Annotated in this window: 112 protein-coding genes and 1 tRNA gene (2 of these 113 cut by a window edge); 49 read left to right on the top strand and 64 right to left on the bottom strand. The window is 64.6% G+C overall.

Annotated elements, in window-relative coordinates; translation table 11 throughout:
- The 6 genes from HAH_RS11485 to HAH_RS20325 all read right to left on the bottom strand — a co-directional run.
- A protein-coding gene (locus tag HAH_RS11485; RefSeq protein WP_014041061.1) for a DUF7283 family protein crosses the window boundary here: on the bottom strand, positions 1–250 show its 5' portion. It extends 212 nt beyond the left edge of the window; the window shows 250 of its 462 coding nt (coding positions 1–250); it begins with the start codon at positions 248–250; its stop codon lies off the left edge, out of view.
- A 34-nt stretch (positions 251–284) separates the two neighbouring features.
- Entirely contained in the window at positions 285–2030 is a 1746-nt protein-coding gene (locus HAH_RS11480) for a type II secretion system F family protein (RefSeq protein ID WP_014041060.1), read from the bottom strand.
- Positions 2027–3886 (bottom strand): ATPase, T2SS/T4P/T4SS family, encoded by a 1860-nt coding sequence (locus HAH_RS11475; RefSeq protein WP_014041059.1) that lies wholly within the window; start codon positions 3884–3886, stop codon positions 2027–2029. The genes HAH_RS11480 and HAH_RS11475 overlap by 4 nt, the downstream gene beginning before the upstream one ends.
- Positions 3879–4352 (bottom strand): DUF7311 family protein, encoded by a 474-nt coding sequence (locus tag HAH_RS11470; RefSeq protein WP_023843383.1) that lies wholly within the window; start codon positions 4350–4352, stop codon positions 3879–3881. Before HAH_RS11470 ends, HAH_RS11475 begins: the two co-directional genes overlap by 8 nt.
- Positions 4349–4861 carry a DUF7310 family coiled-coil domain-containing protein gene (locus HAH_RS11465; RefSeq protein WP_014041057.1) on the bottom strand — a complete coding sequence of 171 codons (513 nt, stop codon included), beginning with the start codon at positions 4859–4861 and terminating at the stop codon, positions 4349–4351. The genes HAH_RS11470 and HAH_RS11465 overlap by 4 nt, the downstream gene beginning before the upstream one ends.
- Positions 4862–4952: 91 nt before the next feature.
- The gene (locus tag HAH_RS20325; RefSeq protein WP_023843382.1) at positions 4953–5075 is read right to left on the bottom strand and encodes a hypothetical protein; all 123 of its coding nucleotides are present in this window, start codon (positions 5073–5075) and stop codon (positions 4953–4955) included.
- A gap of 190 nt (positions 5076–5265) precedes the next feature.
- Here HAH_RS20325 and HAH_RS11460 point away from each other — a divergent pair, with 190 nt between their 5' ends.
- From HAH_RS11460 to rad50, 3 genes are all read left to right on the top strand, one after another.
- The gene (locus tag HAH_RS11460; RefSeq protein ID WP_014041055.1) at positions 5266–5634 is read left to right on the top strand and encodes a hypothetical protein; all 369 of its coding nucleotides are present in this window, start codon (positions 5266–5268) and stop codon (positions 5632–5634) included.
- A 69-nt stretch (positions 5635–5703) separates the two neighbouring features.
- The gene (gene mre11 / locus HAH_RS11455; RefSeq protein ID WP_014041054.1) at positions 5704–6960 is read left to right on the top strand and encodes a DNA double-strand break repair protein Mre11; all 1257 of its coding nucleotides are present in this window, start codon (positions 5704–5706) and stop codon (positions 6958–6960) included.
- A 13-nt stretch (positions 6961–6973) separates the two neighbouring features.
- Positions 6974–9649, top strand: coding sequence for a DNA double-strand break repair ATPase Rad50 (rad50, locus tag HAH_RS11450; protein ID WP_014041053.1), 2676 nt, complete (start codon positions 6974–6976; stop codon positions 9647–9649).
- 26 nt (positions 9650–9675) lie between these two features.
- Here rad50 and HAH_RS11445 read toward each other — a convergent pair whose 3' ends face one another.
- The 3 genes from HAH_RS11445 to HAH_RS11435 are packed head-to-tail and all read right to left on the bottom strand — an operon-like array spanning position 9676 to position 10764.
- Positions 9676–10098: a DUF7346 family protein gene (locus HAH_RS11445; RefSeq protein WP_014041052.1), complete on the bottom strand. Its 423-nt coding sequence runs from the start codon at positions 10096–10098 to the stop codon at positions 9676–9678.
- Between the two features lie 27 nt (positions 10099–10125).
- On the bottom strand, positions 10126–10530 hold the full coding sequence (locus HAH_RS11440) for a DUF7322 domain-containing protein (protein WP_044951976.1): 405 nt from the start codon (positions 10528–10530) through the stop codon (positions 10126–10128).
- 42 nt (positions 10531–10572) lie between these two features.
- The gene (locus HAH_RS11435) at positions 10573–10764 is read right to left on the bottom strand and encodes a DUF7331 family protein (protein ID WP_004517169.1); all 192 of its coding nucleotides are present in this window, start codon (positions 10762–10764) and stop codon (positions 10573–10575) included.
- A 107-nt stretch (positions 10765–10871) separates the two neighbouring features.
- Here HAH_RS11435 and HAH_RS11430 point away from each other — a divergent pair, with 107 nt between their 5' ends.
- From HAH_RS11430 to HAH_RS11395, 8 genes are all read left to right on the top strand, one after another.
- A complete protein-coding gene (locus HAH_RS11430; protein WP_014041050.1) occupies positions 10872–13679 on the top strand; it encodes a DNA-directed DNA polymerase in 2808 nt (935 codons plus the stop codon).
- A 125-nt stretch (positions 13680–13804) separates the two neighbouring features.
- Positions 13805–14737 (top strand): ABC transporter ATP-binding protein, encoded by a 933-nt coding sequence (locus tag HAH_RS11425; RefSeq protein ID WP_014041049.1) that lies wholly within the window; start codon positions 13805–13807, stop codon positions 14735–14737.
- 36 nt (positions 14738–14773) lie between these two features.
- Complete coding sequence (gene sufB, locus HAH_RS11420; protein WP_014041048.1) at positions 14774–16204, top strand: Fe-S cluster assembly protein SufB; 1431 nt, start codon at positions 14774–14776, stop codon at positions 16202–16204.
- A gap of 2 nt (positions 16205–16206) precedes the next feature.
- Positions 16207–17418 (top strand): Fe-S cluster assembly protein SufD, encoded by a 1212-nt coding sequence (gene sufD, locus HAH_RS11415; RefSeq protein WP_014041047.1) that lies wholly within the window; start codon positions 16207–16209, stop codon positions 17416–17418.
- 342 nt (positions 17419–17760) lie between these two features.
- Positions 17761–18243 (top strand): hypothetical protein, encoded by a 483-nt coding sequence (locus HAH_RS11410; RefSeq protein ID WP_008312442.1) that lies wholly within the window; start codon positions 17761–17763, stop codon positions 18241–18243.
- Positions 18240–18674: a metal-dependent transcriptional regulator gene (locus tag HAH_RS11405; protein WP_014041045.1), complete on the top strand. Its 435-nt coding sequence runs from the start codon at positions 18240–18242 to the stop codon at positions 18672–18674. The genes HAH_RS11410 and HAH_RS11405 overlap by 4 nt, the downstream gene beginning before the upstream one ends.
- A gap of 135 nt (positions 18675–18809) precedes the next feature.
- A tRNA-Gln gene (locus HAH_RS11400) sits at positions 18810–18882 on the top strand.
- A 382-nt stretch (positions 18883–19264) separates the two neighbouring features.
- Positions 19265–19993 (top strand): GNAT family N-acetyltransferase, encoded by a 729-nt coding sequence (locus HAH_RS11395; RefSeq protein WP_014041044.1) that lies wholly within the window; start codon positions 19265–19267, stop codon positions 19991–19993.
- Here HAH_RS11395 and HAH_RS11390 read toward each other — a convergent pair whose 3' ends face one another.
- Positions 19994–20191, bottom strand: a complete 198-nt coding sequence (locus HAH_RS11390) for a hypothetical protein (RefSeq protein WP_008312456.1) — start codon at positions 20189–20191, stop codon at positions 19994–19996.
- A 287-nt stretch (positions 20192–20478) separates the two neighbouring features.
- Here HAH_RS11390 and HAH_RS11385 point away from each other — a divergent pair, with 287 nt between their 5' ends.
- Positions 20479–21195: an HD domain-containing protein gene (locus HAH_RS11385; RefSeq protein ID WP_008312457.1), complete on the top strand. Its 717-nt coding sequence runs from the start codon at positions 20479–20481 to the stop codon at positions 21193–21195.
- Here HAH_RS11385 and HAH_RS11380 read toward each other — a convergent pair.
- From HAH_RS11380 to HAH_RS11370, 3 genes are all read right to left on the bottom strand, one after another.
- Positions 21190–21888, bottom strand: coding sequence for a LysE family translocator (locus HAH_RS11380; protein WP_014041043.1), 699 nt, complete (start codon positions 21886–21888; stop codon positions 21190–21192). The genes HAH_RS11385 and HAH_RS11380 overlap by 6 nt on opposite strands.
- A 37-nt stretch (positions 21889–21925) precedes the next feature.
- Positions 21926–22816 (bottom strand): coiled-coil protein, encoded by an 891-nt coding sequence (locus HAH_RS11375; protein ID WP_014041042.1) that lies wholly within the window; start codon positions 22814–22816, stop codon positions 21926–21928.
- 267 nt (positions 22817–23083) lie between these two features.
- On the bottom strand, positions 23084–24928 hold the full coding sequence (locus HAH_RS11370) for a glycoside hydrolase family 2 protein (protein ID WP_014041041.1): 1845 nt from the start codon (positions 24926–24928) through the stop codon (positions 23084–23086).
- A 108-nt stretch (positions 24929–25036) separates the two neighbouring features.
- On the opposite strand from HAH_RS11370, the gene HAH_RS19980 reads away from it, so the two are divergent.
- Both HAH_RS19980 and HAH_RS11365 read left to right on the top strand, forming a co-directional pair.
- Positions 25037–25210, top strand: a complete 174-nt coding sequence (locus HAH_RS19980; RefSeq protein ID WP_014041040.1) for a hypothetical protein — start codon at positions 25037–25039, stop codon at positions 25208–25210.
- Between the two features lie 26 nt (positions 25211–25236).
- Positions 25237–25668 (top strand): DUF371 domain-containing protein, encoded by a 432-nt coding sequence (locus HAH_RS11365; protein ID WP_023843381.1) that lies wholly within the window; start codon positions 25237–25239, stop codon positions 25666–25668.
- A 73-nt stretch (positions 25669–25741) separates the two neighbouring features.
- Here HAH_RS11365 and thsA read toward each other — a convergent pair whose 3' ends face one another.
- Positions 25742–27301, bottom strand: coding sequence for a thermosome subunit alpha (gene thsA, locus HAH_RS11360; protein ID WP_014041038.1), 1560 nt, complete (start codon positions 27299–27301; stop codon positions 25742–25744).
- A 175-nt stretch (positions 27302–27476) separates the two neighbouring features.
- Between thsA and HAH_RS11355 the strand changes: the two genes are divergently transcribed.
- The gene (locus HAH_RS11355) at positions 27477–28286 is read left to right on the top strand and encodes an amidohydrolase family protein (protein WP_014041037.1); all 810 of its coding nucleotides are present in this window, start codon (positions 27477–27479) and stop codon (positions 28284–28286) included.
- Positions 28287–28341: 55 nt separating this feature from the next.
- Here HAH_RS11355 and HAH_RS11350 read toward each other — a convergent pair whose 3' ends face one another.
- Together HAH_RS11350 and HAH_RS11345 are read right to left on the bottom strand one after the other, a co-directional pair.
- Complete coding sequence (locus HAH_RS11350; protein ID WP_014041036.1) at positions 28342–29247, bottom strand: glycosyltransferase family 2 protein; 906 nt, start codon at positions 29245–29247, stop codon at positions 28342–28344.
- 93 nt (positions 29248–29340) lie between these two features.
- On the bottom strand, positions 29341–30045 hold the full coding sequence (locus HAH_RS11345) for a class I SAM-dependent methyltransferase (protein ID WP_014041035.1): 705 nt from the start codon (positions 30043–30045) through the stop codon (positions 29341–29343).
- A gap of 249 nt (positions 30046–30294) precedes the next feature.
- Between HAH_RS11345 and HAH_RS11340 the strand changes: the two genes are divergently transcribed.
- From HAH_RS11340 to HAH_RS11330, 3 genes are read left to right on the top strand one after another with little or no spacing between them, the layout of a single operon-like run.
- The gene (locus HAH_RS11340) at positions 30295–30564 is read left to right on the top strand and encodes a MarR family transcriptional regulator (protein ID WP_014041034.1); all 270 of its coding nucleotides are present in this window, start codon (positions 30295–30297) and stop codon (positions 30562–30564) included.
- A 9-nt stretch (positions 30565–30573) separates the two neighbouring features.
- Positions 30574–31359 carry an MBL fold metallo-hydrolase gene (locus HAH_RS11335; protein ID WP_023843378.1) on the top strand — a complete coding sequence of 262 codons (786 nt, stop codon included), beginning with the start codon at positions 30574–30576 and terminating at the stop codon, positions 31357–31359.
- A gap of 33 nt (positions 31360–31392) precedes the next feature.
- The gene (locus tag HAH_RS11330; RefSeq protein WP_014041032.1) at positions 31393–32127 is read left to right on the top strand and encodes a YkgJ family cysteine cluster protein; all 735 of its coding nucleotides are present in this window, start codon (positions 31393–31395) and stop codon (positions 32125–32127) included.
- Between the two features lie 2 nt (positions 32128–32129).
- Here HAH_RS11330 and HAH_RS11325 read toward each other — a convergent pair whose 3' ends face one another.
- Positions 32130–32528: a TRAM domain-containing protein gene (locus tag HAH_RS11325; protein ID WP_014041031.1), complete on the bottom strand. Its 399-nt coding sequence runs from the start codon at positions 32526–32528 to the stop codon at positions 32130–32132.
- 252 nt (positions 32529–32780) lie between these two features.
- Here HAH_RS11325 and HAH_RS11320 point away from each other — a divergent pair, with 252 nt between their 5' ends.
- Entirely contained in the window at positions 32781–33023 is a 243-nt protein-coding gene (locus HAH_RS11320; protein ID WP_004957888.1) for a DUF7123 family protein, read from the top strand.
- A 199-nt stretch (positions 33024–33222) separates the two neighbouring features.
- Complete coding sequence (locus HAH_RS11315; protein WP_014041030.1) at positions 33223–35103, top strand: PAS domain S-box protein; 1881 nt, start codon at positions 33223–33225, stop codon at positions 35101–35103.
- Positions 35104–35154: 51 nt separating this feature from the next.
- Here the strand turns inward: HAH_RS11315 and HAH_RS11310 are convergent, their stop codons facing one another.
- The 10 genes from HAH_RS11310 to HAH_RS11265 form a co-directional block, all read right to left on the bottom strand.
- Positions 35155–35760: a winged helix-turn-helix transcriptional regulator gene (locus HAH_RS11310; RefSeq protein ID WP_004957885.1), complete on the bottom strand. Its 606-nt coding sequence runs from the start codon at positions 35758–35760 to the stop codon at positions 35155–35157.
- A 50-nt stretch (positions 35761–35810) separates the two neighbouring features.
- Positions 35811–36998: an SPFH domain-containing protein gene (locus tag HAH_RS11305; protein WP_014041029.1), complete on the bottom strand. Its 1188-nt coding sequence runs from the start codon at positions 36996–36998 to the stop codon at positions 35811–35813.
- Positions 36999–37069: 71 nt separating this feature from the next.
- Positions 37070–37672, bottom strand: coding sequence for an NfeD family protein (locus HAH_RS11300; protein ID WP_014041028.1), 603 nt, complete (start codon positions 37670–37672; stop codon positions 37070–37072).
- Positions 37673–37745: 73 nt separating this feature from the next.
- Positions 37746–38117: a DUF7312 domain-containing protein gene (locus tag HAH_RS11295; RefSeq protein ID WP_014041027.1), complete on the bottom strand. Its 372-nt coding sequence runs from the start codon at positions 38115–38117 to the stop codon at positions 37746–37748.
- Positions 38118–38162: 45 nt separating this feature from the next.
- Positions 38163–40316, bottom strand: coding sequence for a methionine--tRNA ligase (metG, locus tag HAH_RS11290; RefSeq protein ID WP_014041026.1), 2154 nt, complete (start codon positions 40314–40316; stop codon positions 38163–38165).
- 65 nt (positions 40317–40381) lie between these two features.
- Positions 40382–40966 (bottom strand): YqaA family protein, encoded by a 585-nt coding sequence (locus HAH_RS11285; protein WP_014041025.1) that lies wholly within the window; start codon positions 40964–40966, stop codon positions 40382–40384.
- A gap of 114 nt (positions 40967–41080) precedes the next feature.
- Positions 41081–42133, bottom strand: a complete 1053-nt coding sequence (gene mfnA, locus HAH_RS11280) for a tyrosine decarboxylase MfnA (protein ID WP_014041024.1) — start codon at positions 42131–42133, stop codon at positions 41081–41083.
- A gap of 144 nt (positions 42134–42277) precedes the next feature.
- On the bottom strand, positions 42278–43180 hold the full coding sequence (locus HAH_RS11275; RefSeq protein ID WP_014041023.1) for an RAD55 family ATPase: 903 nt from the start codon (positions 43178–43180) through the stop codon (positions 42278–42280).
- Positions 43181–43238: 58 nt separating this feature from the next.
- Positions 43239–45548: a phosphoenolpyruvate synthase gene (gene ppsA, locus HAH_RS11270; RefSeq protein WP_014041022.1), complete on the bottom strand. Its 2310-nt coding sequence runs from the start codon at positions 45546–45548 to the stop codon at positions 43239–43241.
- 121 nt (positions 45549–45669) lie between these two features.
- Positions 45670–46581 (bottom strand): PhzF family phenazine biosynthesis protein, encoded by a 912-nt coding sequence (locus HAH_RS11265; RefSeq protein ID WP_014041021.1) that lies wholly within the window; start codon positions 46579–46581, stop codon positions 45670–45672.
- Positions 46582–46723: 142 nt separating this feature from the next.
- Between HAH_RS11265 and HAH_RS11260 the strand changes: the two genes are divergently transcribed.
- A complete protein-coding gene (locus HAH_RS11260) occupies positions 46724–47473 on the top strand; it encodes a 4-phosphopantoate--beta-alanine ligase (protein WP_014041020.1) in 750 nt (249 codons plus the stop codon).
- Positions 47470–50040 carry an AAA family ATPase gene (locus HAH_RS11255; protein ID WP_014041019.1) on the top strand — a complete coding sequence of 857 codons (2571 nt, stop codon included), beginning with the start codon at positions 47470–47472 and terminating at the stop codon, positions 50038–50040. The genes HAH_RS11260 and HAH_RS11255 overlap by 4 nt, the downstream gene beginning before the upstream one ends.
- A gap of 7 nt (positions 50041–50047) precedes the next feature.
- Here the strand turns inward: HAH_RS11255 and hutH are convergent, their stop codons facing one another.
- Genes hutH through hutU form a run of 4 tightly spaced genes read right to left on the bottom strand, consistent with a single transcriptional unit; the run spans position 50048 to position 55546 of the window.
- Positions 50048–51622, bottom strand: coding sequence for a histidine ammonia-lyase (gene hutH / locus HAH_RS11250; RefSeq protein ID WP_014041018.1), 1575 nt, complete (start codon positions 51620–51622; stop codon positions 50048–50050).
- Entirely contained in the window at positions 51619–52881 is a 1263-nt protein-coding gene (gene hutI, locus HAH_RS11245; RefSeq protein ID WP_023843375.1) for an imidazolonepropionase, read from the bottom strand. The genes hutH and hutI overlap by 4 nt, the downstream gene beginning before the upstream one ends.
- Positions 52878–53801, bottom strand: a complete 924-nt coding sequence (hutG, locus tag HAH_RS11240) for a formimidoylglutamase (protein WP_014041016.1) — start codon at positions 53799–53801, stop codon at positions 52878–52880. The genes hutI and hutG overlap by 4 nt, the downstream gene beginning before the upstream one ends.
- On the bottom strand, positions 53798–55546 hold the full coding sequence (gene hutU, locus HAH_RS11235; RefSeq protein WP_014041015.1) for a urocanate hydratase: 1749 nt from the start codon (positions 55544–55546) through the stop codon (positions 53798–53800). The genes hutG and hutU overlap by 4 nt, the downstream gene beginning before the upstream one ends.
- An 81-nt stretch (positions 55547–55627) precedes the next feature.
- On the opposite strand from hutU, the gene HAH_RS11230 reads away from it, so the two are divergent.
- Entirely contained in the window at positions 55628–56272 is a 645-nt protein-coding gene (locus HAH_RS11230; RefSeq protein ID WP_014041014.1) for a helix-turn-helix domain-containing protein, read from the top strand.
- Here the strand turns inward: HAH_RS11230 and HAH_RS11225 are convergent.
- Positions 56267–57688 (bottom strand): YjiH family protein, encoded by a 1422-nt coding sequence (locus tag HAH_RS11225; RefSeq protein ID WP_044951972.1) that lies wholly within the window; start codon positions 57686–57688, stop codon positions 56267–56269. The genes HAH_RS11230 and HAH_RS11225 overlap by 6 nt on opposite strands.
- Positions 57689–57844: 156 nt before the next feature.
- Here HAH_RS11225 and HAH_RS11220 point away from each other — a divergent pair, with 156 nt between their 5' ends.
- Positions 57845–58780, top strand: coding sequence for a sulfide-dependent adenosine diphosphate thiazole synthase (locus HAH_RS11220; RefSeq protein ID WP_008312519.1), 936 nt, complete (start codon positions 57845–57847; stop codon positions 58778–58780).
- A gap of 132 nt (positions 58781–58912) precedes the next feature.
- Here HAH_RS11220 and HAH_RS11215 read toward each other — a convergent pair whose 3' ends face one another.
- Positions 58913–59617, bottom strand: a complete 705-nt coding sequence (locus HAH_RS11215) for a class I SAM-dependent methyltransferase (protein ID WP_014041011.1) — start codon at positions 59615–59617, stop codon at positions 58913–58915.
- A gap of 210 nt (positions 59618–59827) precedes the next feature.
- Between HAH_RS11215 and HAH_RS11210 the strand changes: the two genes are divergently transcribed.
- The gene (locus HAH_RS11210) at positions 59828–60316 is read left to right on the top strand and encodes an HTH domain-containing protein (RefSeq protein ID WP_044951969.1); all 489 of its coding nucleotides are present in this window, start codon (positions 59828–59830) and stop codon (positions 60314–60316) included.
- Positions 60317–60465: 149 nt separating this feature from the next.
- Positions 60466–61227, top strand: a complete 762-nt coding sequence (locus HAH_RS11205) for a DUF7001 family protein (RefSeq protein WP_014041009.1) — start codon at positions 60466–60468, stop codon at positions 61225–61227.
- Here HAH_RS11205 and HAH_RS11200 read toward each other — a convergent pair.
- Positions 61224–61898 (bottom strand): helix-turn-helix domain-containing protein, encoded by a 675-nt coding sequence (locus HAH_RS11200; protein WP_023843374.1) that lies wholly within the window; start codon positions 61896–61898, stop codon positions 61224–61226. The two genes, HAH_RS11205 and HAH_RS11200, sit on opposite strands and share 4 nt — an antisense overlap.
- 89 nt (positions 61899–61987) lie before the next feature.
- Here HAH_RS11200 and HAH_RS11195 point away from each other — a divergent pair, with 89 nt between their 5' ends.
- Positions 61988–63055, top strand: coding sequence for an ABC transporter ATP-binding protein (locus HAH_RS11195; RefSeq protein WP_014041007.1), 1068 nt, complete (start codon positions 61988–61990; stop codon positions 63053–63055).
- Positions 63052–63924 carry an ABC transporter permease gene (locus HAH_RS11190; RefSeq protein WP_014041006.1) on the top strand — a complete coding sequence of 291 codons (873 nt, stop codon included), beginning with the start codon at positions 63052–63054 and terminating at the stop codon, positions 63922–63924. The genes HAH_RS11195 and HAH_RS11190 overlap by 4 nt, the downstream gene beginning before the upstream one ends.
- An 83-nt stretch (positions 63925–64007) precedes the next feature.
- On the opposite strand, the gene HAH_RS11185 is transcribed toward HAH_RS11190, so the two are convergent.
- From HAH_RS11185 to HAH_RS11170, 4 genes are read right to left on the bottom strand one after another with little or no spacing between them, the layout of a single operon-like run.
- Entirely contained in the window at positions 64008–64658 is a 651-nt protein-coding gene (locus tag HAH_RS11185; protein WP_014041005.1) for a methyltransferase domain-containing protein, read from the bottom strand.
- Positions 64655–65551: a thiamine-phosphate synthase family protein gene (locus HAH_RS11180; protein ID WP_014041004.1), complete on the bottom strand. Its 897-nt coding sequence runs from the start codon at positions 65549–65551 to the stop codon at positions 64655–64657. The genes HAH_RS11185 and HAH_RS11180 overlap by 4 nt, the downstream gene beginning before the upstream one ends.
- Positions 65552–65583: 32 nt before the next feature.
- Entirely contained in the window at positions 65584–66171 is a 588-nt protein-coding gene (gene dcd, locus HAH_RS11175) for a dCTP deaminase (protein ID WP_008312536.1), read from the bottom strand.
- 41 nt (positions 66172–66212) lie between these two features.
- Positions 66213–66956, bottom strand: coding sequence for a YIP1 family protein (locus HAH_RS11170; protein ID WP_014041003.1), 744 nt, complete (start codon positions 66954–66956; stop codon positions 66213–66215).
- 77 nt (positions 66957–67033) lie between these two features.
- Between HAH_RS11170 and pth2 the strand changes: the two genes are divergently transcribed.
- The 3 genes from pth2 to psmB all read left to right on the top strand — a co-directional run bounded on the left by pth2 (position 67034) and on the right by psmB (position 68868).
- Positions 67034–67372, top strand: a complete 339-nt coding sequence (pth2, locus tag HAH_RS11165) for a peptidyl-tRNA hydrolase Pth2 (protein ID WP_014041002.1) — start codon at positions 67034–67036, stop codon at positions 67370–67372.
- A gap of 69 nt (positions 67373–67441) precedes the next feature.
- Complete coding sequence (gene psmA / locus HAH_RS11160) at positions 67442–68176, top strand: archaeal proteasome endopeptidase complex subunit alpha (RefSeq protein WP_007188840.1); 735 nt, start codon at positions 67442–67444, stop codon at positions 68174–68176.
- The gene (gene psmB / locus HAH_RS11155; protein ID WP_014041001.1) at positions 68176–68868 is read left to right on the top strand and encodes an archaeal proteasome endopeptidase complex subunit beta; all 693 of its coding nucleotides are present in this window, start codon (positions 68176–68178) and stop codon (positions 68866–68868) included. The genes psmA and psmB overlap by 1 nt, the downstream gene beginning before the upstream one ends.
- A 53-nt stretch (positions 68869–68921) precedes the next feature.
- Here psmB and HAH_RS11150 read toward each other — a convergent pair whose 3' ends face one another.
- The 5 genes from HAH_RS11150 to tenA form a co-directional block, all read right to left on the bottom strand.
- Positions 68922–69317, bottom strand: coding sequence for a universal stress protein (locus tag HAH_RS11150; protein WP_014041000.1), 396 nt, complete (start codon positions 69315–69317; stop codon positions 68922–68924).
- 83 nt (positions 69318–69400) lie between these two features.
- Complete coding sequence (locus tag HAH_RS20320) at positions 69401–69529, bottom strand: hypothetical protein (RefSeq protein WP_014040999.1); 129 nt, start codon at positions 69527–69529, stop codon at positions 69401–69403.
- Positions 69526–71034, bottom strand: a complete 1509-nt coding sequence (locus HAH_RS11145) for a sodium:solute symporter family protein (RefSeq protein ID WP_014040998.1) — start codon at positions 71032–71034, stop codon at positions 69526–69528. Before HAH_RS11145 ends, HAH_RS20320 begins: the two co-directional genes overlap by 4 nt.
- The gene (locus HAH_RS11140; RefSeq protein ID WP_044951964.1) at positions 71035–71799 is read right to left on the bottom strand and encodes a TenA family protein; all 765 of its coding nucleotides are present in this window, start codon (positions 71797–71799) and stop codon (positions 71035–71037) included.
- Positions 71796–72455, bottom strand: coding sequence for a thiaminase II (gene tenA, locus HAH_RS11135; RefSeq protein ID WP_014040996.1), 660 nt, complete (start codon positions 72453–72455; stop codon positions 71796–71798). Before tenA ends, HAH_RS11140 begins: the two co-directional genes overlap by 4 nt.
- Before the next feature lie 196 nt (positions 72456–72651).
- Between tenA and HAH_RS11130 the strand changes: the two genes are divergently transcribed.
- On the top strand, positions 72652–73575 hold the full coding sequence (locus HAH_RS11130; RefSeq protein ID WP_014040995.1) for a thiamine-phosphate synthase family protein: 924 nt from the start codon (positions 72652–72654) through the stop codon (positions 73573–73575).
- A gap of 21 nt (positions 73576–73596) precedes the next feature.
- Here the strand turns inward: HAH_RS11130 and HAH_RS11125 are convergent, their stop codons facing one another.
- A complete protein-coding gene (locus HAH_RS11125; RefSeq protein WP_014040994.1) occupies positions 73597–74568 on the bottom strand; it encodes a C-terminal binding protein in 972 nt (323 codons plus the stop codon).
- 159 nt (positions 74569–74727) lie between these two features.
- Here HAH_RS11125 and HAH_RS11120 point away from each other — a divergent pair, with 159 nt between their 5' ends.
- Entirely contained in the window at positions 74728–76131 is a 1404-nt protein-coding gene (locus HAH_RS11120) for a short-chain fatty acid transporter (protein ID WP_014040993.1), read from the top strand.
- Positions 76132–76209: 78 nt separating this feature from the next.
- Positions 76210–77559, top strand: coding sequence for an MFS transporter (locus HAH_RS11115; RefSeq protein ID WP_014040992.1), 1350 nt, complete (start codon positions 76210–76212; stop codon positions 77557–77559).
- Positions 77560–77572: 13 nt separating this feature from the next.
- Here the strand turns inward: HAH_RS11115 and HAH_RS20315 are convergent, their stop codons facing one another.
- Entirely contained in the window at positions 77573–77701 is a 129-nt protein-coding gene (locus HAH_RS20315) for a hypothetical protein (RefSeq protein ID WP_255355537.1), read from the bottom strand.
- Positions 77702–77847: 146 nt separating this feature from the next.
- Between HAH_RS20315 and truD the strand changes: the two genes are divergently transcribed.
- The 4 genes from truD to HAH_RS11095 all read left to right on the top strand — a co-directional run bounded on the left by truD (position 77848) and on the right by HAH_RS11095 (position 81651).
- Complete coding sequence (truD, locus tag HAH_RS11110; protein WP_014040991.1) at positions 77848–79230, top strand: tRNA pseudouridine(13) synthase TruD; 1383 nt, start codon at positions 77848–77850, stop codon at positions 79228–79230.
- A gap of 70 nt (positions 79231–79300) precedes the next feature.
- Positions 79301–79996 carry a phosphoribosyltransferase gene (locus HAH_RS11105; protein ID WP_014040990.1) on the top strand — a complete coding sequence of 232 codons (696 nt, stop codon included), beginning with the start codon at positions 79301–79303 and terminating at the stop codon, positions 79994–79996.
- 398 nt (positions 79997–80394) lie between these two features.
- Complete coding sequence (locus HAH_RS11100) at positions 80395–81057, top strand: ribonuclease H family protein (protein ID WP_014040988.1); 663 nt, start codon at positions 80395–80397, stop codon at positions 81055–81057.
- 333 nt (positions 81058–81390) lie between these two features.
- On the top strand, positions 81391–81651 hold the full coding sequence (locus HAH_RS11095; RefSeq protein ID WP_014040987.1) for a hypothetical protein: 261 nt from the start codon (positions 81391–81393) through the stop codon (positions 81649–81651).
- Positions 81652–81935: 284 nt separating this feature from the next.
- Here the strand turns inward: HAH_RS11095 and HAH_RS11090 are convergent, their stop codons facing one another.
- Together HAH_RS11090 and HAH_RS11085 are read right to left on the bottom strand one after the other, a co-directional pair.
- The gene (locus tag HAH_RS11090; protein WP_008312566.1) at positions 81936–84188 is read right to left on the bottom strand and encodes an NADP-dependent malic enzyme; all 2253 of its coding nucleotides are present in this window, start codon (positions 84186–84188) and stop codon (positions 81936–81938) included.
- A 171-nt stretch (positions 84189–84359) separates the two neighbouring features.
- On the bottom strand, positions 84360–86273 hold the full coding sequence (locus HAH_RS11085) for a methyl-accepting chemotaxis protein (protein WP_014040986.1): 1914 nt from the start codon (positions 86271–86273) through the stop codon (positions 84360–84362).
- 128 nt (positions 86274–86401) lie between these two features.
- Between HAH_RS11085 and HAH_RS11080 the strand changes: the two genes are divergently transcribed.
- From HAH_RS11080 to HAH_RS11060, 5 genes are all read left to right on the top strand, one after another.
- Complete coding sequence (locus HAH_RS11080; protein WP_014040985.1) at positions 86402–86890, top strand: COX15/CtaA family protein; 489 nt, start codon at positions 86402–86404, stop codon at positions 86888–86890.
- Positions 86891–86954: 64 nt separating this feature from the next.
- Positions 86955–87752: a basic amino acid ABC transporter substrate-binding protein gene (locus tag HAH_RS11075; RefSeq protein ID WP_044951961.1), complete on the top strand. Its 798-nt coding sequence runs from the start codon at positions 86955–86957 to the stop codon at positions 87750–87752.
- A 3-nt stretch (positions 87753–87755) separates the two neighbouring features.
- Entirely contained in the window at positions 87756–88436 is a 681-nt protein-coding gene (locus HAH_RS11070) for an amino acid ABC transporter permease (protein ID WP_014040983.1), read from the top strand.
- Positions 88433–89185 (top strand): amino acid ABC transporter ATP-binding protein, encoded by a 753-nt coding sequence (locus HAH_RS11065; protein ID WP_014040982.1) that lies wholly within the window; start codon positions 88433–88435, stop codon positions 89183–89185. Before HAH_RS11070 ends, HAH_RS11065 begins: the two co-directional genes overlap by 4 nt.
- A 3-nt stretch (positions 89186–89188) precedes the next feature.
- Positions 89189–90169: an amino acid ABC transporter permease gene (locus tag HAH_RS11060; RefSeq protein WP_014040981.1), complete on the top strand. Its 981-nt coding sequence runs from the start codon at positions 89189–89191 to the stop codon at positions 90167–90169.
- On the opposite strand, the gene HAH_RS11055 is transcribed toward HAH_RS11060, so the two are convergent.
- Genes HAH_RS11055 through HAH_RS11045 form a run of 3 tightly spaced genes read right to left on the bottom strand, consistent with a single transcriptional unit; the run spans position 90170 to position 92345 of the window.
- Positions 90170–91696 (bottom strand): replication factor C large subunit, encoded by a 1527-nt coding sequence (locus HAH_RS11055; RefSeq protein ID WP_014040980.1) that lies wholly within the window; start codon positions 91694–91696, stop codon positions 90170–90172. It lies immediately after the preceding gene.
- A gap of 43 nt (positions 91697–91739) precedes the next feature.
- Entirely contained in the window at positions 91740–92114 is a 375-nt protein-coding gene (locus tag HAH_RS11050; protein WP_014040979.1) for a type II toxin-antitoxin system VapC family toxin, read from the bottom strand.
- Positions 92115–92345 carry an AbrB/MazE/SpoVT family DNA-binding domain-containing protein gene (locus HAH_RS11045; RefSeq protein ID WP_014040978.1) on the bottom strand — a complete coding sequence of 77 codons (231 nt, stop codon included), beginning with the start codon at positions 92343–92345 and terminating at the stop codon, positions 92115–92117. It abuts the gene before it with no gap.
- Between the two features lie 124 nt (positions 92346–92469).
- On the opposite strand from HAH_RS11045, the gene HAH_RS11040 reads away from it, so the two are divergent.
- From HAH_RS11040 to HAH_RS11030, 3 genes are all read left to right on the top strand, one after another.
- Positions 92470–93039 carry a hypothetical protein gene (locus HAH_RS11040; protein WP_014040977.1) on the top strand — a complete coding sequence of 190 codons (570 nt, stop codon included), beginning with the start codon at positions 92470–92472 and terminating at the stop codon, positions 93037–93039.
- Between the two features lie 117 nt (positions 93040–93156).
- The gene (locus HAH_RS11035; RefSeq protein WP_044952264.1) at positions 93157–93642 is read left to right on the top strand and encodes a type IV pilin N-terminal domain-containing protein; all 486 of its coding nucleotides are present in this window, start codon (positions 93157–93159) and stop codon (positions 93640–93642) included.
- A gap of 52 nt (positions 93643–93694) precedes the next feature.
- Positions 93695–94402 (top strand): helix-turn-helix domain-containing protein, encoded by a 708-nt coding sequence (locus HAH_RS11030; RefSeq protein WP_014040975.1) that lies wholly within the window; start codon positions 93695–93697, stop codon positions 94400–94402.
- A gap of 120 nt (positions 94403–94522) precedes the next feature.
- On the opposite strand, the gene HAH_RS11025 is transcribed toward HAH_RS11030, so the two are convergent.
- From HAH_RS11025 to HAH_RS11015, 3 genes are all read right to left on the bottom strand, one after another.
- Positions 94523–95044, bottom strand: a complete 522-nt coding sequence (locus HAH_RS11025; protein ID WP_014040974.1) for a GrpB family protein — start codon at positions 95042–95044, stop codon at positions 94523–94525.
- A gap of 292 nt (positions 95045–95336) precedes the next feature.
- On the bottom strand, positions 95337–96674 hold the full coding sequence (gene hmgB / locus HAH_RS11020) for a hydroxymethylglutaryl-CoA synthase (RefSeq protein ID WP_008312608.1): 1338 nt from the start codon (positions 96672–96674) through the stop codon (positions 95337–95339).
- A 98-nt stretch (positions 96675–96772) separates the two neighbouring features.
- Positions 96773–97459, bottom strand: a complete 687-nt coding sequence (locus tag HAH_RS11015; RefSeq protein WP_014040973.1) for a hypothetical protein — start codon at positions 97457–97459, stop codon at positions 96773–96775.
- Between the two features lie 181 nt (positions 97460–97640).
- On the opposite strand from HAH_RS11015, the gene HAH_RS11010 reads away from it, so the two are divergent.
- Positions 97641–98390 (top strand): CAP domain-containing protein, encoded by a 750-nt coding sequence (locus tag HAH_RS11010; RefSeq protein WP_014040972.1) that lies wholly within the window; start codon positions 97641–97643, stop codon positions 98388–98390.
- Positions 98391–98409: 19 nt separating this feature from the next.
- On the opposite strand, the gene HAH_RS11005 is transcribed toward HAH_RS11010, so the two are convergent.
- Positions 98410–100425, bottom strand: coding sequence for a PKD domain-containing protein (locus HAH_RS11005; protein WP_014040971.1), 2016 nt, complete (start codon positions 100423–100425; stop codon positions 98410–98412).
- Between the two features lie 46 nt (positions 100426–100471).
- Entirely contained in the window at positions 100472–101053 is a 582-nt protein-coding gene (locus HAH_RS11000; RefSeq protein WP_014040970.1) for a DUF2150 family protein, read from the bottom strand.
- 213 nt (positions 101054–101266) lie between these two features.
- Between HAH_RS11000 and HAH_RS10995 the strand changes: the two genes are divergently transcribed.
- Positions 101267–101575, top strand: a complete 309-nt coding sequence (locus HAH_RS10995) for a hypothetical protein (protein ID WP_014040969.1) — start codon at positions 101267–101269, stop codon at positions 101573–101575.
- Between the two features lies 1 nt (position 101576).
- On the opposite strand, the gene HAH_RS10990 is transcribed toward HAH_RS10995, so the two are convergent.
- On the bottom strand, positions 101577–102800 hold the full coding sequence (locus HAH_RS10990) for a mechanosensitive ion channel family protein (protein WP_014040968.1): 1224 nt from the start codon (positions 102798–102800) through the stop codon (positions 101577–101579).
- Positions 102801–102893: 93 nt separating this feature from the next.
- Positions 102894–103802: a pyridoxal 5'-phosphate synthase lyase subunit PdxS gene (pdxS, locus tag HAH_RS10985; RefSeq protein ID WP_014040967.1), complete on the bottom strand. Its 909-nt coding sequence runs from the start codon at positions 103800–103802 to the stop codon at positions 102894–102896.
- Between the two features lie 166 nt (positions 103803–103968).
- Here pdxS and HAH_RS10980 point away from each other — a divergent pair, with 166 nt between their 5' ends.
- Positions 103969–104739, top strand: coding sequence for a DUF1405 domain-containing protein (locus HAH_RS10980; RefSeq protein ID WP_014040966.1), 771 nt, complete (start codon positions 103969–103971; stop codon positions 104737–104739).
- A gap of 35 nt (positions 104740–104774) precedes the next feature.
- On the opposite strand, the gene HAH_RS19975 is transcribed toward HAH_RS10980, so the two are convergent.
- From HAH_RS19975 to HAH_RS10950, 7 genes are all read right to left on the bottom strand, one after another.
- On the bottom strand, positions 104775–104951 hold the full coding sequence (locus HAH_RS19975; protein ID WP_008312626.1) for a hypothetical protein: 177 nt from the start codon (positions 104949–104951) through the stop codon (positions 104775–104777).
- 96 nt (positions 104952–105047) lie between these two features.
- Positions 105048–107771, bottom strand: a complete 2724-nt coding sequence (locus HAH_RS10975) for a valine--tRNA ligase (protein ID WP_014040965.1) — start codon at positions 107769–107771, stop codon at positions 105048–105050.
- A gap of 230 nt (positions 107772–108001) precedes the next feature.
- Positions 108002–108919: an HFX_2341 family transcriptional regulator gene (locus tag HAH_RS10970; RefSeq protein ID WP_014040964.1), complete on the bottom strand. Its 918-nt coding sequence runs from the start codon at positions 108917–108919 to the stop codon at positions 108002–108004.
- Between the two features lie 72 nt (positions 108920–108991).
- Positions 108992–109417: a YgaP family membrane protein gene (locus HAH_RS10965; protein WP_008312632.1), complete on the bottom strand. Its 426-nt coding sequence runs from the start codon at positions 109415–109417 to the stop codon at positions 108992–108994.
- A 102-nt stretch (positions 109418–109519) separates the two neighbouring features.
- The gene (locus HAH_RS10960) at positions 109520–111046 is read right to left on the bottom strand and encodes a sodium:solute symporter family protein (protein ID WP_014040963.1); all 1527 of its coding nucleotides are present in this window, start codon (positions 111044–111046) and stop codon (positions 109520–109522) included.
- A 1-nt stretch (position 111047) separates the two neighbouring features.
- Complete coding sequence (locus HAH_RS10955) at positions 111048–111257, bottom strand: DUF3311 domain-containing protein (RefSeq protein WP_004957724.1); 210 nt, start codon at positions 111255–111257, stop codon at positions 111048–111050.
- Between the two features lie 103 nt (positions 111258–111360).
- On the bottom strand, positions 111361–111457 hold the end of the coding sequence (locus HAH_RS10950; RefSeq protein WP_014040962.1) for a tRNA-binding protein. It continues 248 nt past the right edge of the window; the window shows 97 of its 345 coding nt (coding positions 249–345); its start codon lies off the right edge, out of view; its stop codon occupies positions 111361–111363.

Raw genomic sequence — 111457 nt, 5'->3', positions numbered from 1 at the left:
GTGCGGTGGCTGTCCCGCCGTCGTTGCGAAGGCGGAGGTCACGCCCGTTAAACCGCCACTCCGTAGCGACGACTCGTCGGTGTGCGACGGACCCGGGCGGGCTGGTGGTGACCTCATCGATAGTTGCGGCTGTCGCCGTCGCGTCCGGCGGTGCGGTCGTCGGCAGGCCGACGACGACGCCAAGAACGGCCACGCTCACCGTTCCCAGACCGACCCAGAGGTACAGCGTATCGACGTACGTCTCGAACATAGAACGGCCTGGCCGCGGCCTCCGATTTAAACACTCAGACCAGCAGCCCGGTAGCGACCACGGCGACGAGGAAGGTGGCCGTGGCCGACAGGAGCGCCAGACCGGTTCGGTAGCCGACGAGCGCCCGGTCGAGGCCCCGGTGCAGGCCCGTCGACAGCGCCGTCAACAGGACAGCCAGGACGAGAACGTACCAGCCGACGACCGGGCCCAGCAGCGCGCTCGAAATAGTGCTGAACTGCTCGCCGCCGCCCATCGACCCGGCCAGCGCAACCGTCGCGCCGCCGATCAGCGGACCGAACAGCGCGGCCGTGTTCGACAGCGTTTCGGTTATTTGCGAGAGGTCACGACGCGTCTCACGCTCGATGGTGCGGAGCGCATCCAGATGCTCACCCATCGTCGTCACTGACGGTCCCGCTGGTGGCCCGATTGTTGCGGCTGTATCCAGCAGTGTCGCCACCCGACGGGCCCGATGGCTCGGAACATCAGCGAGCGCGCCGCCGGGACCCAGAAACGCCCCCTCGACACTGGTGCCGAGACGCTCCTGACGCGCGACGGCGGCTTCGATGACGGCGCTGGTCGGTTCGGGAGTCTCGTCGACAGCCTCGACGAGCGCGGCTTCGACTGACTGGCCGCGGCCCAGCCGTCGACCGACGGCAGACAGCGTGTCGGGGAGGCCCGCTTCGATGTCGGTGACACGGGCCCGGACCTCGGCGACGGGTCGGTAGTAGCTGACGAGCGCGCTCCCGACGCCGGCCCCGAGTGCCCCGATAGGAGACGCCCACGCAGCGACGAGCGCGCCGGCAAGGAGCCACCCCCCGATTCCGGCGACGATGCCGACCACAACTGACGGGAGTGCCGATGCCGGCACGTCCGGGTGGCTTCGCGGGATTGTCGCCGGCGGGAACGCGACCGGTCGCCGGCCCAGGAGCCAGCAACAGGCGACCAACAGTGCGCCGGGCAAGACCACGACGTAGGTCCCGACCAGCACAGGGGCGGTCACTGGCACACCCGCGGCAGCGGCGGCGGGCAACAGCGACGCCATCGCCAGCGGTAGGAGCACACCGAACGCGTACAGGCCGGTCGCTGGGCCGCGGAGCGAGGCCGCGAAGGCCGCCATCTCGTCGCGCGTCCCGTCGAGGATGCATCGCCGCGCGCGTTCGAGGACCTCGGGCCGTTCCTCGGCTGGGGCCGCCGTCGCGTTCTCGACCAGTCCGACTGCGCGTTCGAGCGCCGGGAACCGGTCGCTCCAGGCCGCCGCGAACGTTCCCAGACCGCTCCGTGGCGTGCCCGCGGCTCGCTGTCGATGGTGTTGCAGCCGTGTGGCGAGCAGGCCGTTTCCGGCCCGTCCGGCGAACGCCGCCGCCCGCTCAGCACTGGGCCACAGCGTTGCGCCGAGCACCAGTGTCGTGACGAGCGACGGCGCGGTCCCCAGCGCTCGAATCCGCTTTGCTTCGGCGGCGAACGGCACGCCGTACCGTCCCAGCGCCGCGACGCTCAGGGACAGAGCAAGGAGTCCGAGGCTGACAGTCGTCGCCAGCAGTCCGGTCACCGTCACAGCGGCGAGCAGTGCGAGCAGGGAGCCACACACCGAAACGGCGTAGCTCGCCGTCAGCAGTGCTTCAGGCGGGGCCGAAACCGAGAGCAGCCGACACGCTCGCCGGTAGTCGTCTGGTACCTCGATAGTGTCAGGATAGGTCGCACCGACCGCGGTTGTGAGCGGTGCGGCTGGTGCCGTGCTCGCGCTGTCGCCGGAGTCGTCTGAACCGCTGGCGTGTCTCACGGCTGGGCCTCGTCTGTGGGCGGTTCGTTCCCGCGTGTCTCGACAGCCACTGACTCCTCGAATCGTTCGGTTCGCGCCTCGATAGTGTCGCGTACCTCAGCATAGGACTCGCCGGGTGCGGCGAGCGACTCCACCAGACGGCTGCTACCCCGCTCTAAGCGACCGGTGGCTGTCGCTGTCGGCCCATTGCGCTCATAGAGCATCTCGAAAGAAACGTCGTCGCCGTGGGAGACGATTTCCGCGACAGATGCGATGCCGCGGCCGTGCTCCGACGCGGGCGGAGCCAGCGTCACCACGAGGTCCGTCGCAGCGAACGACTGCACCGGGACGCCGAGGTCAGACACCAGCCGTTCCCGAACCGCTTCGGGGCCGTTGCCGTGAATCGTCCCGAGGACGGCCCCGTCGCCGCCACCGACACGCATCGCCTCGTAGAGAACGCTGGCCTCCTCGCCGCGGACCTCCCCAACGGCGAGCGCGCCCTCGCCGAGCCGGAGCGCGGTCCGCAGGGCTTCCGTGGCGTCGACCGACGGCCCCTCTCCGCTGGCGGTCCGAAGCGCCTGTACGTCCCGGCCGTCGGACTGCAGTGACGACGCCGGCAGTTCGGGCGTGTCCTCGATGAGTAGCGTCCGGACCTCGTGGGGGAGTTCCCAGAGCAACGCCCCGAGTGTCGTCGTCTTGCCCGCACCGCGGGGGCCGGCGACGAGGCAGGCCCCGCCGCGCTCCGCGGCGACGGAGAGCAGCCCGGCGACGGCTGTCGGCATCGTCCCGTTGTCGACGAAGTCGGCCAGTCGCCACACGTCGCTGTCGTGGGCGCGAAAGGCGAAGGCGAGGCCGTCGCTGACCGGTTCGCTCACGCCAGCGACGCGAATCTGTCGGTCAGCCACCGTCGCCGTTGCATCGAGCGTCGGGCTCGCTCGCGAGAACGCCCGGCCGCTCGACCGTCTGAACGTCGACGCCAGCGTGTTCGCGCCCGCCGGCGTCAGGCGGACATTCGTTCGCATCGTCTCGCCGTCACAACGCACTCGGAGCCGGGTATCACTCACTGGGGCTGTCGCGAACACGTCGGACACCCGCTGATCGGCGAAGATATCTTCCAGAATCCCGAGCCCGCCCGTGTGTTTCTCCAGCACGGCACCGACAGCGGTTGCCGTCGTACTGTCGCCGGCCACCGCGGTAGCTGCGTCGTACGGGTGACAGCCGCCGTCAGCGGCAGCGGTGGCGACTCGCCCGTACGCTTCGACGAGCGTCTCCATCGTGTCCGCGTCGAACCGCTGTTCGCGGGGCTCGATATGATACATCGGCAGGTGGTCGCTGCGCGTGTCGTATCGCCGAACGACGGCCTCTGTCGGGAGCGTTTGCTGGTCCCGGAGAGCCGCAGCCGCCGGCGGCGCTGCGCCGACGCGGGCGTCGCTAATCGTTGGCCCAGTGTATGCAGTGAGCGCCTGCTCGCTGGTATCGAAGCCTTCTGTGGCGACCGCCAACCCGGTCTCCGCCGCCAGGTCAGCGACCGGCCCCGCTCGGCCGACTGCCTCCGCGGCGGCAGCGACGGGGTCCCGGCGAGCGCGGTCTGCGAGGCGGTCGTCCAGCGAGGCGACTCTGGTCGCGAACCGGCCAGCCGCGGTGAGTACCGCCGCCGCCCGGTCGACGTACACTCGCTCCTGTCCTGCTTGCTCCGTGACGACGGTATCGATACCGGTCAACGAGAGCGAATCGACGACCGTCGCCCGGCAGTCAGCCGACGCGGCGAGGTCACCACCGACCGGACACTGGTCCGCCGTCACTACCAGCCGCTCACCCTCGATTGCCGTTTCACAGCGGCAGTCCGACGCCGATGACCCGAAGAGCCACTCACGCATGGTCGTTCCTCGCCGCGGCTTCGGACTTAAACCGATGGACCCGCAGCACCCGCTGGCTGTCCGACCGCGTCAAGACGAACACGAGTCGATGTGTACCGGGTTCGTCGAGCCGGTCGGTCGACGCCGTCGTTTGGATCGGGATACCGACCAGCCGCTCGGTCCGCTTCCGGGACTCGACTGTCCAGGTCGCGACGCCAACACCGGCCCGCTCGGCGAACTGCAGTCGACTGACGCCGGCGTTCGTGTAGCTCCGCGGGGGGAGTCGTATCTCCACTGCACGCCGCGCGTCGCCGTTCGCCGTCGCGTCGTCAGTCTCGACTAAAGTGGTCAATTCGGCCCCCAGTTCGTCCAGTTGACGCTCCATGGCACCACTGGCTGCGTCTGCTCGGGCCGTCGATAGCGCTGGCGCTGTTGCACCGACAAGTGCGGTCATGACCGCGACGGCGAGAACCAGCCGGTATATCACAGCAGCGCACGGATACGTCCGATAACGCCCGCGTCAGTGGTCTCGTCGTCGGGATCACCGCCGTCGGTGATGGCGGAGAAATCGGTCGGTTTCCCGGTCGTGGCGTTCGCTTCTGTGTGCTCGCCGCTATCCGACAAGCCTGGATGGCCTTGTACCGCCTCCGCCCGTAACTGGTCGGTCCCCGCCGCTGATGGGTCAGATGCCGACGGCGATGCCAGTTCCTCGTCGAGTCGGACTTCCAGTCGGTCGGTCGCCGCCAGCGCCGCGTCGGCGCGTTGCTCGACATCTTCGTTGACCGCGCGGATGTTCCCCACGTAGCCGCGGAGGGCCTGCGTGGCGGCTTCGAGCTCCGCCGTCCGCTCGTCGATGTCGTCGATTCGCTGCTCAACGGAGTCCACGCGGCTTTCCAACTCAGCGAGTTCCGTCACCTCCGGGAACTCAGTCGTTCCGTCCGTGACCGCGCGTTCGACCGTGCGGAGCCGTTCGGCCAGCGTCTCGATATCTGTCATGCCCGTCCCTGGTCGCGTGTTAGTATTTGAATGCTCGGACGGGGGACTGCGGGAAGCGTACCGGCTGCTGCCAGCAAGTGCTCGTCCCGCCTCACCCGCCGAGGATGAACAGCGCGAGGACGACGGAAATGAGCAGGGTTGCCAGAATCAGTAGCGCGACGATTGTGACCGGGGAGAGCGCGTTGTCGTCGGATCGGAGTGCGCGTAGAGACATTGTGGAGGCCATCCGACAGTGGATTTTCGTCCTGTACCACCGGGACTGGGCTGTTAGTTCTATCGAACCGGTTACGTCACCAAACTGTACGCTTTTTCAATCGGTTCGAGTTGAACGGGTTCTCGAACGCGCCATCAACTGACCCGGAGCCAGCAAACGTTTATTTCGGATGCCGTGGCCACGCCGTTCTATGGCCGATAGCGACCAGGTGAAAGCGGCACTCGCGGCACTCGCTGACGGGGAGGCCGACAACAGCGACGACGGAGGCGGGACGATGGGAATAGCCGACGGAGAGGGCGACTGTAGCGCAGGCCGGATTGGAACCCACGATACAGGCGGCAACGCCGACTATCGGACAGTCATTGGGCGAGCGACCCAGGCGACCGACGATTTAGACGAGGCGGTCGCCTTCGTCGAGACGTTCGGTGTCGGGCGACTCGAAGCGGCCGTCGCACAGGCCGAACACGAAGTGAGCGGGCTGGCCGACGAGGGTCGGGCGGCTCTGCGAGCGTTCCGGCGGTACCGGGACGCCGCGGCGGGGCCCAGCGATGGGTCGTAGCCACCGGGTCGACCACTTTCACTGCGGTCACGATACCCCTTTAGGTGGCGCTGGCTTACGGATGGGCAAATGACACGGGTGATACACACCGGCGATACCCACGTCGGGTATCAGCAGTACAACGTCCCCGACCGACGGGACGACTTCCTCGATGCGTTCCGGCAGGTGGTCCGAGACGCCATCGCGGACGACGCCGACGCCGTCGTCCACGCCGGTGACCTGTTCCACGACCGCCGTCCGGCGCTGGCTGATATCATGGGCACGCTGACCGTTCTCGAAGAACTCTCCGAAGCCGATGTTCCGTTTCTCGCCGTCGTGGGTAACCATGAAGCCAAACGGGACGCCCAGTGGCTCGATTTGTACGAGTCGCTGGGCTTGGCGACGCGGCTCGACGACGAGCCGACGGTCGTCGGCGACACCGCCTTCTACGGCCTCGATTTCGTCCCGCGCTCGCAGCGCGACGACCTCGACTATGACTTCGCCGCCCACGACGCCGACAGCGCCGCGCTGGTCACTCACGGCCTGTTCCAGCCCTTCGACTACGGCGACTGGGACGCCGAAGAAATCCTGGCCGAGTCGTCGGTGACCTTCGACGCGATGTTGCTCGGCGACAACCACGACCCCGGCAAACAGCAGGTCGAGGACGCCTGGGTCACCTACTGCGGGTCGACCGAGCGCGCGAGCGCGAGTGAACGAGAGGACCGCGGCTACAATATCGTCACCTTCGACGATGAGGTCCGTATCACTCGCCGCGGCCTCGACACCCGCGAGTTCGTCTTCGTCGACGTTGACCTCGGCCCCGAAGAGGGTGTCGAACGGGTCCGGAGCCGCGTCGGCCAGCACGACCTGGAGGACGCCGTCGTCATCGTCTCTATCAGCGGCGACGGCGACCCAGTGACCCCAGCCAGCGTCGAATCGTTCGCGCTTGACCGAGGGGCGCTCGTGGCTCGCGTCACCGACCACCGGGAAATCACGGCCGAGGAGCAAGAAACGGATATCAGCTTCGCCGACCCCGACGACGCCGTCACCGAGCGCGTCCGCGACCTCGGACTGAGTGAGGCCGCCCACGACATCGACGAGACCATTCGCGCCTCGAAGGTCGCCGATGCGAACGTCAAAGACGAGGTCGAACGGCACGTTCGTGAACTGCTCTCTAAGGGTTCAGACGCCCTCGCAGCCGACGCTGAGACGGCCGCGAGCGATGGAGCAGACAGCACAGATGCGGCCGCAAGCACGGACGAGGACGATACTGAAGACGGAGCGGCGGTGAACGAGGCCGACGGCACAGACGACGATGGCCAGGCGAGCGTCGAGGAGTTCCTTTAATGGAGGGTCGACAATGAAATTCGAACGCGTCAAACTATCCAACTTCAAGTGCTACGACGATGCTGACCTGCGACTGGACAACGGCGTGACCGTCATCCACGGGCTCAACGGGAGCGGGAAGTCCTCCCTGCTGGAGGCCTGTTTCTTCGCGCTGTACGGCTCGAAAGCGCTGGACGAAAACCTCGGTGACGTGGTCACCATCGGGGCCGACGACTGTACTGTCGAACTGTGGTTCTCCCACGCCGGCGGCGACTACCACCTCACGCGCCGGGTCCGCGCGACCGGAGCGCAGCCGACAACGGCGAAATGCGTTCTGGAGACGCCCGAGGGGAACTACGAAGGCGCGCGCGATGTGCGCCGACGCGTTACGGAACTCCTGCGGATGGACAGCGAGGCGTTCGTCAACTGCGCCTACGTCCGTCAGGGCGAGGTGAACAAACTCATCAACGCCTCCCCCGGCGACCGGCAGGATATGCTCGACGACCTCCTGCAACTCGGGAAACTGGAGGCGTACCGCGAGCGGGCCAGCGATGCCCGCGTCGGCGTCGGCCGCGTGCGCGATGACAAACAGGGGGCACTCTCACAACTCGACGAGCAGATTCAGGAGAAAGAGGAGAAAGAGCTTCACGAGCGCCTGAACAGTTTGGAAACGCAGGAATCCAATCTGCAGGACGAGATCGAGCACATCGAGGACCAGAAGGCCACCGCCGAGGAGACGCTCACCCAGGCCGAGTCCGTCCTCGAAGAGTACGAAGAGAAACGCGACGAACTGTCGACCCTCGAAGCCGACATCGAGGATCTGGAAGCGACTATCACCGAGACGGAGACGGAACGAACCGAGCTCAAAGAGCAGATCAGCGACCTGCAGGACCACCGGGAGTCGCTACGGGAGGAGCTCTCGGAAACGGTGGCCGAAACAGACCTCGACAGCGCAGAGCCGGACCCGGACACCGTCGACGCGCGACTCGACGAACTGCAGTCCCGCGACGACGACCTGCAGAGCCGAATCGAGGACCAGCGCGTGGACGCGAAGGAACACAGCAGCACCGCCGACGCGCTGGCCGAGAGCGCCACCGACCTCGAATCGCGGGCCGAGGACAAGCGCGAGGAGGCCGACGAACTGGAAGCCGATCTCGAAGCGGCGCGGGAGACCATCGCCGAGCGCCGCGAACAGATCAGCGACATCGATGACCAGACCGCTGACCTCGAAGCCGAGTTCGAGAATGGGCCGACCAGCCGCGAGGAGGCACAGTCGTACAAGGAATCCGTCGCCAGTGACCTCGAAGAGGCCCGGAAGCGGGTAACCGAACTGGAGACGAAGCTAAAGAACGAGCGGGAGTCACTCGAAGAAGCCGAGGCGCTGCTGGAGGCCGGCAAGTGCCCCGAATGCGGGCAGGACGTGGCCGAGTCGCCCCACGTCGACTCCATCGAGGACGACCGCGAGCGGATATCGGAGCTGGAGGCCACGCTTACCGACGCCCGCGAGGACGTCGAAGCCCTAGAGTCGAAACACGAGACGGCGAAAGCGCTGGTCGAGACTGCCGACGAGCTATCGACGCTCGAAAACAACCGCTCGAATATCGTCCAACTCGTCGAGGAGAAGGAGAACGGGCTGGACGCGGATCAGGAGCGCATCGAGACGCTTCGCAAGGAAGCAGCGGACCACGAGTCCGAGGCCGAGACGAAACGCGAGAAGGCGGCCGAGGCCCGCGAACAGGCCGAGGACTGCCGTTCGGTCGTCGCCGAATGCAACCAGGAGCGCCAGCAGGTCAAGCAGTCAATTGAGCGCCTAGAGCGGGTCGAAGACCTCCTTGGGAACATCGACGACTGCGACGACGACATCGAGCGCCTGCGCGAGAAGCGCAGTCAGCAAGCCGAACTGAACGACCAGCGCCGCGAACAGCTCGCGGAGAAGCGCGAGCGCAAGCAGGACCTGGCTGAGTCGTTCGACGAGGACCGTATCGAAGAAGCGAGAAGTGAGAAGCAGCGCGCGAAAAAGTACATCGAGCAGGCCGAGGAAGCACTGGCGGAGAAACGCGAAAAGCGCGACGAACTCCAGAACGCCATCGGCGGCGTCACAAACGAGATCGAGGAGCTGGAGTCGCTACGGGAGCGCCGCGAGGACCTCGAAGCGACCCTAGAGAAACTCGAAACGCTGTACGAGGAGACAGAGGAACTACAGGAAATGTACGGCACACTTCGGGCGGAACTGCGCCAGCGCAACGTCGAAACGCTCGAACGGATGCTCAATCAGACGTTCGATCTGGTGTATCAGAACGATTCCTATTCCCACATCGAACTCGACGGGCAGTACCAGCTGACGGTGTATCAAAAGGACGGCGAGCCGCTGGAGCCCGAACAGCTCTCCGGCGGCGAGCGGGCGCTGTTCAACCTCAGCCTGCGGTGTGCCATCTACCGGTTGCTCGCGGAGGGTATCGAAGGCGCAGCGCCGATGCCCCCGCTCATCCTCGACGAGCCGACGGTGTTTCTGGACTCGGGCCACGTCACGCAACTGCTTGACCTCGTGGAGTACATGCGCGATGAGGTCGGCGTCGAGCAGATTCTCGTGGTCAGCCACGACGAAGAACTGGTCGGTGCGGCGGACGACCTCGTCCGCGTTGAGAAAGACGCCACGACCAACCGCTCACGGGTCGAGCAGGTCGAAGCGACGGTCGCAGAACTGGCCTGAGCCTGGTGCGCGGTAGTGACTTGCCCTCAGTCCCGAAGCTGAGCGAGCCCGTCGCTGGCAGTCTCAGTTGTGTCGTACCCTCGCTGGCCGTGGACCGTCGCTTCGACGAGCAGGCCGGCGGCGCGGAACTCGGCCAGCAGGCCGTGGAGGTCGCTCTCACAGAGGTCGTAGGCCGAAAGCAGCTCTGCCACGGAGACCGGCCCACGCTCGTCGAGTTCCACGAGCAGGCCAAGTGCCTGGTCGTCGTGGGCCGCTGTGAGGACGCGACGAGCGGCGTCGGGAACCGCTGCGGCGGCCGTGGCCAGCGGTGACTCACCCTCGATGGGTTCGAGATCGGCGTTCGGGATGTGGCGCTGCTCGCCGGTTTCGGGGTCCCGGACCAGACTCGACTCGGTGGACTCCTTCAGCAGTAAGTAACGCGTGCCGTCGTTGTCCCGCACAGTACGCATATGGCCGTCCGTAGCTGATCGGGCCGGTTAGCCGTTGTGGTCGCCCGACTCCGCGCTGTCAGGCTGGGTATCCGTTGTCTCGGCTGTTTCGCCCTCGTCGTCGTCCGATTTGCGCTCCCGCTCGAACTTCACGTACCGAAACGTTCCGTAGCCGAAGGCGATGACACCGACGAGGAAGATCCGTATCCCGAGGTCGACCTGCCCCTCGAAGTAGGCCAGCATCGGCCCGAGCGAGAGGGCCAGCAGCGCGACGTTGAACACGATAACGAGCCTGACGAACAGGCCCGTGGCCTCGCCATCGTAATCGCTGTCTGACGGCGAGGGTACGTCCGGGCCGAGGCTCTCCGGATCGAACTCAGCGGGTTCGTGCTCGCTCTTTTCGGAGAGAACCCCCGGGCTCTGGTTGGGGTCGTCCTCGCCGGGGATATCCATCACAGGCGCATTACGTCGTCCGGCAAATAAAAGGACTCTGTGTCAGGCGATCTCCTGTAAGGTGAGCGCCGTATCGGTCTGCAGCCACGCGAGAGGGTTCTCGGCGTCGTAAAACACTGTCCCCTCCTCGGTCTCGTAGGTCTCGGTCGTCTGGATGGCGTCCGGGAGCGCCGGCTCCGACCGCAGTTCTTCGGACCTATCCGCCTCGCCGTGGGGGGATGCGTGGTGCGACATTGGCCGTCAAACTTGGGTATGGTACTCGATGTCATATACTTTCTGCCTGTGGCAATACCCCGTCGACCGCCGGTGTTTTTATGCGGCATCTCGAAACAAGGCCAAGAATGAGTGACGGGACCCAGGGCACGCTGGGGGATTTCGAGCAAGACGCGGATGAGGACCGCCCGGTCGCCGACGAAGCGGCGGCCATCGCGGGCAACGGTGGGAGTGACACCGGCGGGACGAGCGTCGTCGACATCGACGAGCGCCAGTTCCCGCCGGTCGAGGAGACCGTCGAGTTCGTCGTCACGCAGGTCGATTACACCATCGAAGGGCAGGGCGACGACGAGTTCCCGGTCGTCCACGTCTTCGGGCGTACCGACGACAACGAACCGATCCACGCGCGGGTCTTCGATTTCAAGCCGTACTTCTACGCGCCGACCGACAGCGTCACTGAGGACGAACTCCGCCAGTACGACAGCATCACCGACTGGAAAGCGGCCGACGAGGACGGCGAGCCCTACGAGTCGATTCGCGGCGAGCGCCTGACGAAGATATTCGGCCAGACGCCCCGCGACGTGGGCCAAATTCGTGACGACTTCGACCACTACGAGGCGGACATCCTCTTTCCTAACCGCCTGCTCATCGACAAGGACATCACGAGCGGCGTGCGCGTCCCCGCCCGCGAACTCGACGACGGCAGCCTGAAAGTCCATCACGAGGAGATAACGCCGGTCGAAGCCCACGCCGAGCCGCGGGTCAACACCTTCGACATCGAGGTAGACGACCGCCACGGCTTCCCCGAGGACGGCGAGGAGCCGATCATCTGTCTCACCTCCCACGACTCCTACCGCGACGAATACGTCGTCTGGCTGTACGAGTCCCCCGACGGCATCAACGGTCCCGAGGCGCTGGCCGGCTACGAGCCGATTCGGGAAGATTTCGAGGCCGACGTTCGGGTTTTCGACGAGGAGGAGGCCATGCTGGAGGCCTTTGTCGACTACATCGTCGACACGGACCCTGACGTGCTGACTGGCTGGAACTTCGACGACTTCGACGCGCCGTACTTCCTCGACCGGCTGGAGGAACTCCAGAGCTACAACCACGACTTCGACCTCCAGATAGACCGCCTCTCGCGGGTCGACGAGGTCTGGCGCTCGGGCTGGGGCGGCCCGGACATCAAGGGCCGGGTCGTCTTCGACCTTCTCTATGCCTACAAGCGCACCCAGTTCACCGAACTCGAATCCTACCGGCTCGACGCCGTCGGCGAGCAGGAACTCGGCGTCGGCAAGGAACGCTACACCGGCGACATCGGCGATCTCTGGGAACAGGACCCCGAGCAGCTACTGGAGTACAACCTCCGGGACGTGGAGCTGTGTGTCGAACTCGACCGCGAGCAGGACATCATCGACTTCTGGGACGAAGTCCGTACCTTCGTCGGCTGCAAACTGGAAGACGCCACCACGCCCGGCGACGCCGTCGACATGTACGTCCTCCACAAGCTCCACGGCGAGTTCGCGCTCCCCTCGAAAGGCCAACAGGAGAGCGAGGACTACGAGGGCGGGGCCGTGTTCGACCCCATCACCGGCGTTCGTGAAAATGTCACGGTTCTAGACTTGAAATCATTGTACCCGATGTGCATGGTGACGACTAACGCCAGCCCGGAGACAAAGGTCGACCCCGATGCCTACGACGGCGACACCTACCGCGCGCCCAACGGCACCCACTTTCGGAAAGAACCGGACGGCGTCATCCGGGAGATGGTCGACGAACTCCTGTCAGAACGAGAGGAAAAGAAGACCAAGCGAAATGAATTCGATCCCGAAAACCCGGATTATGGGCGCTTAGACCGCCAGCAAGCGGCAGTTAAGGTGATAATGAACTCGTTATACGGCGTTTTGGGATGGGATCGCTTCCGCCTCTACGACAAGGAGATGGGAGCCGCCGTTACCGCCACCGGTCGCGAGGTCATCGACTACACCGACGAAGTCGTTGCCGACGAGGGGTACGAGGTCGTCTACGGCGACACCGACTCCGTCATGCTCCAGCTTGGCGATGTGGGTCCCAACGACGTAGAAGGCGACGTCGAAATCACCGACGAGATGCGCGAGAAGCACCCCGAAATGGGTGACGACGAACTCGAACTCATCGCCACGACCATTCAGAAAGGGTTCGAGCTGGAGGAGACGATCAACGCCTCTTACGACGAGTTCGCGATGGAGCAGCTCAACGCCGAGTTCCACCGCTTCGAGATCGAGTTCGAGAAGCTCTACCGGCGGTTCTTCCAGGCGGGGAAAAAGAAGCGCTACGCGGGCAACATCGTCTGGAAGGAGGGCAAGCACGTCGACGACATCGACATCACGGGCTTCGAGTACCAGCGCTCGGATATCGCCCCCATCACCAAACGGGTCCAGAAAGAGGTCATCGACCGCATCGTCCGCGGTGAGGATGCCGAGTCCATCAAGCAGTATGTCAGCGATGTTATCGAGGATTATCAGGACGGCAACGTCAACTACGACGACGTGGGCATTCCCGGCGGCATCGGGAAGAAACTCGACAACTACGACACCGACACCGCACAGGTCCGGGGCGCGAAGTACGCCAACCTCCTGCTGGGGACGAATTTCCAGAGCGGGTCGAAGCCAAAGCGGCTGTATCTCGACCGAGTCCACTCGGATTTCTTCCAGCGAATCGAGGACGAGGAGGGGCTGGACCCCCAGCGGGACCCGCTGTACGGCGAGTTCCGACGGGACCCCGACGTGATCTGCTTCGAGTACGCGGACCAGATTCCCGAGGAGTTCGAAATCGACTGGGACAAGATGCTCGATAAGACGCTGAAAGGCCCGATTGCTCGGATTCTGGAAGCCATGGATATCTCTTGGGAGGAGGTCAAGTCCGGTCAGGAACAGACGGGACTCGGGAGCTTCATGTAACCCACAGAATACGGGCAATTACCTCTACGAGAAATATTGTTTCCATATGAAGAAGTTGAGTTCACAGCAATGCGAAAGCTTCATGGGTGAAACGTACCTTCTTTCGGTTGACCTAAGAGATACCTATGGCTAAACTCGAAATCAACAATCTCCACGCAGAAGTCGCAGAAGAGGACGGTGAGACGATTCTCCGCGGTGTCGACCTCGAAGTCGAGTCCGGTGAGATCCACGCGCTGATGGGTCCCAACGGCTCGGGGAAGTCGACGACGGCGAAGATCATCGCCGGCCACCCCGCCTACGAGGTAACCGACGGGGAAGTGCTCATCCACCTCGACGAGAACGAGTTCGGTGACGAGGCAATCCCGGAGGACCTCCGCACCTGGAACCTGCTCGACCTCGAACCGAACGAGCGCGCCGCGCTCGGCATCTTCCTCGGCTTCCAGTACCCGGCCGAGATCGAGGGCGTCACGATGGTGAACTTCCTCCGCACCGCGCTCAACGCCAAGCTCGAAGAGCGCGAGGAACTCTTCGAGGATGACGACGAAGAAGCGGAAGCCGACGCAGAGGGCGGCGACACCAACGAGGACGCCGCCGGCTACGACACCTCCCCGATGGAAGGCAACGTCGAAGAGGGCGAAATCGGCGTCGCCGAGTTCCAGGAGATCCTCCAGGAGAAGATGGAGCAGCTAGATATGGACGAGAAGTTCGCGTCCCGGTATCTCAACGCCGGCTTCTCGGGCGGCGAGAAGAAGCAAAACGAAGTCCTTCAGGCCGCGATCCTCGAGCCCTCCGTTGCCGTGCTCGACGAGATCGACTCCGGGCTGGACATCGACCGACTGCAGGACGTCTCCAACGGCATCAACGCGCTCCGTGACGAGCAGGGCGCGGGCATCCTCCAGATCACCCACTACCAGCGCATCCTCGACTACGTCGAACCCGACCACGTCCACGTAATGCTCGACGGCCAGATCGCCACCTCCGGCGGTGCCGAACTCGCCGAAAAGCTCGAAGACGAAGGGTACGACTGGGTCCGAGAGGAAGCCTACGAGGCCGCGTAACGCCCTTCCGTACACAGCGATAACATTACACACACTATGAGTTCAGATCAAGACCACCTCAAAGAGACCGACACCGAGAAGCGCTTCGAGTTCAAGAAAGAGGAGAAGTCCGCCTTCGAAGCCGAGAAGGGCCTCACGGAGGAGACCATCCGGGTCATCTCCGAAGACAAGGACGAGCCCGAATGGATGCTCGAACGCCGCCTTCGCGCACTCGAGCAGTACCAGGAAATGCCGATGCCGGACGGCTGGCCGGGTGCACCCGACCTCTCCGAGGTCGACGTCGACGAGATCGTCCCGTACATTCGCCCCGACATCGAGACACGCGGCGGCGTCGACGACTGGAACGATCTCCCCGAAGAGATTCAGGACACCTTCGACAAACTGGGCATCCCGGAAGCCGAGAAGAACGCCCTCTCGGGCGTCGGCGCGCAGTACGAGTCCGAGATTGTCTACCAGAACATGCAGGAGCGCTGGGAGGACAAGGGCGTCATCTTCTGTGACATGGACAAAGCCGTTCAGGAGCACGAAGACATCCTCAAAGAGTACTTCATGACCAAGGCCGTGCCGCCGAGCGACAACAAGTTCGCGGCGCTGCACGGTGCCATCTGGTCCGGCGGGTCGTTCGTCTACGTCCCCGAGGACACCACGGTCGACATGCCGGTCCAGGCGTACTTCCGCATGAACTCCGACGGCATGGGCCAGTTCGAGCACACGCTCATCATCGCCGAGGAGAACTCCGAGGTCCACTACATCGAGGGCTGTTCCGCCCCGAAGTACTCCGAGTTCAACCTCCACTCCGGCGGCGTCGAAGTGTTCGTCAAGGAGAACGCGCACGTCCAGTACTCGACGGTGCAGAACTGGTCGAAGAACACGTACAACCTCAACACCAAGCGCGCCATCTGCGAGGCCGACGGCACGATGGAGTGGGTCTCGGGCAGCATGGGCTCGAAGGCCACGATGCTGTACCCCTCCACCGTTCTCAAGGGTCCCGGCGCGACGGACAACCACATCACCATCGCCTTCGCCGGCGAGGGCCAGGACATCGACACGGGCGCGAAGGTCTACCACAACGCGCCTGATACGAAATCCACCATCGAGTCCAAGTCCATCAGCAAGGACGGCGGCCGCACGAACTACCGTGGCCTCGTCCACATCGCCGACGGAGCCGAGGACTCCTCGACTTCTGTCGAGTGTGACGCTCTGATGTTCGACAACGAGTCGACGTCGGACACGATGCCGTACATGGAGATTCAGGAGTCCAAGGTCGACGTTGCCCACGAGGCGACCGTCGGCAAGATCGGCGACGAGGACGTCTTCTACCTCCAGTCCCGCGGACTGGACGACGACGACGCCAAGCAGATGATCGTCGCTGGCTTCATCGAGCCGATTACGGAGGAACTGCCGATTGAGTACGCCGTTGAGCTGAACCGCCTCATTGAGCTTGAGATGGAGGGGTCGCTCGGATAACCATGAGTACGCAGGTACACGCCAATCTCACAGAGGCCCAGGTAGAACAGATTTCAGACGACCTCGGCGAGCCCGAGTGGCTGCTCGAGACGCGAAAGGACGCGCTCGCAGCGCTCGAAGAGCTCGACATGCCGGACGTCATCCGGACGCCGGGTCGCACCTGGACGAACCTCGACGCGCTCGAATACGAGTCGCTGGTCGACCCGCTCGACTACGCCCAGGACAAGGACCGCGTCGACGCAGAGGGCGTCGAAGTGCTGTCCTGGAGCGAGGCGCTCGACGAGCACGCGGACCTCGTCAAGGAGCACTTCGGCAGTACCGTTGACCCGCAGCGGGACTACCTCACTGCGCTGTCGACGGCCCTGTTCTCTGCCGGAACGGTCGTCTACGTCCCCGAGGGCGTCGACGCCGAGGACGTGAAGATCCGGACAACGATGAACAGCCAGTCGCTGTTCAACTACACGCTCGTCCTCGCCGAGGAGTCCTCCTCGGTCACGATTCTGGAGCGCCAGCAGACGGGCGAGACGACCGACGCTGACCAGTACTACTCCGGTATCGTCGAGGTCGTCGCCGAGGAGAACGCCTACGTCCAGTACGGCGCGCTCCAGAACCTCTCGGAAGAGACCTACAACTTCCAGGTCAAGCGCGGCCACGCCGACACCTACGCCACGGTCAACTGGATCGACGGCAACATCGGCTCCCGCCTGACCAAGTCCAACGTCGAGACCCGACTGCTCGGCGACTCCTCGGAGTCCCAGATTCTCGGGGCCTTCTTCGGCCACGAGGACCAGCACTTCGACATCGCGTCGCGTGTCTGGCACGAGGCCGAACACACCATCGCCGACCTCGTCACCCGCGGCGTCCTCGACGACGACGCCCGTTCGGTGTACGAGGGCGTTCAGGACGTCGGTCGCGAGGCCTGGGACACGTCGTCGTACCAGCGTGAGAACACGCTCATGCTCTCTGACGACTCCGAGGCCGACGCGTCGCCGAAGCTCATCATCAACAACCACGACACCGAGGCCTCCCACTCCGCGACGGTCGGGCAGGTCGACGAAGAGGACATGTTCTACATGACCTCCCGCGGTGTCGACCCTGAGCGAGCGAAGAACATGCTCGTCGAAGGGTTCTACGTCCCCGTGCTCGAAGAAGTGCAGGTCGACGAACTCCGCGAGGACCTCGACCAGCTGATTTACGAGCGTCTTCGTGAGTAGCCGGTAGGCTACGAACGAAGTCTCGGGAGAGCTTTGCTCACCCGGTGTCTGCACGAGTAACGCGAGCACAGGCTCGCGGGAACTCTGTTCCCGCGGCGTCTTCGTGAATAGCCCGTAGGGCTGTAAACGCGGGCTCATCAGAGCGTTGCTTGATGTCGTCTACGCTCATTTCATTCGCGCCGGTATCGTGGCGGTCCGCCTGATACGAGTGCTCGGCAGGCGGAGATTGAGAACGTCCCCTACCGGAGCGAAACGCGGGCTCGACGACAGGGAACCGCTTAAGTCCGGGCCTCCCCGAACTACGTGTATGACTGCAGCACAGTGCCGAGTGGGGGTGTTGCCGTGAGTCTTACACAGCCGGTCGCATCCGACCATCAGCTCGCCCGGTTGCTACAGATCGGTATCGTCCTCGAAGAGGTCGTCGAGGCACGGTCGGCCAAGCATGCCGAGGAAACGAGCGGAGAGCACGAACAGGCGGTGCTCGACCTCCTCGCGCACGCCGAGACGGAGTCGGCCGAGCACCGCCGGCAACTGGAGGCGCTCATCGACGACCTCGAAGCGGACACCGTCCCCTTCGAGGAAATCGAGATGCTAGTCGAGGCCCAGTACGAAGCCGACAAGGACTTCGACGGCGTGCTGTACGACCAACTCTGTAACGAGGAGACGGCGTACAAGTTCTACGACGACCTCATCGAAGCCATCGAGGCGTCCGACGTGACATTCACCATCGACCGCGAGCGGCTGCTTGCCGTGCTGTCGGATATCCGCGAGGACGAAGCAGAGGGTGTCGAAGACGTGACCGACCTGATGGAGGACTATCAATGAACACGCAGGCCCAGTATCTGAAAGCGATCTATCTCACGCAACAGCAAGAAGACGGTCCGGCATCCACCGGCGACGTGGCCGACATGCTCGATGTCAGTCCGGCCAGCGCCAACGAGATGATCGGCAAACTCGAAAACCGAGGGCTGCTGAACCACGAGAAGTACAAGGGCGTCGACCTCACCGACGACGGCATCGCACAGGCTCGCGAGGCGCTCCAGAACTACTGCATCATCGAGCGGTTCCTCATCGAAGTGCTAGAGGTCGAGGAGTTCCAGGCCGAGGCAAAACAACTGGAGGGCGTCATCGACGAAACGGTCGCTGATCGCCTCGATACGATTATCGACCGCGAACCGCAGTGTCCGGACTGTTTCGACCCCGAGGGTGACGTCTGTGGCCTGCTCGAAGTCGAGGCCGAAGTCACCAGCGACTGACCGCCCGCTCTCGAAGCGTTCAAGTGCGTTCCGTCGATTACACCGAATACGGTTAGCTTGCTCACAGCGAGCGCAGTCCCGTGGTGGTGAGCAGAACCGGACGGTTCTGCGAGGTACGCGGGACGAGCGAAGCGAAGTCCCGTGGTGTAGTGGCCAATCATAAGGGCCTTTGGAGCCCTTGACGGCGGTTCGAATCCGCCCGGGACTATTCTGTCCGAACGAAGTGAGGACGAATAGCGCACGGTGGATTCGCGGCCCAGAAGGCGAGAGGATTCGAGCCTTCGCGGTTCGAATCCGCCCGGGACTACTTTTGTCGCGAGCAACACCGCGAGCGACAAATATGTTCAGCGGATTCAAAGCAGGGAGTGGAGCAACGCGGAGCGACCGCGGTTCGAATCCGCCCGAAGTACCCTACGACATGAGCACGAACAGCGCCCGCATTCCTGTCCGACGCGCAAGCGAGTGGACAGGATAGCTACAGGCCGGTCGAGGTCACAATTTACGGTGTCCTCGCATGAATAGCCCAACGGGTGTCACAAATTCTGACACTGAACTGTAGATTTATGATGTTCCGTGCCAACTAGTGGCATATGAAAATCAGGGAGGCAGTGCCGTCGGATCGGCCGGCTATCCGTGACGTGGCGCGTCGCTCACTAGAGGCGTCGTATTCGCTGGGGCCGAAGGCGATTACGAGCGCTATCGAGGAGTGGTACGACGAAGCGCGCATCGAGGAAGTGCTGGACGACGATAGTAATCGGTTGATTCTCGTCGGTGAGCAGGACGGGCAGGTGGTCGGCCTCTCCGAGAGCGTCCTGTCGGGCGACAGTATCGGGACGATTCTCTGGCTGCACGTCGACCCGGCATACCGCGGCGAGGGGATTGGGTCAGCGTTGTTCGACGAGACCCACGGGGAACTCCATGACCGGGGTGCCGAGACACTCCAGGGGCGCGTGCTGGCCGACAACGTCGAGGGCAACAGCTTCTACGAGGACCGCGGCTTCGAACGCGCCGGCACGGGTGAAGTCGACATCGCCGGACGAACCTACGTCGAGAACCTCTACACCGACGCCGACGAACTCGGTCGCGAACCCGTAACTGACGACGGTCGGACGGTCTACGTCGACCACAACAACCACGAGTCAGGGTCGATGGCGCCGTTCCATGTGGTCCACGTCACAGAGGAGGGCAGCGACCGCTACGGCTACTACTGCAGTAACTGCGAGACGCTGGCGAACGCGATGGACTCGATGGGGCGCATCGAATGTGACAACTGCGGGAACGTTCGCAAGCCGATGCGCTGGGACGCCGCCTACCTGTAATTACGGGGGCGACTGGTCTCCCGAGCGCTGTGACGATTCCTGCCTGTTCGCCGGGACCAGTATCAGCTTGTAGTACAGTCCGAACAGACACAGGGCGATACCGACGCCGACGAGTACGTCAGTCACTGCGTGTTCGTTTATCGCGTGGGTAACGATCGACACATCGCCGACGGGCGTGTGGAGTGGCTGGAGAGGCATATGTACTGATTTATCTATTAGCTGTAAAAAGCCGGACTAATGTTCTCAGCCGTTGAGAACCAGTCGTCGGCAGTCACCCGACAGCGACCCAACTCGACACGGAGTCGGGGCCAGGGATGGTGGCTGTCCGGCGTCCGGACAACCGCTCCGAAGGCCGGTTCTGTGACGCTGTTTGCAGACAGAAATACCGGGTGTGGCAGCCGTTCTCCCTGTCGTAACGCTAAAGAGTCGAACGTACGTCTATATGTGTAAGATGACTATCGAAATCCGTCTCCGGAGGTGGTGCTGTGGGCGTCGAGATTAGGGAGTCACCTGTCTCAGCCGACGCGTTCGAGGATATGAAGGAGTTCGTCCACGACTACCTTGCGGCGAGCGTCGAAAACGAAGAAGAGGGCGGCCGCATGCGCTGGTACCCGTGGCACTCCGCGGAATACCGCTTCAACCACATCCTCAACGTCGTCGACATCGCGACAAAAATCGCCCGCAAGGAAGGGGCGAACGTGGACGTGACTCGCGTGGCAGCGTTGTTTCACGACATCGCGAAACTGGAAGCCGAGCAGGACCTCCACGCGGAAGCCGGCGCTCGGATCGCACGCGAGTACCTGAAGGCACACGGTGACTACCCCGAATCGTTTATCGAACAGGTCTGCTCCGCCGTCGATGCCCACTCGTATCAGGGGCCGCTGGACGACCTACCCCTGGAAGTACAGTGTCTCATCGAGGCGGACATTCTGGATAAGGTGGGCGCGAACGGGACCGCCCTGATGCTGTTGCGGATGGGCTATGAGTCCCGGACGCACATGGACGCGGCCGAGATGGTCGACCGGGTCATCGAGCGCGGCGAGGATGCCCGCGAGCGTGTTCAGAGCGACACCGCTGAGTCCATCGTCCACCAGCGGCTCAAGCGGACCCGCTGGTTCCAGGAGTGGCTGACGATGGAGGTCGCCGAAATGGCCGTCGAAGACGACCTCGATGACGTGGCGACCGGGATGGGCGACTCATAGCGCTCGCAGCAGGAACAGGACGCCGGTCCCGGCGAGAACAGCAGCGCTGACCCACGCGATTAGCGGTGCGAGCCGCTCGATACGCGTTCTCGCGGCGACAATCGCCGCCGGAAACCCCGTGATCCAGAGGCCGATACCGCCGAAAAACCCACCCAGCAGCACCGGATGTCCGGTCTGGACGGTTAGCGCATCAGTCCCGACCGCAGGCACGTACGACGCCACGTCGACCACACCGGGTTCGAGGAGGCCGACGCCGACGGTGAGCCAGAAGGCGACCTGATAGGGGTTGGTCAGCGCCAGCACGAGTGCCTTGCGAAAGCCGCGACTGTCCCCAGACGTGACCGACGAGTCCCCCTCGGTAACTGTTGTATTCGCTTCTTTGACTGCACCGTAGGCGAACCAGAGCATCAGGAGCCCGCCGGCCCCGACCATCACGCGCCGAACGCCTGGCGTCTCGGTGATGACTGTCGCAGCGCCGAGCACGGCGAGCACGAGGAAACAGGCGTCAGCGGTCATCGCGCCGAGGCCGGCGAAAAAGCCGGCCCGCCAGCCCCGCAGTGCGCTCTCCTCAGCAATGACGGCGTTCATCGGACCCGGTGGCGCGGCGAGTGCGAGGCCGAACAGGACTCCACCGAGAGCTGTCGGGACGAGCGAGAGCGCGCCGAGCTGGAGCAGGCCGAGTGAGTGATGCATCTACAATCGGTGAAAACAGAGAGAAAATCCTACAGACTTACAGCTTGCCGGCCTTCTGGAGCTTCATCAGGTCCTCGGTGTCGAGGGTCTCGCCCTCCTTGAACTTCTGATAAATCTCCTCGGCTTCCTCGCGCGCGGCTTCCTGCTTCTCCTCGCGCTGGGAGCGCTCCTGCTCCTCTTCCTTCTTGTCGAGTTCGCGCAGGCGCTTCTGGACGCGGACGAAGTCTTCGTGGTGCTGGTCGGCCGCTTCCTGCGCTTCGACGAACTCCTCGTGCTTCTCGTCGGCCTCGTCACGGATCTCGTCGGCCTCGCGGTAGGCCTCGATCATCTCGTTGTGGTGCTTCTGGGCCTCGTCGGCCAGTTCCGTGACCTTCTGGTGGTGCTTTGAGGCTTCCGAGCGGACCTCTTCCGCTTCCTCTTTGAGCTCTTCGAGGTCGCCGCCCTGGTCGAGCTTCTCCTGTTTCTCCTGGAGCTTCTCGCGCTTGGTCTCGATCTTCTCGATGAGCTCCTTCTCGTCCTCCGAGGAGAGCACTTCGGTCTGTTGCTTGAACTCGAGGTCTTCGATCTCCTCTTTGAGTTGTTCGACCGACGTGCCCTCGTCGAGTTCGAGGTCGTTTTTCAGGTTGTCGACCTTGTCGAACAGCTCGTTTGCTTCCGCATTGAGCTCGTTGCGCTGGTCCTTGTGCTCCTGAACCTGCTCGTTGAGCTCGTCGCGCTTCTCGCGGTGTTCCTGGGCCTCGTCGACCTTCTCGCGAGTCTTCGCGTTCAGGTCGTCACGGGCGGAGGCCCGCTCGGACGCCATCTGGTTCAGCTCGTTCCGTCGGTCGCGGAGCTGGCCGGCGAGTTTGATAAGCTCGCCTTTCGATTTGTTTTCGAGATCCTCTTCGGTTACTGTAACGTTCTTTGATTCGTCTATCGAGTCTGCCATTGTTGAATCCTCTATGCCATCACCGCTTCAGCACAGACAGTCGGCCCACTACTGAGGGGCTGACACCAATAACAAGGGTTCCCTCTCATGTTGGGCTGAAAGCGATACTGCCTGAACGCGGAAGCGTTCTGGTGTCTACAAATAGAGGTGGATATTGTTTAAACATTCCGGTGCATTGAATACCGCGTCAACGTCTCACACGCCCCAATTCGGCGGGTGAACCGGTCGTAACCTCACCGGATTACCCTTGTATATCACGGACATATATTACTGGCTAATGGTGTATTCGTTTTTGACGACCCGCTGCCCGTCGGTGACGGCGAGTGTCACTTCGTCGCCGGCCGACAGCGTGAGCGTGTCGACGGGGACGCGGGCGAAAGGACCGACAGTGTGTTCGGCCTGCTCGCGCTCGCCGTTGCAGTCCCACTCGACGGTGAGGTTCGTGCTCTCCGGCCTGTCGTGGAGGACGACGACGTCCCGCTCTCCGGGACTGGGTGCGGAGAGGACGACCTGTGTGGGCTCGTAGCTGTCGGCGAGCACGTCGTGTGCCGTCTTTTCGCTCCCGTCAGCGGCGAGTACACCCATGCCCGCGTCGCCGACGTCCCGGAGGCTGTCGAGGACGACGACCGGTGCGCGGCGCTGGCGCAATCCCTCGGCCACCTCGCGGACGACGTCAGCCTGGTACGCCTGTGACCCAGCCACCCCGTCGTCGATGTGGCGGTCGTGCCGGGCGCGGTCGAACCCCGGGGTATCCACCGGGTCGGCCGTCCCGAGCGCGCCGGCCCCGAAGCCGGCGACGACGTCGCCGACGCCGAACTGGGAACAGAGCCATGGGAGGTCGGCCGTGTCGCCGTACCGCCACCCCGGGTACAGCGTGGCCGCGTCGGGGTCGATTCCGGGCGGGCCGACCACCGGGAACGTCGGGACGGAGTCCACGGCCCCAGCCACGGTCTCGGCCTCGGTGCTGTCGTATCCGGTTCGCCAGGCCCGCCAGCGAAAGCGTAGTCGGTCGAGGAACCCGGACCCAAGGCCGTCGGCGTAGGGTGACACTGGCTCGTCGTGAACGCCGACCGCCGCGAAACTGGGATGCTGCGCGTAGGTCGCATCGAGCCGTGCCGCGAGATTGGTTCCCCGTTCGTTGTCGAACGAACCGGGGCCCGACAACGGGAGGTCCTGCCAGAGCAGGACGCCGTGGTCGTCACAGGCGCGGGCCACTTCGGGCGGCGTCCCCTGTGCCCGAACCCGGACCAGATTTGCGTTGGCGTCGACGGCCCGCACGACGTCCTCCGCGGTCGGGTCCAGCAGTGTCACGCCGCGAACCGGCACCTCCTCGCCGTTGACCTGCAGGCCGTCGTCGTACGAAACAGTACGTAGTCCCGTCGTCACCGAGTGTTCGTCGTCATCGAGCTTCGCGCTGAGGACGTAGCGGGACTGCTCGCCGCGGTCGTGGGGCCACCACAGCGACGGGTCGCGCACGTCTATCGTGTAGGTCACCGACGTCGTCTCCTCGTCAGTCGAGACGCGAGCGCGGTCCATCATCCCGCCGCCACGAACGTCACCCTCCGGCCGGAGTGAGAGCGTAATCCGGTCGTCAAGCGGCTCTTCGGACAGGACAGTCGCCGACACTTCCACTGTCGCATCGGTTACGTCGGCTTCCGATACCTGTGGCTGGGCCGAAAGCTCGCTCACGCAGGGGTCGGGCCGGGTTTCGAGCCGTGCGTCCCACCAGATGCCCGGGACACAGCGCTCCGGCGGTAGCTGGTCGGTCGCGTGCAACCCGCCGAAACGGTCCGCCGGCGCGCGACACTCCACGACGATCCGGTACTCCTCGCTCTCGGGGAGTCGAACCCGGAGCGGTTCGAAGTAGGCGTCGTGGCTGGTGAGCAGATCCCCGTTGCACCACACGCGCGTGTGCGCGTACGCTCCGTTCAGCACCAGCAGCGTGTGTGCATCGCTCTCGTCCCGCGGGTCCGAGAACGTCGTTTCGTAGGCCACGGCCTCGGCGCCGGCGAACCCCTCGGGCCGGCCGGGCACTGACACCGGTTCCCACGACTCCGGGGACGGCATCTCGTCGTCCGGCGCAACCGCCGCGCCGCGCCACTCCAGCGACATACCTTGTGGCCCGTTCCGCGGGGGCATATCCTTTGCCCCACGGCTTCACTTTCACTTTCACTACGGGGATGGCTCGCCTTGACATAGGTAGCCATCTACTATCCAGATATGCTCACCGAACTACACGAGGCGGCGACACCGACCTGCGAGGCCCAGCACTGCGAGCGCCCGCTCGGCGAGCCAGCGCTGGTGTTCGAGACCGAGGCCGGCCGCCGCGAGGCCCACGAGTGCGCCTGCGGTGCGGTGACGGTTACCGTCGTCAGGTCGGAGTCGTCCCGCTGAAGTACGCCCGGCAGTGACCGGGAGGTATGACACTCGAGGAAGTGGTCCACGCACAGGGCCACGAGAACGTCTCCGGCGAGCACGCCAGCACGCTGGAAGTGACGAGCGACGACTTTCTGACTCCTGCAGGTGACTGCATCCTCGCTATCGAAGCCGACCGCGTCCCCGCCGACTTCGACAGCGAGTTCGTGACGGCCTGCCAGGACGCCGACGCGACGATTACGGCAACTATCGAAGCCGGCGAGCAGACCGTTACTGTGACCGGAACCGGCCATCCCGACCTCTCCTTCGAGAACGACCGGAGCCACGTCCTGCGGACGAGCGACTACGTCGATGACCGGACCGTGATGGTGAACGCCGACACGGCAGCCGGCGACGTGGACCGGGACCTCGTCGAAGCGCTCGCTGACGGCCACGATGCGACGCTGACGCTTTCTGTCGAACCCAGCGGCGACTGAGCGGTAGTTTCTACAGCGGTCGCGCCGCTCTCTGGCGCAGTCAAAAGAAAACAGGTTTGATGTCTAAACCAGCTTAGCTCGACGAAATAACGTCGTCGATGCGGACGATCATCGTCGCCGCCTCGGTGGCGGAGTCGACCGCTTCGCGCTTGACAGCGGCGGGGTCGAGGATGCCGTAGTCGACGGGGTCACCGACGACGCCGGTCTGGCCTTCGCTGATGATGCCAGCGATGCCCTCGCTCTCGTGTTCTGCGCGGAGGTCGACGAGCGCGTCGATGGCGTCGAGGCCCGTGTTCTCCGCGAGGGTTCGGGGCAGCACGTCGACGGCGTCGGCGAACGCTTCGACGGCGAGCTGCTTGCGGCCCTCGATGGACGCCGCTTCGGAGCGGATGTGGTCGGCGATGGCGATTTCGGTCGCGCCTGCGCCGGGGACCACACCGCCGGCGTCGAGCGCGGCGATGACGGTGTCGAGCGCGTCGTTGAGCGCGCGTTCGAGCTCGTCGACGACGTGTTCGGTGGAGCCGCGGGCGATGACCGTGACGGACTCGGCGGTCGCGCCGCCGGTGATGAACGTCACGTCGTCGTCGCCCTGCTTCTCGACGTCGACGCTGTCGGCGTGGCCGAGCGAGTCCTCGTCGAGGGCTTCCAGCGAGCCGACGCGCTTTGCGCCGGTGGCCTCGACGATGTCCTTGGCGGTCGAGGAGCCGATGCTGTCGGCGACGAAGACGCCTTCCTTGGCGAGCTGGGAGGCGACGCGGTCGGCGACGTCCTCGGTGACGAAGGCCACGTCAGCGCCGCTTTCGACGACTTCCTCGGCGTAGCCGCTGAGTTCCTGCTCCTCGGCATCGAGCGCGGCGTTGAGCTGGTCGACGCTGGAGACGTTGTACTCGGCGTCGATGTTGCTCTCGCGGACGTCGAGTTCGGTGTCGATGACCGCGATGGACGCGTCCTCGACCGAGGTCGGCATGTTGTCGTGGACGGCCGTCTCGTCGACGATAACGCCCTCGACGAGCTTGGTCGCGGAGGAAGCCGCACCCGTCTGGGTGTGGACTTCGATGTTGTCCCGGCGGACGCCGTTGTCGCTCTTGGCGTGGCGGACGGCGTCGACGACGACTTCGGCGAGTTTCTCGGCCTCGACGTCACCGGTTCCCTTGCCGGTCATCGAGGACTCGGCAACTTCGACGAGTGTCTCGTCGTCGAGGTCGACGTCGAGGACGAGCTCGTTGATAGCGTCCTGTGCGAGTTCGGCCGCGGCGGAGTACCCCTCGACGATTGTTGTCGGGTGGACGTCGTCATCGAGCAGGTCCTCGCCTTTCGTCAGCAGTTCCCCGGCCAGCACGGACGCCGTCGTCGTGCCGTCGCCCACTTCGTCCTCCTGGGTCTGGGCGACTTCGACGATCATCTGGGCCGCGGGGTGTTCGATGTCCATCTCGGAGAGGATGGTCGCCCCGTCGTTGGTGATGACCACATCACCGTCGTCGGAGACGAGCATCTTGTCCATGCCGCGGGGACCGAGCGTGGTCCGTACGGACTCGCTTACGGCCTTTCCGGCGGAGATGTTCGATGACTGTGCGTCCTTCCCGTGTGTGCGCTGGGCGTCCTCATCAAGGATGAAAAGAGGCTGGCCGCCCATGCGTCGCTGGCCAGATGACATATGTGTTGAACCTCACTTAAGACAAGGCAAGCGGTTCTATATAAAACTTTCTAACGGCGTAGACCGCTCGTCGGGTGACAGCGCCGTGCTGTCCCTGTAATCCCGGCTGGACCTACACACCTTTTAATATGGGAGTATACACACCGTATAGTAGATGCTGGAGTTGGAGCACGGCTTTCGGGTGGTCGACGTGCACGCGCGACTGGAACCCGACGAGCAGCGCCGACCCCGAGACGGTATGGGTGACCCGGAGCAACTGGAACGGGAGATGCACCAGGCCGGTGTCGTCCGCTCCGTCGTCTTTCCCGGCGAGCGAGACGGCTCGTATCTGAAAGCGAACAACGCCGTCGCCCGGATGACTGTCGAGCGGCCGATGGTCGCCTTCGCCAGAGTCAACGGCGCTCGGGACCCGGGGACCGGTCCCGGGTCGACCCTCCGCAACCTCGCGAGCAGTCGCACGGAGGAACACACCTCGCCCGAGGACATCGAGCAGTACGCCTACGACGACCGGTTCTATGGCTTCAAGATCCATCCACCGACTGACGGACTACCCGACGAAGAAGTCCTCGCAGAACTGGCGTCCGTATCACTGCCCGTCATCGTCCACGGCGGCGAAGGGTTTCCGCCCGAAACTGTCGCCGAATCGCTGTTAGCGTACGATTTCCCGGTCATCCTTTCGCATTTCGGTGCCCACCCGCTCCGGCGGGACCTGATGGAACGAGCTATCGACCTGCTGGAGACCCACGACAATCTGTATCTCGACACCAGTGCGGTCCGCTACCGGCGGCCGATGGAGCGGGCGATTCTGGAACACCCTGACCGCGTTCTCTTCGGGAGCGGCGTCCCCAGCGTCCACCCGAACGTGGCCGTGATGGAGATTCTGACACTGGACGTTCCCGAAGACGCGATGCGAAAGGTGTTCTCGAACAATCCCAACCGCGTCATCGAGGCGCTGGCCCCCTGACCGCCGACAACTCCTATTCCGGTCGAACGGTTGCGGCCAGTACCGGTTACCGCTACTACCGCCAGTCGTACACAGTCACCGCGCGGTCCGCGCGCGCGGAGCGGCCGTTCGGGTTCCGACAGGGTGTCCGGTCGGTCACGCGTGCGCGGAGGCCGTCGACGATGCCGGACCCGACGCCGCCGAACACGTCCTGCCCGTTGCCGAGCCACTGCGACGGCGTCGTCTCCCCGCGCACGACATCGATCAGCGCGTCCGTCGCGTCACTCACCGCGTGGCTGAGGAGTCGCCGCAACACGGTTGGGCGGACGTTGTAGTTCTTCACCAGCCGGTAGGCGAGCGAGCGGTACTTCCAGTTCCAGTCGGTCTCCGTGGTGCCGCCGTCGGCCTCGAACTCGCGGCTGACGCACATCGCCGTGCTCCAGTCGACGCCGTAATCACTGGCGGCCATCCGGTGTGCGAAGTCCCGGGCGCTGCCAACGTTCAGGTACTCGTCGAACCCGTCGAGCGCTTCCAGCACCTCCGCGTCGAACGCGACGTTTCCGGGATTGAAATACGTCACGTCGCGGCCGGCTATCGTCCGCGTCTCCTCGGTTTCGGTCGTCATTCCGGCCCAGAGTTGCTGGTGTGTCGGCCCGGTGATGGCCTGGGTTGCCCCCGAGAGCCCGTTTTTCACCGCGTCAGCCCAGCCGGACTCGACCGAGAGAGCCTGGTGGACGAGCGCGATAACGTCTCCCGTTGCCCGGTCGATCCCTGCGTTGCGGGCGACCGTGACCGAGCGGTCGGCGATCTCGACGAGGATCGACACGTCGTCCCGGTCGCGGACCATGCCCGTCGTGCCGTCGGCCGACGGGCCGTTGACCACAATCACTTCGGCATCGGGAACCTGCTCGGTGAGTGCGTCCAGACAGCCGGACAGCTCCTCCCGGCCGTTCAACGTCGGGACCACTACCGAGATATCCATACCTCTGGGTACGGCGGCGAAGGCGCTTAAAAGTCGCGGGAGACGGACGGCGACATCCATTCAGGGAAAACGGGCTGTCCGAGCGGCGGCGAGCTACACATGGGTGTTCCAGTACGACACCGATGCCAGCTTTTCGCCGAGTGGCGTGCCGCCGAGCGCCGTATCGAGCGAGCGGAACGAGGCGGCCAGTTCGTTCGGAATCTTCCGGTAGAATCCGTAGGGAAGCAGCCAGTCGTGGTTCGCCTCGGTCAGTTCCAGTCCGGCTCCGTCCAGCAGCCGGTCGATCTCCCAGCGGGAGTAGAGCCGCGACCCCATCGGGAGCGCCCAGTTGTATATCGACCGGGTCGAAAACCGGTTGAACGTATCGAAGAAGACCTGTTCCTTCGAGACGCGGCGCATCTCAGCGAGGAACGCCGCCGGCGTGTCCGCCAGATGGAAAAAGCGCATCGCAAACACGGTGTCGAAGTGGTCGTCCGGGAACGGGAGCCGGGCCGCATCACCCCGCATGAACTCGACACGGTCGTCGACACCAGTCGCCTGTGCTTTCTCACGGCCCTGCTGGAGCATCGGTCCTGAGATGTCCAGCCCGGTGATGTTCGCGCCGCGCTCGGCCAGCATCACAGTGAACCGTCCGGTTCCGCAAGCTACCTCTAACACGTCCTTGTCAGCCACGGGGCCGATTGCGTCGAGGACGGCCTGTTTCTCGCGTCGGTCGATAAGCCGACCGCCACGGGAGAACCGCTTGGCCTCGTACTCTTCGGCCACGGTGTCGGCCTGATACCACTCCTGCCCTTTCACGGTGTATTGCTCACCCCGCGGGGGATAAAACGATACTGGAATCCCCTTTCATCGGTTTGGCTGTTTTCCAGTCAGGTCAGATCCGCTCGCGCTCTCGGCCCTGATAGTTCTGGTCGTACTTTCCGGATAGCGACGAGAACCGCACGATGGCGGTTCTGTATAAGGACACATTAAACACTTCATAGAATCTGTATTGTTTGGTCATGCATATAGCCAAGTTTTACCAGTAAGTCTGGAATATCAGCCACTATGAGCGCATTAACTGAAAACGCTGCACCAGCACCTTTCACCGACGAGGAGTTCCGCGACACCCTGCGTGAACTCCCGCCGAGCGCGAAGCTCGTCGCGAAGGTGCTGGAGGACGACGCCCCGCTGTCACAGGGCGAACTAGCCGAGAACTCGCTGCTCCCGGACCGCACTGTCAGATATGCACTGAACCGGCTGGAGGAGTCCGGTCTGGTCGATTCGCGGTACAGTTTCACCGACGCACGCAAACAGGTTTATTTCCTCACGGTCTGACCCATCGGCATGGACTGGCACCGGGCCGACGTGTCCGTCCCGACACGGGCACCGACCGGCAGCACGGCAGCATACGTTTGCGGCGATGAGGCCGCTCTTCTTGTGGACCCTCCGGACGCCGGGGATGCGCTCGATTCGCTTCTCAGCGACCGTTCCCTCGCTCACATTGCACTCACGCACCACCACCCTGACCACGCTGGTGCTGTTGCACACTACGCCAGAGAGACAGGCGCGACGGTCTGGGCGCGCCGCGGTCGGGCGAGCGCGTTCGAAGCCGCGACCGGCATTACCCCGGATAGACTGTTCAGCGGCGGGACGACGATTCCGACCGATGCCGGCCCAGTGACTGTCATCGATACACCGGGGCACGCGCCGGAACACGTCGCCTTCGCCACGGATGGAGCCGTTGTCTCCGGTGACCTCGCCGTTGCTGAGGGTAGCGTCGTCGTCGGCGCACCCGAGGGCGACGTTCGGGCCTATCTCGCGTCACTGCGGCGACTCCACGCCAGAAACCCCGACGTGCTGTTACCGGGCCATGGCCCGCGTATCGAGACGCCGCGGGAGACCTGTGCGCGCCTCATCAATCACCGACTGGCGCGCGAGCGGCGTGTTCGGGACGCTGTCCACGACGGGGCCGCCACGCTGGATGAAATCCTTGAGGCCGCCTACGAGAAGGACCTCACCGGCGTGCGCGATTTGGCCCGTGGGACAGTGCTGACCCATCTTGAAAAACTGGCTGCCGAGGGCGCTATTTCATGGGACAGCGAGCGGGCCGCACCGAATCCGGCGGAGTGACGCCTTTTTGCCCATCCGCCTGCTATCAGGGCTGTGGACTCTCTGGAAACCGAACTCGAACGGGCCCGTGCCCTTGAGGAGTCGGAACTGGCCGACGCAATCGAGACTATCGGGTTCGAATGCACCCGCTGTGGGGCCTGCTGCAAGGCCGAGTCGGCGTGTGGCGAAGGCGGAGAGAGTGCTGACGAGGCCGTCGATGCGCCCGACGAGAACGCTGACTCGGCCGAAACCGATGCCGAACCCCACACTGCGACGGTGTTTCCTGACGAGATTCGGCAGCTACAGGCGGCCGGGGAGTACGACTTCCGCGATGTCGCTCGGCCGATGCCGTACGGACTGGCCGACGGCCCTGAGGGCCCCGAAGGAGAGACCTTCGAGTGGGCGCTCCAGACCGACGACTGCGGCGACTGCACATTCTACGCTGAGGGCGATGACGGTACGGGTGCCTGCACGGTCCACGGCGACCGCCCGCTCATCTGTCAGACTTACCCCTTCAGCGTCGCGCTCGGCGGGACGAGCCAGCCGATGGGTGAAGCTGTCGACAAGGAAGGTATCGTTCGGGCCCACGAGTGTGAGGGGCTCGGCCGAGATATCTCCAGAGCCGACGCCGAGGAGTTGGCTGCAGCGCTCAAAGAACGCGCCGTTCGAGAACTGACGGAAGCAATCGGCGTCCGCGACACCTATCGACCTGTCGACCCATCAGCCGGACAGGTCGTCGTCCACGACTCTGAAGGGGCAAAGCGCCCCGACGGCAGTCCCTATGAGTAGCGTCACACGTCGTCGATGATTTCGCCGACCGCGAAGTTCGACTTGACCTCTGTGACTTCGATCTTGACTCGTTCGTCGATTTCGGCTCCTGGGACAATAATGACGTAGCCGCGCTCGACCCGAGCGATGCCGTCACCCTGCTTCCCGATGTCTTCGATCTCGACGTAGCGCGTCTCACCCGGTTCGACCGGCGGCTGTGGCTGGTCCGGCGGCGTGTCTGACACCGTCTCCTCGTCCGTCTCTGTCTCCTCATCTGCGGAGATGAGCGCAATGCGATAGGTACTGCCTGAGTCGACTGCGCCCGTCTCGACCTCTCGACGCGGGACCTCCACGACGTACCGGTCCCCCTCGTCGCGGATATCGGCACTGAACAGACACAGCAGTTGATCCGAGATTTCCAATGTGATAGACCTCCGTTCGGCCACAAAACGGCCCATTATTAAAGAACTGCCGGAGCGAGCGATCGCTGTCGTTCAAACTGCGAGGCGACGACGAGCAGCGACGGTGTTTCCCGCCTGTACCAACCGGGCTCCGCGTGGCCCAACTCGCGGCAGTATCCCCGCTTCGAGTGAGGGAAAACCGCCAGAGGGCGGGCCGTTAACCGTCTGTACCAAATCCAATAAGGGTGTCTCGGTACTGTTGATAACTGTACAATGAGCGCCACCGCACAAACCCCCAACAGTCCGCTCTCGGACAAGCAGCGACGTATTCTGGAGTATCTCCGTTCCAATGCTGACGACCAGACGTATTTCAAATCGCGACTCATCGGCGACGAACTCGGCCTTTCGGCCAAAGAAGTGGGCACGAACATGACCGCCATCGCCGACGGCGACCACGATCTGGCCGTCGAGAAGTGGGGCTACTCTTCCTCGACGACATGGATGGTCGAGGCCTGAACCGGCGCTGACTCCGACGCGGATATATCGGGACTCCCACCTGACCGTCCCCACGGGCCCGTGATGTAGGGCTACGTAGAGAACAGTCGGTGTCGTCGCTCACTCTTCGTTTCAGCCCCTTCACGTTGATTTTTCAGGATATATTGGAAAAACCGAATGTCTATATTGATAACCGTTGAGGCCATAGTCAATCGCATCAATGGGCGAGGCTGGTTCCGCCATCCGGGTGCTTCACGTCGACGACGACCGGCAGTACGCAGAGACGACAGCGGCGTTCCTCAAGCGAGAGCGGGTTGCGTTCGATATCGAGATCGCAACGAGTGCCCGAAAGGGCTTGCGTCTGCTTGAAACGGCAGCAGTCGACTGTATCGTTTCTGACTACGAAATGCCCGGCCAGAACGGTATCGACTTCCTCGAATCTGTCCGCGAAGACTATCCTGACCTCCCGTTTATCCTGTACACAGGCCGTGGTAGCGAAGCTGTCGCCAGTGATGCTATCTCCGCAGGTGTCACTGACTATCTACAGAAAGCGCCCGACACCAGCCACTACGCCCTTCTGTCAAACCGAATCGTCAACGCCGTCAAACAGTACCGGTCACAGCGCGCCCTCGAAGCGAGTAAAGACCGGCTCTCGCTGTTTATCGACCAGTCGCCGCTCGGGTTCGTCGAATATAATCAGGACTTCGAGATCGTCCGCGTCAACGAAACTCTCACAGAGATATTCGGCTACACCGAAACGGAACTGCTCGGGGAAACGTGGGAGATATTCGTGAGCTCGGAGAGCTACGACGATGTCGATGCGGTTACGTCCGCTCTCAGCGAGGCCAGTGGCGGCTACCACAGCGTCAATGAGAACGTCCGGAAAGACGGCGAGCGAATCGTGGTCGAGTGGCACAACCGCCTCGTTACCGACGATTCGGGCGATGTTGTCACCATCTTCTCACACTGTCAGGACGTTACGGAGCGCATTGAGCACGAACAGAACCTTGCCCAGTTACGGGATTTCTTCGCCGAGGCGGAGGAACTCGGCGCCCTCGGCGCTTGGGAGTACGACGAGAGCGGAATGTCGACCTGGACAGCGGGTACCCGCCGCATCCACGAGGTCGACGACGACTTTGACCCGACAGTCGAGGACGGGCTGTCGTTCTACCATCCAGAGGACAGAGAGACAGTTTCGGACGCCGTCGACGCGGCCCTCAATGATGGAGATCCGTACGACCTCGAGGTCAGGCTCATCACCGCCAGAGGAAACCACCGGTGGGTCCGGACCCGCGGCAAACGCGTCGAGGGCGCGGAGAAGCCGACCGTTCGGGGGTTCATTCAGGACATCACCGAACAGAAGGAGCGTGAACGCAGGCTCCGCGTTCAGAACGAACGGCTGGATTCCTTCGCCAGTGTCGTCAGCCACGACCTGCAGGGACCACTGACAGTCGCACAGGGGCATCTGGAACTGGCCCAGCAGGACGTGGCCAACGACCACCTCGACAGTATCGATGCCGCTCACGAGCGGATGCAGACGCTCATTGACGATATCTTGACGCTGGCACGAGAGGGACGCGAGGCAACGACTACCGAGCCTGTCACCCTCCAAACCGCCGCAACTGCGTGCTGGGAGACTATCGAGACGGAGAGTGCGGCTCTAGAGACTGATACCGACAGCGTCGTTCTTGCTGACCCCGGCCGGTTGCAGCGCCTGCTTTCGAACCTGTTTCGGAACTGCGTGGCACACGGGTCAGAATCTTCGCCCTCTCAGGTGCAGCAAGACAGCATGGAGCATGGCCAGATGGGGCAGCCGGGACAGTCCGGCGAGGCTGTCGAGAACGGCGGCGGGGTAACGGTCACTCTCGGAGATATCGACGACGCAAGCGGCTTCTACGTCGCTGATGACGGTCCGGGCATCCCCGAAGACGAACGAAACACAGTGTTCGAAGCGGGCTACTCGACCGCATCTGAAGGCACCGGCTTCGGCCTCGCAATCGTGGCCGATATCGCCGCCGTCCACGGCTGGGATGTCAGTGTGACCGACAGCGAATCGGGTGGTGCCAGGTTTGAAATCACCGGTGTCGACAAAGAAATGTAACGGCGACACAGACCCAAGTGGACCAATAGCGAGCGATCACCGGCGCAAGCGTCACGGATCGTATCGCAGCAGCGAATCGGCCTCGCCGGCCAGCGCGGCAACATCGTCACCGAACGAGTCGGCATACCGAATAAGCAGCGTCAGCACTGTCTCTGGCTCAGTAACTGCGTACCCGTTTTCTCTTGACAGGAGCCCGGCTGACTCCAGGTCAGCGGCGTAGTTGCTCACTGTCGGTCGTGAAACATCAAGTTCGCTTGCCAGTTCCGACGCCGTCACGTCCGGGCGGCGGAGGAGCGTGACGAGCATCCCGCGGGCCGTCGAGCGCCGCAGGTAACCAAGCGCCACCTGTTCGAACTCGGAGAACTGGTCGGCCGGGAAGTACCGTCGGTAGTCGCCGTCTTTCTGTGACGTGACGACGGCCTCGTTTTCCAGTCGGTGGAGGTGGTGCTGGGCCTCACCGGTCCCGAGTTTGAGGTCGTCACGAAGCTTCGAGAAGTGCGTTCCGGGGTGTGCCGAGACGTACCCGGCGATGGCATCGGGTGCATCGCTCTCGCTCCCGCTGTCGCCGAAGCGGGCAAACGGGCTCGCTGCACCGAGGGCGGCAAAGCGACGGAGCGTCGCTCGCTTGTCCTCGTCCACGTCGCCCTCACGTGTCATTGCTACCGAAAAGGTGGGTTGGTAATAAAACGTCTTCGCCTGATTCTCAGTTAATTGTCCTTGTCGACTTCCGACGTTCGCGTCGTGTCGTCCGGACCGCCGGCCACGTCAGTCGTGCCCGGGTCGTCGTCTATCTCGGCGTCCATCTCTTCGATGACGTCGTCAGCGTTGTCGAGACCACTGTCCTGCCCCTGTTTGATTTTCTGGGCCTCCTCTTCCATCGCCTCGACATCGACCTCAGCTTCCTCATCGATCTGTCCGAGAATCTTCTCAATGTCGTCCAGACCGAGCATTTCGCGGGTCTCGTCGTCGAAGTCAAGCGCTTCCAGCGAGTGGCCGTTCTCCTTGACGTCCGACCCCTGGAGGTGCTTGCCGTAGCGGCCCACCAGCGAGGTGAGTTCCTGCGGGAGGATGAACTTCGTCGACTCGCCCTGCCCGATCTCGGCGAGCGTCTCCATTCCTTTGTCGATAACGGCGCGTTCACCCATCGATTCGGCGGATTTCGCACGCAGGACGGTCGAGATTGCGTCACCCTGGGCTTCCAGAATCTGGCTCTGCTTCTCACCCTGTGCGCGGATGATGTTCGATTGCTTGTCACCTTCCGCCGTCTCGATGGCGGAGCGCCGCTCACCCTGGGCTTCCAGAATCATGGCACGGCGTTTCCGCTCGGCGGAGGTCTGTTGCTCCATGGCCTGCTGGACGTCCTTGGACGGGTTGACCTCGCGGACCTCGACGCTCTCGACGCGGACACCCCACTCGTCGGTGGGTTCGTCGAGCTCTTTCCGGATGCGGGCGTTGATTTCGCCCCGCTTGTTCAGCGTGTCGTCCAGCTCCATGTCACCCAGCACGGCACGGAGGGTCGTCTGGGCGAGGTTGGAGACGGCACGCTCGTAGTTGTCGACTTCAAGGAACGCCTTCTTCGGGTCCATCACCTTGATGTAGACGACGGCGTCGGCGGTCACCGGCGAGTTGTCGCGGGTGATTGCCTCCTGCCGTGGCACGTCGAGTGTCTGGGTCCGCATGTCGAACCGCGTCACGTCTGAGACGAAGGGGTAGATGAAGTGAATCCCCTGGTCGAGGACGCCGCGATAGGTGCCGAGGACCGTGTAGGCACCTTTCTGGTACGGGCGGATGATCACGACGCTGGAGTACACCAGCGCGATGGCGATCAGGAGGAAGATTACGGTAACGAAACCGATGAGTCCTCCGGGTTGTAGCGGTGCTGTCGCGGGGAACATGACAGTCAAACCTCCGGAGCGCTCAAGGAAAAGGCTTCGGTGTCCCTGTCACAAACTACCGAATTACACACCTACGCCCGCTCCGACTCTCGCTCCGGTTCGGTGTCGTCGCTCTCGTTGCCCCGGTTTCGATCACGTTCGAGTGCGCGGTCGATTTCGTCGCTCGCCGACTCTACCGGCTCGACATCCAGCACGTTCCCGCCGCCGGGGTCAATGACGATGACCTCCGTTCCCTCCTCTATCGGGTCGCCGGAACTGCGGGCCTGATAGTACGGATTGAAGCCGCCGTCTTCCAGTTTGACCTGGCCGTCGCTCCGGGTCACGCGCTCGGTAACGGTTCCGAACTGGCCCGTAAGCGAGTCAGAACTGAGCGTCTGGCCGCGGCCCGGCGCAGCGAAATCGAGCTTTCGATATCCCCAGAGCGTGACCGCCGTCGTTGCAAGCACGACGACAGTAAGGATGAGTGGCGCGAGGATACCCAGGCTCGCTGGGATGAACAGCCCGACCAGCCCCGCCGTCAGCAGGGCCACGCCGAGGACGAAAAAGTGGGTCCCAGGGGCGAGCGCTTCGCCCACGATGAGGCCCGCGCCGGCCAGAAACAGCAGAATAGAGAGCGACATACCTAACAGTGGTTCGGCCTGCAGTGGGGCAACTGCCGCCAGCGGGTTCACCATGCCCCGACTTAGTGTCGGAGCAGGATTAAGTGTCGGGGTAGAGAGCGCGACTCTGAAGGCACCGGTGCAGGTCTTACGCGTCGCTCGTCCGGACAAAGAACCCGTACAGTACAGCGGTTCCGAGCGCGACAGACAGGACCACGCCGCCGAGTATGGACGGCGTGTACATCTCCGCCCCGAGGAACATCCGTCCGAGGGCGAGAATCGCGATGCAGACCCCAAGCGCGACGAAGACAACGTTCTCAGGCTTCGGCGCATCGGGAGTCACTTCTAGGTCCGGGGCGAACGAGCCGGCGACCGCGCCCTCCTCCTCGTCGGCTGCGTCCGTATCGGCCGCGTCACCGTCGACCTGAATCATGTCGGCTTCCGTCGCCAGTTCGTACTCCTCGGTGAACGTGTCACCCGTAGCGGCCGCATCGTCTCGTGCGGCCCCGTCGTCATCCATGGTCCGCGGTACGTGCCGTGACTACAAAAGCGCTGGCGACTGGGCTTACTTGATGCGGGTCCCCAGCGGCGCGTCCTCGTGAGTCGTCAGCAGGTCCGCCTCGTCGCCGGCGGCCAGCACCATCCCGTTGGATTCGATGCCGAACAGCTCGGCTTTCTCCATGTTCGCAAGCAGGATGACGCGCGTCCCGGGGAGGGCCTCGGCGTCGTGGAGCTGCCGGAGTCCGGCGACGACCTGCCGGACCTCGTGGCCGATATCGACTTCCAGACGCAGGAGCTTGTCCGCGCCCTCGACCGGCTCGGCGCTGCGGATCTCGCCGACGCGCATGTCGACGCCCTCGAAGTCCTCGAAGCTGATGCGGTCCTCGACGAGTGGCTGGAGGTCGGCGGTGTCCACGTCGCCGTCGTCCACTTCGTCTCCGGCGGCTTCGCCGCCTTCATTCGAGGCTTCTGCCGAAGCCTCGCTGGCCTCCTCGACCCGTTCCTGCAGTTCCTCGTTCAGCGCCTCGATGTGGTCGTCCTCGACCTGTTCGAATAGCTCCGCGGGCTCGCCGAACTCGGCCGGCGGCGCTTCGAGCGCGCTGTCGAGGGTCACGTCGGCGACGGAGCCCTGCTCGCCGAGCTGGCCCCAGAGGCGCTCGGCCTTGCCTGGCAGAACGGGCTGCATGAGCACCGCGACAGCCTTCGTTAGCTGGACGCAGTCACGGATGACCTGCTCGGCGCGCTCGGGGTCGTCGTCGACGAGGTTCCAGGGCTCGTTGCGCTGGATGTACTCGTTGCCGTAGTTCGAGAGTTCGATGGCGATTTCGGCGAGTTCGCGCACGTCGTACTCCCGAACGGCGGCCTCGAAGTCCTCGATGGCCGACTCGATTCGGTCGCGCACGTCGTCGCTGACGGGCGCGTCGGGCGTCCCGTCGTAGTTGCGCTCGGCGAACAGCAGCGAGCGGTAGATGAAGTTGCCGACGTTGCCGACGAGTTCGCCGTTGACCCGCTCCTGGAAGCGGTCCCAGGAGAAGTCCACGTCGGTGTCGATCTGAGCGCCGGTCGCGATGTAGTACCGGAACAGATCGGGATGGAAGCCGGCGTCGAGGTACTCGTCGGCCCAGACGGCGCGGTTGCGCGAGGTCGAGAGCGCCTTGCCGTCGATGCCGACGAACCCGGTCGCCAGAATCGACCGTGGCTCGTTGTAGCCCGCGCCGCGAAGCATCGCCGGCCAGAACACCGCGTGGTGCTGGATGATGTCGCGCCCGATGACGTGGATGATTTCGCCGTTGTCGTCGGACCACTCGTCGTCCCACTCGGTGCCGTGGTGCTCCTCGCCGTCGACCTTCCAGACCTGCTCCCAGTCGTACTCGTCGTCGCCGACGCGCTCGGCGTACTGCTTCGTCGAGGCCACGTATTCGATTGGTGCATCGACCCAGACGTACAGCACCAGTTCGTCGCCGCCATCGACGTCCTCCGGATAATCGACGCCCCAGTCCATGTCCCGCGTGATACAGAGGTCCTGCAGTTCGCCCTCGATCCACTCGCGGGGCTGGTTCTGGGCGTTGTCGGTGCCTTCCAAGCGGTCGAGGAAGCCCTGGAGGTACTCCTGGAAGTCGGCGAGCCGGAGGAACTTATGTTCGCGGGTGCGGTACTCGGCGGGGTTCCCGGTCAGCGTCGACACTGGGTCCTCGATTTCGCCGGGTTCGAGGTGGCGCTGACACCCCTCGTCGCACTCGTCGCCGCGGGCCTGTTCCCCGCAGTAGGGACAGGTCCCTTCGACGTAGCGGTCGGGGAGGGGCTGGTCCTCCTCGGTGTCCCAGGCAACCTCGATCTCCTTCTCGTGGACGTGATCGTTTTCGACCCACGAGCGGACGAACTCCTGAGTGAGTTCGACGTTGGTCTCGTCGTCAGTGTGCCCGTAGTTGTCGAACTCGATGTTGAACTGCGGGAACGTCTCGGCGTAGGTCTCGTGGAAGTCAAGCGCGAACTCCCGCGGCTCGACGCCCTCTTCGGCGGCGTTGACTGCTACCGGTGTACCGTGCATGTCCGACCCCGAAACGAACGCCGTCTGCTGGCCGATCCGTCGGAGGGAGCGCGACAGCGCGTCCCCGTCGACGTACGTCCGGAGGTGGCCGACGTGCAAGTCACCGTTCGCGTAGGGCAACCCACAGGTCACGACCGCCGGCTGGTCCGTCGGAAACTCGTCGTTGCTCATACCTGTTCGTGTGCCACCGACGGGTCAAAAGGGGGTTGGTTTCGGCGTGGTGGCCGCGCTCCGGGTCACAGCAGCACGAGCGTGCCGCTGGCAAGCCCGAGTGTCACGACAAGCCGCCCGGCACTGCCGAAGAACGTCGCCGCGCCGAACCGATAGTAGTCGCGTTCGAGGACGGTAAACGCGTAGATAGAGATCGTATCGGGGAAGAAGGGAACACAGAGCGCGAGCGCCAGACCGACGTAGCCGTACTTCTGTGCGAGCTGTACCGTCTTCTTCTCCGACCATTCGATGATATTGAACCGTGAGCGCTTGATCCAGCGCACGAGTGGGCCGTACTCCTTTGCCTCCTGACCGATGTGGAAGGCGACGAGACTGCCGAACGCCTTCCCGAGACCACTGACGAGGATAATCGCCACCAGATTCCCGTTCGTAGAGAGTCCAAGCCGAAGCGTTTCGGCCGGAACTAGTACAACTTCGCTCGGGAGTGGGAGAATGAACGCGATCAGAAACGAGTACACCGCGATGATACCCAGTCCGGTTGGACCGGTGGCCGTACAGACGGCCTCTTCCAGCGGCGACAGTGGAGTGCCGGCGGTCGTACAGTCACCGATGAAGGCAATGAACGCTGTGGTCGGTACTACCAGGTCCACGACCCTCTGTAGCAAACAGGCACTTCTAAACCTTCGTATGTCTTCTCGGGAGTAGTCAATACCAGTATGTTCGGGACCGAGGGCGGCGACGCAGTACCAGTCGAGGTCCGCGATTCAGTACCAGTCGAGGTCCGCCACGAACGACCGCAGCATCGACCGCGTAACGTGGGGCATACACACGACACGCATCTCGCCAGCCCCGGTCTTTGAGACCCGCCAGCCGCGGTCCCGGAGTTCGTCGGTCATCGGCATCGAGAGATCGGCCGCGACAAGCGGAAGCTCGGGGCCGACCACGTCGTGGCCCCGCGCCGACAGCTGGTCGGCCAGCCAGTCGGCGTTGGCCATCGACGTTTCGTACTGCTGCTCGTAGCCAGCCGGCCACAGCGACTCCATCGCCGCGACGGCGGAGGCCACGCCAGCGCCCGAGCGCGTGCCGGTCAGCGTGAGCTGGTCAGTCGACTCCAGATATGGCGTTTCGACGGCGAGTTGATCAAGCAGTGATCGGTCGCGCGCGAGTAGCCCGCCGGCGGGGACCGCCGCCTGCCCGACCTTGTGCGGGTCAATCGTCATCGTGTCGATGTTCGCGTGGCCGAAGTGCCAGTCGTGGTCGGTGAAGGAGAGGTAGAAACCGCCCCACGCGGCGTCAACGTGACAGAGTGCGTCGACCGTCTCGGCGAGGTCGGCGATGGCCGGAATCGGGTCGACGTAGCCGTATTCGGTCGAGCCGGCGACGCCGACGACACACACCGTGTCCTCGTCAACGAGTTCACCCATCGCTTCCATGTTGGCGCGGTAGTCCGTCGCTGGCGCGGTCCGCAGTTCCACACCGAGTACGTCAGCGGCCTTGGTAAAGGAGAAGTGTGCGTGGACGGGCGCAACTATGTTCGGGTCGTCCGTATCGGCGCGGTTACGGGCAATACGTATCGCCTGGAGGTTGGCCTCCGTCCCGCCCGAGGCGACGTAGCCCGCGGGGTCCGAGAGCCCGGTGATGTCGCCGAGATAGTCGACGGCCTCGCGTTCCAGGTCGGCGATGGTCTCGTACGTACCGGGGTCCCCGGGGTTCGTCGCGAGGAAGCGTTCCGCCGCTTCGCGTGCCGACGGATGCGGCACCGTACACATCGACGAGAGGACGCGCTCGAAGTCCTGTGGCTCTGCCCGCTGGAGCATCTATCGCGAGTATAGAGGGGGAGCGGTTTAGCCGTTGTGCTCGGGCATGTCCGTTGTCTGCTGTTTATTCGCCCTGACGGCGAAACGGTGGCCAGAACGGGGCAGCCGTCCGTAGTTGGTCCTGTAGCGCTCGTCCCGACCGAATTACCAGTTCGACGGCCCGATCTTCTTCGTCGCCTTCGCTCGAAAGCCCGTGGGACCGATCAGCGACTCGAAGACGGTCTGGCGCTCAGTGTCGAGCGCGCCGCCGAAGGAGCCGACCCGCATCGTCCGGTACGTCTCGAACCCCTTGTCGTTGGAGTAGAAGTAGACGCTGCCGTGCAGCAGGCCGTGGATGAGTTCGTCCGAGCGCACGTCGCCCGCGGGCCGGTCGAGTTTGACGAAGGCCACGGTCCCCCAGTTGACGACCGCTTCCCGGAGCCCCATGAGGAACGCGATTTCGTGGTTCTGGGGCAGACCGAACTCCGTCGCTCGTTCGAGGTCGGTCAGCGAGTCGATGACGATGAGCGTCTCCGCGGCGTCGCTCACCCGGTCGCTGATGTCGGCGAGCAGTTTCTCGAAGGTCCCCTCGTCGGGCTCCGACTCTGGTGGCTCCGCGTCGGGCTGTTCGATTTCGGCGTCGCTCCGTCGCGCATCGAACAGCGGCTCCGGAACCGGCAACAGCTCCATGAAACGCTGGGAGAAGTCCGCGACGGTCATGTTGTCCGTGAGCGTGTCGAACTGATAGCCGTCGAGCACGGCGTCGAGTTCGCTGTAGACGTGTTCGCGGTCGTGCGAGAGCGTGATGTAGGTCACCGAGTCGGGAATCGCCTCGCTGCGCCGGGCAACGCTGTTCGGGACCATCTCGGGCCGGTGTTTCGCGAGCATCAGCGTCGCGAGACTCGTGTAGGTGAACGCATCGCCGCCCGCGTCCGACGCCCCGGCCAGCAGGACCGTGCTCCCGGTCGGAATCCCGCGGACCTGTCCGTCCAGTCCGGGGATGCCGAAAGGGATGTAGGACACACCGGAACTGATACTCTTGGCTTCCGGTGTCGATTCGGGTGCCATACCGCAACGAAGCGAACGGTGCAAAAAAATCTGCTGGCTACGTCGGGCGGCCGCGGCCTCAGCGGACCGATTCCAGCAGGAGGCGCTGCTCGACGCGCTTGACCTCGTGCTGGACGTCACGCACGGCGTCGATGTTCGGCGAGATAGAGGTGACTCCCTCGTCGACGAGGAAGTCGACCATCTGGGGCTTCGAGGCGGCCTGGCCACAGATGCTCGTGGCGACGTCGTGCTCGCGGCAGGTCCCGATGACCTGGCGCATGAGTTCCAGAACGGCCGGGTGTAGTTCGTCGAAGCGGTCGGCGACGTTCCCGTTGTTGCGGTCGACGGCCAGCGTGTACTGCGTGAGGTCGTTCGTCCCGAAGGAGACGAAGTCGATACCGGCCTCACAGATGTCTTCGATGGACAGCGCGCTCGCCGGCGTCTCGACCATGACGCCCCAGTCGCGCTTCTCGGGGTCGATGCCGACCTCCTGCATCAGCGCCTTCGCCCGCAGGATGTCCTCGGCGTCGGTCACCAGCGGGAGCATCAGTTCGACGTTGTCATACCCGAGGTCGTACAGGCGCTCGAACGCGCGGAGTTCGAGCTTGAACTCGCCGGGTCGGTCAAGCGAGCGCCGGATGCCCCGGTAGCCCAGCATCGGGTTGTGCTCGCTCGGCTCGTCTTCGCCGCCCTGGAGCTGTCGGAACTCGTCGGAGGGGGCATCGAGCGTGCGGACCCGAACCGGGCGCGGGTAGAACGCCTCGGCGACCGAGCGGACGCCCTCGACGATTTCGTCGACGTAGGCGCGCTCGCCGTGGTCCTCGACGTAGCGCGAGGGCGTCTTGTCCGTCGAGAGGATCATGTGCTCGATGCGCAGCAGGCCGACGCCGTCGGCCCCCGTCGCGGCGGCCCGTTCGGCGGCCTCCGGAATGGAGACGTTGACCTTGACCTCCGTTCCGGTCATCGGTTTGACGGGCGAGTGTGCCTCGACCGGCCCGGCGTCCTCTTCCTCGCCGGTCGTCTCGGGAACCTTGGCCCCTTTCTCGACTGTGCCCTTGTCGCCGTCGAGCGTGACCGTTTCGCCGTCCCGGAGTTTCTGTGTCGCGTCCTCGGCACCGACGACGGCTGGAACGCCGAGTTCACGGGAGACGATGGCTGCGTGGCTGGTCATCCCGCCCTCGTCGGTGATGATACCGTTGGCGCGTTTCATCGCCGGGACCATGTCCGGCGTGGTCATCTCGGCGACGATGATGTCGCCGTCCTCGACCTTGTCGAGGTTGTCGAGTTTGTCGACGATGCGGACGACGCCAGTGACCCGGCCCGGCGCGGAGCCGATTCCGGAGAGCCGGACCGACTCCGACTGGCTCTCCATCGCTCCGCCGTCGGCGACACCCGATTTTGCCCCCGGCGGTTGACTCTCGGCTTCGTTGGCCGAGCCGGCGCTCCCTTCAGGATCGTCGATAGTGGTGATCGGGCGGGACTGCAGCAGGTACACCTCCCCCTCGTAGACCGCCCACTCCACGTCCTGTGGTGTATCGTAATGGTCTTCGACGCGCTCACCGATTTCGATGAGCCGGTGAATCTCGTCCTCCGAGAGGACGCGCTCGTTGCGCTTCTCCTCGGGGACGGAGCGCTCGATTGTCTCGCCGTCTTCTCCCCGAACACACATCACCTTCTTGTCGGCGACGGTCACCTCATCGATGGTGCCCGTCTCGCGGTCGACGATGTAGTTGTCGGGCGAAACCGCACCGGAGACGACCGCCTCGCCCAGCCCCCACGCGGCCTCGATGATGGCCGTTGGACCGCCGGTCGAGGGGTGGCTGGTGAACATGACGCCGGACTTCTCCGCGTCGACCATCTGCTGGACGACGACGGCGATGTCCACGGCGTCGTGGGCGAAGTCGTTCTCGTTGCGGTAGTAGATAGCCCGCTGTGTGAACAGCGAGGCCCAGCACTCCTTGACTCGCTGCAGGAGGTCCGCACGCGAGACGTTCAGGTACGTGTCCTGCTGGCCGGCGAAGGAGGCGTCCGGGAGGTCCTCGGCAGTTGCCGAAGACCGCACCGCAACGTCCTCGTCGCCCATCTCGTCGTATGCAGCCAGCAGGTCCTCGCGGACCGACGGCGGGGTGTCGGTTTCCAGGATCAACTCCTGAGCGCGTTCGGCTGCCTCGGCCAGCGCCTGCGAGTCGTCGCTGTCGACATCGACGGCCTCGAACAGCGGCTCGTCGATTCCAGTTGCTTCGATGAACGACCGATACGTGTCGGCGGTAACGACGAACGCCGACGGAACGGGCAGGCCCGCTCCGGTCAGTTCTCCGAGAGACGCCGCCTTGCCGCCGACCCGCGCCAGGTCGTCGGCACCGATTTCGTCGAGCCACAGTGTTGGCATGGACTCATTCGTACCATCTTCAACGACAATTAAGGATGTTCCGGTTGCAACCAGTGAGAGATCGCTCTTCACTCGATTTCGAGTGAATTAGGCGGTCAGGCTGCCGGTGCGGTGTGGACGGTCACGCTTCGATAATATCGTCGTCGTCAACAGCGGGGACAGTTACCGTGCCGTCCAATGCGGTCACGCCGCGACCGCCGACCCACACCTCGGTCCCGTCGGTATCGACTGACACCGTCCCGGGTCGGTCGCGGAAATGCCCGCCCTCGGCGATGATCTGTTCGACGGTGTCATCGAGCGCCCCGTAGCGGCGGACGAACGCCGCGCAGGCCCCCGATGCTGCCGCGCTTACCGGCTCTTCTGTCCGGCTCCCCGCGCGGAAGGCTCGCCCGTGGAACGTCGACCGGCGCGTTGCGTCGCCGCCAACGGTGTCGAAGGTGAACGGGTACACGCCGACTGCGTCCGCGCGGTCACAGAGCGAGGCGACGGCGGTCCCATCCACGGCAAGGGTGCTCAGATGCTCGAAGTAGTTGACCGGGACCATGAGCCACGACTCACTCGCGTCGGCTGTCACGAGCGGGAGGTCCGCGCCCACGTCCTTGAGCGTGGCCGCGTCGAGTCCGAGCGCGTCCGCGACATCGCTGTAGGGGATATCGACCTCGGTGATGTCGGCCCGGCCCTGCTCGACCCAGACCATGCCGTTCGGTTTGGTTTCGATGGCGATTTCGCCTCCAGCTGTGGCGACCGTTAATTCGGCGGCGTCGACTTCACCACGCTCGTAGAGCGCCGCGTACGCGGCGATTGTCGCCGTCTCTGCCTGCGCCAGTTCCTCGGTCGGCGAGAAACAGCGAAGTCGGCGGTCGGCGTCCGCCGCCGGCAGGACAAAGGCCGTCTCGGTGGCCCCCAGTTCGCTGGCGACGGCCTGCATCTGGTCGTCGGTCAGTCCGTCGGCTTCAGGGACGACGCCGGTCGGTGTGCCCGCCGTCGGCTCCGCGGCGAACGCGTCGACAAGCAACGCCTGTCGGGTATCCATGGCACGGAGTTGTGCTGACCCGCAGATAATCTTTTCCGGAGCTAGCCATCGTCGTCCGGTGATCGGTTCCGGTGAGACACGCAACAACGCCCGGGACGCGCCTGACGGACGACTTTAGTACAGGGAGCTATCACTGGAACGTATGAGTGAGGACGTCGACCTCCCTGAAAGCCACCCCCGCTACGAGTCGCTTCTGACCCGCCACCGTATCGAAGCGGGCGTCGACCGCGGTATCACCTCCCGTCAGGGCCTCATCGCACAGGGCCGCGGCGAAGCCTTCGACTACCTGCTGGGCGAGCGCACCATCGACAGCGCCGACGACGCCGAGCGTGCCGCCGCGGCACACCTTCTGTCCGCCGAGCACGCCGTCGTCTCGGTCAACGGCAACGCCGCCGCCCTCGTGCCCGGCGAACTCGTCGAACTGGCCGAGGTGACCCGCGCAGACCTCGAAGTGAACCTGTTCAACCGGACCGAGGAGCGCATCGAGGCCATCGCCGACTACCTCCGCGAGCACGGAGCGACGGACGTGAAGGGACTTACCGCCGACGGGCGCATCCCCGGGCTCGACCACGAGCGCGCCAAGGTCGACGCCGACGGCATCGGCGCGGCAGACGTGGTGCTCGTCCCGCTGGAGGACGGCGACCGCGCCGAGGCGCTGGGCGAGATGGGGAAGACGGAACTGGTCATTGACCTCAACCCTCGAAGCCGCTCTGCCGAGGTGGCGACGGTCCCCATCATCGACAACATCATCCGCGCGATACCAAACATTACCGAGCACGCCCGTAATCTCCGCGGTGAACCCGATGCCCAGCGGGACGCTATCGAGACGTTCGACGCCGATAGCGCCCTGACTGCCGCCGAGCGGACGATTCGGGAGGGTGACCTCGAATGAGCCTGCCGCCGTACATCTACGCCGACCGTCGGGTCCCCGACGAGGACACTGTCAGAGAGACGCTCGACCAGCGGACGATGACAGCGTTCGGCGATACCGAACGACTCGAACGGCTCCACCGGGTGTTCTATCCAGTGTTCAAAGTCGACTACGAGTACGAGACCGGCGAGGGGAAGCTGTTCGGCACGACGACGCGATCCGAGACCGCGTTCCTCGACGGTCTCTGGGCGGACAACGACCGGGCCGTCTCGCAGTACGTCGAGGACACTGATTCGGTGGTCCGCCGGCCGACGGGCGACTACGACTTCGGCCGCGACGACCCCGCGCTTGGCCGCTCCGTCCTGCTGCAGTTCCAGGTCACCGACGACGACGCCCGGTCGCTACTGCCCCAGCGTGTCGCCGAGTACCGCGAGCAGCGCCACGACTCCGCCTCGGGCGCGGCGAACGTGTTCCTCCGGAAGCTTCGCGAGTCCTACGGGCTCCCCGGGGATTTCGACCCCGACGGATTCGACGGCGTGACCGGCATCGAGCGCCTGTATCTCCCCTTCTGGCTCGCCGAGTACCACTCGCCCGACAGCTCGGACGTCAAGCTCGTCACGTTCCGGGACCCGGACGCCCCGACCGAGGACCTGCAGCGCCACGGCTGGCTCGCGGAATTCCTCAGCGCCGAACCCCGACGGCTGGCCGAGTACGGCTACGAGGTCAACCCCGACCGGCTCGAACGGAACATCCGAGAGCGGATCGACCAATCCGACGACTCCGGCTCGGCCGGGACGGACCGGGACTCTACTCCCAGTCGTGGTAGTTCTGACGACGACGATGACGGCCCGCCCTCGATAAACCGCGAACGACCCTCGGACGACGGGACGGTGGTCCAGCCCGACGGCGTCGATATGCAAGCCGACGGGCTGGTCGACCCAAACCCGTCCCGGAGCTTCGCCGATGTCGGTGGGATGTCCGAGCTACTTGAGACGCTCAACCACAAGGTCGTCCGGCCGCTGCAGGACCCAAGTGCCTTCGAGGAGTACGGCATCGGCGTCGTCAACGGTGTCCTGCTGCATGGCCCGCCCGGCTGTGGGAAGACACACGTCGCAGGCGCACTCGCGGGCGAGGTCGACCACGCCTTCATCGAGGTCACGCCCGCCGACGTGACCAGCAAGTACATGGGCGAACCCGCACAGAAAGTCGAGGAACTGTTCCAGATCGCCCGCGCGAACGCCCCCTGTATCCTCTTCATCGACGAAATCGACGGCATCGCCGGCGCACGCGACGGCGACAGCAACATGAACAGCAGCGAGCAGCAACTGGTCAACCAACTGCTCACCGAACTCGAAGGGATCGCCGACGAGGACGTGGTGGTGCTGGGCGCGACGAACCTCGTCGAGGACGTGGACGACGCGATCCGCCGCTCGGGCCGGTTCGACGAGCGCGTGGAGGTCCCGCCGCCGGACCCCGCGGCGCGAACGCAGATTCTGGAGATTCACCTCGCCGGCCGGCCGACAGCGGCCGACATCGACCTCGGCCCCGTCGTTGAGGAGACGGCCGGCTTCGCGGCCAGCGACATCGAACTCCTTGCCGAGGACGCCGCCCGAAAGGCGTTGCGGGCCGACGCCCCGATTGGGACGGACCATCTGCTGCAGGCCGCCACAGAGACCGACACCAGCATCCCGGACTGGGTCGACCCCGAGATGGTCGCCGAGAACGGCGTCGTCCAGCCCGACGGCGTCGACCTGCAGGCCAGTTCGCTCGTCGAGACTGACGCCGGACGCGACTTCGCCGACGTGGGCGGGATGGGTGAACTGAAGGACCGACTTGAAGACACGGTCCTCGATCCGCTTGAGAACGCCGAGGAATACGAAACGTACGGCATCGACGTGCTTTCCGGCCTGCTGCTGTACGGTCCGCCCGGCTGCGGGAAGACCCACCTCGCCGGCGCGCTCGCTGGCGAACTCGACCACAGCTTCGTCGAGATCAGCCCCGCAGACGTGACTAGCAAGTGGATGGGCGAGCCGGCCCGCAACGTCGCCGAGGTGTTCGAGGTGGCCCGCGCGAACGCGCCCTGCGTGCTGTTCATCGACGAAATCGACGGCATCGCGGGCTCGCGGCGCGGGTCGATGAACACGAGCGAGCAGCAACTGGTCAACCAACTGCTCACCGAACTCGAAGGCGCGGCGGCCGACGACATCGTCGTGGTCGCCGCGACGAACTTCGTCGAGGACATCGACGCGGCGCTGCGGCGCTCGGGCCGCTTCGACGAGCGCGTGGAAGTCCCGCCACCGGACGCCGAGGCTCGCAAACAGATTCTGGAGATCCACCTGCAGGACCGGCCCGTCGCCGGTGACATCGACTGGGACGCCATCATTGAACCGACGGCTGGCTACGCCGCCAGCGACCTCGAACTCGTCGCCGAGGACGCGGCGCGGCACGCCCTGCGAGACGGCTCGGAGATAACACAGGAGCATCTCGAAATCGCCGTCCGGGAGACCCATTCGAGCATCGCCGACTGGGACGACCGGGAGCGCTATCAGGGAGTAGAGGGGACCGCGGACCTGGGGCTTGGGTCCTGAGGCCGGGTCACTCCAGTTCCTCGTCGAGCGCCGCAGCAACCCGCTCGGTGAAGGCCGGCGACTCGACGAGCGCGCCCGCGGCCTCGATGTCCTCGTGAATGGGTCGGTCCGCCGTCAGCTTCGGGACCACTGCACGGACGGCGTCGTAGGCCTCGGCCGACCCGACGCCCAGTTCGAGGGCGTCGTCGACGAAATCAGCGGCCTGTGCCCCACAGCACAGCTCGATACCGAGAATCGCGGCGGCGTTTCGGGCTGCGTTTCGGGCCAGATAGGCCGACTGCGCGCTCATGCTGACGTGGTCTTCCTGATTGCCGCTGACGGGCGTGTTGTCCATCGAGGGCCGGCCGAAGGACCGACATTCGTTCAACAGTGCGGCAGCGGTGTACTGTGCGATCATGTAGCCCGACCGGACGCCGCTTCGCTCGGTGAGAAACGGCGGGAGGTGTGGCTCCTGCAGATTCGGATTGAGCATCCGGTCCGTCCGGCGCTCCGAGATGGCCGCGAGTTCGGTGAGCGCGTTCATCAGATAGTCGAGGCGCATGGCGAGTACCGCGCCGTGGAAGTTCCCGCCGGACAGCACGCCCGCGCTGTCGGAGCCGGAGGCCCGGTCCCCCACCGCCTCACGGGGGAACACCAGCGGATTATCGGTCGCGCTGTTGAGTTCCACCTCGACGGCCTCCCGGAGGTGGGCGACGGCGTCGCGGACCGCGCCGTGGACCTGCGGCAGACAGCGCATCGCATAGGCGTCTTGCACGCGGTCGCAGTTGCGGTGGGACTCGACCACATCGGAGTCGGCCGTCAGCCGCCGGATGTTTCGCGCGCTCGCGGCCTGGCCGGCGTGGGGCCGGACGTCGGTGATGGCTTCGTGGGACGGTACTGTCGAGGAGAGGGTCACCTCCGTCGTGAGCGCACCGGCGATGTCGGCGGCGGCGACCAGCCGTTCCGCGTCGGCGAGGAGGAGTGCGGCCACGCCGACGGTCAGTTGTGTCCCGTTGATGAGCGCCAACCCCTCCTTGGCCCGGAGCGTCACCGGTTCGAGGCCGACTGCGTCGAGCGCCTCGTCGCCGGGGAGTCGGTCCCCCTCGACCTCGGCTTCTCCTTCGCCGATGAGGACCAGCGACATGTGGGCGAGCGGCGCGAGGTCGCCGCTCGCGCCGAGGCTGCCCCGCGACGGGACGACCGGGTGGACACCAGCGTCGAGCATCGCCACCAGCAGATCGACGACGGACTCACGGATGCCTGAATACCCCTTCGCCAGCGTGTTCGCCCGTGTGACCATCATCGCCCGGACTTCCTCGGTCGTCAACTCCCGTCCGACCGCGGCGGCGTGGCTCCGCAGTAGGTTCCGCTGGAGGGCATCGAGGTCCTCGCGTGGGATGCGCTCGTCGACGAGGTCGCCGAAACCGGTGGTGACGCCGTACACCGCCTCGCCGCTGTCCAGCACGCTCTCGACGCGCTCGCGGGACTCGCGGATTCGCTCGCGGGCGGTGTCGGCAACGGTGACGGTCGCGCCGTTCCGGGCGACAGCGACCACCTCGGCGGGCGTGAGCGACTCGCCGTCGAGGACAACTTCGGCGGTCATGGTTGCATATCCCGAGCGTATGACTCATGCGTTGGGGTGCTGACGACCGAGCCGTCTTTCAGGACGGTGTCGACGACGTTGGTCCCGTACTGGTAAGGAATGTGGACGTGACTCGGCGCGGCAAGGACGGCGACGTCACCGGGCGTACCCTCGCGGAGCGTCCCCAGCCCATCGGTCCTGTCCAGCGCGAGCGCGGCGTGTTTCGTTCCAGCGACCAGCGCTTCAGCCGGTGGCAGCCCCATCTCGACGCAGGCCAGCGACAGCGCAAAGCCCATGCTGTGGCTGTGGCAGTTCGGATTGAAATCCGTCGCCACCGCGACGGGCGCACCCCGGTCGCGGAACGCCGTCGCGTCCGCGTACGTTGCGCCGAGACCGAACGCCGTTCCGGGGAGCAACACCGGCGTCACGGCAGCGTCGACAAGCGCGTCGATGTCCTCGCCGGTCGCGTGCAGGAGGTGGTCGGCACTGGCCGCGCCCACGTCCGCCGCCAACTGCGTCCCGCCGATGTGGGCCAGTTCTTCGGCGTGGACCTTCGGTGTCAGCCCCGCGGCCGCGCCTGCTTCGAGGACCCGTCGGGACTGCGAGACCGAGAACACCCCTTCCTCGCAGAACACGTCGCAGAACTCGGCGATGCCCTGCGATTCGACAGCCGGAAGCTGCTCGTCGACGACCGCCGCGGTGTAGTCGTCGGCGTCCCACCCCTCGGGAACAGCGTGTGCGCCCATGAACGTCGGGACCACGTCGACGGGATGGACGTCGTCGGCCCTGTCGATAACTCGGAGCATCCGTAGCTCCGTCTCCGTGTCGAGTCCGTAGCCGGACTTCACCTCGACTGTCGTCGTCCCGTGAGCGAGCATGGTGTCGAGATGGGCCAGCAGGTTCGACAGCAGCGTTTCCTCGTCGGCTTCCCTGACCGCTCGGACCGTTCTGAGGATGCCGCCGCCTTCGGCGAGGATGTCCTGATAGGACTTCCCGCGCAGTTTGGCGGCGAACTCGTCCGAGCGGTCGCCGGCGAACAGCGCGTGGGTGTGGGGGTCGACGAAGCCCGGAATGACGGCCTGACCGCTGGCATCGATAGCGTGGTTGGCGCTCTCCGGCGGGTATTCGGCAGTCACCTCAGTGGTCGGACCGACAGCGGCGACAGTGCCGTCCACGATGGCGACTGCGCCATCCTCGTAGGTCTCCAGTCCGCGGCCGTCCGCCGCCGGGCCCGCGACGAGTTCGGACGCGCCGTAGACCACCGCATCGAGGGTTGTCATCGGTCACCTCCCAGGCCACTGAGGAAGTGTGCGACGGCGCGGGCACCGGCGCGGGCGGTCCGGTTCCCGGCGTCCAGCGGCGGCGCGCACTCGACTATCTCGAAGCCGGCGATACGGTCGTCGGACGCCACGCGGCCCAGCATCCGGAACAGTTCTCGCGTCGAGAGGCCGCCCGGCGTCGGCGCGCTCACGCCCGGCGCGGCTGCGGCGTCGAGCACGTCGAGGTCCAGACTCACGTAGACGGCGTCCACGTCGCCGAGCGCGGCGAGCGCATCGTCCACCGCGCCGGCAGGGTCGCCGGCCACCGACGCCGGCGGCAGGACTGTCCCGCCCTGCTCGGCGAGGTAGTCGTGGTACGCGGTCGAGGTTTCGAAGTGGCGCGCGCCGACGACGGCCAGCGTGTCGAGGCCCGCATCGTGGAGCTGACGGTACGGCGTCCCGCTCGTCGGTTCGTCCCGAACGGCACGGCAATCGAGGTGGGCGTCGAAGCTGACTGCGCCGACCGTTTCGTGAGCCAACAGCGGCGCGGCGTTCGGGAACGTCAGTGAGTTGTCGCCACCGAGAAACACCGGCACTGCGCCCGTTGCGTGAATCTCGGCCGTTATCGAGCGGACAGCGCTCTGGACCCGTTCGACGCCGCCGGCCGGAATCTCGATGTCGCCGAGGTCGGCGACTGAGCGGACCGGTCCGCGTTCGATGTGATGCGTCTTCGTTCCGCCGAGTTCGCGTCGGAGAGCCGCCGGGCCGGCACGCGCGCCCGGCCGTCCGATGACGGCCCCGTCGTACGGCTCGCCCACCAGCACGACGTCGTACTCGTCAGCGGTCGCGAGTGTGGCCGTTTCGACGACGTCACCGAACTGCTCGTCGTTCGGGTCGTCGGACGAGCCGGTCCACGGTGACGGGTCTGTCAGGTCGGTCATTGGTCGCGGTTGCGGTCACGCATCGGGACCGCGACGTTGTTCTTGTCGGCCATCTCCTGTGCGATTTCGTAACCGGCGTCGGCGTGGCGAATGACGCCCATCCCGGGGTCGGTCGTGAACACACGGCGGGCCTTCTCGGCTGCGAGATCAGACCCGTCGAGGACGACGTGGTTGTTCGTGTGCAGGGAGTTGCCGATGCCGACACCGCCGCCGTCATGGACGCTGACGATGTCCGCGCCGGCGGCGCAGTTCAGCAGGGCGTTCAGAATCGGCCAGTCGGCGACGGCGTCAGTCCCGTCTTTCATCGCCTCCGTTTCGCGGTGTGGCGAGGCGACGCTCCCGGCATCTAGGTGGTCCCGCGTGACGACGATGGGTGCCGTAATCTCGCCGTCGGCGACGAGTTCGTTGATGCGGAGCGCGAGGCGGGCGCGCTCGGTCAGCCCGTCTTCTGTCGCGTACCCCAGCCAGCACACTCGCGAGGGAAGCCCCTGGAAGGATACCTGCTCCTGGGCGAGGTCGATCCAGCGATGGAGGTCGTCTTTCTCCGGGAACAGCTCCTTGACCGCGTCGTCTGTCCGGTGGATGTCCGCGGGGTCGCCCGAGAGCGCGGCCCAGCGGAACGGTCCTTTGCCCTCACAGAACAGCGGGCGGATGTATGCGGGAACGAACCCCGGGAAGTCGAATGCTGTGTCGAGGTCGCGCTGGTCCTCGACTTGCCCCCGGATGTTGTTGCCGTACTCGAAGGCGATGGCTCCCCTGTCCTGCAGTTCCAGAATGCCTTCGACGTGGCGCTTCATCGTATCGAGACTCTCCGCGACGTACGTCTCGGGGTCGCGTTCGCGGAGCCGGTCGGCTTCCTCGACAGTGTAGCCAGCGGGGTAGTACCCTTCGAGTTCGTCGTGTGCGCTCGTCTGGTCGGTCACTACATCGGGGACGAACCCCATGTCCAACATCTCCGCGAGCATGTCCGCGGCGTTCATGTGGACGCCGACGCTGTAGGGCTCACCGTTCGCCGCGGCCGTCTGTGCGCGTTCGATGGCCGTCGCGAGGTCGTCGGTTTTCTCCTGGCAGTACCCCGTTTCGATGCGCCGGTCGATACGGTCCTCATCGACTTCGGCCGCGAGACAGACGCCGTGGTTCATCGTCACCGCGAGCGGTTGCGCACCGCTCATTCCGCCGAGGCCGCCGGTGACGACAATCTTCCCGCGGAGCCCGTCGTTGTCCGGGTAGTGTTCCCGGGCGAGCGCAGCCAGCGTCTCGTAGGTCCCCTGGATGATGCCCTGTGTGCCGATGTAGGCCCACGAGCCGGCAGTCATCTGGCCGTACATGATCTGTCCCTCTGCTTCGAGTTCGTGAAAATGCTCCCAGGTGTCCCACTTGCCGACGAGGTTCGAGTTCGCGATGAGGACGCGCGGGGCCTTCTCGTGGGTCTCGAACCGACCGACCGGCTTGCCGCTCTGGACGAGGAGGGTTTCGGTGTCGCCGAGTTCACGGAGTTCGTCGACGATAGTATCGTAGGCGTCCCACGACCGGGCCGCACGCCCGGTTCCGCCGTACACGACTAGCTCCTCCGGTTTCTCGGCGACTTCGGGATCGAGGTTGTTGTTCAACATTCGGAGCGCGGCCTCCTGTCGCCACCCTTCACACTCGATGTCGGTGCCGGTGGGTGAACCCTGGTACTCGCGCCACTGTTCCGAGGGCGTCCCGACGTCGTGGTCGGTGTCTGGGGAAGACTGCTGTGCCATACCACACCATTAGTGGAGAACCGTGTTAGCAGAGCGTCACCGTTCGGAACTGTTTTTATATATCCTTGTGCACCGCTAGCTATGTACGAAGTACTGTTCCGTGTCTACGGCGACGGGGCCTACGAGGCGGCAACCGACGGGACCGGCACCCGCATCGAGCTGTGGTGTAACGACCACAGCGACCTTCTGCACGTTAGCGGCGGGGACGTCGGGGACGTTATCGAGCAGGTGCGCACCACCGTCGGTATCGGTGAGCGGCTGGAAAACGGCGACGAGCAGGTGCTGGTCACTGAGGAGTGTCTGAAAGCACAGCTCGACAACAACGTCGAGCGCTTTCTGGCGAACGAGGGCTGTCTGCTGGTCCCGCCGCTGAAATACGCCAGTGGCGGCAAGCTCGTCCGGGCACTCGGTCTCAGCCCCGACGCACTGGCCAGAGTGTACCAGTCCCTGGCAGGACAGTTCGACGTTACCGTCGAATCGAAACGTGAGATTACTTCCGTAACGCCGGACGCACCGCTTTTGACCGTCGATGCTATGCTCCCCGATCTGTCGCCGCGGCAGCGTGAGGTGTTCCTGACGGCCTACGAGCAGGGGTACTACGAACTGCCCCGCGAGACGACAACGGCGGCTATTGCGGAACAGGTGGGCGTGGAGCGCCGAACCGCGGAGGACCACTTGCGGCGGGCGGAAAAGAAACTGGCTGAAGCGCTGGTCGAATACCTATAGGAGGCCCAGCGCAGCGAGAGCGTGAATAATGCCGGCGATGAGCGGCACGAGAAGCACCGTCCGCATGATGAACAACGCCACGAGGTCCCGAAACCGGATGGGGACGTCACTGAACATGTCCATCATCATCGGGCCGACGCTGGAGAAGAAGATGAGTTGAGAGACGGCCAGCACGCCGACGAAGAACTTTGCCTTCGTCGCTGTCTCGCTCACGAGCAGGACGGGGACGTACATCTCGGTGATACCGACGATGGTCGCCGGCGCGACCACCTCTGCGTTCGGGATTCCGAGCGCAGCGATGACCGGCGTCAACGGGCGACCCAGAATGTCGAAGACTGGGGTGTGTGCCGAGAGCAGCGTCGCGGCGAGTCCAACAGCGAGGATGGTTCCCAGGATGAGACTGGTGAGCTTCAGGCCGTCGACGAAGCCTCGTTTGGCTGCCTGTGCGAACGTCTCGCCGTCCTTGGCCTTGCCGACGGCCTCGCTGACCGCCAGCCGGACGTAATCCGACGGCGTCCCGGAGAAGGCGAGTTCCGGGTCGGGTTCAGCGATGTACTCCTCGGGAATCCTGGAGATAGGCGGCACCCGGACCAGAATAACGCCGGTGACGACGACACAGAAGAAGTACGCCCCGAAGATGAGCGGGAACTTCGGGAGCATCCCGAGCGTGGCGGCGACGACGCCGACGAAGCCGATTGACACCGTCGAAAAGCACGTCGCGATGGTAAACACGTCGCGCTTGTGGTAGCCGCCGTCTTCGAAGACATTGCGGGTGACGTACAGGCCGACGCTGTAGGAGCCGACCCACGATGCGAGACTGTCCAGTGCGGCCCGCCCCGGGACCTTGAACAACGGTCGCATTATCGGCCTCGCAAGCGTTCCGACGAACTCCAGCCCGCCGAGTTCGACGAATATCGTGATGAAAATGGCCCCGATGGGGATGATGACGCCGACGCTGTACACCAGCGTCCCCCACATCAGCCCGCCGGTGCTGGGTGTGTGGAGCCACTCTGGACCGAGTTTGAAGAACATCACTGGCGCGACGAGCACGCCGGCGACTCGGAGCGCCCAGAAGACTCCCGAGGTTTCGAAGGATGACAGGTCGTACCCCGCGACCTCGCCGTCACTGGCCATCGCGAGCGTCGTCAGTATCCCGCCGGCGAGGATGATCGCCAGTGAGTAGACGCCGATGACGTTCGGGAACGCCCCGGTTATGTTGCTGACGACGATGTCGAACGGGACTGTTACCTCGCCCTGGTACGGGACCGGCAGAAGAAAGAACACCCCGCCGATGAGAAACGCGATCAGGAACTTCAGCACCGGCCGCGTTTCGTATTCGTGCAGGTCGATATCGTCGATGTCTCTTGCCGCCGGTTCAGTGTCGACCGTGTACGTGTTGCCTGTTTCGGTAGACATTAGCACACAATACTCTCATTTGATAGTTAGTCCTGAAACCACCGTGTGGAACCATTTTTATTACTGCCTTCCACGCCAGCGGCCGTGCGCGAGATTCAGCAAACAGACGAGGCCATCAGAACGACTATGTACCACCAAAGAATATCACTAGGTGGTATGAGCGATTCAGATTCATTCGAACAGTTCAGCGACGTTGGCGAAGCAGAGGTCACACGCGCAATCGGGCAGGAGTGGACCGAGGAGTTCATGGACTTCTCGGACTCCGACGTCATCATCGTCGGCGGCGGCCCATCGGGGCTGATGGCCGCAAAGGAACTCGCCGAGCGCGGCGTCCAGGTGATGGTCGTCGAGAAGAACAACTACCTCGGCGGCGGCTTCTGGCTCGGCGGCTTCCTGATGAACAAGGTTACCGTTCGGGACCCGGCCCAGCAGGTGCTCGATGAACTCGACGTCGACCACAAGCAGTCCAAGGACAGCGAGGGCCTCTACGTCGCTAACGGACCGGAAGCGTGTTCGGGCCTCATCAAGGCCGCCTGCGATGCCGGCGCGAAGATGCAGAACATGACGGAGTTCACCGACATCGTCATCCGCGAGGACCACCGCGTCGGTGGCATCGTCATGAACTGGACGCCAGTCCACGCGCTGCCACGGGAAATCACCTGCGTCGACCCCATCGCCGTCGAGGCTGACCTCGTCATCGACGCGACGGGCCACGACGCGATGGCCGTCAAGAAACTCGACGAGCGCGGCGTCCTGAACGCGCCGGGCCTCGAAGACGAAGCCAGCGGCATGGACCAGACCGACGACGACACCTACGGCGCGCCCGGCCACGACTCGCCCGGTCACGACTCGATGTGGGTCGGCGAGAGCGAGGACGCCGTCGTCGAACACACCGGCCTCGCCCACGACGGCCTCGTCGTCACCGGGATGGCCACCGCGACGACTTACGGCCTCCCGCGTATGGGGCCGACGTTCGGGGCCATGCTCGTCTCGGGCAAGCGCGCCGCCCAGGTCGCCCTGGACGAACTCGAAGTCGACGCCGAACCGGTCGATGTCACGAGCCGCGACGCGGCCTCCCCTGCTGACGACTAACGCCCTCCCTTCTCTGTAGGTCGTTCCTGTGGCGCGATGCAGTTCTCAGGGTTTTCCTGCGACTGACGCTGTAAGCGAGTGGGCTGGGAGGCAGCGACAGGCCAGCACGAAGCCGACGCTGTCTGTGACCGGTCATACCCACTGGGCGGGGTCTGTCACCACCAGCGCCTCGGTCGCGCCGGGCTGGAACTCGTAGGGAACCGACTCGAAGCGGGTCGTGAGGCCCGCGTCTTCGACTCGGTTGCGGACAGGGTCGACGAACGCCGAGCGACTGCCATCTAGGGAGTGCAGCGGAAACACCCGGACCTCGGTGCGGGCGACGCGGGCCAGTTCCAGCATCGCGTCAGCGTGAAACTGCTCGTCCAGACGGTCATCGTAGAGAAAGAGGAGATTCGCCGACAGCACAATATCGAACGCGTCCGACTCGAAAGGGAGCTCGGGCAGGCCAGCCTGGACGTACCGGCCGGGATGTCGCGCGTAGTCTGCCAGAAACCGCTCGGCGGCCGCCCTGAGATACCGGCCCCGTGTCGCCGGGTTGCCGTACTCGCTCCAGACGAAGGCCTCGCGTTGTGCCTGCAGTTGGGCCACCGTCTGTTCGACGGCGTCATGACAGATTGTTTGTAGGTCAGTGACCGTCCGGCCGTACATCGGATCGACTGCGACCACGCTGTTGGCCAGCGTGCTCGCGACAGCGGTGAACGACCCCGGCCCGCCCGGACAGTCCAGCACCGAGTGGCCCCCGAGCGACGACGGGTCCAGCCCGAACAGCCGACAGTACTCCGCAAACGTTCGGCCGAGGAACCGGAACTCCTCTTGTACTTCAAATGCGTCTGCCATTATGGACACTTCTATACACTAATGTATAAAAACACCCATGGTACCGATACCGTCCCATAGCTACTGGTTTGAAATCTGTCCACTTATATAGATAATAAGGGACCAAATGTGCGGTTATATTTGCATTATTTGTGCTATAGCGGCGCTAATATCGCACAAATACCAACAATTATGGTAGCGTGGAAACATCATGTTAGTAATTATCAACCAATGTCTGAAAAGATGCAGCGGACCACCGACCAGAGCGCCGAGGAGTCAGCCACCCGGGCGTTTACCGTCCAGCTCTGGAGCAGGCGGCCGGTCTGTGGGCCGCGAACAACGGCTATTGACCGATTTACCGAACTCAACGCGGCCGGGGTCATCGACGAGTTCACCGTACAGACCTGGCCCGAGGAGGTTCCGATGGCACAGGAGCAGGGCCACGGTGACGTGCTGGCCACCGTCGACCGGTACGAACAGTGGGCCGAGGAACACGGACTGAGTCTCCGACCGCCGTTCGAAACGCGAACGTCTTCGTTGCTGGTCGGCGGGAGTACAGAGGTGCTCCGACTGCCGATGCTTGTCGCCGCCGCCTACGCTGACGATGACCTCGTCGGGGTGTACCCATGTACCGACGACGGAACGACGTGGTCGGTCATGGACCTCATCGACGCCCTCACCGAAGAGAGTCCAGAACTCCCCCACGAAACAGGATCGTAGCTCACTCCAGCGACGGGCAGTCTGTCGCTGAAGTGGGCGACGCCGACACCGGTGAACTCGAATCGGGCGCCGCCCTCACCACCCGGTATCAAATCCGCCGGGCCCACGAGACGTAAACGGTATTACTCGGCGATACCACCGGCCAATATATGGAGTCTGTCACACTGTATCGCGCGCCGACCACTGTCGCCGATGCTGACGCTATCGCCGACTGGCTGGACGCCCGTGTCGATGCGACTGTCTCTGTCCGCGACCGGTTTCTCGCCAGCCACGGCGATTCGGCCCTGGCGGAGTCGTTCGCCGAGGCGCGCGTGCTCTCGCCCTATGACCGCGAGACCGGCAACACGATGCTGGGTATCGTTCGCTACGAGGAGCGCGCCCTCGACTCGCCCGAGCGGGCCGGCGGCGTCATCTACGACGGCCTGGCGGTCCAGCGCGCCCTCGGCGACCGACTGCCCGACGCCGAGCGCTCGCTCGACCACCTCCACGTCCCGCTGCTGGACCGCGTCGTTGGCACCTGGGGCGACCACGACGGCCGCTGGCACAAGCGCGTGAACGTCCTCGGTCAGCCCGCTGTCGTCTCGGTGCCGGGACTCTACGAGGCCCCCGCAAAGCCCGAACAGTACTACAAGGAACAGCAGAAACACGCCCTGTTCGGGGGCGGCGCACCGCCCCGAGAAGTGCTGGAAAACGAAGTCGAGGGCGAGTTCCTCGTCGAGGACGACCCGCGGACGACCGAGGCTATCAAGGGGTACGTTCTGCAGGCGTACCACTACCTCGACACGGGCGAGGCGTTCTGTGACGAGGAGACCTGCCGGCTCCACAATCCTCACCGCCAGCCCGGCGTCGTCACCGCGCAGCTACGTGAACCCGAGTTCTGTCCCCGCCACGCCGGGCGCTATCGGCGCTAGACCGTCGGACCGAAGTCGTCCATGACGGCGCGGACGAGTTTCGCCTCGGCGCGCTGGAGGTGGTCGCTGACCGTCGCGGGGGCACACCCCAGCTCGGCGGCCACGTCCTCGTGGGTCGCACCGCGAGGCCGGTCGTAATATCCCAGAGCGAGGGCCGTCCTCACGGCCTCGCGCTGACGCTCGCTGAGTTTGGACGACGGTCGCGCTAGGCCGTCGCTGACGGCGCTGATGCTGTCCAGCCGGACGTCGATGGGCGCTGGCGCGTCGTCGAGGGCATCCTGCAGCGGCCCCGCTTCGCCGACCACGCGACAGGAGACCGTGCCGTCGCGATAGATGAGCGGCTTGAGAACGACGATACCGAGCCGAGTGCTGGCGTCGTGTATCGCGTCGAACATCGGCATCGACAGCGGCCGATTCTCGACGAGTGCGTACGTCCGTCGCCGCTTGGCCCCCGAGAGCGTCACCGATTCGACGCCGGGCGTCGAGGGCGCGCGGTCGACGAACCGGGTCGCGTCGCCGTCGATGGCGAACAGCACGGTATCACACCCTTCGGGGGTGCGGTTCCAGTCGACGATGCGCGACTCCTCGATTTCGGGGTCGTTCGCCAGCAGGTCGAAGAACTCCGGCGCGTAGTCGGGCGGTATGCGAGCGGTGACCCGGAGGTGTTTCATGTCCGATGTGTGCCGGAACCGCCACATAAACCCACCTCTCATACGTCACAGAACGCTCTCGGTACCGGCGAGCGACCACTCTGACGGCGATGACGAAACCGAAACAGCGACGTGTCGCGAACGATCCCGACCGGCCGGCCGCCGTGTCGACGGCGGCGATACGCGTCGACGGCCTCCGCGTCACCTACGCGGACGGAACGACGGCCGTCCGGGACGTGTCGCTCACCGTCCCTCGCGGTGAGTTCTTCGGGTTCCTCGGGCCGAACGGTGCTGGCAAGACGACCGCGGTAAAGGTGTTGGTGACGCTGCTGGAACCGACCGAGGGCGAAGTCGTCGTCAACGGTCACGACGCGACCGCGGCGCAGACGGCGGTCAGGGAGACCATCGGATACATGGCACAGGACGTGAGTGTCGACGCGGAACTGACCGCGCGGGAGAACGTCGCGTTCGCCTGCGAGGCCTACGGCGTCCCGCGTGGTCGGCGAGCAGAGCGAATCGAGGAACTGCTCGAACTCGCGGACCTCGGTGACGTCGCCGACACGCCCGCCAAACGGTTCTCCGGCGGGATGAAGAAGCGACTCGACGCCGTGACGGCCCTCGTCCACGACCCGGACCTCGTCTTCCTCGACGAACCGACGACAGGGATGGACCCGAAGGCACGAAACCGCCTGTGGGACCACTTCCGCCGGCTCAACGAGACGGGGACCACGATATTCCTCACGACCCAGTATCTCGAAGAAGCCGACGCGCTCTGTGACCGCGTCGCCGTCCTCCGGGACGGCCGCATCGCCGCGACGGGGTCGCCCGCCGAACTGAAGCGCCGCGTCGGCGGTCAGATCCTCGAAGTCGACGTGGACGGCGGCCGTGAGACCGCCGAAACGGCGGCCGACGTGGCCCGCGAGGGAACGCGCTTCGGTCCGGACGCGACGGTCGAAACCGTCGACGACACGGTTCGGGTGACGACGACGGACGCCGCCGAGCGCGGCACGGACTACCTGCTTGCGCTCCGCGAGGCGGGCGTTGCCGTGACCGGGTTCGACGTGGACGAACCGACGCTCGACGACGTTTTCTTCGCCATCGCGGACGGGCGAACCGACGGCTTCACCGCTGGGGACGACGGCGAAACCGGGCCGGGGCCGTCCGGAGGGACACGATGAGTTCCGCGGGCGTCGACGCCGGTCCGTCGCGGTCGGCCGGAAACTCCCTCGTCGGAGACATCTGGGTCAATTTCAAGCGGTGGACCCGGAAGGCGATTCGGAATCCGACCGTCGTCTTTCTCGAACTCTTCATGGCGGTGTTCTCCCTGCTGATGTTCACGGCCGTCTTCGGCGACGTCGGCACTCTCGCTCTCGAACGGGCCGGATTCGAGGGCGTCGGCTACCTCCCCTTCGTCCTCCCCGCGGCCGTCGTCCAGGTGTCGATGTCGTCGTCGCTCTCCTCCGGCCTCGGACTGGTCGAGGACCTCCAGACGGGGATGTTCGAGAAGGTGACCGTCTCGCCGATGCGCTGGACCGCCGTCTTCGCCGGCAAGGCCGCCGCCGAACTGTTCCGCCTCGTCTGTTACGTGTTCGTCATCTTCGGCCTCGGGCTGGCGATGGGCGCCACCGTCGAGACCGGACTCGTGGGGCTGTTCGGCATCGTCCTCGTCTGTGTCCTCTTCGCGCTCTGGTACATGGCGCTCTCGAACGCCGTCGCGGTGGCGACCCGGGACGAGGAGACGCTCGACGCGGTCGGGAACCTCCTGCTGTTCCCGCTACTGTTCCTCTCCTCGGCGTTTCTCCCCGCGTCCTCGCTGCCAGAGTCGGTGCAGGTGGTCGCCACGGTCAATCCGGTCACCTATGGCGTCGACGCGATTCGAGCGCTGGTCCTCGGTCGGGACGTGCTGACAGTCGTCGAGGTGACGGCGTTCGGCGGCGTCTACGACACCCTCGTGCCGGCGCTCGCGGTTCTCTGTGCGCTCGATGTCGTCTTCGGTGCCGTCTCCGTCTGGCTCATGGGCCGTGCGACGGGGTCCGAGGTGGCGTGACCGGGCCGCCCTGCCCCCTCTCCGCCCGCCGAATCCGCTGGAAGCGTTTCGGCCCTCCCGGTGCCCGCCGGAACCCGCGTGCGCTACGCGACGGTCCCGCTGAGCAGGCCGACGAACCCGCCGGCCATCGTCTCGTAGCGGCGCGCAACCGTCCGCTCGGTGAGCCGTTCGCGGGCCGCCCGCACCCGTCGCTCGAACGCGCTGGCGTGTGACTGTCTTGACAGGCGCGTTCCCGGCGCGGAGAGGCGGACGAACCCCTCGAACGCGAGGTTCAACGGTGCGGCGAGAGCGCTGGGGCTTCGCTGGAAGTTCAGCAGGGCGACACGGCCGCCCGGGCCAACGCTGTCACACCACGCGTCGACGGCCGAAGCGGGGTCTTCGAAGATACCGGCAACGAATGTCGCCAGGACGGCATCCGCCGCTCGAACTGGCGGGCGGGCGGCGTCGGCCTGCACGTAATGAACGGTCTCGCCGGTTCTCGCGGGCCGTTCGCGTGCGCGGTCGAGCATCGCTCGGGTCACATCGATGCCGACGACCCGACCCGACGGCCCGACTCGCTCGCGGAGGGCCGGCACGTTCGCCCCGGTCCCACAGCCCATTTCGACGACGGTATCGCCGGGCGAGAGCGCCAGCGCGTCCGCCGTCCGGTCGCGCCAGGACGCCACGCCGGGGGCATTCGCTACCCAGTCGTACACTCGCGCCCACCGGCCGTAGAATGATTGCGCGTCGGTCACAGGATTTCGCGCGCCGTTTCAGCGACCGACACAGCGTCGTCCCCGAGCAGGTACACCACCGGCTCGATACCCATCGCGCCGGTGTGGTAGAGCACGTCGGCCCCCGGGTCGTCAGCCAGCGCGGCCGCAACGGCCGGCTCGACGCTCTCCTCGGCGTCGAACTCGACCACGGTCCGACCGGCATCTCGAAGTGCGGTCACGACACCGTCGTCGTAGCGGACGTTCAACACTGCGCGGGCGTCGCTTCCGGCGGCCCGCGCCGCCAGCAACAGCGACGCGACGTGCTCGCTGACGCCGAACTCCGGGTCCGCCGGAATCGTTGCCCGTCCTTTCACGTCGAGAATCCGCCCCGGGACGGCGGCCACGTCCTCGATGCTGTCGGCCTCGGGGAGACACTGGACGAGGTTCGACCCGACCGCCGGGATGAGCGTCGCGAACCCGCTGGTGTTTTCCAGCACGCTGAGCCCCCGCCGCACCGACGCGAGCGTCCGCTCGGCCGACCGGAGCTGCGAGTCCGGGTCGTGGACAGCGAACTCGTCGTCGTAGTCGCCCAGCTCTGGGACCGCGTCCTCGTGTAACTGCGCGAGGACGCCGCCCTGTTCGAGTTCGCGGATGAACACTTCCGTTTCGACCAGCGCCTGAACGGAACTCATATCGCCGTCGGCCAGCCCGTCGGCCAGTCGCTCGACCAGTTCCTCCAGCCCGCGGTGGGCCAGCAGGTCGTCGTGGCGCGCCACGTCGCCGTGGACGTACTTCGAGACCGCACTCTGGCTGATGCCCAGCAGGTCAGCGACTTCGGACTGTGTCAGCCCGCGCTCTCTGAGGGCGTCGGCCAGCAGCGAGCGAAACGTCGGCAGGAAGTCGTCGACGACGATTTCCTCGATGAACCGCATCTATCGCCGCCCTCCACCGTGAGCCGTCCCGTTCATTGGTCGCCCCCGAATTCTCTATCTCCCTGTATCTTGCTCGCCTGCGGTCCGGACTGGCCCTGGTACTTCGAGCCGCGTTCGGCCCCATACGGGCGGTCGGCGGGTGTCTTGAGTTCGGTAAAGGTGAGCTGCGAGATTCGCATTCCGGGCGTGAGCGCAACGGGCGCAGTGCCGAGGTTCGACAGTTCGAGGGTAATCTGGCCCTCGTAGCCGGGGTCACACAGGCCGGCCGTCGCGTGTACCACAATCGCAAGTCGGCCCAGCGAGGAGCGCCCTTCGACGTGGGCGATGAGGTCGTCGGGGATGGCGACGCGCTCGTGGGTCGTCCCCAGCACGAAGTCGCCGGGGTGGAGGATGAACTCCTCGTCTTCCTCGACGACAGTCTCCTCGACGTAGTCGGCGACTTCGTCCTCGGAGTTCGGGTGGATACAGGGGATGTTGGCGTGCTGGAACTCCAGGAACTCACGACCGAGACGGAGGTCGACGCTGGCCGGCTGAATCTGGATGTCCGGGTCGTCGAGCGGTTCGACGACGAGGTCTCCCTGTTCCAGCCGCCGGAGAATATCCGCATCTGAGAGTATCATGACAGTGGCGTGTGCGGCCGGAAGCCTAAACTCCCCGATTCTCAGGAGGCAATCACGGGGAGCGTCGCGGCGATGACGGCGATGGCGACTGCCGCGTACCTGCTGATCTCGTGGACGACCCGGAGGCCGCCAGCCCAGACGTACGCCTGCCAGGCCGCTGTCCCGACCTGTATTGCGAGAAATACGAGTCCGGAGAGGCCGTTCTGTAGACGCCGTACCTGTTCGAGTAGGAGCTCCGGCGAGGACGCGGAGAGGTCGGTGGTGGCAGCGAAGAAGACGAGTGCAGCACCGCCAGCGGCAACGCCGACAACGGACGGGAGCAGTCCCCAGGCGGTGATCTCTGCCGTCTCGCCGAACCGCCCGGAGCCGCCGGCTAGCTTTGCGCCGACATACAGCCCGATCATCAGTCCGATCCAGGCGATAATCAAGCCGAAAAACAGTCTTGGAAGGGCCCTAGTCGCGTAGTCCCAGATGAACGACCCGACTTCGACGGTCTGTGTCGCCGGTTCGTCACAGCCGGACACGGTTATTCCGCCGACGCCGCCGTCTTCGCACAGCTGTTCCGGCGGCCGTGCGGGGTTGTCTCGCTCGACGGTGCCGGTGAACTGGTCAGCGAACAGCCGGAGCGCGACTCCGAGAACGATTGTGACGACGACAGCGATGCCGAGAGCGAGGCCGCCGCCACGGAGTCCGTTCAGCCGGTCACGTCGCTGTTCGAAGAACGCGCCCGGTCGCAGGAGGAACGTTCGGATGATGGAGGGCATCTCCGGGGTGTGCTCGGCCACGGCGTATGTACTCTGTGGTATGTGCAACCGTGGAGGGAGTCCGACGGGCGTTTAAGTACGGGTGGCCATGTAATCGTATGAAGCAGGCTATCGTCGCGCGGGCCGACATCGGCATGGGCGAGGGCAAGCTCGCCGCCCAGGTTGCCCACGCCTCGCTGTCGGCCTACGAGGACGCCGGCCCGAAACCCCGCAAAGCCTGGAAGGGCGCGGGGCAGAAGAAAGTCGTCCTGAAGGTCACCAGCGAGTCCGAGCTGTTCGAACTCGCGGACGTGGCCGAGCGCGAAGGCCTGCCGCATGCGGTCGTCCGAGACGCCGGCCACACACAGCTCGACCCGGGGACTGTCACGGCACTCGCCGTCGGCCCCGCCGAGGACGAGCTGGTGGACCGCGTCACCGGCGACCTGCCGCTGTTCTGAGGGCAGCGGTCCGCGATACGGTTATATAAGAGCAACCCTAACCTCAGGTGAACAACAACACGATACATCATGCAAGGAAACGAACAACAGGCCTACGACCGCGGGATTACCATCTTCTCCCCGGACGGACGCCTCTATCAGGTCGAGTACGCACGAGAAGCCGTCAAGCGCGGAACCGCGAGCGTCGGGGTCCGCACCGAGGACGGCGTGGTCATCGCCGCTGACCGCCACGCCCGGTCCCCGCTCATCGAGCGCGACAGCATCGAGAAGATCCACGAGATCGATTCTCACGTCGGCGTCGCCAGCGCGGGCCACGTGGCCGACGCGCGCCAGCTCATCGACGTGGCGCGCCGCCAAGCCCAGGTCAACCGTCTGCGCTACGACGAGCCCGCCTCCGTCGAGTCGCTGACGAAGGAGATTACGGACTACATCCAGCAGTACACCCAGACCGGCGGCGCACGCCCGTTCGGTGTGGCGCTACTCGTCGCCGGTATCGAGGACGGCGAACCCCGGCTGTTCGAGACAGACCCCTCGGGAACGCCCTACGAGTGGCAGGCAGTCGCCATCGGCGGCTCCCGCGAGGACATCCAGACGTTCCTCGAAGACGAGTACGCCGAGGAGATGGACCTCGAAGCCGGCATCGAACTCGCGCTCCGGGCGCTGGCCTCGGTCAACGAGGACGGCCTCGACGCGACCGGCGTCGACATCGCCACCATCGACGTGGAAAGCGAGCAGTTCGAAAAGCTCGCCGAGGACGACATCGCCGAGCGCCTGGAAGAGTTCGAACTCGGAGGTGAGAACTGATGTACGACCCCGAGAACCGACTGACCGACGCCTACGAACCCGAGGTCGGCAACCTGCCGAACGAGGACGGCGGCCGCGACGAGGAGAACGTCGTCAAGACCGGGACGACGACCGTCGGCATCTCGACGGAGAACGGCGTCATCATCGCGACGGACCGCCGCGCCTCGCTGGGCGGCCGTTTCGTCTCGAACAAGCAGGTCCAGAAGGTCGAGCAGATCCACCCGACGGCCGCGATGACGCTGGTCGGCAGCGTCGGCGGGGCCCAGTCGTTCATCCGCTCGCTGCGCGCCGAGGCCGACCTCTACGAGGTCCGCCGCGACGAACCGCTCTCGATTCACGCGCTGGCGACGCTCGCGGGTAACTTCGCCCGCGGTGGCCCGTACTTCGCCATCAACCCGATCGTCGGCGGCGTCGACGAAGAAGGCAGCCACGTCTACAGCGTCGACCCAGCTGGCGGCGTGCTCGAAGACGACTACACCGTCACCGGCTCCGGGACGATGGTCGCGACGGGGACCATCGAAGGGCAGTACGACCCCGAGATGAGTCTCTCCGAGGCTCGCAATCTGGCGATTCGCGCGGTCAACGCCGCGGCCGAGCGTGACACCGGGTCCGGCAACGGTGTCGTGCTGGCTGAAATCACCGACGAGGGCGTCGAGATCGACGCCTTCGACGACTACGAGTCGGCCGAATAGCGCGGCTGTCTCGGTCTTTGCTTTCTCTGCGGTCCGTTACCGGCGGCCAGTCGCTACTCCCGCGGCACGACCCGCATTGGGTAGTTCGACTGCCGCATGATATCTTGGGCGACGCTCCCGAAGATGAGCCGGTCGGTCTGGCTCCGCTTGCGGACGCCGATGACGAGTTCGTCGGCATCGACCTCTTCGGCGATGTCGAAGATATCTTCAGCCGGGCTGTTCCCCCGGATTATCTGGTAGGTCTCGACGGACACCTGGTCGCCCAGACGGTCCGAGACGACTTCGAGTGCGGCCTTCCCGTCGGCAACCGCATCCGGTGGCGTCCTGTCTCCGCCCGGTTGTGAGTTGACCGCGTATACGCTGTCGTCCGGGTCGAGGACGTCTTCGAGGTATGAACACAGTGTCTGGCTGACTGTCTCGGAATTGGTTGCGAGCACGAAAGTCTGCATATGCGACGTTCCTCACCCATCATGATAAGTATGTGTCTTGTTACCACGAAACGCCGTATATCCGGACTCTCACGGTCGCCGGACTACTCGGTCAGGACCAGCCAGCCGACGGCGAGAAAGACAGCGAGCACAAGCAGAATCGACCCCCAGGCCAGCACCGCGAACGCCGTCGACCCGAGTGCGGCGAGGGGGAGGACGGCTGGTAGCGTCATTGCTCGGACCCCCCGTCGGCCACCGGATCGTCAAGCGCACGGACCTCCCGGCCGAGGCTGTCGAGGTCGGCGTCGGCCCCGCCGAGAAGCGTCGCAACCACGGTGAGGGCGGCCGAGACGAGCGTCGCGCCAGCGAAGGCAATGAGGAACGACGGCGCTGGCAGCATACTCCCGACGCCTGGCACGGCGGCGACGAGGCCGCGGAGCGACGGGAAGTACGTGAAGCCGACGAGTAATCCTGCGATGCCAGAGACCAGCGCGCCCGGCCCGGCGAGCCGCTCAGTGTAGAGACCGGCGAGGAAGGGCACGAAGACGCCAGCGGCCAGCAGGTCGGCAGTCAGGAACAACTGGAGGACGCTGTACCCCTGCGCACCGATGAACATCGCGGCGAGCGCGACGGCGACCGTCAGCCCGCGCCCGCCCAGCCACAGGGTCCGCTGGTCGGGATCGTCGAGCAACCGGGCGAGGTCGGCCGTAACGACGCTGGCGATAGCGTTGAACATCGTATCGGCGGAACTCATCACCAGCAATACGGCGAGGACAACGATGGCGAGGGTCACCCACGTCGGGAACGCCTCCGCCACCACGAGGAAGAAGGCGATACTGGCGGAACCGGATTCCGTGAGGCCCAGCCCCGCGGCGGCGATGCCGAACAGGCCGGCGAGCAGGAGCATCGGCACGACGACGACGGCGGCGATGCCCAGTCCGCGACGGAGGGCGCGCTCCCCGTCGGCGGCGTACACCCGCTGCCAGACCCCCTGGTTCAGCATGTTCGCGCCCAGGAGAGCGAAGGCGACGTACAGCCCGAACTCCAGGCCGGGGCCGAATCCGGGGTCCAGCAGCGTCGGGTCGGCCGACACCACCGTCGCGTGGAACTCGCTCGTCCCGCCCAGCGAGAGGAGCGCGCCGCCGAAGCCGACGGCTAGCAGTGGGAGGATGACCAGCGTCTGGACGGTGTCGGTGACGATGCTCGCAAGCAGGCCGCCGTAGGCCGTGTAGACGAGGACGAAGCCGCCGATGAGCAGCGAGGTCTGCCAGAGCGGCACGTCTGCGACGAGCGCGAGCGCGCCGGCGATGCCGGTCATCTCCGCGGCGAGGAAGATGAACATGTAAAACACTGAGACTAGCAGGACGAGCAGGTACATCCCGGAGCCAAAGCGAGCGTAGGCGAACTCCGTCAGCGAGTGGCCTGCGGGCATCACCTCGCGGATGCGAGCGCCGACTGGAATAAAGAGGAGAAGTGGAATCGCGCTGCCGATGGCGTAGCCCAGCACGGCGGGCAGCCCACCGAAGGCGGCCCCGGCCTCGGCGGGGCTCAGCAGAATCCAGACGCCCATCATCGACGCGATGACCGTCGCAGCGAGGGTCCCACTACCGGCCGAGTCACGGGCCGAGATGTACGTCTCCACCGAGTCGATTCGGCCGCGGGCGGCGAAGAGGCCGATGCCGGTGAACACGAGAACGGTCGCCGCGGTCAGACCGAGAACGATAGCTGAGGATACCATCTACGGGCTCACCTCGTGGTCGGGCGTCTCAGCGGTTTCCTCGTAGGCCGTCTCGAAGAACTGCTGTTCGAGCGTGACCGTGCGGTCGAACAGCGACGCGACGCGGGCCTCCCGGCGGGGCGAAAGCGTCGGCCCGACGGCGTCGAGTTCGCCCCGGAGCCAGTCGACGAACGCGACGAAGGAGTCGACGGCGTGGAGATCGACCCACTCGGCGAAGTAGAACGGCAGTCCCATCCCGGAGCTGGGGAGGCCGTCGCTGTCCGGGTCGCCGTGGGCCGCCGCGGCGGCCGTCGCCCACGACTCGTATATCCACTCTGCCGGGACGAGGACGGCCAGCGTCTCGGCGTAGCCCCCCTCTCGGGCGGCACGAGCGAGCAGGTCGATGAACGCCCTCGTCGCCGGCGTCTGCTCGGGGTCCTGCCAGCGCGAATCTTCGACGCCGAGTGCGGCAAAGGAGCGCTCGAAGTAGTCGTCTTCCTCGTCGGTCACGGTATCGAGGAACTCCACAAACTGGCGTTTGGCGGCCATATCGGGGGCCTGCCCGACCGCGTGGCCGAACGTCCCGACGAGTTCGTCGACGAACGCGTAGTCCTGTACCAGATACTCGGCGAACGCGTCTTCGTCGAGCGTGCCGGCCCCGAGTTCCTCGACAAACCGGTGTTCGACGGCGGCGTCCCAGTCCGGTTGACTCTGCTCCCGGAGCCAGTCGGTGAATCGGGGGTCTGTGACGCGGTCGGCGTACGCCGAGTACGTCTCGCCAGTCATAGCTCCCACCCCTCCTGCGTGTAGGCCATCTCCCAGAACCGGTGTTCGAGTTTCGCGCTCGTGCGGAACGCGTCTTCCATGGCGTCGTGTTGGCCGGGATAGCGCTCGCCACAGCGGTCGACGTACGCCCGACACCAGCCCGTCGCCTCGCGGAAGTCGTCGCTGGTGTACATATCGATGAACGGCGTGTACCGGTGCTCGCCGTCGGCCAGGTCGGCCATGTGTTCGGCCACGTCGAGGTAACCCTGCATGCAAGGGTATAGCGCGGCGGCGATCTCCGCCTCGTGGCCCTCATAGGCCGTTCGGACGAGGAAGTTCGTGTACGCCAGACAGGTCGGAGCTTTCTCGGTAGACTCCAACTCACGACGCGAGATGCCGTAGTCCGACGCGAACTCCCGGTGGAGGTCCATCTCGGTGTCGAGCACCTGATGGGCGACCCCGAGCAGGTGCGTCATCGTCGATTCGTCGTTTGCCGTCGCGCCGGCGAGCGCGAACAGCCGCGCGTAGTCCTGCAGGTACCGGTAGTCCTGTTTCACCCAGTGCTCGAACGCCGCTTCGTCGAGTGTCCCGTCGGCCAGTTCGCGGACGAACGGGTGGTCCTTCTGTGCGTCCCAGATGTCTTCGCCGATGTCGAGCAGGTGGTCGCTGAACGCCATTGGTGGCCAACACAACAACCTCCGACGTATTATATCCTGCTAATACAACCAAGTTGTAACAAGGTGATCCGTGACGCACACGGCGAACTCCGAGTACGAGCGGGCCCCTCCGGCTGTCTGCTTCCAGAACGCCGCAGTCGACCAGCAGCTTTCGTAGTCCAAACTGCTAAACGAACTACGGCCCTCACTTCTGGCAATGACACTGCAGTTGCCGAGCGAAATCGTGGTCGAGCGATTCCTCCCGACGGCCCGGGCGATGCTCGCCACGAGACTCGACGAGAAGGGGTGGACGCAGCAGGAGATCGCCGACCAGCTCGGAGTGACACAGGCCGCAGTAAGCAAGTACGGCAGCGGCTCGGTCACCGTAGAAGAGCGGTTTCGAGAGGACGCCCGGATGCAACAGACTATCGAGCGGATCGCCGACGGACTGGCCGCGGGCGAGATGGACGAGTTCGCGGTGCTTGGCGAACTGCTCGCCCTGGTACGGGAGTTCGAGGATAGGGGGCCCATCTGTGCAGTCCACGAGGAGGAGATGCCGGCGCTACAGGGGATGGGCTGTGACCTCTGTGTTCGGGGAACAGATACCGCCGTGAAAGCGGAACGGGCCGTGCTGTCGTCGGTCCGGCGAGCCACGCGACTGCTGGCGGACAGCGCCGTCGTCGTCGACGCCATCCCGAACGTGGGGATGAACGTCGGCATGGCGCTGCCGGACGCCGGGGACGCCCTCGACGTGGCGGCGGTCCCCGGCCGGATTCACGATCTGCGGGGGCGGGTCAACGTCCCGTCGAACCCCGAGTTCGGCGCGTCGGAACACGTCGCGGGGACGATACTGGCGGCGATGGCCGTCGACCCCTCGCGCCGGGCGGCGCTCAATCTGAGCACTGACGAGGCGGTCCTCGACGCCGCCCACGAGCAGGGCATCGAGCTGCTGGAGTTCGACGCCGGCTACGAGGACCGGGACGAACGGCTCGAAGCGGCCTTCCGCGAACGCGGCGGCGTCCCCCGTGTCATCTACCACAGCGGCGCGTTCGGCATCGAACCGATAACCTACGTCTTCGGCGAGTCGGCGGTCGAGGCGGCCGAACTTGCGGTCGAACTCCTCGCCGAAGCCGACACATAACCGTCTCGGCCGCCGAGACCGTCAGAACCAGCCGGTCTCGGGGTCGACGGGGTTCTCCGGCTCCTCGCCCCGCAGTACCCGGATGACGTCTTCGGCCACGGTCTGTGTCAGTTCGACCCGGGACGCTTCGGAGTACCACGCGACGTGGGGGCTACAGACGACGCTGTCGAGGTCGTGCAGCGGCGAGTCACCGGGCGGTTCCGCCTCGCGAACGTCCAGTCCGGCCCCGCCGAGGTCGCCGCCGGCGAGCGCGTCGTACAGCGCCGTCTCGTCGACGAGCCCGCCCCTGGCCGTGTTTACGAGCAGCGCGTCGTCGCGCATCTGGTCGAGCGCGTCCGCGTCGATCATCCCCCGAGTCTCGTCGGTCAGCGGCGCGTGCAGCGAGACGATGTCGGAATCGGCCAGCAGCGTCCCGAACGTGACCGACTCGACGCCGAGGTCGCCCATCCGGTACTCGGGAACGTACGGGTCGTAGGCGACGACGTCCACGTCGAACCCCCGGAGCTTCGCGGCGAACCGGCTGGCGAGCTTGCCGAAGGCAACGAGGCCAACGGTGCTGCCGGCGAGGCGACGGACCGGCTGCCCGACCGACCACTCCCACTCGCCGCGCTTGACCGAGCGGTCGAACGTGGGTATCTTCCGCAGGCAGGCGAGTACGAGCGCGAACGTGTGGGTCGACACCTCTTCGACAGAGTACTCTGGGACGTTGACGACCGCCACGCCGGCCTCGACTGCCGCCTGGACATCGATGTTGTCCACGCCGATGCCGGCCCGGCCCACCACTTTGAGCGAGTCGGCGGCGTCGATGACCTCGGCCGTGACCTGCGTGCCGGCGTCGACGATTAACGCGTCGGCGTCTTTCACTGCGCGTGCGACTGCCGCCGGCTCTTTCGCCGTTATCGTTTCGACAGTCGCGTCGACCGCGTTCAGCACCGCCGCCCGTGTCTCCCCGTCCATCACTTTGGTGTCAGAGACGACGACTTTGTATGACATACTCTGACTTGCTTCGGACCCGAGATAAAATCATCTGTCAGGATCGGTCCGGTCGTCGGAATCGCGTCACAGGACTGTGGCTGCACAGCGGTGACTAGCGGAGAACTGACAAAATAGCAGCAAACTTTTATGACATATTCGCGAGGAGGTGGCAACAGTATGTCGGCTGGTAACACAGATGAAACTTCCCTCGAACGTATCGGCTATCGACTCTCCGCGTGGGTGGAACGGTGGATGCCCAGTCCGTTCCTGTTCGCGCTCATCCTCAGCTACGTCGTGTTTCTGGCCGGCGTCGGCCTCACCGGGTCCGGCCCTGTCGAGATGGTCGGGTTCTGGTACGATGGCTTCTGGGCCTTCCTGACGTTCTCGATGCAGATGGTCCTCATCCTGATGACGGGCTTCGTCGTGGCGTACCACCCGCGTATCAACGCCGGCATCCGCCGGCTGACGGAGATTCCCAACACCGGGAAACAGGCGGTCGTTCTCGTCGGCCTGCTGACGATGCTGCTTGGCTGGGTTCACTGGGGACTGAGCCTCATCCTCGGTGCGATCTTCGCCCGGGAGATGGGCAAGACCGCCCACGAGAACGACATCGACGCTCACTATCCGGTCCTCTGCGTGGCCGGCTATCTCGGCCTCGGCCTCACCTGGCACTGGGGGCTGTCCGGGTCCGCACCGCTCCTCCTCGCAACCGAGGGCAACGAGTTCATCCAGCAGGGCGTCATCGACGTTGTCGTCTCCGCCTCGGAGACCATCTTCCACCCCTACGGCCTCATTCTGACCGGGCTCTCGATAGCCTACGCCCTCGTCGTCCTCTACGTCATCACGCCGACCGGCGACCAGGCACGGGGCATCACGCACTACATCCCCGAAGACGACCTGTTCGAGTCCGCAAGCGACGGCGGCGTGGAAGCGACTGCGACATCCAAGCAGGTCCCGGCCGAGCGCATCAACCACAGCCGCGTTCTCGGTGGGATTATCGGCCTGACCGGCATCGCGCTGGTCGCCTCGCAGTTCGTTCAGTCCGGCATCGACGCGCTCGGACTGAACATCGTCAATTTCGGCTTCCTGACGATTGGGATCTTCATCTACATGGACCCACAGACCTATCGGGAGAAGTTCGGCGAGGCGGCGACCGCCGCGTCGGGCATCGTCTTGCTCTTTCCGTTCTTCGCCGGCATCCAGGGGATGATGGCCACCTCCGGGCTGGCGCAGTTGATGGCCAACGCGCTCATCTCGGTCTCGTCGCCACAGACGTTCCCGGTCATCGCCTGGCTCACCGGCGCGACGGTCAACATCTTCGCTCCCTCCGGCGGCGGTGAGTGGATCATTCTCGGGCCGCCGATTCTCGAAGCCGCGCAGAACCTCGGCGTCCCGGCCGGGCAGGCGACGATGGCCTACGCCGTCGGCGACGCCCACACGAACCTCCTGAACCCCTTCTGGGCGCTGCCGCTGCTCGCCATCACCCGCATCAAGGCCCGGGAGATGTTCGGCTACGCTATCGCGATGATGCTCGCGCTCACGCCGTTCCTGGCGGTCGTGCTGTTCGTCTTGCCGTACTGAGCAGGGACCCGGCGGGACAGCCGAGGCTGATTGCCTCTTCTTCGAGCGTTAAGTTGTTAGAGAAACTGCACTCCGATAATGGCAACCGAGACGGGAGCCGAGGAGGACGTGGACCTGCTCGACTCCTTCCGGCAGTTCTTCGCGCTGGAGCGGGACGTGCTCGTGCTGTCGCTGTCCATGCTGGCGTTCAGCCTCGCGTTCCAGATGACCAGCCGTTACATCCCCGAGTACATGCGGCTGTTGGGGGCCAGCGCCGGCGTCATCGGCCTGTACGGGAGCGTCGGGAACCTCATCAGCGCGGTGTATCCCTATCCGGGCGGCGCGGTGTCGGACCGCATCGGCTCGCGGCTGGCACTGACTGCCTTCGCGACGCTGGCGACGGTCGGCTTCGGTATCTGGTATCTCGCTTCGGTCGTCGGCGACATCACGCTCGGCGCGACGACGCTGCCGGCGTGGACGCTCGTGTTCGTCGGGCTCTTTCTCGCACAGGCCTGGAAGTCCTTCGGGCTGGGTGCGACCTTCGCCATCGTCAAACAGAGCGTCCCGTCACAGCGCCTTGCGATGGGGTTTGCCAGTACGGAGATGTTCCGCCGCATCGGCTTCTTGCTCGGGCCCCTCGCTGCCGCGGCGCTGCTCGCGACGACGGCGACCTTCGTCGATGGGTTCCAGCGCGTGCTACTGGTCGCGCTGGCCTGTGGTCTCGTCGCCACCGTTGCACAGCACTTCCTCTACGACGCCAGCGAGGACACGCTCGGAAAGTCCTTCGAGGGCATCGACCAGATACTCGCCGACCTGCGGACGATGCCGGCGACACTCCGCCCCCTTCTGGTCGCCGATACGTTCGTCCGCTTCGCCAACGGTATGGTGTACGTGTTTTTCGTCATCGTGGTCACGGAATTTCTCTCGGTGGGGTTCACCGGCTTTGGCGTGGAGCTACGGCCCGACGCCTTCTTCGGCGTCCTGCTCGGCGTCGAGATGGTCGTCGCCATCATCTCGATGGCTCCCGTCGCAAAGCTCACCGAGTGGGCCGGCCTCAAGCCCGCCGTCGCGCTGGGCTTTCTCGTCTACGCCGTGTTCCCGCTCTTGCTCATCTTCGCGCCGGGCAACCAGTGGGTGCTGGTGCTCCTGTTCGCGTTCTCCGGCCTGCGCTTTGCCGGCCTGCCCGCCCACAAGGCGCTCATCGTCGGCCCGGCAGAACAGGACGCTGGCGGCCGCGTCACCGGGACGTACTACCTGCTTCGGAACACGCTGGTCATCCCGAGCGCCGCGCTCGGCGGCTGGCTCTACGGGAGCGAGTGGGCAGTGCCCGTTGGCGATGTCGTCATACAGGCCGGTCCGGAACTGGCCTTCGGCGTCGCTACGGTCGTCGGCCTCGTCGGCGTCGTCTACTTCGCTATCTTCGGCCGGGAGTTCGAGGCCTACAGATAATCGCCGTGCCGGCCTACCACTCGTCGCGCGGCGGGAACTCCTCGCCACAGCGTGGACAGTACCGCATCGGCGCGCGGGACTCCTGACCGTCCCTGTCGAACGTTATCTCTCGTCCGCAACTCTCGCATGCTAGCTTTGGCATCGTGGTGCTCTCCGGTCGCCCGCATAGCCACGACCTGTAAACAGCTAGATTGTGTGTCGTGATAACACTAGGTGCGAGGAACGGCGTAAAACGAGGGTGCGTCCGCAAACGCCAGCCCTAAGCGCTGACCCGCAAACAGCCACACAATGCAAGCGGCCCACCCAATCGAGCGAGCGGTCGGTATGGAGTACTACGTCAGCGACGCCGACGGGGTGGGCGGCCACCTCCGCGCTTCCCCTGCGGACTTCCGGGTTCGGGAACTGGAGGCGTTCGGCACCGAACCGGTCGACGCCGACACCGGGGCGTATCCGCATCTCGTTTTCCGGGCGGAGCTTCGTAACTGGGAGACCAACGACTTTGCCAGCAAACTCTCCGACAGGCTGGGTATCTCCCGCGAGCGGGTGTCGTGGGCGGGAACGAAAGACAAGCGCGCGGTCACGACCCAGTTGTTCTCGGTAAAGGGAGTCGCAGCCGAGGACCTGCCGGAGATCGGCGGCACGGACATCGAGGTTATCGGCCGCGCCGGCCGCCCCATCCTCTTCGGCGATCTGGCGGGCAATGCCTTCGAGATTGTCGTCCGGGACACCGAGAACACCGACAACGCCGCCAGCGTGGTGGCCGACCTGCAGGCGTTCGCCAGCGGAGAGGACCCGACGGGGGACAGGGCCCGGTCCAGCGACGCCACGCTGCCAGACGGCGACACGACGGTCGGCGTCCCCAACTACTTCGGCCAGCAGCGGTTCGGGTCTCGCCGGCCGGTCACCCACGAGGTCGGGCTGGCCATCGCCCGCGGCGAGTGGAAGAACGCAGTCCTCGCCTACGTCGGAAACCCGGATGAGCGCGAACCGGAGTCGACGCAGGAGGCGCGAGCATACGTCGACGAAACCCACGACTGGGCCGGCGCGCTGGACAGGCTGCCCGGCGCGCTGGGCTACGAGCGCTCCATCTGTCACCGGCTGGTCGAGAACGGAGCCAGCGAGCCGGCGGATTTCCGCGAGGCACTGGAGGCGCTGCCGTCGAACCTCCAGTCGCTGTTCGTCAACGCCGCCCAGTCGTACGTCTTCAACCGCATCCTTTCCGAGCGGCTGGAACGGGGCCTCCCCTTCGACCGGCCCGTGGAAGGCGACATAGTCTGTTTCCGTGACAGCGACGCGCCCGAGGCCTTCCCGATTCCGGACGCCGACCGCACCCAGGAAGTCACTGCCAAGCGGCTGTCGACCGTTGAGCGCCACTGCGAGCGCGGGAGAGCGTTTGTCACCGCGCCGCTGGTCGGGACCGATACTGAGCTGGGCAGTGGCGAACCGGGCGACATCGCCCGTGAAGTCCTCGACGACGTCGGCCTCGAACAGGGCGACTTCGACCTCCCCGGCGCGTTCGACAGCGACGGGACGCGGCGGGCCATCCTGCTCCGAACGGACCTCGGTGTCGAGCGCGACGACGCCGACCTGACGTTCTCGTTCTCGCTGCCAAAGGGGAGCTACGCGACGGTCCTCCTCCGGGAGTTCCGGAAAGGCGACCCGAACGCGTAGCGGTTCAACCGTGCTCGGCAACTGATGCGGAATATGCAACGGTTAAGTCCGGCCACACACGCCATCTCGTATGGGCGAGCTACCGGATGAGTTCTCGTGTACCATCACCGACTGGGAGTACATCTACGGCCTCTGTCGAGACGTGGCTGACGACGTGAAGGCCGCCGAGTTCGAACCCGATGTGGTCGTCGCGCTGGCACGGGGCGGCTGGTTCGGCGGGCGCTGTCTCTGTGACTTCCTCGGGCTGGACGACCTGGCGAGCCTGAAAGTCGAACACTACGTCGGGACCGCGGCGAAAGGCGAGGAGGCGCAGGTGAAATACCCGCTGGCTGACGGCGCGGTCGAGGGGAAGGACGTGCTGGTCGTCGACGACATCGCCGACACTGGCCAGTCCATCGAAACGGCCGCCGAGTGCGTGCGCGACCGAAACCCGAGCAGCGTCCGGACAGCGACGCTCCAGTTGCTCCAGACCAGCGACCACGAGCCGGAGTTCGTCGGCGAGCGCCTTGAGGAGTGGACCTGGGTCGTCTACCCCTGGAACTTCGTCGAGGACATGGTCGAACTCGTCGCAGGCGTGATGGAAAAGAGCGACCAGCAGACCCATAACGAAGACGACATCCGTCAGCTACTGCGGGAGTACCACGGCGTCAGCCGCACGAATTTAGAGATCGCACAGCCGAATCGACTGGGCGAGGTCACGACCGAGATGGAGCGGCGCGGCGTCGTCGAATCGGTCGGCGACGGCTGGCAACTCACCGACGACTGAACCGGGCCACGAAGTGGCCCAACAGGTATCGCTCAGATCCGCTAGTCTCGTCGCTCACCATCGCTAGGCCCAGTACGCGCCTCCGCTAGCCAGGATAAAAATACGGTTAGCGACGCGTACGACCGTCGTCCCGGACGTACTCTAACGCGCTGACGAACTGCTCTGTGTCGACCCGGCCTTCTGCCTCTTCGAGTCGTTCACGAATTTTCGTCGGAGTCATGTGTGTTGGTAACATGGGCCTACGTGGATATAACTCTTTCTCACCAGCTAACAGATTCGACACGGGGTGCGGGTCTGAAGTAGAGAGTAGCCCGTCCAGTAAGCCGTCAAACCGCTGTACTGAGACGAGAAGCCTGTCGAGGGAATATATTTAATACCCTGCTTACCCAACGGAAACTATGGCCGCTTACGGCCGGCCGTCACTTCGAGACCTGTTCGATGAATCACCGACGCCGCATATCGCGCATCCGCCGCGGAGTCACCATCGAGACTTCTACGTTGCCACAGACGGGTCGTTCAGGCCCCACGGCGGCACGACATCGCCCGACAGCGATTCGGACAGCCCGACAGGCGGGCTGGGTGTCGTCGTCGAAACGCTCGACGGTGAGCGCGTCGTCAGGCTGTCTGTCCCAGACACCTGCCCCGACAACAACGTCGCGGAGTACCGGGCGCTCCATCTGGGGCTCGACGTGCTTGCGAGACGGGCCCCGCCCAACGCCCGCGTCGGCCTGCTCATCGACCACGACCAGCTCGCCGAGAACGTGAACGCGGAGGTGCTGGCCTCCCATGGCTCCGCTTACGACCCGCCACACTCCGTGTCGGTCCCGCCGGCAACGGGACTGCACTGGCGCGGAATCCAGGCACGTATCAACGGGTTCGGCGAGGTCCGTGCCGCACGGATCTCCGGCGACCGTAACCCCGCTCATCCGCTGGCGAACGCACCCGACCAGTACGCTCACGTCAACGGCGAGCCGGACCGATGTGTCCTCCCTGACGCGCCGACGGTAAACGAACGCGTCCCGCCGCCATCACGCGCGGAGCGTGGCGGCGCATCTGACTGACGGAGCGCACCGGCACCCCTGCCGGCCACGGTATCCCATTCTCTCACGCCGCTGCCGACAGTAGCACGTAGCCGTACCAGCCCTTCGACCGGCACACAGCTGTCGTACCTGAAATATCACATACGACCGCGATTCTGTGGATAAATCTGGCCACAGCCAGAAATCATCGTAACTGGTGGTTCCGAGGCTCTCTGTCAGTCACGTTTCACAGAAGATAATCGCTATAAGTTATGTAGATAGTTGGAACCATTCTAGCGTACGTTTGGGGAACGTCACACAGACCAAATTTTATATATTAGAAATGAGATAGTATGCAGTGGGAGGTGAGCAACGTTGAGTACCAGAACTGACGGACCGGACGGTTTCAGCGGACAGTACGTCGAGCAGCTGTTGCCGCGTCAGTCGCCGACGCGGCACGACCTCGTTCTCGCCGTCATCCCCGCGGTGTTCGTCCTCACACTCGTCGCCGCGGTCGTTCTGGGCCTCTCGATGCAGGTAGCGATCGCTGGCGCATCAGTTGTCGGTGCTGTGGCGGTCATTGACGCACTCTTCGTCCACCCACCGACCCGCGGCCGACGGCGAGGCGATACGTGACATCGCGTTCCGGCGACAGGCCTGAACGCTACGTTTTTTGACGGATGATTCCGACCTAGCTCAAAAAAAGCAGTCGCTAGTCGCTACTCCTGCTGTGCGTCGACGACAGCGACGCCCGCGAGGTTCACGATGTCGCTACCACCTTTTTCAGCTCGGGTGTGCTCGCAGCACTCGCACACCACTCCTCGAAAAACGTGGTTCTCGTGAGCGGAGCGAACGAGGGCTCGAAAGACGAGGGCAGCGAGTCTTTCGGCGGCGAAAAACGCTCGCCACGCTCGCGTCTGTTACTCCTGTTGAGCGTCGACGACGGCGACGCCCGCGAGGTTCACGATATCCTTGACCTCGTCGCCGCGCTGGAGGACGTGGACCGGCTTGTCCATGCCGACGAGCATCGGCCCGATGGCCTCAGCGCCGCCCAGCCGCTGGAGGAGCTTGTAGCCGATGTTCCCGGCTTCGAGGTTGGGGAACACGAGGACGTTCGCGGGGTCGTCGAGTTCGGAGAACTCGTAGGTGTCTTGCAGGATGTCCTCGACGACGGCGGTATCGGCCTGCATCTCTCCGTCGACCGGGAAGTCCACGCGGTCGTCGTCCTGCAGGCGCGAGACCGCCCGGCGGATCTTCTTCGTCCCGGGGTTGTCGACGCTCCCGAAGTTCGAGTACGACAGCATCGCCGCTCGCGGTTCGACGTTGAACCGACGGGCCAGTTCCCCGGTGTGACGGGTGACCTCCTCCAGCACGTCCGTGTCGGGGTCCTGATTGACCGTGGTGTCCGCACAGAAGATGACGCGGTTCTTGAACGTCAGCATGTACACACCGGCCGCGTAGTCGGCGTCGTCGGCCGTCCCGATGACCTGCAGCGGCGGGCGCAGGGCCGAGGGGTAGTGGTGGGTAAGCCCGGTCAGCATCGCGTCGGCGTCACCCATCTCGACCATCACGCTGCCGAGGTAGTTCCCGTCCCGAATGAGTTCGTCGGCTTCGCGGCGGGTGATGCCTTTCCGCCGGCGGAGTTCGTACAGTCGGTCGGCGTAGTCTGCCACGTCGGCTGTCTCGGGGTCGACGACGACGGGGTCGAACTCCAGGCCGAACTTCCGGCGCGTGGACTCGATGCGGTCGGCGTCACCGATGAGGACCGGCTCGGCGATTCCTTGTTCGACCAGCTGGTAGGCCGCGCGGATCATCTTCTCGTCGTGGCCCTCGGCGAGCACGACCCGCTGGGGGTCGCTCTTGGCCTTGTTGAGCACGACGCGCATCATCTCGCGGGACTTGCCCAGCCGCGCTTCGAGCTCTTCGACGTAGGCCTCCGTATCGATATTCGTCCGTGCCGCGCCGCTCTCGATGGCGGCCTCGGCGACGGCGGGGGTCACCTCGAACAGGACCCGCGGGTCCAGCGGTTTCGGGATGATGTAGTCCGGGCCGAACTGCAGGGGTTGGTCGCCGTAGGCCTTGACGACCTCGTCGGGCACGTCCTGCTTGGCGAGGTCGGCCAGTGCGCGGGCCGCTGCGACTTTCATCTCCTCGTTGATTTCGGTCGCCCGCACGTCGAGCGCGCCGCGGAAGATGAACGGGAACCCGAGGACGTTGTTGACTTGATTCGGGTAGTCCGAACGGCCGGTCGCCATAATGACCGTGTCGTCGCGGGCGGCCTTGGCCGACTCGTAGCCGATCTCCGGGTCCGGGTTCGCCATCGCGAAGATGATGGGGTCGCTGGCCATCGACCGCACCATCTCTTGGTCGACGATGCCGCCGACGGAGAGCCCGACGAACACGTCGGCCCCGTCCATCGCGTCGGCGAGGTCGCCCTCGGGGATGTCGCGGGCGAACTCCTGTTTGAATCGGTTGAGTTCCTCGTGGGTCGCTCGTTCCTCGGTGATGATGCCCGAGGAGTCACACATCGTGATGTTGTCCTTCGAGACGCCAAGCGAGACGTAGAACTTCGCCGAGGCGATAGCGGAGGCTCCGGCCCCGGAGAAGACGACCTCCAGCTCCTCCAGGTCCTTGTCGGCGATGTCGGCCGCGTTGACCAGCGCCGCGCCGGAGATGATCGCGGTCCCGTGTTGGTCATCGTGGAACACCGGGATGTCGAGTTTCTCGCTGAGTCGGCGCTCGACCTCGAAACACTCCGGGGCGGCGATATCTTCGAGGTTGATGCCGCCGAAGGTCGGCTCCATCGCCTCCACCGTCTGTATCATCGCCTCGGCGTTGTCCGTGTCCAGCTCCACGTCGAACACGTCGATGTCAGCGAACCGCTTGAACAGCACGCCCTTCCCCTCCATGACCGGCTTCCCGGCTTCCGGACCGATGTCGCCGAGGCCGAGCACGGCGGACCCGTCGGAGACGACGCCCACGAGGTTCCCCTTCGCGGTGTACTCGAAGGCCTTCTCGGGATCTTTGTCGATCTCCTCACACGGTGCGGCCACGCCGGGCGAGTACGCCAGCGAGAGGTCTCGCTGTGTGTTCGTCGGCTTCGTCGTCGCAATCTCTATCTTCCCCGGCGGCTTGCTCCGGTGGTACTCCAGTGCATCCTCGTCAAGTCCCATATCCGGATGTCGAACCCTACTGTAAAAAAGACAAGTTTACTGTCAACGGACGAGCGGTACAACGACGGTTGTCGAATATCGGCTTGTTGCAGCGGTTTTTGCCCCGGTCGTGTCCCATCAATTGGAAAACAGCCGCCGCCGGGGACCCGCCCGATGGACCGGCCGCGGACCTCAGTTCGTGTTGGTGAGTTCGCCGACCCGGTCGGTCAGTTCGGTGACCGCCTCTTCCTGTCGGTCGGTCGCTTTGACGATCTCTTTCGTCGCCGTTTCTGCCTCTTGGGCGTGGTTCTGTGCGTCTTCGACCATCGAAGTCACGTTCTCGATAGCGCTCGCCTGATCGTCGTTGGCGTCGGCGACCTCCTGGATGCCTCGCGTCGCTTCCTCGACGGCGTCGGAAATCTCGTCCAGCGCATCCAGGGCGTCCGCGATCTCGGATTCCGCGTGCTCGACCTGCTCGTGTGACGTCTCGACCATTTCGGCTGTCTCGGACGCCTGGTCCTGAATCGTGGTGATACTCGTCGATATCTCGGACGCGTACTCGCTCGTCTCGTTAGCGAGCGTCTTCACCTCGTCAGCCACGACAGCGAACCCGCTCCCGCTTTCGCCGGCTCTGGCCGCCTCGATGTTGGCGTTCAGGGCGAGCATATTCGTCTGCTCCGCCACGTCGGCGATTATCTCGACGATCTCACTCACTTCGTCCATCTGGTCGTCGAGGTCTGTGACGGTGTCCACGAGGTCTTCGCTCGTCTCGGCGAGCCCGTCGGTAACGTCCATGACAGCTTCGCCGGCGTCTGACCCGTCTTCCGCGGCCGCCTTCGCACGCTGTGCTGCCGACGCCACTTCGCTAGACGTCGCGGCGACCTCTTCCATCCCAGCCCCGATATCCTGGATGTTGTCGGCCGCCTGGGTAAGGGAGTCGGTCTGTTCGGTAACCCGGCTTTCAACAGCCTCTGCGGACGAATTCGCCTGCTCGATAGTGGTCGCAAGTTGTTGCGCCTGTGCGTCCACCTGGTCCGCCAACTGCTCGACCTGTTCGGCCATATCGTTGAGCGAGCCGACGACTTCGTACAACTGGTCGTCGACGTACTCGCCGCCGTCGGTCCGGTCGAACGACGCCCGGGCGTCGAGGCGGCCGTTCTTGAGCGCGGCCATGGTCGATTTGATCTCATCGACCAGACTCGTCACGGCCTCGTGGCGGTTGGCCTCGTCAGTCCGGTCCTGGACCATTTCGACGACTGCGATGAGTTCGCCGTCGTCGTCGTAAATCGGGGCAGCGCTAAAGGAGATGTGGCGTTCGTTCCCGTGCTGGTCGGCCATCACGCTTGTGTCGCGGTACAGCGTGAACTCCTCGTCCTCGACCTTCGGCACGTCGTACTCCGTATGGGTGGTCTCCGGGGCGTCGAGAACCTTGTCGGCGAGGGTCTTCCCGCGCCGACCGTCTGGATAGAACGCCATGCTCGCCATCTCCATCTCCTTTGCTTCGGCCTCGGAGACGCCGGTGAGGTTTTCGATCGAACGGTTCCAGCTGAGGATATCGCCGTTCGTATCCAGAATAAAGAGCGGTGTCCCGATGTGATGCAACACGCTGTGGTAGTCGAGTCCCGTGCCGGAGCCACTGTCCGCCGCAGAGTCGGTGAACGCATCGACACCGGCCCGGGAGACTGACTGTGTCGTTTCCAGCCCTTCTTGGAGCTCCACCTCGACGGAGTCGATAGCGGCCTGTGCATCCGGGCCGAGTTCGTCCCGAAGCTGCTCGAACGCGCCTTCGACGAGCGATTCGGTGACGAAGCCCTGGGCCGCAATGAACTCACTCTGGCTGATTCCGGCGGTTTCGTATTCGTCGATCAGCTCTCGGAGTTCGTCGGGTTCGAGTTCGAACTGCCGCTCGACGTGTTGGGTCCCGATAGCGGCCTTCTCGGAGTCGTCGAAGCGGTCGTTGAGGCGTGGCGAGTCCGGGTCGATGGCGTCGGCCAGAAAGCGGGTCTGCCCGTCACTCGCGACGAGGCCTCCGTCCGCCCGTCGGGCCGCAGCGTCCGAAGAACGGGACCCCTGGCCGTAGATGTAGGTGCGGATCTGTTCGAACATAAGGTAGCTATGTTACATTCCAGAACACCTGTAGATAAAGATGACTCCGAGAATATCAGTAAAGATAATGGTACTCGCTGGCAAGGCGCGAAAAGAGAGCATAAGTACGTGCAACCGAAGATATAGGTATGACCACCCGTTTCCGCCGACTGGTGGCGACGACGACGGTGCTGACGTTCGCACTCATCCTGCTTGGCGTGTACACCGGGGCTATCGGCGCCGGGCTGACCTGTGAGGCACGCTGGCCGTTCTGTGACGGCTGGATGGGTCTGTTCCCCGCAAACTGGGCGAGTTTCGTCGAGTGGTTCCACCGTTTAGTCGCGATGATCACCGGCTTCGGTATTCTCGGTTCGACAATCGCCGCGTGGCGCGGTGAGTACAGCCGGCGGATCAAGCTCGCAACAGGCGTCGCCACGGTCGTGCTCCCGGTGCAGGTCCTCCTCGGCGCAAACACCATCTTCAACTTCGGTGCCACGGCGCAGGTCCTCCACCACGGGGCTGCACAACTCATCTTCGGCGCGATGGTCGCGGCGACGGCGTGGGCCTACACCGATACGGCGGAGTCGCCGTCGGTGCAATCAGCCGACAGCCAGCACACGGCACGCGCAGACGATTGAACACGAGTACCACCCCCGTGGTTAACACGTAAGATATATTCCGGTCTGTCGTGTGGTGGGGATTATGTCAGACGACGGCCTTTCACGACGCCAGTATCTCTCCACGGTCGGTGGAACTGCAGTGACCGTATCGCTCGCCGGCTGTTTCGGCGGCGGCGGTGGCGGTGATGACGGCACTACCGAAATCACTGCCGGAACTGCACCGGGCTTCCCCCCGTTCGAGATGAAGCAGGACGGCGAACTCGTCGGGTTCGACATCGACCTGCTTGAAGCGGTCGTCGACGAGACCGACTACACCCTGGCCGGCTGGGAAGAGTTCGAGTTCAAGTCCCTGATTCCGGCGCTGACGAACGAGAACATCGACGTGGTCGCCGCAGGGATGACTATCAACGACGAGCGTGACGAGACCATCGACTTCACCGACCCGTACTACAGTTCCAATCAGGCAATCGTCGTCCGCGAAGACGGTGACTTTTCCCCGTCCTCGCTGTCGGACCTCTCCGGACGCCCCATCGGCGCACAGAAGGGGACTACCGGCGAGAGTACGGTTCAGTCGGAGCTCATCGAACCGGGGAACCTCGACGAGTCGAACTACAACTCCTACGGCAACTACGTGCTGGCTGTCGAGGACCTCCAAAACGGCAACATCGACGCCGTCGTCATCGACGAGCCGGTCGCACAGACATTCGCCGCCCAGCGCCCGGTCACCATCGCCTTCACCTACGAGACGGGCGAGAACTTCGGCTTCGGCGTCCGCGATGGCGACGACGAGTTCACGCAGGCACTCAACGACGGCCTGTCCACCGTCAGGGATGGAAGCACCTACCAGGACCTGACGAACAAGTGGTTCGGCCAGCAGTAACCGATGCCACCCCTCCCGTTGCAGAGTGACTGGGCGTTCGTTGTCGGGAACCTCGACCTGCTACTCGTCGGTACGGGTGTCACGGTCGCCCTGACAGCGGCGAGCATCCTGCTTGGCTTTCTGCTCGGGTTCCCGGCGGGCGCCGTCGAGGTGTACGGCCGCGGCCCACTCAAACGCGCCGTCGAGACGGCCGGTGTCGTCCTCCGCGGGACGCCACTGCTCGTCATCATTATCCTGCTGTTCTTCGGTCTCTCGGTGTCGAGCAGCGCCTTCGTGACGGCGACTATCGCGCTCGGACTCCGGAGCGCCGCGTATCAATCACAGATATTCCGTGGCGCGCTCCAGAGCGTCGACGAGGGGCAACTGGAAGCCGCTCGCGCCGTCGGCATGGGCCGACTGCAGGCGATCCGCAGCGTAGTCGTCCCGCAGGCGCTGCGCCGGAGCGTGCCCGGCTTCCAAAACGAGTTCACGATCGTCCTGAAAGACACGAGTATCGCCATCGTCATCGGCCTCGGCGAACTGCTGACCGTCGGCCAGAACCTCTATCAGGGCGGTCAGAGCACGGCCGCGCTTGAGATTTTCCTGACTGTGAGCCTCATCTACTTCGTTCTCACGTTCGTGACGAACCGTTCGCTCGACTACGTCGACGATCACTTCAGCATCCCCGGCGGTGAGCGTGCATGAGCGATCCGCTGCTGGAACTCGACGACGTGTACAAGTCCTACGGCGAGGAACAGGTGCTCTCCGGGGTCAGCTTCGAGATGGACGCCGGCGACGTCGACGTGGTCATCGGTCCCAGCGGCAGCGGCAAATCCACGATGCTGCGCTGTGTGAACCGTCTCACCGAGATTAACGGCGGTGCCATCTACCTCAATGGTGAGTGCGTCACCGATGCCGACACCGACGTGAACGAACTCCGGAAACAGGTCGGCATGGTGTTCCAGGACTTCAACCTCTTCGCCCATCTCACCGCGCTGGGGAACGTCACGCTCGGCCTGCGGAAAGTCCGCGGCATGGACAAGGCGGCGGCTCAGGAACAAGGCTACGAACACCTCGAACAGGTCGGGCTACTGGATCAGGCTGACTCCTACCCCGCCGAACTCTCAGGCGGCCAGAAACAGCGGGTCGGCATCGCCCGCGCGCTCGCCATGGACCCGAAGCTCCTGCTGTTCGACGAGCCGACCAGCGCGCTCGACCCGGAACTCGTCGGGGAAGTCGTCGAGGTGATGCGCGACCTCGCCGCCGAGGGCATCACGATGCTCGTCGTCAGCCACGAGATGGGGTTCGCGCGGTCGGCGGCGTCGGACATCATCTTCCTCGACGACGGTGAAATCGTCGAACACGGCCCGCCGGAACAGCTGTTCGAGAACCCGCAGGCGGCCCGAACCGGCGAGTTCCTCAGTCGCCTGGAGACGACCCACGAGGGGGAGTGACCGATGGGGACGCCGGAGTCCACGACGACCGGCCGAACGATCCGCGCCCGTGCCGCTGGACTGACCGACCAGCCGCTGACGCTGCTGACTGTCGGGGCTTTCTGGACGTGGCTCGTCGTGCGCTGGACGAACGACTTCCTGCTGGACGGCGCGCTCATCGAGCGCAACACGTCGTTTTTCCCGACGGCACCGTTCGAGTCGGCCGCGTCGACGCTCGGCGGTCTCGCGGCGAGTCTCGGTCCGGTCGGGTTCCCCGTCGGCTGGGTCGCCGGCTTCTTCGAGTTCCTGGCGGCGTCGATCCCCTACCTGCCACCGCTGGCGACCGGCGTGTGGGCGACGATACTGCTGACGCTGCTGGGTATCGCCCTCGGGTTCGTCATCGCCGTCCCGCTCAGCGTCGCCCGAGTGTACGGCGGGAGCGCCACCCGCTCGGTCGCGCTGGGGTACACCGAACTGTTCCGCGGGACGCCGTTGCTCGCTCAGCTGTTCGTCCTCTACTTCGCGACGCCGCTGACGACGATTATCCGTGAACTGCCCACGGTCGGGGCTGGATTCATTCCCGCACAGGCGTTCTGGGTGGCCGTCATCGCGTTCACGCTTAACAGCGCCGCCTACCAGTCGGAGTACATTCGGTCAGCGCTGAACTCCGTCCCGGAGGGGCAACTCACCGCCGCGCGCGCTATCGGCCTCTCGAAGGTCGATGGAATCCGGCACGTCGTCCTGCCCCAGGGCCTGCGCTACGCGATTCCGGGCTGGTCGAACGAACTGGTGTACCTCATCAAGTACTCCTCGCTCGCGAGTTTCATTACCGTCCGCGAACTGTTCCAGCGAACCGACTCTATCGCCAGTGAGACCTACCGCTATACGGAGCTGTTCGTCCTCGCCGGCCTGCTGTACCTGGCGCTGGTCATCTCGGCGTCGCTCCTGATGGAGTACGTCGAAGACCGTGTCGCGATTCCCGGTCTCGGCACGACCGGGCGGTGACTACATAAAGTCAGAGAGGCCGGACTGCTGGTCGTCGTCTTCGGCCGCCTCGCTCGCGGATTCGGTATCGTCGCTGTCAGCCGCATCGCTTGCTCCGGTGTCATCGGACCCTGCTTCGTCGTCGGCCGCAAGCGTTACTTGCTGGTCGCCGTTCTCCTCGTCAGCGTCGGCGGTTTCGTCGCCATCCGCCACACCCGCTCCGTCACCGCCGTCCGCACTCGCCCCCTCGAAAACTCCGCCGGAGTGTTCGACGGCGGCTTCCTCCTTGAGCGCCTCGGCGTCAGCGACGATGTCTTGCACCTTGTTCGTGTCCTTGCCCGATCCGGTGACGAAGGAAACGTGTTCGGCCTCCATATCGTAGGTCGCCGCCATCGCCACCGTTAGCTCGCGGTTCCGACAGTGGTGGGTCATCGTCGAGAGGAAGGGCATGATCTCCCGGCGGGCGGTCCGCATCGAGACGCCGTCGATGGCGGCTATCTGCTGGGCGACGTAGTCCCGTGTGTTCCGGGTTCCTTTCGACCGACCGAGTTTCGACCAGTAGCTCGGCGGGCCGTAGCGGGTCCAGCCGCCCTTGGTCCCGTCCCGCGCCGCGGCGACGCCCGCGGTCATGTTGTCGCCGGCGTAGCGCCAGAACGAGTAGTTCTGTGTCTCGCGGACGCGGCCGAGCCACTGGTCGGCGTTCGAGAGGAACTCGTAGGCCCGGGTCAGTTCGGCCCCCTCGTAGTCTTTGGGCATGTTGTCCTCGATCCAGTTGATGAGGTCATCGGGCGTCTCGTCCACGTCGTAACTGGCCTCCAGCGCCTCCTGCGCGCCGGCTTCTTTGAGTACCACGTCGAGGTACTCGAAGATACCCTCGGTCGTGTCGCGCTCGCCGGTCACCACGTCGTCGGCGGTCAGGCGCTCCGTCGTCTCGGCGATGGCCTGGAGGTCCTTGACCGCGCCCCGCAGGTCGCCGCTGTTTTGCTCGGCGAGTTCCTGCAGCGCGTCGGACTCGTACTCGACGCCCTCCTGGCGACAGAGGTCACGGAGGACGGGAACGATAGACCGGGGCGAGACGTCCCGGAACTCGATGTCCTGGCAGTTGTTCCGCAGGCCGTTTGACATCTCGTAGTACTCGTTGGCGATGAGAATCATCGGCTGGCTGGCCTCCTTCACCAGCGCGGTGATGGCCCGCGCGCCGCCGCGGTCGGCGTTGCCGTGGATGTTGTCCGCCTCGTCCATGATGACCAGTCGACGGCCGCCACCGCCGGCGGTCAGCGTGCCGGACTTGGCGGCTTCGCCGGCCACCCGATTGATAACGTCCTTGGTCCGGGAGTCGCTGGCGTTGAGTTCGATGGTCGGCCACCCCATATCGTTTGCCAGCGCGTGGGCGGCCGAGGTCTTCCCGATGCCCGGGGACCCGTGGATGATGACCGCCTCGCGGTGGTCGTCCCACGTGTCCGCCCACTTCTTGAGTGCGTCGCGGGCCTTGTCGTTGCCCCGCACCTCCGACAGCGTCGTCGGGCGGTACTTCTCCGTCCAATCCATTGGGTCGTGATTGGCGCGACCGGCGTTTAGGGATTGCGGAGCGCTATTCTTCGTCCGCCGTCTTCAGGTCGAGATGTGGCGCGACCGACTCGTACGTCTCGTCGCTGGAGACGATCGTGTCGCCGTCGGACTCAACGAGATGGAGCGCGTCGAAGGGCGTGAAACCGTGGTCCTCGACGTACGTCGCGGCTGCTACCACTGTGTCCACGTCGCCGCGCACTTCCACCAGCGCGGCGGCGTTCGTGACGACCCGCTCGGTGTTGCGCTCCTCACGATAGGCGACCATGAGGAGTTCGATGAGCGTGAACTGTGACGTCCACAGTTCGTCTCGGTGGTCCCGGTACACCGATTCGGCGGCATCGCCAAGCCAGTCCTCGTCCTTGATGAGGGCGAGCAAAAAGTCAGTCTCGACGTACATTCAGCGTCCAGCCTCATCTACTGCCGCGTCACGCGCCCCTTGACGGAGTTCCTCCGCTGTCTTTTCGACATCTGCGAACTCGTCTCGGAGCGCATCGAGGGGGGTCTCTGCAACCGGAACCAGTTTGATTCCGTCGTGGAGTTCGACGATGTGGTAGCGGTCGCCGTAGCGCTCGCGCAGCTCTTTGGGGAGCGTCAGGCGGCCACGGTCATCGAGCGTCGCCTCGGACATATTCGGGTAAACGATGGGAATACTCAAGAAAGTTCCCCGAAGTAGGGCAGAACCCATCAAAACTGGTTCTCTCTCCATCGCAGCCAGAAGACATATCCCCGTTACTGGCCGCGGGCTAACCGTCATGAGTGACACAGCCCGTCAGCGCTACGCGGTCGGTGCCCTCGCCGGTGCCGCGGCGTTCGTTCTGGCGTACGTCCTCGTCTACGCCCTGAGCATCTCCACCGTTCAGGACGCGCTGCTGACGAACATCGCCGAGTCGTTCGGCGACGACCGGGCGGCCTGGAAAATCGTCGGCTGGGTGTTTTTCAACGCCCAGTTCGTGACAACGACAGTTACGGTCAACATCCCCTTCCTCGGCGGGACGTCGGCGGTCAACTTCATCGCCGAGAACGAGTCGCTGTCGCCGATCCTGTACCTGCTCCCGCCGGCAGTGCTGACGGCCGCAGGGATCGCGACGGCTCGTATCGACGGGACAACTGACCTCAGCCGTGCGGTCCGTGTCGGTCCCGCTGTCGTCCTAGGCTACCTCCCGCTTGCGGCGCTCGGGGTGGTGCTGTTTACTGTCAGCGCCGGCGATTCCGGACAGGGCGCGCCGACGCTGCTGACGGCAGTTGTCCTCGCCGGCATCGTCTACCCGGCCGTCTTCGGGACTGTCGGGGCCGCAATCGCGACCGCGTTCGGGGACTCATAGCGGGCCCCCACTCCTGAGACTTTTGACCGAAAAGGAGGACAGTACGTCCCAGTCGTGTATTCCTCCAGCCTCAGCCGAGACCGTCGCGGCGTCAGCCCCGTCATTGGCGTGGTGCTCATGCTCTCGGTCACCGTCCTCTTAGCCGCGACAGTCGGTGGGTTCGCACTCACTGCGACTACCGACCTGGACCAGCGGACGCCCACCGTCGCCCGCTCGACCGGAAACTTCGTGACTGACCCGTCGGGGGGATGCGGCGGGAACACAGTAGCGATTCGACACGCCGGCGGCGACCCGGTCCCGGCCGACGAACTGGCAATCGCTGTTGCACTGCCAGACACCGACGCCCGCATCGTCGACTTACCGGTTTCCGGAACGGCGCTGTCAGCGAGCAACACCGACGACTCCGACAACATCGTCTACGACTACTGTGTCGGCGGTGTCATCGCCAATGGCGGCAAGCGGTGGTCAGCGGGCCGGGCCATCACTTTCCAGTTGAACGCCGGCGGCGGCACTGTCGACCCGGGCGATAGCATCGAAGTGCGCGTCGTTCACGCTCCCACAAACGGCGTCCTCGCTGCGGTCGAACTGACCGCCCGCCGGTAAGCGCCCGTGGTTCCGATACCCTTTTATTCGCGACCCTCCAGCGTGTGAACTAATGGCAGGGGGCGCACGCGACGACCTCGCGGAGAAAATGGCGGGTGAAGTGGCACTGAGCGACGACCCAGGGGCGACCCTGCGGAAGTGGCGCACTGACTTCGACGTTGCACAGACCGAACTCGCCGACGAACTCGACGTCTCTCCGTCCGTGGTCTCGGACTACGAGAGCGGGCGGCGCGACAACCCCGGTATCGGCGTGGTCAGGCGACTCGTCGTCGCACTGCTCGATATCGACGAGAACCGCGGCGGCGACCACATCCGCCAGCACGCCCGCGTGCTCTCGGCCGGGTTCGACAGCGACGTTGTCCACGACCTCCGCGAGTACTCCGCCAACGTCGGCGTCGAGCGCGTCTACGACGCTATCGACGCCGAAGAACTGTTCCGGGGCAGTCAGGACACCGTCGCGGGCCACACCGTCATCAACTCCATCGCCGCCATCACGCGCCTCTCCTCGGACGAGTTTTACCAGCTATACGGGCAGTCGACGAACCGCGCCCTCGTGTTCACGAACGTGACCCGCGGCGAATCCCCGCTGGTCGCGCTCCGTGTCGTCTCACCGACGCCGAACGCGGTTATCCTCCACGGGCTTGACGACGAGGCGGTCTGGGAGCACGCACAGGACCTCGCCCGCATCGACGACTTCTCCCTTGCGATCACCGATATCGATCTGGAGGACCTGCTCGGCGGGCTGCGGCGTCTTCCCTGAGCGCACCGGTTCCGGCCGTGCTGTTTCGCGCCCGTCGACGTACTCTCTGGAAAACGACTGTTGTCGTGACTGCGATCTCTTTGTTCACCGGACAGCGTGACACAACCGTCTGTCGGACTGCTACTCATTCATTGCACTGCCAAGTACATCTCGAATGAAATCACCTTTTTCAGCAGTGTATCTCTCTCGCCTTTTCGGGTACTTCTCTGCTAGTGCCCTCTTTAGCGACGCGTATTGTTCAGCAACCTCTGGATGTTCTCTGAGGTGCTCCCTGAAGGCGATTTTTTCGTGATAGAAATCACTGTCACATTCAACGAGTGAGAGGTAGTGCGTCCGGTTCGTACGTGGGCCTTTGGCGAAGAATAGCCGACCGTATACGTCTTCATCGGGCCGGTGCTCATACCCGTTCTGTTCAAGAACTGGAACCAAGTCTCTCGCTTCTTCCAGGCTCTCGACAACTGCGAGGATATCAATTATCGGTTTCGCTGGCAAGCCTTCAATTGCGGTACTACCGATGTGTTCGAAATCGAGCAGTCGCTCACCGGCAATGGTTTTCAGGCGCTCAACCTCTTCCTCGTAGGAGGTTTTCCACCCCTCTTGATACGGTACGAGGTCGACTGTCCCTCGTTCCAATCCGATCATTGGTTCCTTGGTTACGTTTCAAGCACGCATCTGGTTGACGAGCTGACAGGTGGTTGTTCCGTACTGTTCACTGCCGACACAAATAGTGCTGGGATATTTGCAGCAGCCCATAACATATCCCTCTCAATTCGAGGTTCTCGCTCGCGCTGCTCGCTCCGAACCTCGCTATTCTCGCGGCTGCGCCGCTCGTCTGTACGAGACCCCTCGCTTCGCTCGGGCTCTCGCTATTCTCCACGGCTCCCTGCGGTCGCCGTTCCGACTCGAGAGCCACTCCCTTCGGTCGTGCCTCTCGCTACTCCACGTACCGATATTTCCGCTCACCCATCCGGCCCCAGCCGTCGAAGGCGAACTCGTCTTCGGGCGCGGTGAACTCCTCGACATCGGTCTCGGTCTCGTGATTATGGACGTCGTGGACCTGTTCGTACTCGGCGAAGGAGAGGTCGTAGCGGTTCCGTATCTGCTCGTCGATGTTGAGCGCGCCGATTTCCTCCTCCCACCCGGGGACGATGGTCTCAGCGTGGACTTCCGCCTGTGCGCCGGACCCGTAGGAGGCAACTAACAAACGGGCCTCGTCCAGATCCAGTCCGCTCTCGCGGGCGTGTTTCAGGCCGGCGGCGCGGGCGATGTGAACGGAGCCGGTGTACCAGTTGCCGACCTCGCGGGAGATCGCAAGCGTCGGTTCGATGGTGTTAGCGTACCAGTCCTGATAGCGCTCGGTTTCCGTGAGTGCGTCGGTGTACTCCTTGATAGCGGCGTGGAACTCGTCGTCGGTCTCGAAGTCCGCGCGCATGGGCTGGTGACCGATTTCCTCGGCCATCAGGTCGCCCACGTCGGTGCCGCGGATGATGTGTCGGTAGCCGAGTGCCGCGGCCTTCCGGACCATCCCCGGGAACGGCGTGTGGAACGGAATCATCTCGTAGTCGCCCGGGTGGATGTCGCCGGCCACCTCCGCGAAGTCCTCCAGCGCCTCGCGCATACGGGCGAGGTAGACGTTCACCGAGCGCTTGCCGTCGACGGACGGGAACTGCTGATTGGGCTTGAGGAAGTCAGTCTCGTCGGCGCTGCCGTACCCCTGTTCGGTCGAGAGTTCGACCAGATTCGGGTCTTCATCGACGAGCATCGCCACCGCGCCGGCCCCCTGCGTGGCCTCGCCGGGGTCGTCGCGGGCGTACAGTGCGGTGTCAGTTGCGATGACGAGTGCGGCTCGGCCGCGGTTCCGTCCGGCGCGGATCCAGTTGTAGGCGTCGTCAAGGCTCTGTGTCCCCGAGATACAGGCGAACTTCCGCTCGCCCTTGTTGGCGTGGTGGAAGTTCTCGTCGTACACCTGTTCGAGACAGCCCGCGATGTACGTCGAGACAGGCTTCGAGTTGTCGAAGGCGCTCTCGGTCGCCACGTCGATCCGGCCGATGTCCTCGGGCGTCAGCCCCTTGCGCTCCATCAGGCGATGGGCCGCGTTCGCCCCCATCGTGACGATATCCTCGTACACGTCCGGGAACGACGACGCGCGCAGGCCGAGCCCCTTCGTGTACTTCCCCGGGTCGTCTCCTTGAGCCGGCGCGAACGTCTCCGCGAGGTCAAGTTTGAGCTTCCCGGTCCAGATCTCCATGGCGTCGATACCGACTGCAGTCATGAGTCTAGCGTCAGCGTGGATGTATATGGGCTTGTCGACTGGCTTTTCGACGGTTGACTAGTATTGCGCCGATGGGCCGCGAACTCTCTGTGGGACAGTTACTCGCTGGTCGCCGGTTCCGTACTAAAAGAGAAATCGACCATGCATTCGCCTTCGAGAACGTCGTACGGCTCATCCGGTGACGGAACGGCACGCGACCAGTCGGTGTTGTTGACTACGAGCCGATACGTCCCCGGCGAGATGGTGATCCGCTTGTCGCGGATGTTCGTCTCGTGAAACCGCGACACCTCACCGGCGTATCTGGCCCGGTAGCGGCTCTGGAACGCCCGGTACTCTTCCTCGGTGAACAGCATGACATCGACGGCCGGGCCACGCCGAACGATGAGGTCGTAGGTGAGCGTCGTCTGGCCGGTCGCCTCGACCGTGAAATCCTGGTACTCGTCTTCCTCCAGCCGGAACGTCGTATCGACCGACCGGTGGTTCGGCTCGGGTGTCGGCGTCGGTGTCTCGGTTTCGACCTGCAGCCGTGCCGACGTTTCCGTCGAGCTATTCGTCTGCGACGCCTCGGCGCGCTGTGCTGTCGGGGGGTCCGCTGAAGCCGCAGCACTGTCCGCCGCTGGCGTCGAGGCAGCCCCGGCGTGGTCAGTTGTAGCAGCACGCTGTGACGCTGTCGGTTCCGGAACTGGCGTCGTCTCGGACTCCTGTGTCGGTCGATTCCCGAGACAGCCGGCGGAGAGCGCGGCGAGCACCGAGGCCCCGAAGCCGCGCCGCGACAGGTCACCCATACCTCAGCACACGCAGCCACAGTAAAGATGTTTACGGGCAGGTTTTCGTCGCTGGTAATCAGAACGCCGATTCTGTCCAAACATATTTGTGGAGAGAGAGCCGAATCTACGCCGTTCGACCCAGTCCCGAGAGAACTGTATCTCAGCTATCATCTCTCGGAACAGGACAGGAACGTTTCACATGAACAGATCGGTCATCACATTCGGATTGATTGTTCTGGCGGCACTCAGTGTCTCGGGACTCGCAGGAGTAGCAGTCGAAGGGACGCTTGGTGCAGACGCGACCGAGTCAGCGCCGGCGGAATCCACGGAGCCGTCACTGGCAGCGACGCCCAGTGCAGAAAGTGCGTCACCGGTGACGCCGAGTACCGAGGCGACTGCGGCCGGAGTGACGCAGTCCGCAGAACCGACCGCGACCCCGGACGCGGCACAGACCACGCCAGCTGATTCGGGGACGGCTATCGATACGGTCCGCCTCGAAGACCGGCTTGTGGCGGCGATCAACGACCGACGCGGCAACCCGGTTGCCAACGACGCCTTCGACGGCTCCCTCTCGGATGAGACCAAAACCGGACAGACGCTGTCAGCCATGGCCGGCAACCACAGCGAGCGAATGGCCGCGCAGGGGTCGGCCTCACCGATCGCGAACGGGTCAGACACGGCGGACCGGTACGCGGCCGCCGGACTGTCCGAGCAGTGTCGCCTCCGCCACGAAGGAAACGCGTACATCCGCCCGGTAACCGACCTCGAACTGGTCACGAGCGTCGACCCCAACGGCGCGAACGCGACTCGGACGGCCGACGCCGTCGCCGACCATTGGTTCGACCTCTCTGGCCCCCGTGACACGTTGTACGTGGCGAACGCGAACCACATCGGCGTCGGTGCGGCCACCGCTGACGGCGTCGTCTACATTACCGTGAGTCTCTGCTGAGGGGCGGTGAGAACGGCCGTTACGGAACCTCTTTGCGGACAGTGTCGGCATTCCCTTCTGAGTCAACGACGCGGAGTGCGACCACTGTGCCGGAGTCCACTCTTTTCTTTTCTACTGTCTGGCCGGTCGTTTCGAAGATACCGTCTTCGTCGAAATCCCATTCGTAGGTCACGATGTCGCCTTGCGGATCGCTGGACGGGCTGGCGTCGAAGTCCCACTTGCCATTCGATTCCGACCCGTCAGAGGTTATCGTGAAGTCGGCGTTCGGTTGCTCGTTCGTGTTCGCACCTCCGGGAGTGACGGTGAACATCTTCGAATCGGTACCACCACTCGATAGCTCGTAGGTGACGGTTATCGTGACGCTCTCTCCAGTCATATCTATCTCGGAAGAGCCAAACAAGGTATCCTGAATAAACTCGAACAGGTGGAATGTCGCCGTTGACGTATCGGACAGCACTGGGTTTGGACCGTTCAGGCTGCCATCACTGTCGACATCAACAGTCCGTGGGACATCTGTTCCGCCACCGAAGTCGGTATATCCGTTAGTGTCTGCCTGAATATATACTTCGTTCTCTTGTGGTGCTGGGTCACGGTCGTTGCTAAAGGTGTCACTGAGTCGGATTATATCGTCGTTAACCGGGTCGATTGCCACCGTCGTTATTGTGATCTCCTCGCCTAATTCATTGGTGACACTAAACTGGACGCCCCCATCAACGCCCCCATCAGTGTTCCCATTGCTGTTGAGGGCAATAGCGTCCTCGTTGTAGATGAGACCTGTGTTGCCGGACCCGCCCCCAGATCCGGGATTCGCTTCCGTCACTGTCACCGGCACTGAGACGTCTTCAGGAGATTCGCCGTCGAACGAACCATTGATCTCGTCGAGGCTGAACTGGACGGTGGCTGTTCCAGTTGTCGTCGACTGGCTTGTCTCGTAGACGAACCTGACGCGACCGTCGCTGTCGGATGACTCTGTGTCCGTGGTAAGCGACCCCGCGTTACTCCCATCGACTGAGCCGTTCACTTCGACATCGCTTACGGGGTTGTTGTACGCGTCCCGAACCTCCAGCACAATCTCTTCGTCGTCGCCCTTTGCGACAGTAACGTTCTCACTGCCGACAGTGGTGAGGTACGCGTCACTTTCAGAGGCAACACGAGTGCCGACGCCCGCTTTCGCCATCTTCAGGCGATATGTGGCTCCCCGCTCGAAGACGACTGTGACGTTGTAGAGCGAGCCTGGCCCCTCGGCCTCGATGACGTTTGCGATGTACCGGTCGTTGCTTTTGTTACCCGGACTTGGGTCGATTTCGTCTTCGAGAAGCACTCTCCACTCCTCCGCCGGGAGCCGGGAGAGAAACGAGACCGACACGTTCGACGTCTCTGTCGCGTTCGTGACGCGAACCGTTCGGGACGACTGCGATGTCGGCCGCACGTCGACCGTAACCGAATCGCTCGCCGAGCGGCTCATCGACCCGTTGAGTGCGACGAGCGTGATGTCGCGCCCATCGACCATCGCCTGTTCCGAGAGCGTGATGTTCCCCTCGCGGAACTGGTTGTAGACGACCGAGTGCTCGTACACGGTCTCCGGGGCCTCCCCGTAGACGTTGTACTCCGGCTTGTAGGCGATGGCCCCCGTGTTGTAGTGCCGCGGTGCGGTTCCGTCCCAGTAATCTGCCGTCTCGGGGTTAATCGCCTCGGCATTACGAACCGTGAGGTTCTGCGACTCGTTGGTCGTTCCGTCCGTGTACAGCAGCCCCGACGGCGGCCCGGGATTCGTCGCCACCAGCCGACTCGGGTATCGCGTCCCCAACTGCACTGAGACGGCTTGCTGACTCGGCTGTCCCGGAACGGAGACGATAGCGTTCCGCAGGTCCTGTAAATGCGTCTGTACCTGCTGATTGTGGTTGAACTCCACCTCCCGGTTTTGCTCCGGCACGGCAAACGCCTGGTACGAGGAGAAGGCGATGATAAGCACGCCGAACAGCAGTACAGCCCCGACCTGTACTGACTGCGCGCGCTCATCGCCCGTGAAAGTCATGCCGATGAGTTGCGGAGACGGCGGTAAAAACCTGACTGCCGAATTATCAACTCTCGTCTTCTTCGACGACTTCCGGGTCGCTCATCGCGGTCTGGAGACTGTCGAGTCCGTTGACCCACTCGGAGACGAGTCCGTATTCGAGGTCCTCAGCGACCTCCATCGGGAGCTCCGACCCGCCAATGATCTGCGTGCCGGCCTGCACACAGTAGCCCAGTGCCGCATCGAGGTCCTCTTCGGCTTCCGCGTCCGCGGCGGCTTCGATGTAGTCCGTGATGGTTGCGTCGTCCGCGGGACCTTCCGCGACGAACTCCTCGGCTGCGTAGAACACGCACAAAAGCGAGGTCTGGACGCCGTCGATCAGCATCACGGTCTCCTCGTCGTCGATGTCGATGTCGTCAAGGACGATCTCCCGGACACCGGTAAGCTCGTCGATGGTCGCCTCTTCGTCGAGCGGTCCGTCCTCGTAGTCCGTGAGGATCTTCGCGACCGCAATCGCGGCGTCGTCCTGGAGGTTCAACAGGAGCCGCGCCGAATCCTCGTCTTCAGGGTCGACTTCTTCTTCCTCGATACGGTCTAGCCAGTTCTGCCAGCGTTCTTCGGTGTAATACTCCCCCGGCGGAGTGCTCATATCACTCCGTTCGTCCCGTTGGGGATAGTAGTTTCGACCGGCGGCCGTTCCGCCGCGGCGTGTCTACCGTCCAGAGAGAACAGCAAACACCATTTTTAGCACCTAAGACAGCTGTTCTGTGTGATTACCGGATCGGCTGTGCACTCCGAATATGTGTCACAGTCTCCGTCGAGGAACGCACTTTTATGTCATTCGAACACGTTATGAAGTAGCATGGCACAGCGGCAGCCGGTCCCGACTTGTGGCCGATCCCTCGACCCGGCTGTAGTCGCCGCGCTGGCCGAACGTGTCGGTCTGGTGCTGATCGCCGTGGCGCTACCGGTCACCGTCGGCACATTCGCCGGTATGGTTCTGACCTCTGGGTCGCTCTTGGCCGCGAGCGATGCCGCGACTGCCGCGATGAGTGGGCCGCTGACAACAGAGCATGGGCTGTCTTTGCTGTTCTATGTCAGCACGCTCGGGACCGCACTGGGATGCTGGGTTCTCGGACTGGGACTCCTTCTCGACGGCCTCGACCTGTAGGTCAACCGTCGCCGTCCGGACGCATCTCCACGCCGCCTTCCAGCGACTCCTCGTCCGCCGCGTCCACGCGATTCGAGAGGGTCCGCTGGGGGAACGGGATCGTGATGTCCTCGTCGTCGAAGGTGGCTTTCACACCCCGGACGACCGCCGAGATGGCGCGCCACTTCCGTGGTGGCGTCGGATGATCGATCCAGAACCGGAGTTCCATCACCACAGCGGAGTCCCCGAAATCTTTCGGGACGACGTCCGGCGTCGGCGAATCGACGACGTGTTCGATGTCGGCCATCGCCTCGCGAGCGAGGTCCATCGCCCGGTCAACGTCGGTGTCGTAGTCCACACCGATGTCGACCGTGAGACGCAACAGCCCCTTGCGGCTACGGTTCGTCACCGCGCGGTCACTCACGCGGTCGTTCGGAATGATGACGAACTCGCCGTCGAAGTTCTCCAGCCGCGTGTTGAAGATGGTGATATCGGTCACGATCCCTTCTTGGTCGCCGACGAGCACCCAGTCGCCGATAGTGAACGGGCGGGAGAACATCAGGACGAAGCCGGCGATGAGCGACCCGAGCGTCTGTCTGGCGGCCAGACCGACCACGATACCGAGGAAGCCGGCCCCGACGAGCAGGCCGCTGAGATCGATGCCCCAGACGGCGAAGATCGTCGCGCCGATGGTGACGAACACAGTGACCTGCCCCAGTCGGAGAAGGATCTCTTCCTGGTGTTCGGTGAAGCCAGTGACGGCCTGGCTGAACCGGCCGATCCACCGCTGCATCTGGTCGGACAGGACAAAGGCCAGCATGACGAGGACGACCGTCTGTATCGTCGCCAGCACCGACTGGTCGCTCCCGTCGAGGTACGGACCTACTGTCTGGACTACATCGAGGACTCCCCAGACGATGAGAAACGAGACGACGACGAGGACGACCATCGAGAACTGGGCGATCCGGAGAAACACACCCCGGATGGTCGTCGGCGTGTAGTCGGCCATGACCTGCAGCCAGTCGCCAGTTCGGTCCGACGTGACAGACCGAAGCCGGGAGAGGGCTGCGGGAACGACGACGACACTGACAAGCAGGACGACCAGGAGGATGAGCGTCGCGACGAGTCGCCCCTGCGTCGCGACCAACTGGTCCAGCGACCGCTGTAACACGGTAAAGAGTTCCAAAAGGCCTTCACCGGTGTCGTTGGCCGCTGGCGTCGGCGTGGCCGTCCCCTGCACAGCCACCTATCGCCGCCGTAGGAACTTGTGTCTTCGTCTTTGAGCGGCCGTCTGTAATGAACCTGACACCGGAGAAAATACGGCTGGTCGCGGTTCCCGTTAGACGCCGCGACCCTGCAGCTGCTCTTCTTCGTCCAAGTCCGCGTTCGCCTGGCCTTTCATCCCCTTGCCGGGGTTCTTCGCGATCTCCTTGAGCTGTTCGGGGTCGTCGTAGTTGTTGACCGCCGCGACGACGGACTCGCCCATGGCCTGTGGGTTCTCCGCGCCGAAGATGCCCGAGCCGACGAAGATGCCGTCACAGCCGTGTTGCATCATCAGGGCGGCGTCGGCGGGCGTCGCGATGCCGCCGGCCGCGAAGTTGACGACCGGCAGCCGGCCGCGGTCCGCTGTCTCGTGGACGAGTCGCCGCGGTGCGCCGTGTTCGCGGGCCCACTCGTCGCGCTCCTCGTGGGCCATCCCCTCAAGCATCCCGATGGAGCGCTGGATGTTGCGCTGGTGAGTCACGGCCTGGTTCACGTCGCCGGTGCCCGCCTCGCCCTTGGTGCGAATCATCGCCGCGCCCTCGTCGATGCGGCGCAGCGCCTCGGCGAGGTTCCGCGCCCCGCAGACGAACGGCGCGGTGAACTCCCGCTTGTCGATGTGGTAGCGGTCGTCGGCCTGTGTCAGCACTTCCGACTCGTCGACCATGTCCGCGCCAGCCGCTTCCAGGATCTGGGCCTCGGCGGTGTGGCCGATACGGGCCTTGCCCATCACCGGAATCGACACTTCCTCGATGATCTCTTCGAGCTTGCCGGGGTCCGCCATCCGGGCGACACCGCCCCGCTTGCGGATGTCGGCCGGCACCGACTCCAGGTGCATCACGGCGACTGCGCCAGCGTCTTCGGCGATTCGGGCTTGCTCGCGGTTGACGACGTCCATGATGACGCCGCCCTTCTGCATCTTCGCGAAGCCGCGCTTGACGAGGTCAGTCCCGCGACGGAGGTCCTCGAGGTCGGTCTCTTCAGTCATTACCCAGACTTAGGACTGGATTTACTTAACGCGTGTCCTTTCGAGGGACAGAACGGCGTTTGACCCACGCGCAGAGGCCCCGATATCGCGCCAGCGACCACAATATTCTCCAGGGGACGGGGCTGAGACCACTACCGTTTTCATCGCGTCTCCCCACTGCATCGACATGGCTACGGACGAGGGTGTCGGCGCGCGCATCGACGCGGCTGTCGCACGGGTGTTCAGCCGCCGGCTCCCAGACGCCGAAGGGCTCCCGCGGTACGTCGCGCCGCTGCCGGCGTGGCTGGAGAACGTCGGGCTTCGACTCGCCTGGCCAATCGCGCTCGTCAATCTGGTCGGGACGCTGTTCGGCTTCTGGTACTACGCCGGCCGCCCGCTGAACACAGCGCCGCCGCTCGTGGAGGGCCAACTCGGCGCGGCTCCGTTGGCCGCCTACCCCCTGATTCCGGACTCGCCCGTCGCGACGATGTTCATCGGGCTCTCGCTTGTGGCCTGGCGGCTCGACTGGGATACGCAATGGCTCCACATGCTCGGCTTCTTCGGCTGTATCAAGCTCGGTCTGTGGACGCCGTACGTCCAACTCGTTCTCAACGGCCCCGGCGGGATTCCGCTGTGGCTCTACTGGTTCCTGATTCTGAGCCACCTGGCGATGGCCGCCGAGGCCTTCCTCATCCACCGCTACGCGAGCTTTTCCGTCGTATCCGTCGCCGTTGCGGTGTTCTGGTACGGCTTCAACGACATCGTGGACTACTTCGTCCCGGTTCTCGACGGGCCACACCACACCTGGCTGCGGGCCGAGCCGCTGGCCGCAGCTGGCGGGTTCGACCACACGGTGCTGGCCCACGACCTCGCGGCCGGCTGGGCGGTCGTGCTGACGCTCATGGCGACGTTTCTCGCACTGGCGACGCGCGTAGAGAAAGTGAAGCGGCAAGCCTGACCGGCGCTGTCCTCAGCTAGTGGTTTCCTCGGGTCTCAGGTCGTGAACCCGTCCTCGGCCTCGCGCTCGTCGAGGACCCACTCTAGTTCCTCGATAGCGCGCAGGATGGCGACCTCGGCCTCGTCTTCTAGCTCGGTCGACGGCGGGTCGTGCCTGTCGTACTCGTCCTGCAGCGCCTCGATGCGGTCCCGGATCGTCTCCTCTGTTCGCATGGTTCCAATGACCGGACCCACAGGTCTTGATGCTACTGGTCGCGGCGATGGGTGCGACCGGATAGGAGTGCCGGATGTCGGAAAAACGCGGCGAGCTTACCGAACGACGACGACTGCGCTCTCGGTTTCGGTCATCTCGCCCTCGCCGGAGTAGGTCCGGGACTCCTCGACGGCGAACATCTCGTCGTCGAGTTCGACGCCGGCGACCCGCAGCGTGTCGCCGTCGATCTCGTAGTCGCCGCTCTCGATAGCGTCGTCAATCGAGCCGACTTCGCTGCCGAACTCGGGGCCGACGATGGAGTAGTCGAGGTCGATGCCGCTGACTTCGGTCGTGATGTCCGGGGCCTCATCGTAGGTGTCCAGCTGGGTGACGTGCATCGCCTCGGCGACGGCGTCCTCGAAGCCGGCGATGTGGCCGAACACCTCGACGTGGTCGAGGTCGGCGTTCAGCGGCAGCCCGTTCTCGGTCTTGTACCGCCGGAGCGCGGAGACGACTTCCATCGCCGTCTCGCCCGCTTCGAGGTCGGCGTCATAGCCACCCGCTGTCGGCCAGTCCGTCGTGTGGATCGAGCTATCTTCCTCGTAGCACCGCTCCCACAGTTCCTCCGTGATGTGTGGGAGGAACGGCGCGAACAACTGCAGGAAGGTCCGGTGGGCCTGCAGCAGCGTGAACTCGGTCGACGCGTCTTCCCCGTCGTCTCGCGGGCCCTGCCCGCTCGACTGTTCCGAGGCGCTCCGCGCCTCGCCAGACAGCCGCTGCTTGGCGATTTCGAGGTAGTCGTCACAGAACGTGTTCCAGAAAAAGGACCGGAGTTCGTTCCGGGCCTTCGAGAACTCGTAGTCCTCGAACTTCGTCGTGACCGACTCCACGGTCGCATCGAGTTCGGCCAGCAGCCACTCGTCGACTGCGGCCAACTTCTCGGGCTCGTCGGGCTGGGCGGCCGGCGTGAGCTGGTCGACCAGCCGCGAGGCGTTCCAGAGCTTCTGGAGGAGCCGCTCGCCGGCTTCAAGATCGCCCTCCTTGTACGGGAAGTCGTCGCCAATGGAAGTGCCAGCGGCCCAGTAGCGCGTGGCGTCGACCGGGAACTCCTCTAGGACTTCGCTCGGCGGGATGACGTTGCCCTTGGACTTGGACATCGCCTCGCGGTTCTCGTCCAGCACCATCCCGTTTATCATCACGTTCTCGAAGGGCACCTCGCCGGTGTGCTCGTAGCACTTGACGACGGTGTGAAACAGCCAGAACGAGATGATGTCGTGGCCCTGCGGGCGCAGGTCGAATGGGTACAGCTCGGGGTTGTCCCAGGTGAACCCCTCGCTCTCACTGTCCCAGTCCCAGCCAGCGTTCACGAGCGGGGTCAGCGACGACGTCGCCCATGTGTCGAACACGTCCTCCTCGGGCGTCAGCGAGTCGTGGCCGCAGTGGGGACAGGCATCGACCGGCGGGTCGTCAGACAACGGATCGACCGGCAGCTGCTCGCGCTCGGCCATCACGGGCTCGCCGCAGTCGTCACAGTACCACACCGGAATCGGGATGCCGGAGTCGCGCTGGCGGGAGATGCACCAGTCCCATTCGAGCCCCTCGATCCAGTGCTCGTAGCGGGTGGCCATCTTCTCGGGGAACCACTCCATCTGGCGGCCGGCCTCGATGTACTCCTCTTTCTTGTCGAGTAGCTCGATGTACCACTGCTCGGTGACGAGGTACTCGACTTCCTCCTCACAGCGCTCGTGGACCTGCACGGTGTGGTCGTGGTCGCGGCTCTCCAGCAGCGACCCTTCTTCGCCGAGGTCCTCGATGATGGCCTCGCGAGCTTCGGTGGTATGCATCCCCTCGTACTCACCGGCGAGGTCGGTCATCGTCGCGGACTCGTCGATGGCGAGCCGTAGCGGCAGGTCGTGGGCCTGATACCACTCGATGTCGTTCTGGTCGCCAAAGGTACAGCACATCACGATGCCGCTGCCGGTCTCCATGTCGACGCGCTCGTCGGCGATGATGGGCACCTCCTGCTCGAAGATCGGGACCCGCGCGGAGCCACCGACGAGGTGCTGGTTTTCGTCGTCGTCGGGGTGGACGAAGACGGCGACACACGCCGGCAGTAGCTCGGGCCGGGTCGTCGAAATCGTGAACGTCGCGCCCTCGTCGGCTGGTCCCTCGCCGGTTTCGACCAGATCGAAGGCGATGTCGTTGAACTTCGTGTGCTTGTCCTTGTCCTCCTGCTCGACCTGTGAAATAGCCGTCTCACAGTCCGGACACCAGATGGTCGGCGCGCGCTGGCGGTACTCCCGACCCTGCTCGTAGAGGTCGAGGAAGGACAACTGGGAGACTCGCTGCACGTCCGGCGCGATGGTCTTGTAGGTGTTGTCCCAGTCGATAGAAATCGCCAGCGACTGCACGTCCTCGGTGAACTCGTCCTCGAACTCCGTACACACCGTTCGGCACTTCTCCTGGAATTCTCGGCGCGGGTAATCTTGGTGGCGGATGCCGAGTTCGCGCTCGGTGAGCCGCTCCGAGGCGATGCCGTTGTCGTCGTAGCCGAAGGGGAAGTAGACGGTGTCGTCGCGCATCCGGTGGAAGCGGGCGACGAAGTCCTGCAGCGTGAACTGGTAGAGGTGGCCCATGTGGAGGTTCCCCGACACCGTCGGCGGCGGCGTATCGATAGTAAAGCGGGTGTCGGCGTCCTCGTCGTAGGCGTAGGTCTTGTCGGCGACCCACTGGTCCTGCCACTCCGGCTCTACCTCGCGGGGGTCGTACTCCCCGTCGAGGGCGTTTTCTGATTCGTCTGCGGTCGATTCGTCCTGCGGTGGGTCCTGTGTGTCACTCATATTCAAACTGTGGGTGTAACACCCGGGTCGCATCGGACTGCGGCGTGGTTATCAGCGGTGCGTGCGTCGATAGGTGGGGGTGGTGTGGGGCGTGGGGGCCCCTACACCGACGGGCGCGAGAACCAGCGTTCGGGAGAGTCGACGCACCATCTGTACAATACTCGACCTACGGCAGGATTAATGACTTCGGTTTTCGCCAGCGTCCCGACGGGCTCATACCAGCGACCAGCTCACGGCAGGTCGGACTCGCGGTGCTTGCGGTCCTCGGCGGAGTGGGCCCGGACCCACAGTTGCCCGATGCGGGAGAGCGTCGTCCGGTAGGATTTCCCGTGTTCCTCCTGCTCGATGTACCCCTTTCCGCCGGGGCCGAGCCGGTCGACGTTGTAGATGACCTTCGAGCGGAAGGAGTCGGTGTACTCCTCACCCAGATCCCGGGCCAACTGCTGGGCCAGTTCGGAGACGGACTCGAACTCGCCGTGTTCGCCCAGCGTGAAGAGGATGACCTCCTCGAAGGGCTTGACGTTCGAGAAGGAGGCGACCGGCAGTTCGACGATGTGGGAGCCGTCGATCTCCTTCGCGCCGATGGTTGTCCCCCGCTCGTCGAACTCCGATAGCAGGTCCCGCGCGGTTTCGAGTCGGTCGTCAATTCGCTCGTCGACTTCTTCGCCCGTGCGCATGTCCTCTAGCATGTCGATCTGCTTGCGCAGTTCCTCGGCGAGTTCCGTCTCCAGATACTTCTCGGGGACCGTGTAGTAGGTGTGGATGCGGTCCCGGTCGCCCTCGCGCTCGACCATGATCGAGTGGGCTGCGGTCGCAAAGGCAAACGAGACAGTCCGAGGCATCGCGGAGACGTTGACCCACACCTCGCTGCCCGCGTCGAGTTCGGCGTTGATGAGCTCGAAGGCCTGCTCGAAGGCCTCGTCGTAGTCGTACACGTCGGCGACGACGAACCGCTCGGTTTCCGCTCCGAGCAGGTTCTGGTAGTCCTTCTCTAACTTCTCGGCGAGGTTTCGCGAGTACTCGACGTTGGCCTCGCTGCCGACCGCGCCCTCGAGCAGGATGACGCGGTCAACGTCGAGTTGCTCGCGCACGAGCGGCGCGATGAGCCGGTCGTAGTCGAATCCGACCGGGACGATGTGGGTCTGCATACGTGAAAGACTGGGACGGTGATTATAAAAAGAACCAGACTCGGGCTGCCGAGCGCGTATCGGGGCGGCGCGTTACTCGCAGCTTTCGTGCACGATAGCGCCGTCATCGTTCGGCCCACGGCGCTCCCCGGGAACAATAGGGTCCTCGCAGACGGCGCAGGTCAGCTTACCGCTGGCGTGGCCGTTCGAGGCCTCGGTATCGCCGGAGGAGGTGAAGTCCACGCTCACGTCCGTCGACTCGTCGGCTGCCGGCTCGTCGTCCGCATCCGGGGCAAACACGTCGTCGTCATCGGCCGACGTGTCGATGTCGAGCGTATCGTTGAACCCACAGTAGCCTGTCGAGGCGTTGAATCCCAGGCCGAGCGCGCCGATTCCGGCGAGCAGGCCGCGCTTGCGCTTCCCGCTGCGAAGCCAGCGCAGGGAGACGATTGTCAGAACGACTGCCAGCACCGCTCGGATCAGGCGGTCGCGACCGCCGACGTTTTGGTCGGAGTCCATACCGGCACATTGGTCTGGACGCTTTTGTAGGTTTACATGTCTGCCGGCGGCCGCCGTCCAGTGGTTGCCGTGCCGGAGGGCGGCACGCAGACCGACCGTGTCTCAGTCGCTTTCGATACCGGTGACGGCGTAGGCAGTGCGATTCTCGGTCGCGGCGGGGGCAGTCACCAGCGAGACGGCGACTGTCAACACGAGACCGACCAGAATGCCGACGATGCCGGGCGTCCAGCCCAGGTACGCTGTCGGCAGGGCGACGTCGAGGCCGACCAGTCCCCCAACCGTCGCAATGACCGGGAAGACATGCAGGCCGTAGAACACCTGACTACCCACCACGCCGGCGTACATCCCGGTGCGTGTGGTTCCCTGCCAGTACAGCGCCAGCGCGACTGGGACAGTTAGCTGGGCGAAGCCGCTGAAGGCGGTGTCACCAATCTGGACCAGTGTCCCCGGCGTGTAGAGGCTCGCAATGAACGAGAGGGTGGCGAAAGCGACCACACCGAGGCGGGCGACGAGCGCCTCGCGACGGTCGGTCGCCTCGTCGCTGGCATCGTCGCGGCCGGTCAGCGGCCGGTAGAGGTCACGGGTGAGGTACGACGACCCCGAAAGCAACATCGAGTCGCTGGAGGACATCATCGCGGCCATCGCGCCGGCGATGACCAGCGCGGTGAACCACGTCGGCGTGTACTCGCCCAGCAGCGCCGGGATGACGTTGCCGCCCTCTGGGACGGTGATACCAAGCCCGGCCGCCCACGCCCCCAGCATGAACGCCGGGACGAACAGGAGCAGGACCAGTACCGGCCAGAGCGCGAACGTGCGCTTGAGCACCTTCTTCGAGCCGGCGGCGAAGAAGCGCTGATTGATCTGCGGGAACATCGTCACGCCGAAGGCGATACTGACTGCGGTCGAGATGATGTACTGCGGCGTGTAGAGGCCGCCGCCGAGACCGACAAACGCCGGCTTTTCGGACGCCAGCAGGGCCGTCGCCTCACCCGCGCCGCCGACGGCCGACAGGACCCAGGCGACGGCGACCCAGATCAGCGAGAGCATGAACAGCCCCTGAAGCGTGTCTGTCCAGGCGACGCCGCGCATGCCCGAGAGCGCGACGTAGGCGATCATGAACAGCGTGATGCCGCCGGCTCCGACCCAGAACGGAACCGCGCCGTTCGTGAGGCCGACGATGGCCTGGCCGGCCCCCTTCTGCTGGAGCATCACGTACGGGAACAGCCAGACGAGGCTCACAGCGGCGACGACAACGCGGAGCGCCGTCGACCCGAACCGGTCGCCCAGCATCTCGCCGAGCGTCACGTAGCCGTGGCGCTTGCCGACCAGCCACTGCTTGTATCCCAGCACGTACCAGAGGACGGCGAAGATGATGCCGTCCATCAGCCCCATCACGAGAATCCACTCGGGGCCGGCGCTGAACGCGAGGTTCGGGCCGCCGAAGAAGGTAAACGCCGACAGTAGCGTCGCGAAGGTGGTAAACAACAGCACGACCGTGCCGAGCGTCCGGCTTGCGAGGTAGTAGTCCTCGGCGGTGCGCTCGGTGAGCCGGTAGGCGACTGCGCCCACCGCGAGCGCGACGACCATGTACGCGCCGACGATACCCAACTGGAGCGCAGTATCGGCCACGTCAGTTCACCTCTTCGACGCCGAGGCCCCAGTCGGTGCGCGCAAAGACAGCAAAGACGACGCTCGCAAGCGCCATCCATCCAACGTGCCACCACAGCCATACGGGCAGCCCGGCCGCGACCGTGCTGGTGTCCCAGAGGAACCACGGCACTGCCAGCGCCATCAACACGAGCGCGACGACTGTCCACCCAGCGGCCCTGACCGTACTCATATTACGACAGGCTAGCCGCTGGCGGTACTAATGGGTAACGAATCTTCACCAGCTCTCGTTGAAGAACAATCGTCTTCAATACGTCCGCGTCACAGAATCGCCTTCAATACACGCGCGTCCCGGGTTCGACCTCCCGCTCGGGCGTCAGGTGGACGACACCGTCCGTGCTGTCGACGCCGGTGACCAGGCACTCGCTCTCG

Source organism: Haloarcula hispanica ATCC 33960 (assembly GCF_000223905.1).
GTDB classification, from domain to species: domain Archaea; phylum Halobacteriota; class Halobacteria; order Halobacteriales; family Haloarculaceae; genus Haloarcula; species Haloarcula hispanica.
Note: the sequence above shows the minus strand (reverse complement) of the source record. Positions and strands in the feature narration are given on the sequence as shown.

Bases quoted from the DNA above. Each gene is read 5' to 3' on its own strand.
- HAH_RS11035 (WP_044952264.1), top strand. From the start codon at position 93,157: ATGCTCTCGGTCACCGTCCTCTTAGCCGCGACAGTCGGTGGGTTCGCA.
- HAH_RS11140 (WP_044951964.1), bottom strand. From the start codon at position 71,799: ATGACTGGCGAGACGTACTCGGCGTACGCCGACCGCGTCACAGACCCC.
- HAH_RS11465 (WP_014041057.1), bottom strand. From the start codon at position 4,861: ATGACAGATATCGAGACGCTGGCCGAACGGCTCCGCACGGTCGAACGC.
- HAH_RS19980 (WP_014041040.1), top strand. From the start codon at position 25,037: ATGCTCACCGAACTACACGAGGCGGCGACACCGACCTGCGAGGCCCAG.
- truD (WP_014040991.1), top strand. From the start codon at position 77,848: ATGCAAGCGGCCCACCCAATCGAGCGAGCGGTCGGTATGGAGTACTAC.
- HAH_RS11220 (WP_008312519.1), top strand. From the start codon at position 57,845: ATGAGCGATTCAGATTCATTCGAACAGTTCAGCGACGTTGGCGAAGCA.
- HAH_RS11100 (WP_014040988.1), top strand. From the start codon at position 80,395: ATGGCCGCTTACGGCCGGCCGTCACTTCGAGACCTGTTCGATGAATCA.
- HAH_RS11350 (WP_014041036.1), bottom strand. From the start codon at position 29,247: ATGGATATCTCGGTAGTGGTCCCGACGTTGAACGGCCGGGAGGAGCTG.
- ppsA (WP_014041022.1), bottom strand. From the start codon at position 45,548: ATGCCAACACTGTGGCTCGACGAAATCGGTGCCGACGACCTGGCGCGG.
- HAH_RS20320 (WP_014040999.1), bottom strand. From the start codon at position 69,529: ATGACGCTACCAGCCGTCCTCCCCCTCGCCGCACTCGGGTCGACGGCG.
- tenA (WP_014040996.1), bottom strand. From the start codon at position 72,455: ATGGCGTTCAGCGACCACCTGCTCGACATCGGCGAAGACATCTGGGAC.
- HAH_RS10965 (WP_008312632.1), bottom strand. From the start codon at position 109,417: ATGGACTCCGACCAAAACGTCGGCGGTCGCGACCGCCTGATCCGAGCG.
- HAH_RS11105 (WP_014040990.1), top strand. From the start codon at position 79,301: ATGGGCGAGCTACCGGATGAGTTCTCGTGTACCATCACCGACTGGGAG.
- HAH_RS11210 (WP_044951969.1), top strand. From the start codon at position 59,828: ATGTCTGAAAAGATGCAGCGGACCACCGACCAGAGCGCCGAGGAGTCA.
- HAH_RS11045 (WP_014040978.1), bottom strand. From the start codon at position 92,345: ATGTCCGAGGCGACGCTCGATGACCGTGGCCGCCTGACGCTCCCCAAA.
- HAH_RS10975 (WP_014040965.1), bottom strand. From the start codon at position 107,771: ATGAGTGACACACAGGACCCACCGCAGGACGAATCGACCGCAGACGAA.
- hutG (WP_014041016.1), bottom strand. From the start codon at position 53,801: ATGACCGACCTGACAGACCCGTCACCGTGGACCGGCTCGTCCGACGAC.
- HAH_RS11080 (WP_014040985.1), top strand. From the start codon at position 86,402: ATGACCACCCGTTTCCGCCGACTGGTGGCGACGACGACGGTGCTGACG.
- HAH_RS11340 (WP_014041034.1), top strand. From the start codon at position 30,295: ATGAGCGCATTAACTGAAAACGCTGCACCAGCACCTTTCACCGACGAG.
- HAH_RS20315 (WP_255355537.1), bottom strand. From the start codon at position 77,701: ATGCCAAAGCTAGCATGCGAGAGTTGCGGACGAGAGATAACGTTCGAC.
- HAH_RS10955 (WP_004957724.1), bottom strand. From the start codon at position 111,257: ATGAGTACGGTCAGGGCCGCTGGGTGGACAGTCGTCGCGCTCGTGTTG.
- HAH_RS11370 (WP_014041041.1), bottom strand. From the start codon at position 24,928: ATGTCGCTGGAGTGGCGCGGCGCGGCGGTTGCGCCGGACGACGAGATG.
- HAH_RS11430 (WP_014041050.1), top strand. From the start codon at position 10,872: ATGAGTGACGGGACCCAGGGCACGCTGGGGGATTTCGAGCAAGACGCG.
- HAH_RS11275 (WP_014041023.1), bottom strand. From the start codon at position 43,180: ATGGCACCCGAATCGACACCGGAAGCCAAGAGTATCAGTTCCGGTGTG.
- HAH_RS11085 (WP_014040986.1), bottom strand. From the start codon at position 86,273: ATGTTCGAACAGATCCGCACCTACATCTACGGCCAGGGGTCCCGTTCT.
- HAH_RS19975 (WP_008312626.1), bottom strand. From the start codon at position 104,951: ATGCGAACAGAGGAGACGATCCGGGACCGCATCGAGGCGCTGCAGGAC.
- HAH_RS11335 (WP_023843378.1), top strand. From the start codon at position 30,574: ATGGACTGGCACCGGGCCGACGTGTCCGTCCCGACACGGGCACCGACC.
- HAH_RS11405 (WP_014041045.1), top strand. From the start codon at position 18,240: ATGAACACGCAGGCCCAGTATCTGAAAGCGATCTATCTCACGCAACAG.
- HAH_RS11040 (WP_014040977.1), top strand. From the start codon at position 92,470: ATGAGTGACACAGCCCGTCAGCGCTACGCGGTCGGTGCCCTCGCCGGT.
- hutH (WP_014041018.1), bottom strand. From the start codon at position 51,622: ATGACCGCCGAAGTTGTCCTCGACGGCGAGTCGCTCACGCCCGCCGAG.
- HAH_RS10980 (WP_014040966.1), top strand. From the start codon at position 103,969: ATGGCTACGGACGAGGGTGTCGGCGCGCGCATCGACGCGGCTGTCGCA.
- HAH_RS11000 (WP_014040970.1), bottom strand. From the start codon at position 101,053: ATGAGCACTCCGCCGGGGGAGTATTACACCGAAGAACGCTGGCAGAAC.
- HAH_RS11380 (WP_014041043.1), bottom strand. From the start codon at position 21,888: ATGCATCACTCACTCGGCCTGCTCCAGCTCGGCGCGCTCTCGCTCGTC.
- HAH_RS11115 (WP_014040992.1), top strand. From the start codon at position 76,210: ATGGCAACCGAGACGGGAGCCGAGGAGGACGTGGACCTGCTCGACTCC.
- HAH_RS11475 (WP_014041059.1), bottom strand. From the start codon at position 3,886: ATGCGTGAGTGGCTCTTCGGGTCATCGGCGTCGGACTGCCGCTGTGAA.
- thsA (WP_014041038.1), bottom strand. From the start codon at position 27,301: ATGGGCGGCCAGCCTCTTTTCATCCTTGATGAGGACGCCCAGCGCACA.
- HAH_RS11320 (WP_004957888.1), top strand. From the start codon at position 32,781: ATGAGCGCCACCGCACAAACCCCCAACAGTCCGCTCTCGGACAAGCAG.
- HAH_RS11030 (WP_014040975.1), top strand. From the start codon at position 93,695: ATGGCAGGGGGCGCACGCGACGACCTCGCGGAGAAAATGGCGGGTGAA.
- HAH_RS11255 (WP_014041019.1), top strand. From the start codon at position 47,470: ATGAGCCTGCCGCCGTACATCTACGCCGACCGTCGGGTCCCCGACGAG.
- HAH_RS11230 (WP_014041014.1), top strand. From the start codon at position 55,628: ATGTACGAAGTACTGTTCCGTGTCTACGGCGACGGGGCCTACGAGGCG.
- HAH_RS10970 (WP_014040964.1), bottom strand. From the start codon at position 108,919: ATGCAGACCCACATCGTCCCGGTCGGATTCGACTACGACCGGCTCATC.
- HAH_RS11010 (WP_014040972.1), top strand. From the start codon at position 97,641: ATGAACAGATCGGTCATCACATTCGGATTGATTGTTCTGGCGGCACTC.
- HAH_RS11070 (WP_014040983.1), top strand. From the start codon at position 87,756: ATGCCACCCCTCCCGTTGCAGAGTGACTGGGCGTTCGTTGTCGGGAAC.
- hmgB (WP_008312608.1), bottom strand. From the start codon at position 96,674: ATGACTGCAGTCGGTATCGACGCCATGGAGATCTGGACCGGGAAGCTC.
- HAH_RS11060 (WP_014040981.1), top strand. From the start codon at position 89,189: ATGGGGACGCCGGAGTCCACGACGACCGGCCGAACGATCCGCGCCCGT.
- HAH_RS11395 (WP_014041044.1), top strand. From the start codon at position 19,265: ATGAAAATCAGGGAGGCAGTGCCGTCGGATCGGCCGGCTATCCGTGAC.
- pdxS (WP_014040967.1), bottom strand. From the start codon at position 103,802: ATGACTGAAGAGACCGACCTCGAGGACCTCCGTCGCGGGACTGACCTC.
- hutU (WP_014041015.1), bottom strand. From the start codon at position 55,546: ATGGCACAGCAGTCTTCCCCAGACACCGACCACGACGTCGGGACGCCC.
- HAH_RS11055 (WP_014040980.1), bottom strand. From the start codon at position 91,696: ATGGATTGGACGGAGAAGTACCGCCCGACGACGCTGTCGGAGGTGCGG.
- HAH_RS11390 (WP_008312456.1), bottom strand. From the start codon at position 20,191: ATGCCTCTCCAGCCACTCCACACGCCCGTCGGCGATGTGTCGATCGTT.
- HAH_RS20325 (WP_023843382.1), bottom strand. From the start codon at position 5,075: ATGTCTCTACGCGCACTCCGATCCGACGACAACGCGCTCTCCCCGGTC.
- mre11 (WP_014041054.1), top strand. From the start codon at position 5,704: ATGACACGGGTGATACACACCGGCGATACCCACGTCGGGTATCAGCAG.
- HAH_RS11225 (WP_044951972.1), bottom strand. From the start codon at position 57,688: ATGTCTACCGAAACAGGCAACACGTACACGGTCGACACTGAACCGGCG.
- psmA (WP_007188840.1), top strand. From the start codon at position 67,442: ATGCAAGGAAACGAACAACAGGCCTACGACCGCGGGATTACCATCTTC.
- HAH_RS11365 (WP_023843381.1), top strand. From the start codon at position 25,237: ATGACACTCGAGGAAGTGGTCCACGCACAGGGCCACGAGAACGTCTCC.
- HAH_RS11190 (WP_014041006.1), top strand. From the start codon at position 63,052: ATGAGTTCCGCGGGCGTCGACGCCGGTCCGTCGCGGTCGGCCGGAAAC.
- HAH_RS11205 (WP_014041009.1), top strand. From the start codon at position 60,466: ATGGAGTCTGTCACACTGTATCGCGCGCCGACCACTGTCGCCGATGCT.
- HAH_RS11460 (WP_014041055.1), top strand. From the start codon at position 5,266: ATGGCCGATAGCGACCAGGTGAAAGCGGCACTCGCGGCACTCGCTGAC.
- HAH_RS11005 (WP_014040971.1), bottom strand. From the start codon at position 100,425: ATGACTTTCACGGGCGATGAGCGCGCGCAGTCAGTACAGGTCGGGGCT.
- HAH_RS11375 (WP_014041042.1), bottom strand. From the start codon at position 22,816: ATGGCAGACTCGATAGACGAATCAAAGAACGTTACAGTAACCGAAGAG.
- HAH_RS11130 (WP_014040995.1), top strand. From the start codon at position 72,652: ATGACACTGCAGTTGCCGAGCGAAATCGTGGTCGAGCGATTCCTCCCG.
- rad50 (WP_014041053.1), top strand. From the start codon at position 6,974: ATGAAATTCGAACGCGTCAAACTATCCAACTTCAAGTGCTACGACGAT.
- sufB (WP_014041048.1), top strand. From the start codon at position 14,774: ATGAGTTCAGATCAAGACCACCTCAAAGAGACCGACACCGAGAAGCGC.
- HAH_RS11200 (WP_023843374.1), bottom strand. From the start codon at position 61,898: ATGAAACACCTCCGGGTCACCGCTCGCATACCGCCCGACTACGCGCCG.
- HAH_RS11075 (WP_044951961.1), top strand. From the start codon at position 86,955: ATGTCAGACGACGGCCTTTCACGACGCCAGTATCTCTCCACGGTCGGT.
- HAH_RS11425 (WP_014041049.1), top strand. From the start codon at position 13,805: ATGGCTAAACTCGAAATCAACAATCTCCACGCAGAAGTCGCAGAAGAG.
- metG (WP_014041026.1), bottom strand. From the start codon at position 40,316: ATGAGCAACGACGAGTTTCCGACGGACCAGCCGGCGGTCGTGACCTGT.
- HAH_RS11150 (WP_014041000.1), bottom strand. From the start codon at position 69,317: ATGCAGACTTTCGTGCTCGCAACCAATTCCGAGACAGTCAGCCAGACA.
- HAH_RS11090 (WP_008312566.1), bottom strand. From the start codon at position 84,188: ATGGGACTTGACGAGGATGCACTGGAGTACCACCGGAGCAAGCCGCCG.
- HAH_RS11015 (WP_014040973.1), bottom strand. From the start codon at position 97,459: ATGGGTGACCTGTCGCGGCGCGGCTTCGGGGCCTCGGTGCTCGCCGCG.
- HAH_RS10995 (WP_014040969.1), top strand. From the start codon at position 101,267: ATGGCACAGCGGCAGCCGGTCCCGACTTGTGGCCGATCCCTCGACCCG.
- HAH_RS11215 (WP_014041011.1), bottom strand. From the start codon at position 59,617: ATGGCAGACGCATTTGAAGTACAAGAGGAGTTCCGGTTCCTCGGCCGA.
- HAH_RS11065 (WP_014040982.1), top strand. From the start codon at position 88,433: ATGAGCGATCCGCTGCTGGAACTCGACGACGTGTACAAGTCCTACGGC.
- HAH_RS11300 (WP_014041028.1), bottom strand. From the start codon at position 37,672: ATGGTGAACCCGCTGGCGGCAGTTGCCCCACTGCAGGCCGAACCACTG.
- dcd (WP_008312536.1), bottom strand. From the start codon at position 66,171: ATGATACTCTCAGATGCGGATATTCTCCGGCGGCTGGAACAGGGAGAC.
- HAH_RS11025 (WP_014040974.1), bottom strand. From the start codon at position 95,044: ATGATCGGATTGGAACGAGGGACAGTCGACCTCGTACCGTATCAAGAG.
- HAH_RS11440 (WP_044951976.1), bottom strand. From the start codon at position 10,530: ATGGATATCCCCGGCGAGGACGACCCCAACCAGAGCCCGGGGGTTCTC.
- HAH_RS11195 (WP_014041007.1), top strand. From the start codon at position 61,988: ATGACGAAACCGAAACAGCGACGTGTCGCGAACGATCCCGACCGGCCG.
- hutI (WP_023843375.1), bottom strand. From the start codon at position 52,881: ATGACAACCCTCGATGCGGTGGTCTACGGCGCGTCCGAACTCGTCGCG.
- pth2 (WP_014041002.1), top strand. From the start codon at position 67,034: ATGAAGCAGGCTATCGTCGCGCGGGCCGACATCGGCATGGGCGAGGGC.
- HAH_RS11180 (WP_014041004.1), bottom strand. From the start codon at position 65,551: ATGCGGTTCATCGAGGAAATCGTCGTCGACGACTTCCTGCCGACGTTT.
- psmB (WP_014041001.1), top strand. From the start codon at position 68,176: ATGTACGACCCCGAGAACCGACTGACCGACGCCTACGAACCCGAGGTC.
- HAH_RS11145 (WP_014040998.1), bottom strand. From the start codon at position 71,034: ATGGTATCCTCAGCTATCGTTCTCGGTCTGACCGCGGCGACCGTTCTC.
- HAH_RS11355 (WP_014041037.1), top strand. From the start codon at position 27,477: ATGCTGGAGTTGGAGCACGGCTTTCGGGTGGTCGACGTGCACGCGCGA.
- HAH_RS11260 (WP_014041020.1), top strand. From the start codon at position 46,724: ATGAGTGAGGACGTCGACCTCCCTGAAAGCCACCCCCGCTACGAGTCG.
- sufD (WP_014041047.1), top strand. From the start codon at position 16,207: ATGAGTACGCAGGTACACGCCAATCTCACAGAGGCCCAGGTAGAACAG.
- HAH_RS11295 (WP_014041027.1), bottom strand. From the start codon at position 38,117: ATGGATGACGACGGGGCCGCACGAGACGATGCGGCCGCTACGGGTGAC.
- HAH_RS11310 (WP_004957885.1), bottom strand. From the start codon at position 35,760: ATGACACGTGAGGGCGACGTGGACGAGGACAAGCGAGCGACGCTCCGT.
- HAH_RS11050 (WP_014040979.1), bottom strand. From the start codon at position 92,114: ATGTACGTCGAGACTGACTTTTTGCTCGCCCTCATCAAGGACGAGGAC.
- mfnA (WP_014041024.1), bottom strand. From the start codon at position 42,133: ATGCTCCAGCGGGCAGAGCCACAGGACTTCGAGCGCGTCCTCTCGTCG.
- HAH_RS11315 (WP_014041030.1), top strand. From the start codon at position 33,223: ATGGGCGAGGCTGGTTCCGCCATCCGGGTGCTTCACGTCGACGACGAC.
- HAH_RS11120 (WP_014040993.1), top strand. From the start codon at position 74,728: ATGTCGGCTGGTAACACAGATGAAACTTCCCTCGAACGTATCGGCTAT.
- HAH_RS11445 (WP_014041052.1), bottom strand. From the start codon at position 10,098: ATGCGTACTGTGCGGGACAACGACGGCACGCGTTACTTACTGCTGAAG.
- HAH_RS11125 (WP_014040994.1), bottom strand. From the start codon at position 74,568: ATGTCATACAAAGTCGTCGTCTCTGACACCAAAGTGATGGACGGGGAG.
- HAH_RS11435 (WP_004517169.1), bottom strand. From the start codon at position 10,764: ATGTCGCACCACGCATCCCCCCACGGCGAGGCGGATAGGTCCGAAGAA.
- HAH_RS11305 (WP_014041029.1), bottom strand. From the start codon at position 36,998: ATGTTCCCCGCGACAGCACCGCTACAACCCGGAGGACTCATCGGTTTC.
- HAH_RS11265 (WP_014041021.1), bottom strand. From the start codon at position 46,581: ATGGATACCCGACAGGCGTTGCTTGTCGACGCGTTCGCCGCGGAGCCG.